This is a genomic window from Streptomyces sp. JK94, from assembly GCF_053613315.1.
Genome location: NZ_JBSICH010000015.1, coordinates 113,426 through 223,149, shown reverse-complemented (window position 1 = coordinate 223,149; position 109,724 = coordinate 113,426). Strand labels below are relative to the sequence as shown.

Annotated in this window: 117 protein-coding genes and 5 tRNA genes (2 of these 122 running past the window's edge); 35 read left to right on the top strand and 87 right to left on the bottom strand. The window is 70.3% G+C overall.

Going from position 1 to position 109,724, the window contains the following annotated elements:
- On the top strand, positions 1-867 hold the 3' portion of the coding sequence (locus tag ACVV2G_RS15590; protein ID WP_453843268.1) for a hypothetical protein. The gene continues 18 nt to the left of window position 1, outside the view; only the last 867 of its 885 coding nucleotides appear in the window; the start codon falls outside the window, past its left edge; its stop codon occupies positions 865-867.
- 13 nt (positions 868-880) lie between these two features.
- On the opposite strand, the gene ACVV2G_RS15585 is transcribed toward ACVV2G_RS15590, so the two are convergent.
- From ACVV2G_RS15585 to ACVV2G_RS15565, 5 genes are all read right to left on the bottom strand, one after another.
- Positions 881-1,972, bottom strand: coding sequence for a C40 family peptidase (locus ACVV2G_RS15585; RefSeq protein ID WP_453843267.1), 1,092 nt, complete (start codon positions 1,970-1,972; stop codon positions 881-883).
- A 20-nt stretch (positions 1,973-1,992) separates the two neighbouring features.
- A complete protein-coding gene (locus tag ACVV2G_RS15580) occupies positions 1,993-2,475 on the bottom strand; it encodes a poly-gamma-glutamate biosynthesis protein PgsC/CapC (RefSeq protein ID WP_184761006.1) in 483 nt (160 codons plus the stop codon).
- Positions 2,472-4,151 carry a poly-gamma-glutamate synthase PgsB gene (gene pgsB, locus ACVV2G_RS15575; protein WP_453843266.1) on the bottom strand — a complete coding sequence of 560 codons (1,680 nt, stop codon included), beginning with the start codon at positions 4,149-4,151 and terminating at the stop codon, positions 2,472-2,474. The genes ACVV2G_RS15580 and pgsB overlap by 4 nt, the downstream gene beginning before the upstream one ends.
- 6 nt (positions 4,152-4,157) lie before the next feature.
- Positions 4,158-6,401, bottom strand: a complete 2,244-nt coding sequence (locus ACVV2G_RS15570; RefSeq protein WP_453843265.1) for a HAMP domain-containing protein — start codon at positions 6,399-6,401, stop codon at positions 4,158-4,160.
- 206 nt (positions 6,402-6,607) lie between these two features.
- Positions 6,608-7,786, bottom strand: coding sequence for a CapA family protein (locus tag ACVV2G_RS15565; RefSeq protein ID WP_453843264.1), 1,179 nt, complete (start codon positions 7,784-7,786; stop codon positions 6,608-6,610).
- Between the two features lie 17 nt (positions 7,787-7,803).
- Between ACVV2G_RS15565 and ACVV2G_RS15560 the strand changes: the two genes are divergently transcribed.
- Entirely contained in the window at positions 7,804-8,787 is a 984-nt protein-coding gene (locus ACVV2G_RS15560; protein ID WP_453843263.1) for a hypothetical protein, read from the top strand.
- 17 nt (positions 8,788-8,804) lie between these two features.
- Here ACVV2G_RS15560 and truA read toward each other — a convergent pair whose 3' ends face one another.
- The 34 genes from truA to ACVV2G_RS15390 all read right to left on the bottom strand — a co-directional run bounded on the left by truA (position 8,805) and on the right by ACVV2G_RS15390 (position 29,858).
- On the bottom strand, positions 8,805-9,659 hold the full coding sequence (gene truA / locus ACVV2G_RS15555; protein ID WP_453843262.1) for a tRNA pseudouridine(38-40) synthase TruA: 855 nt from the start codon (positions 9,657-9,659) through the stop codon (positions 8,805-8,807).
- A 141-nt stretch (positions 9,660-9,800) separates the two neighbouring features.
- Positions 9,801-10,319, bottom strand: coding sequence for a 50S ribosomal protein L17 (gene rplQ / locus ACVV2G_RS15550; protein WP_453843261.1), 519 nt, complete (start codon positions 10,317-10,319; stop codon positions 9,801-9,803).
- A gap of 187 nt (positions 10,320-10,506) precedes the next feature.
- A complete protein-coding gene (locus ACVV2G_RS15545) occupies positions 10,507-11,529 on the bottom strand; it encodes a DNA-directed RNA polymerase subunit alpha (protein ID WP_003966937.1) in 1,023 nt (340 codons plus the stop codon).
- A 129-nt stretch (positions 11,530-11,658) separates the two neighbouring features.
- Entirely contained in the window at positions 11,659-12,063 is a 405-nt protein-coding gene (gene rpsK / locus ACVV2G_RS15540; protein WP_003948617.1) for a 30S ribosomal protein S11, read from the bottom strand.
- A gap of 64 nt (positions 12,064-12,127) precedes the next feature.
- A complete protein-coding gene (gene rpsM / locus ACVV2G_RS15535; RefSeq protein WP_003974244.1) occupies positions 12,128-12,508 on the bottom strand; it encodes a 30S ribosomal protein S13 in 381 nt (126 codons plus the stop codon).
- Between the two features lie 195 nt (positions 12,509-12,703).
- Positions 12,704-12,817, bottom strand: coding sequence for a 50S ribosomal protein L36 (rpmJ, locus tag ACVV2G_RS15530; protein ID WP_003974245.1), 114 nt, complete (start codon positions 12,815-12,817; stop codon positions 12,704-12,706).
- Positions 12,818-12,885: 68 nt separating this feature from the next.
- Positions 12,886-13,107 (bottom strand): translation initiation factor IF-1, encoded by a 222-nt coding sequence (gene infA / locus ACVV2G_RS15525; RefSeq protein WP_003948620.1) that lies wholly within the window; start codon positions 13,105-13,107, stop codon positions 12,886-12,888.
- 504 nt (positions 13,108-13,611) lie between these two features.
- Positions 13,612-14,448 carry a type I methionyl aminopeptidase gene (map, locus tag ACVV2G_RS15520; protein ID WP_453843260.1) on the bottom strand — a complete coding sequence of 279 codons (837 nt, stop codon included), beginning with the start codon at positions 14,446-14,448 and terminating at the stop codon, positions 13,612-13,614.
- Positions 14,449-14,577: 129 nt separating this feature from the next.
- Complete coding sequence (locus ACVV2G_RS15515; RefSeq protein WP_453843259.1) at positions 14,578-15,231, bottom strand: adenylate kinase; 654 nt, start codon at positions 15,229-15,231, stop codon at positions 14,578-14,580.
- Complete coding sequence (secY, locus tag ACVV2G_RS15510; protein ID WP_453843258.1) at positions 15,231-16,544, bottom strand: preprotein translocase subunit SecY; 1,314 nt, start codon at positions 16,542-16,544, stop codon at positions 15,231-15,233. The genes ACVV2G_RS15515 and secY overlap by 1 nt, the downstream gene beginning before the upstream one ends.
- Positions 16,545-16,786: 242 nt before the next feature.
- A complete protein-coding gene (gene rplO / locus ACVV2G_RS15505) occupies positions 16,787-17,242 on the bottom strand; it encodes a 50S ribosomal protein L15 (RefSeq protein WP_043381011.1) in 456 nt (151 codons plus the stop codon).
- A gap of 2 nt (positions 17,243-17,244) precedes the next feature.
- Positions 17,245-17,427, bottom strand: a complete 183-nt coding sequence (rpmD, locus tag ACVV2G_RS15500; RefSeq protein WP_003974250.1) for a 50S ribosomal protein L30 — start codon at positions 17,425-17,427, stop codon at positions 17,245-17,247.
- A gap of 2 nt (positions 17,428-17,429) precedes the next feature.
- On the bottom strand, positions 17,430-18,035 hold the full coding sequence (gene rpsE / locus ACVV2G_RS15495) for a 30S ribosomal protein S5 (protein WP_055418360.1): 606 nt from the start codon (positions 18,033-18,035) through the stop codon (positions 17,430-17,432).
- Positions 18,036-18,076: 41 nt separating this feature from the next.
- Positions 18,077-18,460 (bottom strand): 50S ribosomal protein L18, encoded by a 384-nt coding sequence (gene rplR / locus ACVV2G_RS15490; RefSeq protein WP_453843257.1) that lies wholly within the window; start codon positions 18,458-18,460, stop codon positions 18,077-18,079.
- 3 nt (positions 18,461-18,463) lie between these two features.
- A complete protein-coding gene (rplF, locus tag ACVV2G_RS15485) occupies positions 18,464-19,003 on the bottom strand; it encodes a 50S ribosomal protein L6 (RefSeq protein ID WP_053135632.1) in 540 nt (179 codons plus the stop codon).
- A 24-nt stretch (positions 19,004-19,027) separates the two neighbouring features.
- Positions 19,028-19,426, bottom strand: a complete 399-nt coding sequence (gene rpsH / locus ACVV2G_RS15480; protein ID WP_026248232.1) for a 30S ribosomal protein S8 — start codon at positions 19,424-19,426, stop codon at positions 19,028-19,030.
- A gap of 235 nt (positions 19,427-19,661) precedes the next feature.
- Positions 19,662-19,847: a type Z 30S ribosomal protein S14 gene (locus tag ACVV2G_RS15475; RefSeq protein WP_003948630.1), complete on the bottom strand. Its 186-nt coding sequence runs from the start codon at positions 19,845-19,847 to the stop codon at positions 19,662-19,664.
- A gap of 5 nt (positions 19,848-19,852) precedes the next feature.
- Positions 19,853-20,410: a 50S ribosomal protein L5 gene (rplE, locus tag ACVV2G_RS15470; protein ID WP_003974255.1), complete on the bottom strand. Its 558-nt coding sequence runs from the start codon at positions 20,408-20,410 to the stop codon at positions 19,853-19,855.
- Positions 20,410-20,733, bottom strand: coding sequence for a 50S ribosomal protein L24 (gene rplX, locus ACVV2G_RS15465; RefSeq protein WP_003974256.1), 324 nt, complete (start codon positions 20,731-20,733; stop codon positions 20,410-20,412). The genes rplE and rplX overlap by 1 nt, the downstream gene beginning before the upstream one ends.
- Positions 20,734-20,735: 2 nt before the next feature.
- Complete coding sequence (gene rplN, locus ACVV2G_RS15460) at positions 20,736-21,104, bottom strand: 50S ribosomal protein L14 (protein WP_030831680.1); 369 nt, start codon at positions 21,102-21,104, stop codon at positions 20,736-20,738.
- A gap of 101 nt (positions 21,105-21,205) precedes the next feature.
- Positions 21,206-21,493 carry a 30S ribosomal protein S17 gene (gene rpsQ, locus ACVV2G_RS15455; protein WP_391969951.1) on the bottom strand — a complete coding sequence of 96 codons (288 nt, stop codon included), beginning with the start codon at positions 21,491-21,493 and terminating at the stop codon, positions 21,206-21,208.
- Positions 21,493-21,717, bottom strand: a complete 225-nt coding sequence (rpmC, locus tag ACVV2G_RS15450; protein ID WP_003998824.1) for a 50S ribosomal protein L29 — start codon at positions 21,715-21,717, stop codon at positions 21,493-21,495. Before rpmC ends, rpsQ begins: the two co-directional genes overlap by 1 nt.
- Positions 21,717-22,136, bottom strand: coding sequence for a 50S ribosomal protein L16 (gene rplP, locus ACVV2G_RS15445; RefSeq protein ID WP_003974260.1), 420 nt, complete (start codon positions 22,134-22,136; stop codon positions 21,717-21,719). Before rplP ends, rpmC begins: the two co-directional genes overlap by 1 nt.
- Before the next feature lie 5 nt (positions 22,137-22,141).
- Entirely contained in the window at positions 22,142-22,981 is an 840-nt protein-coding gene (rpsC, locus tag ACVV2G_RS15440) for a 30S ribosomal protein S3 (RefSeq protein WP_055418365.1), read from the bottom strand.
- Positions 22,981-23,328 carry a 50S ribosomal protein L22 gene (gene rplV / locus ACVV2G_RS15435; protein WP_216719821.1) on the bottom strand — a complete coding sequence of 116 codons (348 nt, stop codon included), beginning with the start codon at positions 23,326-23,328 and terminating at the stop codon, positions 22,981-22,983. The genes rpsC and rplV overlap by 1 nt, the downstream gene beginning before the upstream one ends.
- Positions 23,329-23,372: 44 nt before the next feature.
- Positions 23,373-23,654 carry a 30S ribosomal protein S19 gene (gene rpsS / locus ACVV2G_RS15430; protein WP_055418366.1) on the bottom strand — a complete coding sequence of 94 codons (282 nt, stop codon included), beginning with the start codon at positions 23,652-23,654 and terminating at the stop codon, positions 23,373-23,375.
- Between the two features lie 12 nt (positions 23,655-23,666).
- The gene (gene rplB / locus ACVV2G_RS15425) at positions 23,667-24,503 is read right to left on the bottom strand and encodes a 50S ribosomal protein L2 (RefSeq protein ID WP_210957937.1); all 837 of its coding nucleotides are present in this window, start codon (positions 24,501-24,503) and stop codon (positions 23,667-23,669) included.
- A 40-nt stretch (positions 24,504-24,543) separates the two neighbouring features.
- The gene (rplW, locus tag ACVV2G_RS15420) at positions 24,544-24,963 is read right to left on the bottom strand and encodes a 50S ribosomal protein L23 (RefSeq protein WP_007443985.1); all 420 of its coding nucleotides are present in this window, start codon (positions 24,961-24,963) and stop codon (positions 24,544-24,546) included.
- On the bottom strand, positions 24,963-25,619 hold the full coding sequence (gene rplD, locus ACVV2G_RS15415; protein ID WP_453843256.1) for a 50S ribosomal protein L4: 657 nt from the start codon (positions 25,617-25,619) through the stop codon (positions 24,963-24,965). Before rplD ends, rplW begins: the two co-directional genes overlap by 1 nt.
- 8 nt (positions 25,620-25,627) lie before the next feature.
- The gene (gene rplC / locus ACVV2G_RS15410) at positions 25,628-26,272 is read right to left on the bottom strand and encodes a 50S ribosomal protein L3 (RefSeq protein ID WP_121748660.1); all 645 of its coding nucleotides are present in this window, start codon (positions 26,270-26,272) and stop codon (positions 25,628-25,630) included.
- A 16-nt stretch (positions 26,273-26,288) separates the two neighbouring features.
- Positions 26,289-26,597: a 30S ribosomal protein S10 gene (rpsJ, locus tag ACVV2G_RS15405; RefSeq protein ID WP_003948644.1), complete on the bottom strand. Its 309-nt coding sequence runs from the start codon at positions 26,595-26,597 to the stop codon at positions 26,289-26,291.
- A 663-nt stretch (positions 26,598-27,260) separates the two neighbouring features.
- Positions 27,261-28,619 (bottom strand): NADP-specific glutamate dehydrogenase, encoded by a 1,359-nt coding sequence (gene gdhA, locus ACVV2G_RS15400; protein ID WP_453843255.1) that lies wholly within the window; start codon positions 28,617-28,619, stop codon positions 27,261-27,263.
- 205 nt (positions 28,620-28,824) lie between these two features.
- Positions 28,825-29,034, bottom strand: a complete 210-nt coding sequence (locus tag ACVV2G_RS15395) for a 4-oxalocrotonate tautomerase family protein (protein ID WP_453843254.1) — start codon at positions 29,032-29,034, stop codon at positions 28,825-28,827.
- Between the two features lie 59 nt (positions 29,035-29,093).
- Positions 29,094-29,858, bottom strand: a complete 765-nt coding sequence (locus ACVV2G_RS15390; protein ID WP_453843253.1) for an SDR family oxidoreductase — start codon at positions 29,856-29,858, stop codon at positions 29,094-29,096.
- 78 nt (positions 29,859-29,936) lie between these two features.
- Here ACVV2G_RS15390 and ACVV2G_RS15385 point away from each other — a divergent pair, with 78 nt between their 5' ends.
- Entirely contained in the window at positions 29,937-30,839 is a 903-nt protein-coding gene (locus ACVV2G_RS15385) for a helix-turn-helix transcriptional regulator (RefSeq protein ID WP_453843252.1), read from the top strand.
- On the opposite strand, the gene ACVV2G_RS15380 is transcribed toward ACVV2G_RS15385, so the two are convergent.
- Both ACVV2G_RS15380 and ACVV2G_RS15375 read right to left on the bottom strand, forming a co-directional pair.
- Positions 30,790-31,002 carry a DUF397 domain-containing protein gene (locus ACVV2G_RS15380; protein ID WP_453843251.1) on the bottom strand — a complete coding sequence of 71 codons (213 nt, stop codon included), beginning with the start codon at positions 31,000-31,002 and terminating at the stop codon, positions 30,790-30,792. The genes ACVV2G_RS15385 and ACVV2G_RS15380 overlap by 50 nt on opposite strands.
- Positions 30,999-31,874 carry a helix-turn-helix domain-containing protein gene (locus tag ACVV2G_RS15375; RefSeq protein WP_453843250.1) on the bottom strand — a complete coding sequence of 292 codons (876 nt, stop codon included), beginning with the start codon at positions 31,872-31,874 and terminating at the stop codon, positions 30,999-31,001. Before ACVV2G_RS15375 ends, ACVV2G_RS15380 begins: the two co-directional genes overlap by 4 nt.
- A gap of 155 nt (positions 31,875-32,029) precedes the next feature.
- On the opposite strand from ACVV2G_RS15375, the gene ACVV2G_RS15370 reads away from it, so the two are divergent.
- From ACVV2G_RS15370 to ACVV2G_RS15355, 4 genes are all read left to right on the top strand, one after another.
- On the top strand, positions 32,030-32,461 hold the full coding sequence (locus ACVV2G_RS15370; RefSeq protein ID WP_453843249.1) for an ATP-binding protein: 432 nt from the start codon (positions 32,030-32,032) through the stop codon (positions 32,459-32,461).
- Positions 32,462-32,703: 242 nt separating this feature from the next.
- Entirely contained in the window at positions 32,704-33,615 is a 912-nt protein-coding gene (locus ACVV2G_RS15365) for a helix-turn-helix domain-containing protein (RefSeq protein ID WP_453843248.1), read from the top strand.
- Between the two features lie 130 nt (positions 33,616-33,745).
- Entirely contained in the window at positions 33,746-34,702 is a 957-nt protein-coding gene (locus tag ACVV2G_RS15360) for a LysR family transcriptional regulator (protein ID WP_453843247.1), read from the top strand.
- 194 nt (positions 34,703-34,896) lie between these two features.
- A complete protein-coding gene (locus tag ACVV2G_RS15355; RefSeq protein ID WP_453843246.1) occupies positions 34,897-36,261 on the top strand; it encodes a trypsin-like serine protease in 1,365 nt (454 codons plus the stop codon).
- A gap of 250 nt (positions 36,262-36,511) precedes the next feature.
- Here ACVV2G_RS15355 and ACVV2G_RS15350 read toward each other — a convergent pair whose 3' ends face one another.
- Both ACVV2G_RS15350 and ACVV2G_RS15345 read right to left on the bottom strand, forming a co-directional pair.
- Complete coding sequence (locus ACVV2G_RS15350; RefSeq protein ID WP_453843245.1) at positions 36,512-37,171, bottom strand: response regulator; 660 nt, start codon at positions 37,169-37,171, stop codon at positions 36,512-36,514.
- Positions 37,144-38,436, bottom strand: coding sequence for a sensor histidine kinase (locus ACVV2G_RS15345; RefSeq protein WP_453843244.1), 1,293 nt, complete (start codon positions 38,434-38,436; stop codon positions 37,144-37,146). The genes ACVV2G_RS15350 and ACVV2G_RS15345 overlap by 28 nt, the downstream gene beginning before the upstream one ends.
- A gap of 177 nt (positions 38,437-38,613) precedes the next feature.
- On the opposite strand from ACVV2G_RS15345, the gene ACVV2G_RS15340 reads away from it, so the two are divergent.
- Both ACVV2G_RS15340 and ACVV2G_RS15335 read left to right on the top strand, forming a co-directional pair.
- Complete coding sequence (locus tag ACVV2G_RS15340) at positions 38,614-39,447, top strand: ABC transporter ATP-binding protein (protein WP_453843243.1); 834 nt, start codon at positions 38,614-38,616, stop codon at positions 39,445-39,447.
- Entirely contained in the window at positions 39,441-41,948 is a 2,508-nt protein-coding gene (locus ACVV2G_RS15335; RefSeq protein WP_453843242.1) for an ABC transporter permease, read from the top strand. Before ACVV2G_RS15340 ends, ACVV2G_RS15335 begins: the two co-directional genes overlap by 7 nt.
- 193 nt (positions 41,949-42,141) lie before the next feature.
- Here the strand turns inward: ACVV2G_RS15335 and tuf are convergent, their stop codons facing one another.
- From tuf to ACVV2G_RS15310, 5 genes are all read right to left on the bottom strand, one after another.
- On the bottom strand, positions 42,142-43,335 hold the full coding sequence (tuf, locus tag ACVV2G_RS15330; RefSeq protein WP_398131079.1) for an elongation factor Tu: 1,194 nt from the start codon (positions 43,333-43,335) through the stop codon (positions 42,142-42,144).
- A gap of 170 nt (positions 43,336-43,505) precedes the next feature.
- Positions 43,506-45,632 (bottom strand): elongation factor G, encoded by a 2,127-nt coding sequence (gene fusA, locus ACVV2G_RS15325; RefSeq protein WP_453843241.1) that lies wholly within the window; start codon positions 45,630-45,632, stop codon positions 43,506-43,508.
- 39 nt (positions 45,633-45,671) lie between these two features.
- Positions 45,672-46,142, bottom strand: coding sequence for a 30S ribosomal protein S7 (gene rpsG, locus ACVV2G_RS15320; RefSeq protein ID WP_003974303.1), 471 nt, complete (start codon positions 46,140-46,142; stop codon positions 45,672-45,674).
- Positions 46,143-46,144: 2 nt separating this feature from the next.
- The gene (gene rpsL, locus ACVV2G_RS15315; RefSeq protein WP_003948652.1) at positions 46,145-46,516 is read right to left on the bottom strand and encodes a 30S ribosomal protein S12; all 372 of its coding nucleotides are present in this window, start codon (positions 46,514-46,516) and stop codon (positions 46,145-46,147) included.
- A gap of 290 nt (positions 46,517-46,806) precedes the next feature.
- A complete protein-coding gene (locus ACVV2G_RS15310; RefSeq protein WP_453843240.1) occupies positions 46,807-47,916 on the bottom strand; it encodes a glycosyltransferase family 2 protein in 1,110 nt (369 codons plus the stop codon).
- A gap of 101 nt (positions 47,917-48,017) precedes the next feature.
- Here ACVV2G_RS15310 and ACVV2G_RS15305 point away from each other — a divergent pair, with 101 nt between their 5' ends.
- A complete protein-coding gene (locus ACVV2G_RS15305) occupies positions 48,018-49,310 on the top strand; it encodes a mannosyltransferase family protein (protein ID WP_453843239.1) in 1,293 nt (430 codons plus the stop codon).
- A gap of 75 nt (positions 49,311-49,385) precedes the next feature.
- Here the strand turns inward: ACVV2G_RS15305 and ACVV2G_RS15300 are convergent, their stop codons facing one another.
- From ACVV2G_RS15300 to ACVV2G_RS15250, 11 genes are all read right to left on the bottom strand, one after another.
- Positions 49,386-53,285 (bottom strand): DNA-directed RNA polymerase subunit beta', encoded by a 3,900-nt coding sequence (locus tag ACVV2G_RS15300; RefSeq protein WP_453843238.1) that lies wholly within the window; start codon positions 53,283-53,285, stop codon positions 49,386-49,388.
- Positions 53,286-53,383: 98 nt separating this feature from the next.
- Positions 53,384-56,869 (bottom strand): DNA-directed RNA polymerase subunit beta, encoded by a 3,486-nt coding sequence (rpoB, locus tag ACVV2G_RS15295; protein ID WP_453843237.1) that lies wholly within the window; start codon positions 56,867-56,869, stop codon positions 53,384-53,386.
- A 586-nt stretch (positions 56,870-57,455) separates the two neighbouring features.
- Entirely contained in the window at positions 57,456-57,845 is a 390-nt protein-coding gene (gene rplL / locus ACVV2G_RS15290; RefSeq protein WP_453843236.1) for a 50S ribosomal protein L7/L12, read from the bottom strand.
- Between the two features lie 115 nt (positions 57,846-57,960).
- The gene (rplJ, locus tag ACVV2G_RS15285) at positions 57,961-58,491 is read right to left on the bottom strand and encodes a 50S ribosomal protein L10 (RefSeq protein WP_453843235.1); all 531 of its coding nucleotides are present in this window, start codon (positions 58,489-58,491) and stop codon (positions 57,961-57,963) included.
- Positions 58,492-58,857: 366 nt separating this feature from the next.
- Positions 58,858-59,706, bottom strand: coding sequence for an SCO4651 family lipoprotein (locus ACVV2G_RS15280; RefSeq protein ID WP_453843234.1), 849 nt, complete (start codon positions 59,704-59,706; stop codon positions 58,858-58,860).
- 97 nt (positions 59,707-59,803) lie between these two features.
- Positions 59,804-60,589 carry an SCO4651 family lipoprotein gene (locus ACVV2G_RS15275; protein WP_453843233.1) on the bottom strand — a complete coding sequence of 262 codons (786 nt, stop codon included), beginning with the start codon at positions 60,587-60,589 and terminating at the stop codon, positions 59,804-59,806.
- 136 nt (positions 60,590-60,725) lie between these two features.
- On the bottom strand, positions 60,726-61,451 hold the full coding sequence (gene rplA, locus ACVV2G_RS15270; RefSeq protein WP_453843232.1) for a 50S ribosomal protein L1: 726 nt from the start codon (positions 61,449-61,451) through the stop codon (positions 60,726-60,728).
- An 82-nt stretch (positions 61,452-61,533) separates the two neighbouring features.
- The gene (gene rplK / locus ACVV2G_RS15265; protein ID WP_003974315.1) at positions 61,534-61,968 is read right to left on the bottom strand and encodes a 50S ribosomal protein L11; all 435 of its coding nucleotides are present in this window, start codon (positions 61,966-61,968) and stop codon (positions 61,534-61,536) included.
- Between the two features lie 182 nt (positions 61,969-62,150).
- Positions 62,151-63,014 carry a transcription termination/antitermination protein NusG gene (nusG, locus tag ACVV2G_RS15260; protein WP_453843231.1) on the bottom strand — a complete coding sequence of 288 codons (864 nt, stop codon included), beginning with the start codon at positions 63,012-63,014 and terminating at the stop codon, positions 62,151-62,153.
- A gap of 80 nt (positions 63,015-63,094) precedes the next feature.
- Positions 63,095-63,382 (bottom strand): preprotein translocase subunit SecE, encoded by a 288-nt coding sequence (secE, locus tag ACVV2G_RS15255; protein ID WP_453843230.1) that lies wholly within the window; start codon positions 63,380-63,382, stop codon positions 63,095-63,097.
- Between the two features lie 108 nt (positions 63,383-63,490).
- Positions 63,491-63,563, bottom strand: a tRNA-Trp gene (locus ACVV2G_RS15250).
- 303 nt (positions 63,564-63,866) lie between these two features.
- Between ACVV2G_RS15250 and ACVV2G_RS15245 the strand changes: the two genes are divergently transcribed.
- Entirely contained in the window at positions 63,867-65,093 is a 1,227-nt protein-coding gene (locus ACVV2G_RS15245) for a pyridoxal phosphate-dependent aminotransferase (RefSeq protein WP_453843229.1), read from the top strand.
- A 145-nt stretch (positions 65,094-65,238) separates the two neighbouring features.
- Positions 65,239-66,270 (top strand): adenosine deaminase, encoded by a 1,032-nt coding sequence (locus ACVV2G_RS15240; protein WP_453843228.1) that lies wholly within the window; start codon positions 65,239-65,241, stop codon positions 66,268-66,270.
- Between the two features lie 283 nt (positions 66,271-66,553).
- Here ACVV2G_RS15240 and ACVV2G_RS15235 read toward each other — a convergent pair whose 3' ends face one another.
- Positions 66,554-67,150: a TetR/AcrR family transcriptional regulator gene (locus ACVV2G_RS15235; protein WP_453843227.1), complete on the bottom strand. Its 597-nt coding sequence runs from the start codon at positions 67,148-67,150 to the stop codon at positions 66,554-66,556.
- Positions 67,151-67,268: 118 nt separating this feature from the next.
- On the opposite strand from ACVV2G_RS15235, the gene ACVV2G_RS15230 reads away from it, so the two are divergent.
- Positions 67,269-67,901, top strand: coding sequence for an NAD(P)-dependent oxidoreductase (locus ACVV2G_RS15230; RefSeq protein WP_453843226.1), 633 nt, complete (start codon positions 67,269-67,271; stop codon positions 67,899-67,901).
- Between the two features lie 188 nt (positions 67,902-68,089).
- Here ACVV2G_RS15230 and ACVV2G_RS15225 read toward each other — a convergent pair whose 3' ends face one another.
- The 9 genes from ACVV2G_RS15225 to ACVV2G_RS15185 form a co-directional block, all read right to left on the bottom strand.
- Positions 68,090-69,145: a UDP-N-acetylmuramate dehydrogenase gene (locus ACVV2G_RS15225; RefSeq protein WP_453843225.1), complete on the bottom strand. Its 1,056-nt coding sequence runs from the start codon at positions 69,143-69,145 to the stop codon at positions 68,090-68,092.
- A 114-nt stretch (positions 69,146-69,259) separates the two neighbouring features.
- Positions 69,260-69,640 (bottom strand): DUF3291 domain-containing protein, encoded by a 381-nt coding sequence (locus tag ACVV2G_RS15220; protein ID WP_453843224.1) that lies wholly within the window; start codon positions 69,638-69,640, stop codon positions 69,260-69,262.
- A gap of 242 nt (positions 69,641-69,882) precedes the next feature.
- A complete protein-coding gene (locus ACVV2G_RS15215; RefSeq protein ID WP_453843223.1) occupies positions 69,883-71,367 on the bottom strand; it encodes an MFS transporter in 1,485 nt (494 codons plus the stop codon).
- A gap of 111 nt (positions 71,368-71,478) precedes the next feature.
- Entirely contained in the window at positions 71,479-72,051 is a 573-nt protein-coding gene (locus ACVV2G_RS15210) for a TetR/AcrR family transcriptional regulator (protein ID WP_453843311.1), read from the bottom strand.
- Positions 72,052-72,325: 274 nt separating this feature from the next.
- Positions 72,326-72,754 carry a MaoC family dehydratase gene (locus ACVV2G_RS15205; RefSeq protein WP_453843310.1) on the bottom strand — a complete coding sequence of 143 codons (429 nt, stop codon included), beginning with the start codon at positions 72,752-72,754 and terminating at the stop codon, positions 72,326-72,328.
- 122 nt (positions 72,755-72,876) lie between these two features.
- Entirely contained in the window at positions 72,877-73,329 is a 453-nt protein-coding gene (locus ACVV2G_RS15200) for an FAS1-like dehydratase domain-containing protein (RefSeq protein ID WP_453843222.1), read from the bottom strand.
- A gap of 91 nt (positions 73,330-73,420) precedes the next feature.
- Positions 73,421-73,585, bottom strand: coding sequence for a 50S ribosomal protein L33 (gene rpmG / locus ACVV2G_RS15195; protein ID WP_003948671.1), 165 nt, complete (start codon positions 73,583-73,585; stop codon positions 73,421-73,423).
- Positions 73,586-73,674: 89 nt separating this feature from the next.
- Positions 73,675-73,747, bottom strand: a tRNA-Met gene (locus ACVV2G_RS15190).
- A gap of 46 nt (positions 73,748-73,793) precedes the next feature.
- Positions 73,794-73,866: transfer RNA gene (locus ACVV2G_RS15185), tRNA-Thr, on the bottom strand.
- A 213-nt stretch (positions 73,867-74,079) separates the two neighbouring features.
- On the opposite strand from ACVV2G_RS15185, the gene ACVV2G_RS15180 reads away from it, so the two are divergent.
- Entirely contained in the window at positions 74,080-75,348 is a 1,269-nt protein-coding gene (locus ACVV2G_RS15180; RefSeq protein ID WP_453843221.1) for an amidohydrolase family protein, read from the top strand.
- Between the two features lie 321 nt (positions 75,349-75,669).
- On the top strand, positions 75,670-76,326 hold the full coding sequence (locus ACVV2G_RS15175; RefSeq protein ID WP_453843220.1) for an SDR family oxidoreductase: 657 nt from the start codon (positions 75,670-75,672) through the stop codon (positions 76,324-76,326).
- Between the two features lie 24 nt (positions 76,327-76,350).
- Here the strand turns inward: ACVV2G_RS15175 and ACVV2G_RS15170 are convergent, their stop codons facing one another.
- Positions 76,351-76,569, bottom strand: a complete 219-nt coding sequence (locus tag ACVV2G_RS15170) for a hypothetical protein (RefSeq protein ID WP_453843219.1) — start codon at positions 76,567-76,569, stop codon at positions 76,351-76,353.
- A gap of 121 nt (positions 76,570-76,690) precedes the next feature.
- Positions 76,691-76,769: transfer RNA gene (locus ACVV2G_RS15165), tRNA-Tyr, on the bottom strand.
- A 136-nt stretch (positions 76,770-76,905) separates the two neighbouring features.
- Between ACVV2G_RS15165 and ACVV2G_RS15160 the strand changes: the two genes are divergently transcribed.
- Positions 76,906-77,694 (top strand): GntR family transcriptional regulator, encoded by a 789-nt coding sequence (locus ACVV2G_RS15160; RefSeq protein WP_453843218.1) that lies wholly within the window; start codon positions 76,906-76,908, stop codon positions 77,692-77,694.
- Here the strand turns inward: ACVV2G_RS15160 and ACVV2G_RS15155 are convergent.
- The gene (locus ACVV2G_RS15155) at positions 77,678-78,808 is read right to left on the bottom strand and encodes a helix-turn-helix transcriptional regulator (RefSeq protein WP_487248110.1); all 1,131 of its coding nucleotides are present in this window, start codon (positions 78,806-78,808) and stop codon (positions 77,678-77,680) included. The two genes, ACVV2G_RS15160 and ACVV2G_RS15155, sit on opposite strands and share 17 nt — an antisense overlap.
- A gap of 621 nt (positions 78,809-79,429) precedes the next feature.
- On the opposite strand from ACVV2G_RS15155, the gene ACVV2G_RS15150 reads away from it, so the two are divergent.
- The 15 genes from ACVV2G_RS15150 (at position 79,430) to ACVV2G_RS15080 (ending at position 91,106) form a co-directional block, all read left to right on the top strand.
- Positions 79,430-79,699, top strand: a complete 270-nt coding sequence (locus ACVV2G_RS15150) for a DUF6284 family protein (RefSeq protein ID WP_453843216.1) — start codon at positions 79,430-79,432, stop codon at positions 79,697-79,699.
- Positions 79,696-80,142 (top strand): Pycsar system effector family protein, encoded by a 447-nt coding sequence (locus ACVV2G_RS15145; RefSeq protein WP_453843215.1) that lies wholly within the window; start codon positions 79,696-79,698, stop codon positions 80,140-80,142. Before ACVV2G_RS15150 ends, ACVV2G_RS15145 begins: the two co-directional genes overlap by 4 nt.
- The gene (locus ACVV2G_RS15140) at positions 80,139-81,236 is read left to right on the top strand and encodes a conjugal transfer protein (protein WP_453843214.1); all 1,098 of its coding nucleotides are present in this window, start codon (positions 80,139-80,141) and stop codon (positions 81,234-81,236) included. The genes ACVV2G_RS15145 and ACVV2G_RS15140 overlap by 4 nt, the downstream gene beginning before the upstream one ends.
- Positions 81,233-81,616, top strand: coding sequence for a DNA cytosine methyltransferase (locus tag ACVV2G_RS15135; protein WP_453843213.1), 384 nt, complete (start codon positions 81,233-81,235; stop codon positions 81,614-81,616). Before ACVV2G_RS15140 ends, ACVV2G_RS15135 begins: the two co-directional genes overlap by 4 nt.
- Before the next feature lie 179 nt (positions 81,617-81,795).
- The gene (locus tag ACVV2G_RS15130) at positions 81,796-82,152 is read left to right on the top strand and encodes a hypothetical protein (protein ID WP_453843212.1); all 357 of its coding nucleotides are present in this window, start codon (positions 81,796-81,798) and stop codon (positions 82,150-82,152) included.
- Positions 82,140-82,328, top strand: a complete 189-nt coding sequence (locus tag ACVV2G_RS15125; RefSeq protein ID WP_224227776.1) for a hypothetical protein — start codon at positions 82,140-82,142, stop codon at positions 82,326-82,328. The genes ACVV2G_RS15130 and ACVV2G_RS15125 overlap by 13 nt, the downstream gene beginning before the upstream one ends.
- A gap of 30 nt (positions 82,329-82,358) precedes the next feature.
- Positions 82,359-82,676, top strand: a complete 318-nt coding sequence (locus ACVV2G_RS15120) for a hypothetical protein (RefSeq protein WP_453843211.1) — start codon at positions 82,359-82,361, stop codon at positions 82,674-82,676.
- Positions 82,677-82,778: 102 nt separating this feature from the next.
- The gene (locus ACVV2G_RS15115; RefSeq protein WP_453843210.1) at positions 82,779-84,905 is read left to right on the top strand and encodes an ATP-binding protein; all 2,127 of its coding nucleotides are present in this window, start codon (positions 82,779-82,781) and stop codon (positions 84,903-84,905) included.
- A 204-nt stretch (positions 84,906-85,109) separates the two neighbouring features.
- Positions 85,110-85,574, top strand: coding sequence for a hypothetical protein (locus tag ACVV2G_RS15110; RefSeq protein ID WP_453843209.1), 465 nt, complete (start codon positions 85,110-85,112; stop codon positions 85,572-85,574).
- An 18-nt stretch (positions 85,575-85,592) separates the two neighbouring features.
- Complete coding sequence (locus ACVV2G_RS15105) at positions 85,593-85,775, top strand: hypothetical protein (protein WP_453843208.1); 183 nt, start codon at positions 85,593-85,595, stop codon at positions 85,773-85,775.
- Positions 85,776-85,924: 149 nt separating this feature from the next.
- Positions 85,925-86,728, top strand: coding sequence for a deazapurine DNA modification protein DpdA family protein (locus ACVV2G_RS15100; RefSeq protein WP_453843207.1), 804 nt, complete (start codon positions 85,925-85,927; stop codon positions 86,726-86,728).
- The gene (locus ACVV2G_RS15095; RefSeq protein ID WP_453843206.1) at positions 86,725-87,573 is read left to right on the top strand and encodes a bifunctional DNA primase/polymerase; all 849 of its coding nucleotides are present in this window, start codon (positions 86,725-86,727) and stop codon (positions 87,571-87,573) included. The genes ACVV2G_RS15100 and ACVV2G_RS15095 overlap by 4 nt, the downstream gene beginning before the upstream one ends.
- Positions 87,574-87,576: 3 nt before the next feature.
- A complete protein-coding gene (locus ACVV2G_RS15090) occupies positions 87,577-89,052 on the top strand; it encodes an ATP-binding protein (protein WP_453843205.1) in 1,476 nt (491 codons plus the stop codon).
- Positions 89,053-89,492: 440 nt separating this feature from the next.
- Entirely contained in the window at positions 89,493-89,678 is a 186-nt protein-coding gene (locus tag ACVV2G_RS15085) for a helix-turn-helix transcriptional regulator (protein ID WP_308884014.1), read from the top strand.
- A gap of 60 nt (positions 89,679-89,738) precedes the next feature.
- A complete protein-coding gene (locus tag ACVV2G_RS15080) occupies positions 89,739-91,106 on the top strand; it encodes a tyrosine-type recombinase/integrase (RefSeq protein WP_453843204.1) in 1,368 nt (455 codons plus the stop codon).
- A gap of 164 nt (positions 91,107-91,270) precedes the next feature.
- On the opposite strand, the gene ACVV2G_RS15075 is transcribed toward ACVV2G_RS15080, so the two are convergent.
- A tRNA-Tyr gene (locus tag ACVV2G_RS15075) sits at positions 91,271-91,352 on the bottom strand.
- Positions 91,353-91,586: 234 nt separating this feature from the next.
- Here ACVV2G_RS15075 and ACVV2G_RS15070 point away from each other — a divergent pair.
- Entirely contained in the window at positions 91,587-92,075 is a 489-nt protein-coding gene (locus ACVV2G_RS15070; protein WP_453843203.1) for a YajQ family cyclic di-GMP-binding protein, read from the top strand.
- 166 nt (positions 92,076-92,241) lie between these two features.
- Here ACVV2G_RS15070 and ACVV2G_RS15065 read toward each other — a convergent pair whose 3' ends face one another.
- On the bottom strand, positions 92,242-92,508 hold the full coding sequence (locus ACVV2G_RS15065) for a GlsB/YeaQ/YmgE family stress response membrane protein (protein WP_453843202.1): 267 nt from the start codon (positions 92,506-92,508) through the stop codon (positions 92,242-92,244).
- Positions 92,509-92,659: 151 nt separating this feature from the next.
- Between ACVV2G_RS15065 and ACVV2G_RS15060 the strand changes: the two genes are divergently transcribed.
- Complete coding sequence (locus ACVV2G_RS15060) at positions 92,660-93,913, top strand: APC family permease (protein ID WP_453843201.1); 1,254 nt, start codon at positions 92,660-92,662, stop codon at positions 93,911-93,913.
- 258 nt (positions 93,914-94,171) lie between these two features.
- Here the strand turns inward: ACVV2G_RS15060 and ACVV2G_RS15055 are convergent, their stop codons facing one another.
- The 13 genes from ACVV2G_RS15055 to ACVV2G_RS14995 all read right to left on the bottom strand — a co-directional run bounded on the left by ACVV2G_RS15055 (position 94,172) and on the right by ACVV2G_RS14995 (position 107,181).
- Positions 94,172-94,768, bottom strand: a complete 597-nt coding sequence (locus ACVV2G_RS15055) for an SMI1/KNR4 family protein (RefSeq protein ID WP_453843200.1) — start codon at positions 94,766-94,768, stop codon at positions 94,172-94,174.
- Between the two features lie 73 nt (positions 94,769-94,841).
- On the bottom strand, positions 94,842-95,258 hold the full coding sequence (locus ACVV2G_RS15050; RefSeq protein ID WP_453843199.1) for a YccF domain-containing protein: 417 nt from the start codon (positions 95,256-95,258) through the stop codon (positions 94,842-94,844).
- Positions 95,255-96,118 (bottom strand): zinc metalloprotease HtpX, encoded by an 864-nt coding sequence (gene htpX, locus ACVV2G_RS15045; protein ID WP_453843198.1) that lies wholly within the window; start codon positions 96,116-96,118, stop codon positions 95,255-95,257. Before htpX ends, ACVV2G_RS15050 begins: the two co-directional genes overlap by 4 nt.
- Before the next feature lie 259 nt (positions 96,119-96,377).
- Positions 96,378-97,925, bottom strand: coding sequence for an NADH-quinone oxidoreductase subunit N (locus ACVV2G_RS15040; RefSeq protein WP_453843197.1), 1,548 nt, complete (start codon positions 97,923-97,925; stop codon positions 96,378-96,380).
- Entirely contained in the window at positions 97,922-99,496 is a 1,575-nt protein-coding gene (locus tag ACVV2G_RS15035; RefSeq protein WP_453843196.1) for a complex I subunit 4 family protein, read from the bottom strand. The genes ACVV2G_RS15040 and ACVV2G_RS15035 overlap by 4 nt, the downstream gene beginning before the upstream one ends.
- A gap of 6 nt (positions 99,497-99,502) precedes the next feature.
- Positions 99,503-101,497, bottom strand: a complete 1,995-nt coding sequence (locus ACVV2G_RS15030) for an NADH-quinone oxidoreductase subunit 5 family protein (protein ID WP_453843195.1) — start codon at positions 101,495-101,497, stop codon at positions 99,503-99,505.
- Positions 101,494-101,886 carry an NADH-quinone oxidoreductase subunit NuoK gene (gene nuoK / locus ACVV2G_RS15025; RefSeq protein ID WP_453843194.1) on the bottom strand — a complete coding sequence of 131 codons (393 nt, stop codon included), beginning with the start codon at positions 101,884-101,886 and terminating at the stop codon, positions 101,494-101,496. The genes ACVV2G_RS15030 and nuoK overlap by 4 nt, the downstream gene beginning before the upstream one ends.
- Positions 101,886-102,671, bottom strand: coding sequence for an NADH-quinone oxidoreductase subunit J family protein (locus ACVV2G_RS15020; protein ID WP_453843193.1), 786 nt, complete (start codon positions 102,669-102,671; stop codon positions 101,886-101,888). Before ACVV2G_RS15020 ends, nuoK begins: the two co-directional genes overlap by 1 nt.
- Positions 102,668-103,468, bottom strand: a complete 801-nt coding sequence (locus ACVV2G_RS15015) for a NuoI/complex I 23 kDa subunit family protein (RefSeq protein WP_453843192.1) — start codon at positions 103,466-103,468, stop codon at positions 102,668-102,670. Before ACVV2G_RS15015 ends, ACVV2G_RS15020 begins: the two co-directional genes overlap by 4 nt.
- 2 nt (positions 103,469-103,470) lie before the next feature.
- The gene (locus ACVV2G_RS15010) at positions 103,471-104,439 is read right to left on the bottom strand and encodes a complex I subunit 1/NuoH family protein (RefSeq protein ID WP_453843191.1); all 969 of its coding nucleotides are present in this window, start codon (positions 104,437-104,439) and stop codon (positions 103,471-103,473) included.
- Complete coding sequence (locus ACVV2G_RS15005) at positions 104,436-106,052, bottom strand: NADH-quinone oxidoreductase subunit C (RefSeq protein WP_453843190.1); 1,617 nt, start codon at positions 106,050-106,052, stop codon at positions 104,436-104,438. The genes ACVV2G_RS15010 and ACVV2G_RS15005 overlap by 4 nt, the downstream gene beginning before the upstream one ends.
- Positions 106,049-106,750, bottom strand: coding sequence for an NADH-quinone oxidoreductase subunit B (locus tag ACVV2G_RS15000; protein ID WP_453843189.1), 702 nt, complete (start codon positions 106,748-106,750; stop codon positions 106,049-106,051). Before ACVV2G_RS15000 ends, ACVV2G_RS15005 begins: the two co-directional genes overlap by 4 nt.
- Entirely contained in the window at positions 106,741-107,181 is a 441-nt protein-coding gene (locus ACVV2G_RS14995) for an NADH-quinone oxidoreductase subunit A (protein WP_453843188.1), read from the bottom strand. Before ACVV2G_RS14995 ends, ACVV2G_RS15000 begins: the two co-directional genes overlap by 10 nt.
- A gap of 348 nt (positions 107,182-107,529) precedes the next feature.
- Here ACVV2G_RS14995 and ACVV2G_RS14990 point away from each other — a divergent pair, with 348 nt between their 5' ends.
- Together ACVV2G_RS14990 and ACVV2G_RS14985 are read left to right on the top strand one after the other, a co-directional pair.
- Complete coding sequence (locus ACVV2G_RS14990) at positions 107,530-108,759, top strand: sensor histidine kinase (RefSeq protein WP_453843187.1); 1,230 nt, start codon at positions 107,530-107,532, stop codon at positions 108,757-108,759.
- A 153-nt stretch (positions 108,760-108,912) separates the two neighbouring features.
- Positions 108,913-109,724, top strand: partial view of a sensor histidine kinase gene (locus ACVV2G_RS14985; RefSeq protein ID WP_453843186.1) — the 5' portion only. The gene runs 559 nt beyond the window's last position; the window shows 812 of its 1,371 coding nt (coding positions 1-812); it begins with the start codon at positions 108,913-108,915; the stop codon falls past the right edge of the window.

Below are 109,724 nucleotides of genomic sequence, written 5' to 3'. Positions count from 1 at the left end.
GGACCTCAGTCGCAGTGGGATCCCTGGAAACCTCAATCGCAGCAGCAGCCCTGGAGCAGTGGCGACGGTGACGGCTCCCCGGACTGGGCCGCCCTCGCCGAGGCCTCCGAGGCCCGGGCCAAGCGGCGCCGGCTGCTCTTCATCGGGGGTGGCGCGCTGGCCACCGTGGCGATAGCCAGTGCCGTCGCCGTGGCGGTGGTCTCGGCGAACGGCTCGGGCCAGGCCTCGGACGGTGCCTCCTCGCAGCTCCCCGCGACGGCGGACCTGCCGAGCGCGACGGCCGCGGCCCCGTCCTTCGCCCCGACCAGCGCCCCGCCGCCGCTGGACCCGAAGGACTTCGTCTCCAGCGTGCAGAAGGACAAGGCGCCGCTCAGCCCCGACCTGCTCTTCTCGGGCACCCAGCTGACCATGGGCGAGACGGTCTACAAGAAGGGCCCGACGGCCGACACCCGCACCTGCGGCTCCGCCGCGCAGAAGACGCTCCCGAAGGTGCTCACCGACAACGACTGCACCCGGCTGATACGCGTCACCTACACCGAGGGCGACGTCGCGGTGACGGTGGGCGTGGCCGTCTTCGACACCGAGGCGCAGGCCTCGAAGGCCAAGCAGCAGGCCGACGGGAAGAGCATCATCCGCTCCCTGTCCGGCGGCGGGGTGACGTCCTTCTGCACCGGCGCCGTCTGCCGCTCCACCACCAACTCCTACGGCCGCTACGCCTACTTCACCATCGCCGGGTTCACCGACGGCAGGAACGTGACGGAGAAGACGACGGAGGTCTTCCGGACGGGCGACGACCTGGCCGAGTTCGCCTTCCGCCAGATCCACCGCCGCGGCGAGGCCCAGGCCTCGGCGGCCGCGGAGGGCTGACCCCCCGCCGCCGTCAGAGCCGCTTGGCGCTGCGCAGGGTCTTGGCGTAGTAGCCGTTGCCGTCCAGGCGGGAGACGCCGCCCACGTCGCCGATGGTCGGTCCGTTGACCTCCTCCCGGCTGGAGACGAAGATCAGGTGACCCTCGGTGTCGTAGCCGAGCACCATGCCCACGTGGTCCAGCCGCTCCTTGGTGCGCGTGTCGAGCTTGAAGAAGACCAGGTCGCCGGGTTGAAGCTGGTCGATGGCGGAGGGCCGGTCGTCCGGCGACACCCCGGCCAGCGGGAGGACGTCGACGCCCTCCTCGGAGCGGGCCATGCCGTTGGCGGTGCGCGGCAGGCCGTCGCCGGCGGCGTCGGAGGACATCAGCGGGTAGCGGGCGCGGTAGCCGAGCACCATGCGGATGAAGCCGGAGCAGTCCAGGGCCTTGGCGCGCATGGCCTCCGGCGTACCGGTCGAGCCGTCGCGGAACGGGTACGGGACGCCGAGGTAGTCGTAGAAGTCGGACTGCTCCAGGCGCAGGTCGCCGCCCTCTGCGCCGGTGGTGTTCAGCGGGCCGAAGTCCGCGTCACCGGCGTAGACGACGCCCTGCTCGTCCTTCTTCTGCGGGGCGCCCGCCACGTACTGGAAGGCGAAGGCGAACAGGTCGTCCTCCTTGCTGTCCTCGTACTCGGCGTACCACTCCTTGAACCACTTCTCCTTCTCGGCCCCCTTCTTCCACACCTCGGGCATGAGCCGGACCCAGTCCGTGGTGGAGACCTTGGAGGAGGTCGAGACGGGCTCCTCGAAGGTGCGCGCCGGGCCGGTCAGCGTGGCGGTGCGCGCCCCGTCGGTGAGCACGGCCCTGATCCGGCCGTCCGCGTCGCGCAGTACGGAGCGCGCCGGGTTCTCCAGCCGCGACCAGCTCTCCGAGCCCGCGTCCTTCGCGGCGCCGCCGTCGCCGGAACCGCGGGCCCCGTCCAGGACACCGACGTTCCTGACCTCCGTGACTCCCGTGTCCTCCTGCTTGCGCAGCTCCAGGGTGAGGTAGCCGGAGGTGCCGACGAGCGCCAGCACCACGAGGCCCGAGACGACCGGACGCGACTTCTTCTTGGCTTTCGCTGCCATGGTTTGCTCCTCCTCGGTTCTCAGACGGTGGGCATGACGCCGAGCAGCAGACCGGCGGCGACGACGATGTAGGCCATGAGGGAGACCGTTCCGGTGGCCAGCAGGGTGGCCCCCTTGGGCTGGCGCACCATCTGGTAGGCGACGAGGCCGGGCACGATGAAGCCGAGGGTCTGGTTGCCGTACAGCAGCGGGAACTCGATCGAGAGCACGATCATCACCGTGGCCTGGAGCAGCACGCCCAGCAGCACCACCGCGGCGAACAGCCGCTTGCCGTAGAGGATCACCAGCCGCTGCATGATCTTGGTGCCCGCGTAGGTCAGCGCCGTGACGCCCACCATCATGGCCGCGCGCTGGAGGTCCTCGATGAGGGTCAGCGCGATCCAGCCCGGCGTGATCATGCCGCCGGGGGACAGGTTGGTGGTGAGGTAGCACAGCAGGGAGAAGAACAGGCCTATGGCGATGCCGAGGGCGGCCATCTCGGGGGTGAGTGCGGCGGTGGTCAACGGGGTCTCCGGGCAGGTGGGCGGGGGGTGTCGCCGTGGGGGTCGTCGTCGTGCGCTTCGTCGTGAGGCGGCCAGGTCGCCGGAGCGGGGGCGTACGGCCCGTACCGCTGCTGTTCGTAGTGCTGCGGCTGGTGCTCCTGCTGCCGGTACTCGTGCGGCTGGTACTCGTGCCGCCGGTCCTCCTGCTGCCGGTACTCCTGCGGCTGGTACTCCTGCCGCCGGTCCTCCTGCGGTGGGTAGTCCTGCCGCCGGTACTCCTGCTGCTCGTGCTCCTGCCGCCCGTACCGCTCGTCGTGCCCCTGCTCGTACCGGCCGTGCTGCCGCCCGTACGGTCCCGTCGGCTGGGCCGGGATGCGGACCACCGGGATCTCCTGGGTCTGCGAGGCCTGGTAGCGCTCCTCGTGGGCCGTCGGGTAGGAGGCGAACGGGTCCAGGCGCGGCGCCTGGGCGGGAGCCGCGGCGGCGGGGCCCGGAGCGGCGTCGTCGGCGTCGCTGTCGTCGGCCGGCAGCTCGGCGAGGAACTCCAGGAGTTCCTCGCCCTGACCGTGGATGTTGCCGATGGCGACCAGGGAGGAGCCGTCGGACATGCGGTCCAGCAGGGCCGGCATGAACTCGTCGGCCGACCGACGCTCGCCGCCCAGGTCGACCGCCTTCTCCCGCCACTGGGCGGGGATGGCGTCGATGGCGCTCTTGGACGGGTGCCCGATCACGAAGACGTTGTCCGGCTGCAGGTCGGGGATGATCTCGCCCATCTGCCCGTTGCGCTCGACGCGGTCCGGCCGGCAGTTGATCACCACGTTGAGCGGGCGGCGGATGGCGCCCAGGTCGAGCAGCTGGTTGATGTTCATCAGCGTCGACTCGGGGTCGTTGGCCGCGAAGACGTTGGCGAAGGCGAGCCGCTTGCCCTCGGGCGCCACGTAGCGCTCCACGGAGAGCACGCCCGGGTCCGGCGGGGCGTCGTACATGCCCTGGAGGGCGACCTGCCGCTCCACGCCGACCAGCTCGGCGACGACCAGCGCGATCGCCACGTTCTCCTTGAAGGTGAACCAGCTGAAGCCGCGCAGCTCCTCGTCGGTGACCATCTCCGGGTCCGCGTAGACCAACTGGCAGTTACGGGCGTCCGCCTCCTCCTGGAGGATGTGGAAGCGGTCCTTCTCGGCGGTGACGCAGATGCCGTTCTCGGGCATCGAGCGGCACAGCGAGCGGGCCACGTCGTCCAGGGTGGGGCCCATCTCCGCGAGGTGGTCCTCGCGGACGTTGCAGAGCACGCCGATCGTGGAGCGGATCAGCTTGCTCTGGTTGACCTCCTGGAGGGCCGGCATGACGGCCATGCACTCGATGACCAGCGCGTCGGGGCGGTAGGTGGCCGCCCGGCGGACGATGCCGATCTGCTCGACCACGTTGGCGATGCCGAACTTGCGGTAGACCGGCTCCTCGGTGGCGTCGGGGTGGATGAAGCGGGCGGCCGTGCCGGTGGTCTTGGCCACGGTGACCAGGTCACCACCGCGCAGCGCGCCCGCGCACAGCCGGGTGATGGAGGACTTGCCGCGAATGCCGTTGACGAGGACGCGGGAGGGGATGGAGTGCAGGGCCGCGTAGTGCCGGCGCTGCTCCAGGATGCCCGCGGCGAGCAGGAACAGGCTGCCGGCCAGCAGGACGAAGTACAGGTAGAGCACGTGGGATCACCTTCCTCCGGCGCCGGGCCGGGACTCGGCGGGCCGGCGTGCCTGGTTCTGGCGGCGGGCCTGCAGCTGCTGGCGGAGCAGTTCGAGGCTGCGGACGACGGCCCCGACCTCGTCCTGGTAGCGGGGGTAGTGCACGGTCTTGAGGTCTCCGTCGGCGAGTTTCTCGGCGCTGGTGGCCAGGGCCCGCAGCGGACGGGCGACGACCAGGTACACCCAGCCCAGGCAGACGACGATCGCGGCGAGGCCGAGCAGCCCGGCGAGCACACTGCGGTCCTCGCGCTCGTAGGCGGCGATCTCGAAGCGGTCGGCGTCCTGGCTGCTGACCACGGTCCAGCCGATGCCGGAGGCGATGCCGCCGCCGGAGAAGGGCGCCGCGGCGGCCACGGTGACGTCGCCGCCGTCCCGGAGGAGCAGGCCGTTCTCGACGGGGCCGGCGCCGACCCGTACGTTGCCCGCGCGGACCAGGTCGGTCAGGGCGTCGCCGGGCAGCTTCTCGAAGGCCAGGAAGCCGTCGCTGGCGGCGACGGTCCGCGCGTCGGCGTCCACCACCCGGACCTCGCCGAGGCCCGGCCGGTTCAGCAGCGAGTTGAGGAACTCCACCCGCACCTCGCCGACCAGGGTGGCGCCCTTGTGCTCGGGCACGAGGGCGCCCGCCTGGATCACCGGCTTCTTGTCCCCCTCGCCCGAGACCCGGACCAGCGGCAGGTCCGCGTCGTCGCTCCAGTCGTGCGGGTCTCCCCCGGCGCGGGCGGCGACCTGGCCGTCGGCGTCCACGACGTACAGGGCCTGGTAGCGGGTGTGCTCCGCCAGGGCGTCGGTCAGCAGGTCTCCGGTGGCCTTCGCATCGTCGACGTCGATCAGCCGGGAGGTGGACACGAGGTCGGCCTGGGCCTCGTTCAGCGCCCGGCGGACGCGGTCGGCGATCAGGTCGGTGCGGTCGCGCTGGTCGTTGACGATGGTGGCGGGCACGCTGACCGAGCCGTCGGTGCGGTTGAGCAGCAGGCCGACCGGCACGCACCACAGCAGCAGCACGACGGCGGTCACCGCGAGGGGCACGCGCACGCCGAACCGGACCCTGCCGCCGCCCGTGCCGGCCCCTTCGCCGACGCCGCCGAGCCGTGCCCGCACGCGCTCCAGCGCGGCGCCGATCCGGGCGGCCTCGCCCCAGCGGGGCACCGCGACGGGCCGGGTCAGATCGCCGCGGGCGAGGCGGCGGGACTCCAGGAACAGCCGCAGCAGCGGACGCTGCACGGCCGCCCACAGCACGGCCGCCGCCAGCAGCCCGAGCACGACCAGCGCCCCGGCCACGACCAGCCCGTACAGCTCCCGGCCCGTCTCGGCGGCATCCTGCTGCTGGACCACGGGCAGCATGGCCACCACGGTGAGCCCGAGGCCCGCGGCGACGCTGTCCTTCTCCTCCGGGTCGGAGGAGGCGAGGGAGGCGTACCCGGCGGTGGTGACCCTGCCCGCGTAGTCGTCGCCCAGCAGGGTCCCGCTGACGCCGGGGTAGCCCCGGGAACCGGGCTCCCTGGCGCTGACCGGGTGTTCCTCGGTGCGCTGGGCGGCCTGGTCGGCGAGGCGGGACATCTGCTTCTGGAGGAAGGCCAGTTCCTCGCGCTGCTTGTCCGAGTTGAGCGCCTCGGACTCCTCGAACCCGGCCGTGGCGAGGACTTCGCCGTCGCGGGCCACGACCGACATGGTGCGGAACGGGCCCATGTTGATGGCGGGCACGGACAGGCTGTTGGACGCGATCAGCAGTTGCTGCGGCCCGTCCTTCCAGTCGAGGAGCACCATCGTCATCAAGCGGACGTCGCCGGTCTCCAGCCGCACCATGCGCGGGGCGAGGGCGTGCTCACCGGTGAGGACGTCCTTGTCGAGCCAGGCGAGAGGAATCCTTTCACCTCGCGCGGCGAGCACGTCCCCGCTCTCCAGGTCCAGCACCGTGGTGCCGGTCCACTTCTGGTAGGTCTTCCCGAGGTCGGACAGGACGCGCTCCGGCTCGACCCGCGGCCCCGCGTTCAGCGCGGCGGCGGTGCGCTGGAGGTCGGTCACCCGTTCGTCGACCGAGGCGCGCAGCGCGATGGCGCCGTCCTCCGCGAAGTACTGCTGCGACGTGAGCACCGCCTTGGGCACCAGCGCGTCATCGCCGGGACCGAGGACCTTCGCGGTGAGTCCGGCCAGCGCGAGGATCAGCAGACACAACAGGGCGATCGGGGGACGGATGCCGCCCAGAAGCGGCATGTCCGCACGTCTGCGGCTGCGTCGCCGCCCCTTCCGCCCGGAGTGCGCGGCACGACTCGATGTCACCTGTCTTCTTCCTTGGTTGCTACGGGGTGTCCAGCGCGCGCTGGACGCGCCGCTGCTGCGGTCGTGCGACGCCATCACTTGAAAGACTGAGAAGTACTGACAAGGTTGTGCTCTCGGCACGGAACGAGCTGTGTGGCTCGTCACTCCTCCAGGGACAACGGCTTCAGGCCGTCGCCACCCGGAGCACCGCGGTTGTAGAGGAACCCGCTGGTGCGGTCGGCCGCGAGCCGGTAGCGGGCGAGCCGCTCCTCGGAGAGGTCGCCCGGCTCGTCCAGCACGGCCTGAACGTCCCTCACCCGGTGGTCCTCGACCACCCCGTCCGGCAGTTCCTCGCCGGGCTGCGCCTCGGGCGGGACCTCCACGAGCGTGGTGCGGTACCGGGCGGTCACGTCCCACCCCTCCGCCGTCTCCCGGAACTCGAACCAGCCGATGACCCCCTCCTCGGTGATCCCGCTGGGGGTGGAGTGCCGGGCCGCCTGGTTGCCGAGGCTGTAGGCGACCCAGGTCCCGTCGACCTTCTGAATCGGCTGCACCACGTGGGAGTGGTGCCCGATGACCAGGTCGATCCCCGTCTCCTCACTGATCCGCTGCGCCAGCCGGATCTGCGAGGTGCTCGGTTCGTTGTAGTACTCGGCCCCCCAGTGGACGGACAGGATGACCACCTCGGCGCCCTTGTCCCGGGCCCGGCTCTCGGCCTTCGTGATCCCGTCCCAGTCCGTGCTGTTGAGCGCCCAGTCCTCGCTCTTGGGCGTGGGGTGGACGAAGGACTCCCAGGAGTAGGCGAGGTGCGCGACCTTGACACCGTTGACGTCACGGATGTTGATCCGCTCCGCCTCCTCGGGCGTACGCGCCGACCCCGTGTGGCCCAGCCCCACCTCGTCCATGGCGTCGAGCGTGTTCCGTACGCCCGTCATCCCGTGGTCGAAGGTGTGGTTGGAGGCCGTGGAACAGGTGTCGTACCCCACATCCTTCAACGCCGTCAGGATCTGCGGCGGGACCAGGAATTCGGGGTACCCCTCGAAGGGGCCCTCGGGCTTGCCGACGGGAGTTTCCATATGACAGATCGCCAGGTCGGCCTCGCTGACGACCGGCTCCACCCCGGCGAGCAGCGGGCCGAAGTCCAGCCCGGCCTCGCCCTCACCGCTCTCCTCGGCGTCCTTGGCCGCCTGCTCCACCAGCTCGGGGTGGATGAGTACGTCACCCGCGGCGGCCACGGTGAACGAGCGCCCGCCCGGCTTCGCCTGCGGCTGCGCGGACTCGGAGCCGCACGCCGTGGTCACGAGGGCGGCTGCCGCCCAGGTCGCTACGACACGACCCATACGGAGAGACTTACGGAATGTCACCGAAACATGTTCACATGAGCCTCATAGCTGACCCTGCCTCTACCATTACAAGACAGTCACGCTTTGTGTGCGTTTTCGGACTGATCGGTGCCATCCTGGCGCTGACCGGCTGTCAGGCGTCGTCCGAACCCTCCGCCGAGCCCTCGCAGCCGAAGGCCCGTGAGCTGGTCGACCTGCGCGGCCGCATCCTGGCGTACACGGGGGACCTGGACCCCGACGGCCCCTACGCCCCGCCCGACGACGAGCAGCGCGCCCGGCTGGCCCGCGGCGTCGGAAGCCTGCTGGAGGGGAACGCGCGCGAGGCCGAGCGCCTGCTCGCCCCGGTCGGCCTCGGCGTCACCCGGCTCACCGACACCGATTCCGGCCGGCGCTACGACGAGATCGCGGCCACCGGCTCGGGCGAGAGTACCCGGTGGGGCCGGCTGTACCTGAACGCCGACTCCCGTGTCCGCTGGAGCGCGCAGGTGCCGCACCCCGTCTCCGACCGGGACACCGAGGAGCTGGGCGTGCGCCTGCTGGAGGACACCCCGGGCGGCGCGCTGGTCCTGGCCGGCGCCCACCGCCGGGCCGGACGCGGCGACGCCGCCGACGTGGCCCACCGCGAGGACAGCGCCTTCCACCACATCGTCCTGGAGCTGCAGGAACGCGGTGTGCCCGGCATCCAGCTGCACGGCTTCGCCGAGTCGACCACGGACCGCTACGACGCGGTGCTGTCCACCGGTGCCGCCGAGAGCGCCCCCGGCGAGGTCTCCGCCCTGGCGGACCGGATGGAGTCGGACGGGCTGCGGGTCTGCCGGGGCTGGTCGGCGCGCTGCCCGCTGGAGGGCACCACCAATGTCCAGGGCCGGGCGGCCCAGCGGCAGCACGCGACCTTCGTCCACCTGGAACTGGCCCCCGACGCCCGGGGCGACGGCCGGGACGCCGACGAGGCCGGGGACGCCGTCGCCGGACTGCTCAGCACCTGGGCGGAGGACTGACCGGCACCCGCCCGCGCTCAGCAGCAGCCGGCCCCCGGCAGGGACCGCCTGTTCCGCGCCTCCCTGTTCCGGGCGGCCAACAGCTCGTCGGCCGGGTAGCCGACCTCCTCCAGCGTCAGCCCGTGCGGCCGTACGACGTGCACGGCCGAGTCCCGTACGCCGGCGGCGAGCACCTTCGCCGGCCAGTCGGGCCCGCGGTGGCCGTCGCCGACGAACAGCAGCGCCCCGATGAGCGAGCGCACCATGTTGTGGCAGAAGGCGTCGGCCCGGACGGTGGCGGTGACGATCCCGTCGTCCCCGCGGAGCAGGCTCAGCTCCTGCAGCGTCCGGATGGTGGTGGCCCCCTCCCGCTTCTTGCAGTAGGCGGCGAAGTCGTGCTCGCCCAGCAGTCCGCGGGCGGCCTCGTTCATCGCGTCCACGTCGAGGGGCCAGTCGTGCCACAGGACGTGGCCGCGCAGCAGCGGGTCGACGCCGCCGGGGTGGTCGGTGACCCGGTAGGCGTAGCGCCGCCAGACCGCGGAGAACCGGGCGTTGAAGCCGCTCGGCGCCTCCCTGAGGGCCCACACGCGCACGTCCCTGGGCAGCCGCCCGGCGAGCCGCTTGAGCAGCTTCACGTGGTGCTCGGCCCAGACCTCGCGCGGCAGGTCCACGTGGGCGACCTGGCCCCGGGCGTGCACCCCGGCGTCGGTCCGCCCCGCCACGGTCAGCTCGTACGTCTCCCCGGACCGGGTGACCGTCCGCAGCGCGTCCTCGATCTCGCCCTGCACGGTCCGCCGCCCGCCGGCCTGCTTGGCCCAGCCGGAGAACGCGGTCCCGTCGTACGACAGGTCCAGCCGCAGCCGCACGTGCCCGGCCTCAACTTCGTCACTCACCCAGAGATCCTCTCAGCACACACGAAAGCGGGCCCGCCCCTCGAAGGGAACGGGCCCGCAACGCCCTGAAGGGGCGCGGGGAACCGCGCGAGCGACCACGACGAAGCCGCAGCCGCCGGCCCGCGGCCCCCGGCAGAACGCTTACGCGTCCTTCGACTCCTCGGCACCGGCCTCGTCGTCGGCCTTGGCCGTGTCGACCTTGGCCGTGTCGACCTTGGTCTCGGTGGCCTCGGTGGTCCCGGCGTCCTTGGCGGCACGCTTCGTCGCGGCCTCGGCCTCGCCGGTGGCCTCCTGCGCCACGGTCAGCGCCTCGACCAGCTCGATGACGGCCATGGGCGCGTTGTCGCCACGGCGGTTGCCGATCTTGGTGATCCGGGTGTAGCCACCGGGACGGTTCTCGTAGCGCGGGCCGATCTCGGTGAAGAGCGTGTGGACGATGCTCTTGTCCGTGATCACCTGGAGCACCTGGCGGCGGTTGTGAAGGTCGCCCTTCTTCGCCTTGGTGACCAGACGCTCGGCGTACGGACGCAGCTTGCGCGCCTTCGCCTCGGTGGTGGTGATGCGGCCGTGCTCGAACAGCGACTTCGCGAGGTTCGCGAGGAGCAGCTTCTCGTGCGCAGCGCTCCCGCCCAGACGGGCACCCTTGGTGGGCTTCGGCATGGTGTTTCTCCTAGGTGTCTGCCCCGGCCGTATCAGGTACCGGAGTCAGTGTCCGAGCGGGCGATCGCCCGTCGGAGATCCAGGCCCCCGAAGGGGCCTGGAAAGGGCGCGGAGCGGTGCCGGCGTGCGGCCTGGCCGCCGTCGGCGGCCCACCCGCGCCCGCGTACGAACCGCGAGTCCCGAGCGCTCAGTACTGCTCGGTCTCGACGAAGCCCGCGTCCGCGTCGTCGTCCGCACCGAAGGCGTCGGCCGCGGCGGTCGGGTCGAATCCGGGAGGCGAGTCCTTGAGCGCCAGACCCATGCCCGCGAGCTTGGCCTTGACCTCGTCGATCGACTTCGCACCGAAGTTGCGGATGTCGAGCAGGTCGGCCTCGGACCGCGCCACCAGCTCACCCACGGAGTGGATGCCCTCGCGCTTGAGGCAGTTGTACGACCGGACGGTGAGCTCCAGCTCCTCGATCGGCAGCGCCAGATCGGCGGCGAGCGCGGCGTCCGTCGGGGACGGACCCATGTCGATGCCCTCGGCGTCGATGTTCAGCTCGCGGGCGAGACCGAACAGCTCGACCAGGGTCTTGCCGGCCGACGCCATGGCGTCGCGCGGACGCATGGCCTGCTTGGTCTCGACGTCGACGATCAGCTTGTCGAAGTCGGTGCGCTGCTCGACACGCGTGGCCTCGACCTTGTACGTGACCTTGAGGACCGGCGAGTAGATCGAGTCGACCGGGATGCGCCCGATCTCCTGACCGACCTGCTTGTTCTGCACGGCGGAGACGTAGCCGCGACCGCGCTCGACGGTCAGCTCCATCTCCAGCTTGCCCTTGCCGTTGAGCGTGGCGAGGACGAGGTCGGGGTTGTGCACCTCGACACCGGCCGGGGGCGCGATGTCGGCGGCGGTGACCAGACCCGGGCCCTGCTTGCGCAGGTACATCACGACCGGCTCGTCGTGCTCCGAGGAGACGACCAGCTGCTTGATGTTGAGGATCAGGTCGGTGACGTCCTCCTTGACGCCCGGCACGGTGGTGAACTCGTGCAGGACACCGTCGATGCGGATGGACGTGACCGCCGCACCCGGGATCGAGGACAGGAGGGTCCGGCGCAGGGAGTTGCCGAGGGTGTAGCCGAAGCCCGGCTCCAGCGGCTCGATGACGAACCGGGAGCGGAACTCGTCGACGACCTCTTCGGTCAACGAGGGACGCTGAGCGATCAGCATGTGGTGATCCTTCAGTCAGGGGCGCCCGCTATTTGACGCCCGACTACTACTGCAAGGGTACGGGCGGTACGACCCGAAGGAGCCGTACCGCCCGGAAACCCTGGTGAAGCGATGGAGCGGTGAAGCGGGTCAGACGCGACGACGCTTCGGCGGACGGCAGCCGTTGTGCGGCGTCGGGGTGACGTCCTGGATCGAGCCGACCTCGAGGCCGGTCGCCTGGAGCGAACGGATGGCGGTCTCACGACCGGAACCCGGGCCCTTGACGAAGACGTCGACCTTGCGCATGCCGTGCTCCTGCGCGCGACGGGCAGCCGACTCGGCGGCCATCTGCGCGGCGAACGGCGTGGACTTCCGGGAGCCCTTGAAGCCGACGTGGCCGGCGGAGGCCCAGGAGATCACGTTGCCGGTCGGGTCCGTGATGGACACGATCGTGTTGTTGAACGTGCTCTTGATGTGCGCGTGGCCGTGAGCGACGTTCTTCTTTTCCTTGCGGCGCACCTTCTTGGCAGCGCCCTGACGACCCTTGGGGGGCATGTCGTTCTCCTACGGGAGGTGGTCGGTCCTACAGCGAAGACCGCTGATGAGCGTCCGCTGAGGACTACTTCTTGCCCGGCTTCTTCTTGCCGGCGATCGCGCGACGCGGACCCTTGCGGGTACGGGCGTTCGTGCTGGTGCGCTGACCGCGGACGGGCAGGCCACGACGGTGACGCAGACCCTGGTACGTGCCGATCTCGACCTTGCGGCGGATGTCGGCCTGGACCTCGCGACGGAGGTCACCCTCGGTCTTGATGTTGTTGTCCACGTACTCGCGGATCGCGACGAGCTGCTCCTCGGAGAGGTCGCGAACGCGGGTGTTCGGGTCGACGCCGGTCGCGGCCAGCGTCTGCTGCGAAAGCGTCCGGCCGATGCCGAACACGTAGGTGAGGGCGATCTCCACGCGCTTTTCGCGCGGGATGTCGACACCGGAAACGCGTGCCATTCAATGGCTCCTGGTGATCTTCGGAGGTCTTCCACAGGACCGGCTCCCCGTCCGCCGTACTAGGTACGGACAAGGTCCCCGGCCTCCGAACCGGGGGTGTCGGGCAGGTGCGCCCGGGTCCTGCGTATGAACAAATTCAGCTCGCGTCGCGCGAATCCCTGCGAAGAAGATGCAGAGGGTTCGGTCGGTCGAACGTCAGCCCTGGCGCTGCTTGTGGCGCGGGTTGTCGCAGATGACCATGACCCGACCGTGACGGCGGATCACCCTGCACTTGTCGCAGATCTTCTTGACGCTCGGCTTGACCTTCATGGGTGTGAGGTTCTCCGGGTCAGTTGCCGGCGGGCCCACGCGAGAGCCGCGCGGGACGTGGGCAAGATCTACTTGTACCGGTAGACGATCCGGCCACGCGTCAGGTCGTACGGAGACAGCTCCACCACGACCCGGTCGTCAGGGAGGATGCGGATGTAGTGCATACGCATCTTGCCGCTGATGTGTGCCAGGACCTGGTGGCCGTTCTGGAGCTCCACCTTGAACATGGCGTTCGGGAGAGACTCGACGACAGTGCCTTCGATCTCGATGGCACCTTGCTTCTTGGCCACGCTTCGCCCTTCGAATCGACTACCTTGATCGACTCGCGTACGCCGTACGAGCGCATGCAGGCATGCGGGTGCACGAGAGCCGACGAGTCAGTCTACGTCAGCACACCCGGAAAGGCGAAACGAGGAAGTCTGCCCCACCCGGGTGATCGTCATGCGGGAGGCGCCGCCCGGAGACGGGACCCTCCCGGCGGCGGGTCCGGCGTCGTCGCGACGCCCGGCGCCGCGAGCTTCGCCCCGCCCCTCGTCAGGCGCCGTCGGGGCCGGCGGCCCCTGCCCCGCCCGCGCCACGGAGGGCGTCCGGCGGGACGCCCTGGGAGGTCGCCCGGGGGCCGTCGGGTCGTGACGGCCGTGTGCCGTCCGGCCGGTCCTCCACGCCCCTGTCGCGGGCTCGGCGCCAGGGCGCCTCACCGACGTCGGGCGGCGCGCCGGCCCCCGAGGGGCGGACACCGCTCGGGACCGTCGTCACGCTGCCGGTGTCACGCTGCCGGTGTCACGCTGCCGTCGTCACGCCAGCGGGTCCGGCGCCGCCGTGACGCCCAGCTCCGCGAGCTTCGCCCTGCCGCCGTCCGGCGCCGTCAGGACCAGCGGCCCCTGCTCCGTCAGCGCCACGGAGTGCTCCCAGTGGGACGACCAGGTGCCGTCGGTCGTGATGACCGTCCAGTCGTCCTCCAGGACCTCCGTGCGCGGGGTGCCGAGGGAGACCATCGGTTCGATGGCCAGGCAGAAGCCGGGGACCAGCTTGGGGCCCTTGCCGCGCCGGCGGTCGACGTAGTTCAGCAGGTGCGGGTCCATGTGCATCTCGGTGCCGATGCCGTGGCCGCCGTAGTCCTCGATGATCCCGTACTTGCCGCCGCCGGGCTTGGGCTGGCGGCGGATGTACGTCTCGATGGCCCGGGAGACGTCCACGAGCCGGTTGCCCTGCTTCATCGCCGCGATACCCGCCCACATCGACTCCTCGGTCACCCGCGACAGCTCGACCAGCTCCGGGGAGTGGCCGGAGCCGACGAAGGCCGTGTAGGCGGCGTCGCCGTGCCAGCCGTCGATGATCGCTCCGCAGTCGATGGAGATGACGTCGCCGTCCTTGAGGACCACGTCGTCGGAGGGGATGCCGTGGACCACGACCTCGTTCACCGACGTGCAGATGGTCGCCGGGAAGCCGCCGTAGCCCAGGAAGTTCGGCTTGGCGTCGTGCTCCGCCAGCACCTTGCGGGCGACCTGGTCCAGGTCCTTGGTGGTGGCGCCTGGCACGGCGGCCTCGCGCGTGGCCGCGTGGATGGCGGCGACGACCAGCCCCGCCTCACGCATCTTGGCGATCTGCTCGGGGCTCTTGATCTGCACCATGGGGGCTGCGGCCTTTCTGGACCTGGGGGGCGGGGAACGCTTCCAACGATACGGGGCGGTGACCGCCCCTTCCCACAGCTCAGCCGCGGCCCCCGGACGAGGGACCGCGGCTGCAGCCGGGGCTGATGACTACTTGTCGCGCTTGAGCGCCTCCAGCGCCCGGCCCGTGACCTCGTTCACCGGTCCCATCGCCGAGATGGTGACGACCAGGCCCTGCGCCTTGTAGTAGTCGATGATCGGCTCGGTCTTCGTGTGGTAGACCTCGAGCCGCTTGCGGACCGTCTCCTCGGAGTCGTCGTCCCGCTGGTACAGCTCGCCGCCGCAGACGTCGCAGACGCCCTCCTGCTTCGACGGCGTGTACGTCACGTGGAAGACGTGCGCCGAGTCGTTGCGGCAGACCCGGCGGCCGGCGATCCGCTTGACGACCTCCTCCTCCGGGGCCTCCAGGTCCAGTACCGCGTCGAGCTTCATGTCCTCGGTCTCGAGCAGCTCGTCCAGCGCCTCCGCCTGGGAGACGTTGCGCGGGAAACCGTCCAGCAGGAAACCGCCCTCGGCGTCGGGCTGCTCCATCCGGTCCTTGGCCATGGCGATGGTGACCTCGTCCGGTACGAGGTTCCCGGCGTCCATGTAGGACTTGGCGAGCTTGCCCAGTTCGGTCTGCCGGCTGATGTTCGCGCGGAACAGGTCACCCGTGGAGATGTGCGGGATGTGCAGCGTCTCGGCAAGGCGGGTGGCCTGCGTACCCTTCCCAGCACCCGGCGGCCCGACGAGGACGATTCGCATCAGCGGAGGAACCCTTCGTAATTGCGCTGCTGGAGCTGGCTCTCGATCTGCTTCACCGTCTCAAGACCGACACCCACGATGATGAGGATGCTGGTACCACCGAACGGGAAGTTCTGGTTTGCCCCGAAACCAGCCAACGCCATTGTGGGGACGAGAGCGATCAGGCCCAGATACAGCGAACCCGGCCAGGTGATCCGGTTGAGTACGTAGCTCAGATACTCAGCGGTCGGTCGGCCAGCCCGGATGCCCGGGATGAAGCCACCATACTTCTTCATGTTGTCCGCGACTTCCTCGGGGTTGAACGAGATGGCCACGTAGAAGAAGGCGAAGAAAACGATCAGGAAGAAGTACAGAACGATGTGCGGCGTCGCGGCCGTGTCGGCGAGGTTCTTCTGGATCCAGGTGGCCCAGCCCGCGGTCGAGCCGGAGAACTGGACGATCAGCGCCGGGATGTAGAGGAGCGACGAGGCGAAGATGACGGGGATGACGCCCGCCTGGTTCACCTTGAGCGGGATGTACGTCGAGGTACCGCCGTAGGAGCGGCGACCGATCATGCGCTTGGCGTACTGCACCGGGATGCGGCGCTGGGCCTGCTCCACGAAGACCACCAGGCCGACCATGACCAGGCCGACGGCGATCACGGTGCCGAACTCGATCCAGCCGCCCGCCAGGTCGCCCTGCTCCTTGATGGCCCACAGGGCGGACGGGAAGGTGGCGGCGATCGAGATGAACATCAGAATCGACATGCCGTTGCCGACACCGCGGTCGGTGATCAGCTCACCGAGCCACATGACGACGGCCGTACCGGCGGTCATGGTGACCACCATGACGACGGTGGTGAAGATCGCCTGGTCGGGCACGATCTGACCGGCGACGGTGCAGCCGGAGAAGAGGGCGCCGCTGCGCGCGGTGGCGACGAGGCCGGTGCCCTGCAGGATGGCGAGCGCGATGGTCAGGTAGCGGGTGTACTGCGTGATCTTCGCCGTGCCCGCCTGCCCCTCCTTCTTCAGGGCTTCCAGACGCGGGATCACCACGGTCAGCAGCTGCAGAATGATGCTCGCCGTGATGTACGGCATGATGCCGAGCGCGAAGACCGTGATCTGCAGCAGGGCGCCGCCGCTGAACATGTTCACCAGACCGAAGAGGCCCTGGTTGCCGGACGCCTGGTCCACACACTCCTGGACGTTCTTGTAATCGACGCCTGGGATGGGGATGTGGGTACCGAGCCGGTAGACCACGATGATGCCGAGCGTGAAGAGCAGCTTCTTGCGCAGGTCGGGCGTCTTGAACGCCCGGGCGAACGCGGTGAGCACGGTGCCTCCTGCGACCCCCGCGCTACTGCGTCAAGGGTGACGGTCTTGAGGATTCGACTGACGACTTAATGAGTAACGGTCAACTGCCGCCCAGGGTGCCCCATGTGACGCACCCGTGAAAGAGGGCAGCGCAGGCCACCTTACCGGCGGGAGTACTTTCCTTGGAACGACCAACCGGGGATACCCCTTTTGTGGGGCATCCCCGGTCGGGATCGCTCAGGTCATCGAGACGCCTGAAGGACTCAGACGAGCTCGGTGACGGTACCGCCGGCGGCGGTGATCTTCTCCTTGGCGGAGCCGGAGACGGCGTCGACCGTCACCTGCAGCGCCACGGAGATCTCGCCCTGGCCGAGGACCTTGACGAGGCTGTTCTTGCGCACGGCGCCCTTGGCCACCAGGCCCTCGACGGTGACCTCGCCACCCTCGGGGTACAGCGCGGCCAGCTTGTCGAGGTTCACGACCTGGAACTCGGTCTTGAACGGGTTCTTGAAGCCCTTCAGCTTCGGAAGACGCATGTGGAGGGGCATCTGGCCACCCTCGAAGCGCTCCGGAACCTGGTAACGGGCCTTCGTACCCTTGGTACCACGACCAGCCGTCTTGCCCTTCGACGCCTCACCACGACCGACACGGGTCTTGGCGGTCTTGGCGCCCGGGGCGGGACGGAGGTTGTGGATCTTGAGCGGGTTCTGCTCACCCATGATCAGTCGACCTCCTCGACCGTCACGAGGTGGCGGACGGTGTGCACCATGCCGCGGAACTCGGGGCGGTCCTCCTTGACGACCTGCGTGTTGATCCCCTTGAGACCAAGGGAACGCAGGGTGTCACGGTGGTTCTGCTTGCTGCCGATGTAGGACTTGACCTGCGTAATCTTGAGCTGCGCCATGATTACGCACCCGCCCCGGCACGTGCACGGAGAAGAGCCGCGGGAGCGACGTCCTCGAGCGGCAGACCACGGCGGGCCGCGATCTCCTCGGGACGCTGCAGGCCCTTGAGGGCCTCCACGGTCGCGTGCACGATGTTGATCTGGTTGTCGGAGCCGAGCGACTTCGACAGCACGTCGTGGATACCGGCGCACTCGAGCACGGCGCGCACCGGACCACCGGCGATCACACCGGTACCCGGGGACGCGGGCTTGAGCAGCACGACGCCGGCAGCCTTCTCGCCCTGGATGGGGTGCGGGATGGTGCCCTGGATGCGGGGGACCTTGAAGAAGTGCTTCTTGGCCTCCTCAACACCCTTGGCGATGGCGGCCGGCACCTCCTTGGCCTTGCCGTATCCGACACCCACGGTGCCGTCACCGTCGCCCACCACGACCAGCGCGGTGAAGCTGAAGCGACGACCACCCTTCACAACCTTGGCGACGCGGTTGATCGCGACGACGCGCTCAACGTACGCGGTCTTCTCGGCGGCGGCGTTGCCACCGTCGCGACCCTTCCGGTCCCGCCGCTCGCCGCCACCGGCACCGCCACCGCGGCGCTGGGGTCCAGCCATTGGAATTACCTCTCTCTGTTTCCGCTAGCTACGGAACCGGCTCAGAACTTCAGGCCGGCTTCGCGGGCGGCGTCCGCCAGAGCGGCGATGCGCCCGGCGTACTGGTTGCCACCGCGGTCGAACACGACGGTCTCGACACCGGCGGCCTTGGCACGCTCGGCGACCAGGGCGCCGACCTGCTTGGCCTGCGCCGACTTGTCGGCCTCGCCGCCACGGATCGAGGTGTCCAGGGTGGACGCCGACGCAAGGGTGTGACCCTTGATGTCGTCGATCACCTGGGCCACGATGTGGCGGTTCGAGCGGGTAACGACCAGACGAGGACGCTCCGCCGTACCCGAGAGATTCTTGCGAATCCGGATGTGACGGCGCTTGATCGCGGCGCGCTTGTAGGCGTCGCCCTTGAGGATCTTCTGTCCGTATGCCATGGCTTACTTACCCGCCTTTCCGACCTTGCGGCGGATGACTTCGCCCTCGTACTTGACGCCCTTGGCCTTGTACGGGTCGGGCTTGCGCAGCTTGCGGATGTTGGCCGCAACCTCGCCGACCTTCTGCTTGTCGATGCCCTCGACCGAGAAACGGGTCGGGGACTCCACCTTGAAGGTGATGCCCTCGGGGGCCTCGACCAGGATCGGGTGGCTGTAGCCGAGGGAGAACTCCAGGTTCGAACCCTTGGCGAGCACGCGGTAACCGACACCGCTGATCTCGAGCTTCTTCACGTAACCCTGGGTCACGCCGGTGATCATGTTCGCCACCAGCGTGCGGGACAGGCCGTGCAGGGCCTTGCTCTGACGCTCGTCGTTGGGGCGGGTGACGCTCAGCACGCCGTCCTCACCCTTGGCGATGTCGATCGGCGCCACGACGGTGTGAGTCAGCGAGCCCTTCGGGCCCTTGACCGAGACCGTACGGCCGTCGATGGTGACGTCCACGCCGGCGGGAACCGCGATGGGGAGCTTGCCGATGCGCGACATAGCTGTTTCCTCCGTTCCCTTCCGCTACCAGACGTAGGCGAGGACTTCTCCGCCTACGCCCTTCTTGCCGGCCTGCTTGTCGGTGAGGAGCCCGTGCGACGTGGAGATGATCGCCACGCCGAGGCCACCCAGCACCTTGGGCAGGTTGGTGGACTTCGCGTACACCCGGAGACCGGGCTTGGAGATCCGCTTGATGCCCGCGATGGAGCGCTCACGGTTCGGGCCGAACTTCAGCTCGAGGACGAGGTTCTTGCCGACCTCGGCGTCCTCGGTCTTCCAGCCCGTGATGAAGCCCTCCTGCTGGAGGATCTCCGCGATGTGAGACTTGATCTTGGACGCCGGCATCGTCACGGAGTCGTGGTACGCCGAGTTCGCGTTCCGCAGACGCGTAAGCATGTCTGCGATCGGATCAGTCATGGTCATGAATTGGCCTTCGGCCTCTCTCGCCGGGGTTTCCTGGTGCGCCATCCCTCTCCCCGATCCGAGACGGGACGGGTGCGGCGCGGTGGACCTACGGCGTAGTAAGCAGTCATTTGCGGGCTCGGCCCGCGGGCGTACGGGCGGCAGACGCCCAACCACACAAGCCTAAGGCATGTGAGGACGGGCCCCTGCCGACCCAGATGCTTACCGAGAGTCTGAATAACCCGGAATTACCGGATTACCAGGAGCTCTTGGTCACGCCCGGCAGCTCGCCACGGTGAGCCATCTCACGAAGGCACACGCGGCACAGGCCGAACTTGCGGTAGACGGAGTGCGGACGGCCGCAGCGCTGGCAGCGCGTGTAGCCGCGTACACCGAACTTGGGCTTGCGAGCAGCCTTGGCAATCAGAGCCTTCTTCGCCATCTCGCTCACGCCTCCTTGAAGGGGAAGCCGAGGTGACGAAGGAGCGCGCGGCCCTCAGCGTCGTTGGTCGCCGTGGTCACCACGGTGATGTCCATACCCCGGGTGCGGTCGATCTTGTCCTGGTCGATCTCGTGGAACATGACCTGCTCGGTGAGACCGAAGGTGTAGTTGCCACGGCCGTCGAACTGCTTGGGGGACAGGCCGCGGAAGTCGCGGATGCGCGGCAGCGCGAGCGACAGGGTGCGGTCGAGGAACTCCCACATGCGGTCGCCACGGAGCGTGACGTGGGCACCGATCGGCTGGCCCTCGCGCAGCTTGAACTGCGCGATGGACTTGCGGGCCTTGGTGACGGCCGGCTTCTGTCCGGTGATCGTGGTGAGGTCGCGGATGGCGCCCTCGATCAGCTTGGAGTCGCGGGCGGCGTCGCCCACACCCATGTTGACCACGATCTTGACGAGGCCGGGGATCTGCATGACGTTCTCGTACGAGAACTCCTCACGCAGCTTGCCCGCGATCTCCTCGCGGTACTTCGTCTTGAGACGCGGAGTGGTGGTGGTAGCCATCAGATGTCCTCACCCGTCCGCTTGGCAACGCGAACCTTGTTGCCCTCGTCGTCGAAGCGGTAACCGACGCGCGTGACGACCTTGTTGCCGTCCTTCTCCACGACCAGCTGGACGTTGGAGACGTGGATCGGGGCCTCGGTGGTCACGATGCCGCCGGCCTGCGAACCGCGAGCGGTCGGCCCGGCCTTGGTGTGCTTCTTGACCCGGTTGACACCCTCGACCAGGACACGGTCCTCACGGGGGAAGGCCGCGATGACCTTGCCCTGCTTGCCCTTGTCCTTACCGGTGATGACCTGGACCAGGTCGCCCTTCTTGATCTTCATGCTCACAGCACCTCCGGCGCGAGGGAGATGATCTTCATGAACTTCTTCTCGCGCAGCTCACGGCCGACGGGGCCGAAGATACGGGTGCCGCGAGGGTCGCCGTCGTTCTTCAGAATGACGGCGGCGTTCTCGTCGAAGCGGATGTACGAGCCGTCCGGACGGCGGCGCTCCTTGACGGTGCGAACGATGACCGCCTTGACGACGTCACCCTTCTTCACGTTGCCACCGGGGATCGCGTCCTTGACGGTGGCGACGATGACGTCACCGATACCCGCGTAGCGGCGGCCGGAGCCACCGAGCACACGGATGCAGAGGACTTCCTTCGCACCCGTGTTGTCGGCGACACGCAGCCGCGACTCCTGCTGGATCACGTCTATCTCCTGATTGTCTGCCGGTTCCCGGCAGGGGCCTCGGTACGAGGGCCCCTGCCGAGCCTGGCGGAACTGACCTGCGTGGGTTTGCCCCGCAGGAGTTACTTGGCCTTCTCGAGGACCTCGACGACGCGCCAGCGCTTCGTCGCGGACAGCGGCCGGGTCTCCATGAGGAGGACGCGGTCGCCGACACCCGCGGCGTTCTGCTCGTCGTGGGCCTTGAGCTTGCTGGTACGGCGGATGACCTTGCCGTACAGCGCGTGCTTGACGCGGTCCTCGACGGCGACGACGACGGTCTTGTCCATCTTGTCGCTGACGACAAGACCCTCGCGGGTCTTGCGGAAGCCGCGTGCTTCGGTGTTGTTCTCAGTCACGTTGCTCTCGCTCATCAGGCGCTCTCCACCGTCTCGATGCCCAGCTCGCGCTCACGCATCAGGGTGTAGATCCGCGCGATGTCCTTGCGGACGGCCTTGAGCCGACCGTGGTTCTCGAGCTGACCCGTCGCCGCCTGGAAGCGGAGGTTGAACAGCTCTTCCTTGGCTTCGCGGAGCTTCGCCAGAAGCTCCTCGTCACCCAGTTCGCGCAGCTCGGACGCCTTGGTACCGGCCGACATCACGCTTCACCTGCCTCGCGCTTGACGATCCGGCACTTCATCGGCAGCTTGTGGGCCGCACGAGTCAGCGCCTCACGGGCGATCTTCTCGTTGGGGTAGGACAGCTCGAACATGACCCGACCCGGGTGCACGTTCGCGATCCACCACTCCGGGGAACCCTTACCGGAACCCATGCGGGTCTCGGCCGGCTTCTTCGTGAGCGGGCGGTCCGGGTAGATGTTGATCCAGACCTTGCCGCCACGCTTGATGTGGCGGGTCATCGCGATACGGGCCGCCTCGATCTGGCGGTTGGTCACGTACGCCGGCGTGAGGGCCTGGATGCCGTACTCGCCGAACGCAACCTGCGTACCGCCCTTGGCCATGCCACGGCGCTTCGGGTGGTGCTGCTTGCGGTGCTTGACCCTACGGGGGATCAGCATTTCGGTCAGGCCTCCGTTCCGGTGCTCTCAGCCGGAGCGGCAGCGGCGGCGGGAGCGTCGGCCTTGGGGGCCTCGGCAGCCGGCGCGGACTGCTGCTGCGGCTTGCGACCGCGACCGCCACGCTCGCCACCGCGGCCACCACGGGCCGGGCGGTCGTTGCCACCACGGGCCGGGCGGTTGCCGGCGCGGGCAGCGGCGTTCTCGGCGCGGACCTCGGCGATGTTCTTGACGTCGCCCTTGTAGATCCAGACCTTCACGCCGATGCGGCCGAAGGTCGTCTTGGCCTCGAAGAAGCCGTAGTCCACGTTCGCGCGGAGCGTGTGCAGGGGCACGCGGCCCTCGCGGTAGAACTCCGAGCGGGACATCTCGGCGCCGCCGAGGCGGCCACCGCACTGGATCTTGATGCCCTTGGCGCCGGCCTTCATCGTGCCCTGCATGCTCTTGCGCATGGCACGACGGAAGGAGACGCGCGAGGAGAGCTGCTCGGCGACGGCCTGGGCCACCAGCTGAGCGTCCGTCTCCGGGCTCTTGACCTCGAGGATGTTCAGCTGGACCTGCTTGCCGGTCAGCTTCTCCAGGTCACCGCGGATGCGGTCGGCCTCGGCGCCGCGGCGGCCGATGACGATGCCGGGACGAGCGGTGTGGATGTCCACCCGCACGCGGTCACGGGTGCGCTCGATCTCCACCTTCGAGATGCCGGCGCGCTCCATGCCGGACGTCATCATCCGACGGATGGCGACGTCTTCCTTGACGTAGTCCTTGTACAGCTTGTCGGCGTACCAACGCGACTTGAAGTCGGTCGTGACACCGAGCCGGAACCCGTGCGGGTTTACCTTCTGGCCCATTACCGGGTTCCTTCCTTGCTGCTGACGACCACGGTGATGTGGCTGGTCCGCTTGCGGATCCGGTAGGCGCGGCCCTGGGCGCGCGGCCGGAACCGCTTCAGGGTCGGGCCCTCGTCGACGAAGGCCTCGGAAATGAAGAGGCTGTCGGCGTCGGTGTGGTCGTAGTTGTGCGCGGCGTTGGCGATGGCGCTGTCCAGCACCTTGCCGACCGGCACGCTCGCGGCCTGCGGGGCGAAACGCAGGACCGCCTGAGCCTCCGTGGCATCCATGCCACGGATGAGGTCCACCACGCGGCGGGCCTTCATGGGCGTGACGCGGATGTACCGCGCCTGGGCCCTGGCTTCCATGGTTGTCCCTTCAGTGTTTGTCATGATCTTTCACACCCCGCTGACTAGCGGCGCTTCGACTTCCGGTCGTCCTTGACGTGACCCCGGAAGGTGCGCGTCGGCGAGAACTCGCCGAGCTTGTGGCCGACCATGGACTCGGTGACAAACACCGGGATGTGGGTCTTGCCGTTGTGCACCGCGATCGTGTGGCCGAGCATCGCCGGGACGATCATCGAGCGACGGGACCAGGTCTTGATGACGTTCTTGGAACCGGCTTCGTTCTGCGTGTCCACCTTCTTGATCAGGTGGTCGTCGACGAAGGGTCCCTTCTTCAAGCTACGAGGCATCTCAACCCGTCCTTAGCGCTTCTTGTTCGTCTTGCGGCGGCGGACGATGTACTTGTTCGACGCCTTCTTGGGCGAACGAGTACGGCCTTCCTTCTTGCCCCACGGGGACACGGGGTGGCGGCCACCGGAGGTCCGGCCCTCACCACCACCGTGCGGGTGGTCCACCGGGTTCATGACCACACCACGGACGGTCGGGCGAACGCCCAGCCACCGCTTGCGGCCCGCCTTGCCCCAGTTGATGTTCGACTGCTCGGCGTTGCCGACCTCGCCGACGGTGGCGCGGCAGCGCACGTCGACCAGGCGGATCTCTCCGGACGGCATGCGCAGGTGGGCCATCTGGCCCTCCTTCGCGAGCAGCTGCACGGAGGCGCCGGCGGAGCGGGCGAACTTGGCGCCGCCACCGGGACGGAGCTCGATCGCGTGGATCGTGGTACCGACCGGGATGTTGCGGAGCGCCAGGTTGTTGCCCGGCTTGATGTCGGCCCCGGGACCGTTCTCGACGCGGTCGCCCTGCGACAGGTTGCGGGGGGCGAGGATGTAGCGCTTCTCGCCGTCCGCGTAGTGCAGCAGCGCGATGCGCGCGGTGCGGTTGGGGTCGTACTCGATGTGCGCGACCTTCGCCGGCACGCCGTCCTTGTCGTGGCGACGGAAGTCGATGACACGGTAGGCGCGCTTGTGTCCGCCACCCTGGTGGCGAACGGTCACACGACCGGCGTTGTTACGGCCGCCCTTGCTGTGCAGGGGGCGGACCAGCGACTTCTCCGGCGTGGACCGCGTGACCTCGACGAAGTCGGCGACGCTCGAGCCACGACGGCCCGGCGTAGTCGGCTTGTACTTGCGGATTCCCATTTCTCAGTCCTCGTCCGATTCCGGACGATCCGGACCTCCGTCAGGAGGTCGGACCGCCGAAGATGTCGATACGGTCGCCCTCGGCAAGGGTCACGATCGCGCGCTTGCTGTCGGCACGCTTGCCGAAGCCCGTGCGGGTCCGCTTGCGCTTGCCCTGGCGGTTGATCGTGTTGACCCCGGTGACCTTGACCGAGAAGACCGCCTGGACGGCTTCCTTGATCTGGGTCTTGTTGGAGCCCGGCGCGACGATGAACGTGTACTTGTTCTCGTCGAGGAGCGCGTAGCTCTTCTCGGACACGACCGGCTTCAGCAGCACGTCACGGGGGTCCGTGAACGCCTTGCTCGCCGGGGTGACGACGGTGTTCTTGCCCTCGGCCTCGTGGCGGCGCGCCTTGGCGACGCGCGCGGCCTTGGCGGCCTTGGCCGCCTTCGAGGCGATGCTCGGGTGACGCGTGGCCATCAGGCTTCGCTCCCTTCGGTGTCAACGGCCTTGGGGCCAGACACGAAGGACTCGAACGCGGCCTGGGTGAAGACCACGTCGTCCGAGACGAGAACGTCGTACGTGTTCAGCTGGCCCGGCTCCAGAATGTGGATCTGGGGCAGGTTGCGGGCGGACAGCCACGCGGCCTCGTCGGCGCGGTCGACGACCAGGAGCAGGTTCTTGCGCTCCGAGATCTTGCCGAACAGCGTCCGGGCGGCCTTCGTCGACGGGCTGTCGCCCTCGATGACGCCGGAGACGACGTGGATGCGGTTGTGGCGGGCCCGGTCGGTGAGGGCGTGGCGCAGGGCCGCGGCCTTCATCTTCTTCGGGGTCCGCTGCGAGTAGTCACGCGGCTGCGGGCCGTGGACGACGCCACCGCCGGCGAACTGCGGCGCACGGGTCGAACCCTGGCGGGCGCGGCCGGTGCCCTTCTGGCGGTACGGCTTCTTGCCGCCACCACGGACCTCGCCGCGACGCTTGGTCTTGTGCGTGCCCTGGCGGGCAGCGGCGTTCTGCGCGACGACGACCTGGTGGATCAGCGGGATGCTGATCTTCTCCACGCCGAAGATCTCCGCGGGGAGCTCGACGCTTCCGGTCTTCTCGCCGGCAGGCGAAAGGATGTCAACAGTGCTCATCGGTTACCTCAGGCCCCCTTGGCCGCAGTGCGGACCAGGACGAGGCCGCCGTTCGGACCGGGAACCGCGCCCTTGATGAGCAGCAGACCCTTCTCCGCGTCAACGGCGTGGACGGTCAGGTTCTGGGTGGTGACCCGCTCGTTGCCCATGCGGCCGGCCATGCGGAGGCCCTTGAACACGCGGCCCGGGGTGGCGCAGCCACCGATGGAACCGGGGGAGCGGTGCTTGCGCTGGGTGCCGTGTCCGGCGCCGAGGCCCTTGAAGTTGTGACGCTTCATGACACCGGCGAAGCCCTTGCCCTTGCTCTTGCCGGTGACGTCGACCTTCACGCCGGACTCGAAGACCTCGGCGGTGACTTCCTGGCCGAGCGTGTACTCGGCGGCGTCGGCCGTGCGGATCTCGACGAGGTGGCGGCGGGGGGTGACGTCGGCCTTGGCGAAGTGGCCCTTGAGGGGCTTGTTCACCTTGCGCGGGTCGATCTCGCCGAACGCGATCTGGACGGACTCGTAGCCGTCGACGTCGTTCGTGCGGACCTGGGTGACGACGTTGGGGCCGGCCTTGACGACGGTGACCGGAACAACACGGTTGTTCTCGTCCCACACCTGCGTCATGCCGAGCTTCTCGCCCAGGATGCCCTTGATCTGCTTGGTCATCTTCAGATCACCGCCCTCAGAGCTTGATCTCGATGTCGACACCGGCCGGGAGGTCGAGTCGCATCAGAGAGTCAACGGTCTTGGGGGTCGGGTCGAGGATGTCGATCAGGCGCTTGTGCGTGCGCATCTCGAAGTGCTCGCGCGAGTCCTTGTACTTGTGCGGCGACTTGATGACGCAGTACACGTTCTTCTCAGTGGGCAGCGGCACCGGGCCCGCGACCGACGCACCAGTGCGCGTCACCGTCTCGACGATCTTCTTCGCCGAAGAGTCGATGACCTCGTGGTCGTAGGCCTTGAGCCGGATGCGGATCTTCTGTCCCGCCATGGCTACTCAGTAGTCCTGTCTCTCGTAACGCTCTGGACCCGGTGGTCCCTTGTCGTTCCACTCCCCCTCCGACCCACGCGGTCGGGCGTGTCGCACTCTCGCTGACACAGATGTCCCTTGTTCGAACATCCCTGCTCTGGGAGGTGCGGGCCCTTCCGGAACCGCGGACCGGGGGCGAGAGGCCCACCGGGTGCCTGGCCGGTACCCCGCTGACACTTCCCGGAAGATTCCCGTACGTCCGCTCCTGATCAGGGGCGACGAGTACTGTGGGACTCGCTTCCGGTCCCCCCGGCGGGAGGCGCGCAGCATCGGCACTCGACCGAGCAACTCGGCTAGTCTGCCATACCGGACGGGGGCCTGGCCAATCGAAGCGGATGACTGTACCCCACGTCACGGAGCCCTACACACGGGGACGCCCGCACGGTGGTGTGCGGGCCCGCACCGCCGACGGCTCCGGCAGCCCGCACGACCAGCGCGGACGCCTTCCCGGAGCGGCGGCACCGCGCCCGCCGGGGCCGGCCGGCGGGGAGGGACCGGCGTGCGCTCACCCGCGGACGGTGGAGCGGGAGCGCACGGTGCGGCCCGTCCCTCCCGTGCTCCGCGTCCGGGCCAAGCGGTGCCGCCGACGCCCCGGGCGGTGTCGGCGGCGGGTCCGGCCGGGGGTCAGATGATGCCCTGGGCCAGCATCGCGTCGGCGACGCGCTCGAAGCCGGCGATGTTGGCGCCGGTCACGTAGTCGCCGGGGGCTCCGTAGCGCTCGGCGGTTTCGTGGCAGGTGGTGTGGATGTCGTTCATGATCGCCGTGAGTTCCTCCTCGACCCGCGCCGCCGTCCACGACGTACGGGCGTGGTTCTGCGCCATCTCCAGGGCGCTGACCGCGACGCCGCCCGCGTTGGCCGCCTTGCCGGGACCGAAGGCGACGCCGGAGCGCTGGAGGAGGTGGACCGCCTCGGGGGTCGCCGGCATGTTGGCGCCCTCGGAGACCGCCTTCACGCCGTTGCGGACGAGCGCGGCGGCGTCGTTCTCGTCCAGTTCGTTCTGCGTGGCCGACGGGAGCGCGAGGTCGGCCGGGACCTCCCAGACCCGGCCGCCCGGCACGAAGCGGGCGGAGGAGCCCCGGCGCTCGGCGTACGTGTCGACGCGACCGCGCTCGACCTCCTTGACCTGCTTGAGCAGAGCCACGTCGATGCCCTTCTCGTCGACCACGTAGCCGGAGGAGTCCGAGCAGGTCACGGCGTTCGCGCCGAGGGCGGCCAGCTTCTCGATCGTGTAGATCGCGACGTTGCCGGAGCCCGACACCACCGCGGTCTGGCCCTCCAGGTCCTCGCCGCGCTCGCGCAGCATCGCCGCCGCGAAGAGGACGTTGCCGTAGCCGGTGGCCTCCGGGCGGATCAGGGAGCCGCCCCAGCCCGCGCCCTTGCCGGTGAGGACGCCGGCCTCCCAGCGGTTGGTGATCCGGCGGTACTGGCCGAACAGGTAGCCGATCTCCCGGCCCCCGACGCCGATGTCGCCCGCCGGGACGTCCGTGTGCTCGCCGATGTGCCGGTACAGCTCCGTCATGAACGACTGGCAGAACCGCATGACCTCCGCGTCGCTGCGCCCGTGCGGGTCGAAGTCGCTGCCGCCCTTGCCGCCGCCGATGCCGAGCCCGGTCAGCGCGTTCTTGAAGACCTGCTCGAACCCCAGGAACTTGATGACGCCCAGGTTGACGGAGGGGTGGAACCGCAGACCGCCCTTGTAGGGGCCGAGCGCGCTGTTGAACTCGACGCGGAAGCCCCGGTTGACGTGGACGCGGCCCCTGTCGTCCTGCCACGGCACCCGGAACAGCACCTGCCGCTCCGGCTCGACCAGCCGCTCGACGAGGCCCGGCTCCGCGTACTCGGGGCGGGCCTCCAGCACCGGCGCGAGCGTTTCCAGCACCTCGTGGGCGGCCTGGTGGAACTCGGGCTGGGCCGGGTTGCGGTGTTCGATCTCGGTGAGCAGGTGGTCGAGCGCGGTCCTGGTCTCGCTTCGCGTCGTCACAGGGGCCCTTTCTGGCACGGCTGACACCGGTCGGGACCGGTGGGGGGCGCTCGGCGCCGTTGCCGCGCGCAGGGACACTCAAGTGTTACGCGCATGTAAACATCCTGGCCAGCACCTCACACCGAATACGACCACTATGTGAGACGCACGGTTCACATTCAGGGTCGTATGCAGTGTAAGGGGGCGGCGGTGTCCGGAGCTTCCGTCAGGCCTCCCCGTTGAGCATCGCGGCGGTGAGGACGTTTCCGGCGACGCCCCAGCCGCCGTCGGCGACCTCGTCGACGAGTACGACGGTGGTGGGGCGGGCCCGCTCCCCGTAGATCTCCGCGTACAGGTCGGTGGTGCGCTCGATGATCTTCTTCTTGTCCTCGGGGGTGAGGGTGCCCGCCGGGACGCTGAAGTGGGCGAGGGGCACGGGTGTCTCCTTGAGCGGGTGAGGTGGGTACGGAGGGGCGGGTGGGGCGGGTGCCGTCGTCAGACCATGCCGCCGTTGGCCCGCAGGATCTGGCCGTTCACCCAGTGGCCTGCGGGGCTGCCGAGGAAGGCGACCACCTCGGCGATGTCGTCCGGGGTGCCGAGCCGCTCCAGGGGCGGGGCCTGGGCGAGCCGGTCGATCTGCTCCGGCGTCTTGCCGTCGAGGAAGAGTTCCGTGGCCGTGGGGCCGGGGGCGACGGTGTTCACGGTGACGTCCCGTCCGCGCAGCTCGCGCGCCAGGATCAGCGTCATCGCCTCCACCGCCCCCTTGCTCGCCGCGTACGCCCCGTAGGAGGGGAACTGCGTGCCGACCACGGACGTCGAGAAGGCCACGAAGGAGCCGCCCGCCCGCAGGCGCCGGGCCGCCTGCTGGGCGACGACGAAGGTGCCGCGGATGTTGGTGCGGTGCACGGCGTCGAGCGCCGCCAGGTCGAGGTCGGCGATGGGGGACAGCGTCGTCGTCCGCCCGGCCGCGTTCACGACCACGTCGACGCCGCCGAACTCCTCCTCCGCCCGGTCGAACAGGGCGGCGACCTCCTTCTCCTCCGCCACGTCCGCCAGGACGGCGATCGCCCGCCCGCCGGCCCCGGTGATCGCCGCCACCGTCTCGTCCGCGGATGCCGCGTCACGGGCGTAGTTCACGACGACGGCCAGGCCGTCCTGGGCGAGTTTCCGCGAGACCGCCCGGCCGATGCCGCGTGATCCACCGGTGACGACGGCGACCCGGGAGTCCGACGGTCGGGGGGTGTGCTGGTGCGTAGTCATGTCCTCCACCATGCGCGGCGTCGGCGGGCGTAGCCAGGGGATGTCATCCCCTGGGTCGGCGGCCCGGCCCGGCGCAGAATGGACGGCATGAGTGTGGTGAAGTACGCCGAGCTGGGAGCGTTCCTGCGTTCGCGCCGCGCACGCATCCGCCCCGCCGACGTCGGGCTCCCCTCGGGAACGCGGCGCCGGGTGCCGGGGCTGCGGCGCGAGGAGGTCGCCCAGCTGGCCGGGGCGTCGGTGGACTACTACAACGAGCTGGAGCGCGGCGCGGGCTCGCAGCCGTCCGAACAGATGATCGCCGCGCTGGCGAGGGCGCTGCGGCTGACCGCCGACGAACGCGACTACCTCTACCGGCTCGCCGACCGGCCGGTGCCCGTGCAGGGCGGGGCCGCCTCGCACGTGCACCCCGGCATGCTCGACCTGCTCGGGCGCATGACCTCGACCCCGGCGCAGGTGATCACCGACCTGCACGTGACCCTCGTACAGAACCCGCTGGCCGTGGCGCTGGTCGGGGACCAGTCCGGTTTCCGGGGACCCCGGGCCAGCTTCGTCCACCGGTGGTTCACCGAGCCCGGCACCCGGCGCCTGCATCCCGAGGCCGACCACGAGAGCCAGTCCCGCGCCTTCGTCGCCGACCTGCGGGCCGCGGCGGCGCGGAGGGACGCGAAGGACCCGGAGGCCGGTTCGGTCATCCGTACGCTGCTCGGCGTCTCACCCGAGTTCGCCGCGTTGTGGGCCGACCACGACGTGGCCTTCCGGCGGGACGACCGCAAGCGCATCGTCCATCCCACGCTCGGCGTCATCGAGGTCAACTGCCTCAACCTGTTCAGCGAGGACGGGCGTCAGCGGCTGCTCTGGTTCACGCCGGCCGTGGGGACGGACAGTGCGGGGCTGTTGGATCTGCTGGCGGTGGTCGGGACGCAGGAGGTCGTCAGCTCTCCGAGGCGTACGGGAGGAAACTCGTCCACGCGGTCGGGGTGAGGGCCAGGCGGGGGCCGTCCTCTACGTGCTTGGAGTCACGGACGTGGACGGTGCCGGGGGTGAGGGCCAGTTCGACGCAGGACTCACCATCGGTGCCACCGCTGTAGCTGCTCTTGAACCACGCCAGTTCGGATACGTGTCGATCGGAGACCTTGGCGATCATGTTTCTCCCAGCAGATTCTCGATGAAGGCCAGCGACTCCCGTGGGGAGAGAGCTTGCGCCCGGATCGTGCCATACCGCAGCTCGATAATGCGCAGTTGTTTCGGGTCGGTGATCGGCCGTCCGTTGAACGCCCCGTCGGAGCGCCCCACCACCGTACCGTCGTCGAACTTCAGCAATTCGATCCTGCCGTCCAGCCCTGGGTGGGCATCGGTGTTCGTCGGCATGACTTGAAGTGTGACGTTGTGCAACTGCCCCGCCTGCAACAGGCGTTCGATCTGCCGCCGCCACACCATTGTGCCTCCAACCCGCCGCCGCAGTGGAGCCTCTTCCAGTACGAAGTGCATGGAGGGCGCCGGGTCGCGCTCGAAGACGGACTGCCGGGCCAACCGCGCGGCCACCATGCGTTCCAGGTCGTCCGGGGAGTACGGCGGCTGCCGGGCCTCCATCAGGACACGGACGTGCTCCGGCGTCTGCAGCAGCCCGGCGACGATGTTGCACTCGTACACACCGATCTCGACCGCCTTCGCCTCCAGCTTCCCCAGCTCCCGCACCTTCTTCGGGTACCGGACCTTCTTCACGTCCTCCCACGTCGCCGCGATGAGTCCGCCCGCGTCCAGCACCTCGTCGGCCCTGTCCAGGTACTCCTGCCGGGGAATCCGCTTGCCGCCCTCGACCTTGTAGACGAGGTCCTCCCCGTACCCGACCGCCAGCCCGAACTCGGCGGCCCGCATGCCCACCGCCTCGCGCCGGAGCTTCAACTGCCGCCCCACCGTGGCGATGACCGCGACGCCCCACTCGTCGTCCGGATCGACCTCCCACCCCGGCTCGTCCACCTCGTCCCCGAGCCGGCCCGCCTCCGCCTCGATCGTCATCCCGCGCCCCTTCGTCGTACTCGCAGCGTTGCCCCAGCGCCCTACCCGTACGTCCCTCCCGACAGCACCGACACCGGCGGACAACACCGGACAGTCACCGTACGTACCCGCTGAGTCACTTCTCACAGTAGGCGCAGGCCGCCACGCTGAGTGACGTGAACCAGAAATCCGCCGAACCGACGGCTGCCGTCCGCACCTTCAGCGTGCAGCTCTCCCCCACGCCACGTGGCGCCCGTCTCGCCCGCCTGCTCGCGACCGAGCAGCTCCGCTCCTGGGGTCTCCCGCTGGACCCGGCTCGCCTCGTCGTCGCCGAACTGGCCAACAACGCGAGTGCCCACGGACGCGTCCCCGGCCGCGATCTCCGGCTCACGCTGCACGTCGTCGGCGCCGTCCTCCGCATCGAGGCCACCGACACCCGGGGCGAGCGGCTCCCCCACCCGCAGACACCCGCCCCCGACGCGGAGTCCGGCCGTGGCCTGCTGCTCGTCGAGGCGCTGGCGGACCGTTGGGGAGTGACCGAGGGCCGCTTCCCGCGCAAGACCGTGTGGGCCGAACTGAGCTGCACACCACCGGAACCCACCTTCTGAGGTTCCGGTGCCGTCGGTGCCCCACCAAGGAAAGAACCCGGGGAGAAAGGACCCGACCGAGCCCCACCTTTCCGCCCGAGGCACGTCATCACTCGGGTGGGTGAACATCACCGGCTCAGCTGGATTTCCGAGCCCCCGGCTCCCTTACGCTCAGCGCACGCAACCGAAGAAAGACATCGGCCCCCGCCGGGACTGCAATCCCGATGCGAGGGCCTACCACCAAGGAAGAAGAAGGCTTCCCGATGGATACCCGAAACCCTAGCGCGCCCTCGCGCGCCCGGTCAGCCCCTGCCGGCACTCCGACCCGTACGCGTCGCCACGGCACCGGCGGCGGCATCATCCACGAGAACACCCGCCACACCACCCGCTTCGTGGTGATCGGCAACCACCTGGTCCAGCACGAGGAGCTGTCGCTGCTGGCGATCGGCCTCGGCTGCCACATCCAGTCGCTGCCGAGCGGGGCCGGCGCCGACATCAAGTCCCTCACCGCCCGCTTCCCCGAGGGACCGACCCGCATCGCCGCCGCCCTGCGCGAGCTGGAGGCCCACGGCTACCTGCGCCGGGAGCGCGTACGCACGTCCACCGGCCGCATCGTCACCCGCACGGTCTCCTGCAACCAGCCGGGCAGCCGGCCGGAAGCACCCCGCCGCGAACCGGCCGACACCGGATGCCCCGACCGGCCCGCACGACCGGCGGCGACGGACCGACCCGCCCGGCCCCGCGACCCGCGCCCCCGCAAGGCGCTCCCCGCCGTGCCGCAGCCCGCCACCACGCTCCCCCAGCTCGTCCAGGCGGCCACCGACCTCCTCACCGACCTGCGCCGACACGACCCCCGCCTGCTGCTCTCCACCGCCGAGACCGCGCACCTGGCCCCCGGTGTCGCCGCCTGGCTGGAACGGGACGTCCACCCCACCGCCGTACGCCGCACCCTGACCACCGGACTCCCGGAGGAACCCCTGCACCGCCCGGCCGCCCTTCTGGCCCACCGCCTCACCGACCGGCTGCCGCCCCCGGCCCCGTTCCGCGCCCCGGCCGCTGCCCCGCCCCTCCGGCATCCGCTCCGGAACTGCGAAGGCTGCGACCGCGGCTTCCGCGCCCCCGCGACCGAAGCCCGCTGCCGGGACTGCCGCGCAGCAGCCGCCGCCCGTCCCTGAACCCCGTCCAACGCACCGCTCGAGCCCTCGGAGACCGCCCGGCTCGATATCCCCGTCGGCAAGGGGCCCCACCGTCACAGGTCAGGACCAACCTCTTGCCCCCGCCCCTCCCTCGCCGCAAGCTCCCCTCATGGAGCTGGAGTTGCGGCATCTCAAGACGGTACGGGCCATCGCCGACGCCGGGAGCCTCACCAGGGCGGCGACGGCTCTCGGGCTCGCGCAGCCCGCGCTGAGCGCACAGCTCAAGCGCATCGAACGGGCCCTGGGCGGCGCCCTGTTCGAGCGCAGCCGGCACGGCGTGCGGGCGACCGCGCTGGGCGAACTGGTGCTGGAGCGCAGCCGGATCGTGCTGCCCGCGGTGACGGAGTTGCAGGAGGAGGCGGCCCGGTTCGCACGGGCGCCGCGCACCACCGAGCGGCTACGGCTGGGCGGCACCCACGGGCCCCTGCTCGGCGCGCTGGTCGACCGACTGGCCGGCGTGGCCCCCGAAGCGCGGATGACGACCTGTACCTCCTGGTCCGAGCGGGAGCTGGCCGAGCAGCTCGCCGAGGGGCGGCTGGACTTCGCCCTCGCCGGGACCTGCGGGTCCGCCGCGCCGCCCGGCGCCGAGGGACTGGTCTGGCGGGAGGTCGCCGTCGACCCGGTGTTCGTGATGGTGCCCGACGGCCACCCGCTCGCCCGCCACGCGGAGGTGAACCTGACCGAGCTGGCGGAGGAGGAGTGGGCCTGCGTGCCCGGCGACGGCTGCTTCGGCGACTGCTTCTCCGTGGCGTGCGCCCGCGCCGGGTTCACCCCGCGCCGCATGTACGAGACGGACACCGCGTCCCTGGTGCATCTGGTGCAGGTGGGGCGGGCGGTGGGGCTGTGCCGGGCGACGTTCCCGACCACACCCGGCATCCGCACCCGGCCGCTCACCGGCACGCCGCTGGCCTGGCGGCACCTGCTCGGCTGGCACGCGGCGACGCAGCGGCAGGACACCGCCGCGACCGTGCTCGCGCAGGCCCGCATGGCGCACGCGGGCGTGGCGGCGAGCAGCGACAGCTACGCCGAGTGGATGGCCGTACACCGGGTGCCTGACCCGCCCTGATGCCCCCACCCGCGCCCGCACCCGCGCACCCCCACCCCCACCCGCACCCGCCCCCGCTATCCGCCACCCGCACCCCCGCCTCCCCCACGCGCCTTCCATAACGCCGGGGAGAGGGCCGGACGACGGCTTATGCACGCCCCTCACCCGTCCCTACGTTTTCGGCACTTCCCCACCGAGACCGAGGAGATCCCCCCATGCCCCACCGTCACCGACCCACCAGAGCCGTAGGTGCCGCCGCCGCCGCGACGGCCGCCCTGCTCGTGGCCGGGCTCAGCGGCTCCGCGAGCGCCGGGACGGCACCCGCCGGCACGGCACCCACCGCGGCCGGGGCCCTGCGTACCGACGCCGCGCCCCCCGCTCTGCTCCGGGCCGTGGAGCGCGACCTCGGCCTCGACCGGCAGCAGGCGGAACGCCGTCTCGACAACGAGGCCGAGGCGGGCGCCGCGGCGGGCCGGCTCCGTGCCGCGCTCGGCGGCGACTTCGCGGGCGCGTGGGTGCGGGGAGCCGAGTCCGGCACGCTGACCGTGGCGACGACGGACGCGGACCACGTCGCGGCGATCGAGGCCGAGGGCGCCGTCGCCACCGTCGTACGGCACTCGCTCGCCGATCTTGACGCGGCCAAGGCCCGCATCGACCGGGCCGCCGCCGTACGGGACGCCACCGACGCACCCGTCCGGTACGTCGACGTACGGACGAACACGGTCACCGTGCAGGCGCCCCGCCCGTCCGCGGCCCGCGCCCTCCTCGCCGCGGCCGGCGTCGGTGCCGGACTCGCCCGCGTCGAGAAGTCGGCCGAGAAGCCCCGCCCGCTGTACGACCTGCGGGGTGGCGAGGCGTACTACATCAACAGCAGCGGCCGCTGCTCGATCGGCTTCCCGGTCACCAAGGGCGCCCAGCAGGGCTTCGTCACCGCCGGCCACTGCGGACGGGTCGGGGCGAGCACGACCGGCGCCAACCGGGTGGCCCAGGGCACCTTCCAGGGCTCGACCTTCCCGGGCCGCGACATGGGCTGGGTGGTCACCAACTCCGACTGGACGGCCACCCCCTACGTCAAGGGCGCCGGCGGTCGCGACGTCCCGGTCGCCGGCTCCACCCCGGCCCCCGTCGGCGCGTCCGTGTGCCGCTCCGGCTCCACCACCGGCTGGCACTGCGGCACCATCCAGCAGCACAACACCAGCGTCACCTACCCCGAGGGCACCATCACCGGCCTCACCCGCACCACGGTGTGCGCCGAGCCCGGCGACTCGGGCGGCCCGTTCATCTCCGGGAACCAGGCGCAGGGCGTCACCTCGGGCGGCTCGGGCAACTGCCGCAGCGGCGGTACGACGTACTTCCAGCCGATCAACCCACTGCTCCAGGCCTACGGCCTCACCCTGAAGACGACCGGCGGCGGCCCGGAGGACCCGCTGCCCGGAGGCGGCACCTGGGCGGCCGGCACCGTCTACCGGCCGGGCGACACGGTGACGTACGCCGGCACCACCTACCGCTGCCTACAGGGCCACCAGGCCCAGCCGGGCTGGGCCCCGTCGAACGCCCCGGCGCTGTGGCAGCGGGCGTGAGCGACTGACCGAGCCCCGTCGGGCAGCGGCCCACGGGGGACGACGGGAACGGGCCCGGGTGCGCCCAGGAAGAGCACCCGGGCCCGGGTCCGCGCGTCGTGCCGGACACGCCGGTCGGGTGCGGGTGACCGCCCGCAGCCCTCCGGGCCGGGCTCCGTGAAGGACGGGCGGCGGTCACCGGGCCCGTGTCCGGCACCGCGTGTTCCGCACATCGCCCGGGCGGCCCGGCAGGCGGCCGGAACGCGTCGGGTCAGGCCCGCAGATACGCCAGCACCGCCAGCACCCTGCGGTGCGTCCCGTCCGCCGGGGGCAGGTCGAGCTTGGCGAGGATGCTGCCGACGTGCTTGCCCACGGCCGCCTCGGAGACGACCAGTTCGCGGGCGATGGCCCCGTTGGACCTGCCTTCCGCGATCAGGGCCAGCACCTCCCGCTCGCGCGGGCTGAGCCGCTCCAGCGGGTCCCGGCGGCGGCGCAGCAACTGGCGTACCACCTCGGGGTCGACGACCGTGCCGCCGGCCGCGACCTCAGCCAGCGCGTCGACGAACTCCTCGACCTGGCCGACCCGGTCCTTCAGCAGGTAGCCGACGCCCGTGCCGTCGCCGGAGTCCAGCAGCTCGGCGGCGTAGGCCCGCTGCACGTACTGGCTGAGGACGAGGACGGGCAGGGCGGGACGCCTTGCCCGCAGCCGCACCGCCGCGTGCAGCCCCTCGTCCTGGAAGCCGGGCGGCATGCGCACGTCGGTGACGACGATGTCCGGGCCGTGTTCCCCCACGGACGCGACGAGCGCCTCCGCGTCGCCGACGGCCGCCACGACCTCGTGACCGCAGCGGCCGAGCAGCCCGGTCAGCCCGTCCCGCAGCAGCACGCTGTCCTCGGCCAGTACTACGCGAAGCGTTCGGTCCACTCGCAAGGAATCTCCACGCGCAACAGGGTCGGTCCGCCCTGCGGACTGGACAGGGAGAGTCTGCCATCCAGTACGGACACCCGGTCGGCGAGCCCGGTCAGGCCGCTGCCCGCCCCGGCCTCCGCACCGCCCCGGCCGTCGTCGCGGACCTCCAGGCGCAGCCGTCCGTCGCGGTGCCCGCCGGTCACCTCCGCGCGGTCGGCGCCGCTGTGCCTGGCGACGTTGGCGAGGGCCTCGCGGACCACGAAGTAGGCGGCGGCCTCCACCGCCAGGGGCAGCCGCCCGGGCAACTCCAGACGGACGTCCACGGGGACGGCGGACCGGTCGGCGGCGTCCTCCACGGCCGCCGCCAGCCCGTAGTCGGCGAGCACCTTGGGGTGGATGCCCCGGATCAGTTCGCGCAGTTCCTCCAGCGCCCTCCCCGCCTCCCCGTGTGCCTTGGCCAGCTGCTCGGCGAGCGGGCCGGGCGGCGCGTCGAGGCGGGCCAGGCCCAGGGCCATCGTCAGGGCGACCAGGCGTTGCTGGGCACCGTCGTGCAGGTCGCGTTCGATACGGCGCCGCTCGGCTTCGAAGGCGTCCACCAACCGCACGCGCGAGCGGGTGAGTTCGACGACCCGGTCGCTCAGGTCACCGCCGCGCGGGGCCGCTACGAGCACGCGGGTGAGTTCGGCCCGCGCACCCGCCGCCAGACACAGCGCGTAGGCCCCCGGGGCGAGGAGCAGCAGCCCGAGCACCGCCACGGCGAAGGCGGTCGGCCAGGTGGTGACCGTCCACAGCTTGAGCACCTTCGCCTCCTCGCCGTCGCCGACGGTGGCCATCAGCAGCGGGGTGGCGGCTGTGGCGAGCGGCAGGGCCAGTGCGGCGAGGACGACGACGGCGTCCAACGGCCAGAGCAGGAAGGCGAACAGCAGGGCGTGACCGAGTTCCCGCCAGGTCGCCCGCTCCCGCAACCGCGTGGTCAGCCAGGACCACAGGCCCGCGGCGGCGGGCTGCCGGTGCCGGCCGGGAGCGGGATCGCGGTCGACCAGGCGGAGCCGGAACCGTTCCAGCTGGGCGACGGGCAGACCCGCGAGTGCGGTGAGGACCAGCAACGGCAGTCCCACCACGACCACGGCGAGGAGGCCGCCGGCGGCCACCGCGGCCACCACCCCCACCAGGGTCACGGCACCGGCCACCGCCCCGGTCACCAGGTAGGCGACCGCACGCCACGGCCACGCCGACAGCAGGAAGCCGCGGCCGGACATGGCCTGCCACACGGTGCGAGGGTGCATGCGGGTCACCGTAGGGCTCCCGCGCGGGGCCGGACCATCCGCCCAGGGGGTCTGCCGGGGGTATGGCCCGCCCCACCCCGGTTCTAGCTCCTGCCGCACTGCGCCGGGGTGATCACAGCCCGTTTCATGGGGGTCGTCGACGCACCAGTCTGTGAACGGAGACGGATGAACGGCCACATGAATTCCAGGGCGCCCGGCCGGGCGAAGCGTCGGGCGACCGGACCGGCGGGCGACCACGCGGTCCGGCTGGACTCCGTCGGCAGGCGGTACGGGACGGGCGACCACGCGGTCCGGCTGGACTCCGTCGGCAGGCAGTACGGGACGGGCGACCGCGCCGTCACGGCCCTCGCCGAGGTCTCCCTCGCCTTCCCCAAGGGCACCTTCACCGCCGTGATGGGCCCCTCCGGCTCCGGCAAGTCGACCCTCCTCCAGTGCGCCGCCGGCCTGGACCGGCCCACGTCGGGGTCGGTGGTCGTCGGCGGCACCGAGCTGACCGGACTGAGCGAGCGACGGCTGACGCTGCTGCGCCGCGAGCGCATCGGGTTCGTGTTCCAGTCGTTCAACCTGCTGCCGTCGCTGACCGCCGAGCAGAACGTGGCGCTCCCCCTGCGCCTGGCCGGCCGCCGCCCCTCCCGGGCGCGGGTGCGCGAGGCGCTCGCCCAGGTCGGCCTCGGCGACCGGGCCCGGCACCGGCCCACGGAGCTGTCCGGCGGCCAGCAGCAGCGCGTCGCCCTGGCCCGCGCGCTGATCACCCGCCCCGAGGTGCTGTTCGGCGACGAGCCGACCGGCGCGCTGGACTCGCAGACCGGCCGCGAGGTGCTGACGCTCCTGCGGGGCATGGTCGACCGCGAGGGCCAGACGGTCGTCATGGTCACCCACGACCCGGTGGCCGCTTCCTACGCCGACCACGTGGCCTTCCTCGTCGACGGCCGGGTCGACGGCGCACTGTCCGGCGCCGGCGCCGACCGGATCGCCGCGCACCTGACCCGGCTGGAGACCACCCCGTGCTGAACACCGCCCTGCACACCCTGCGCAGCCGCTGGGTCACCTTCGCCGGCAGCTTCGTCGCTCTGTCGCTGGGCGTCGCCCTGCTCACCGTCATGGGACTGGCCCTGGCCTCCTCGCCGGACGCCCCGCAGCGGGCGCCGGAACGGTTCGCCGCCGCGCCGGCCGTGGTCCGGGGGCAGGACACCCTGCGCGTACCGACTCCGGTCGGCGACCGTACGCGGAAGCTCGCGCGACCGCGTGCCGTGCCCGGCCCGACCGTCACGAAGCTGGCACGTCTCGGCACGGTCGTCGAGGACCGGTCCTTCCCCGTACGGGTCCTGGGCGGCACGGTGGACGCGGAGGAGTCCGGTGCCTCCGGTGTTTCCGGTGTTTCCGGTGTGCCCTCCGACCTGGTGGGCCACCCGTGGTCGACCGCCGCCTTCGCCCCGTACGCCCTCGACGCGGGCCGCGCACCGCGCACGGCCGACGAGGTCGTCGTCACCGGCGGCTGGGCCGCGCCGGGCGAACGGGTGCGGACGGACCGCGGCACCGTGCGGGTCGTGGGCACCGTGCCCGACCGCGGGTTCGAGGACGCCGTCTTCTACACCGACGCCCGCGCCGCCCGGCTCTCCCCGCCCAGTGTGCAGCTGGTGGTGGTCGCCGCGGACGTGGACGCCGTACGGGAGGCGGTGCGCGGCAGCGCGGGTGTCCGGGTGCTCACCGGGGACGAACGGCGGTACGCCGACGCCGCCTCCGACCGGGACAGCGAGGCGTTGACCGCGATGAACGCCCTGTTCGGCACGGCCGGTGGGGTCACCGGGTTCGTCTCGGTGTTCGTCGTGGCGTCCACCTTCGCCTTCACGGTCGCGCAGCGGCGGCGGGAGTTCGGGCTGCTGCGCACGGCCGGGGCCACGCCGGGACAGCTCCGCCGCATGGTGCTCGCCGAAGCCCTCCTGGTCGGCGTGGCGGCCTCGGCCGCGGGCTGCGTACTCGGCTCGTACGGTGCGCCATGGCTGGCGGCGTGGGTGGCCGACAGCGGGCCGGCACCGGACCGGTTCACCATCGGCGACCACACCTGGCCGTACCACCTGGCCTTCTGGGCCGGGCTCCTCGTCGCCCTGTGCGGCGTGGTCGCGGCGTCCTGGCGGGCCGGCCGGACCGGCCCGGCCCAGGCGCTGCGCGAGGCGTCCGTGGAGACCGGGGTGATGACTCCGGGGCGGTGGCTGGCCGGTCTCGGGCTGCTGCTGACCGCCGTGGTGACCCTCGGTACCGCCCTGGCCGGTGACCCCGGTGACCTGCTGCACCGCAAGACGTACATCAGCCGGCCCATGCTGCTGATCACCGCGGCCGCGCTGCTCGCACCCGTCATGGTGCGTCCGCTGACCCGGCCGGCGTCCTGGCTGCCGGGCGCCACGGGCATGCTGGTGCGCGGGAACGCGGCCTCCGGTGTACGCCGTACCGCCGCCGTCGCGGCACCCGTCCTGGTCACGGTCGCTCTCGCGGGCTCGCTGCTCGGCGCCACCGCCGTGCTCCACGAGGCCGAGGCCACCGAGACGCGCGAACGGACCACCGCGGCCTTCGTGGTCACCGCACCGGACGGCGGCGCGGGCTTCGACGCGCGGACCGTGGAGCGGCTGCGCGCCGTGCCGGGAACGGTGGTCTCGCCGAGCGCGTCGAGCGCGGTGTACGTCCTGGAGGAGGGGGTGGCCCTCATCGGCTCCGAGGCGCGGGCCGTCGGCAGCCCCCGGGGTCTCGCCGCCACCTCCCGGCTGCCACTCGCCGCGGGGAGGGCGACCGACCTCGACGACCACTCGATCATCGTCAACGAGGAGTGGGAACGGCACTCCGTCGGCCAGGACGTGCGGGTGTGGCTCGGGGACGGCACGGAGAGGACGCTGCGCATCGCCGCGGTGATGCGCACCGGCACCGGCGGCAACGGCGTCTACGTCACCGCGGCCAACGCGGCCGGCGCCCCGGTCGACCGGGCGGACGTCACGCTCGCGGACGGCGCCGACGGCGAGGCCGTGGCCGCCGGACTGCGCGAGGCGGTGCGGGCGGCGGGCGGGCAGGTGCTCACCCGGGACGAATGGGTCGCCGCCACGTATCCGGAAACCGACCGTCCAACCCGGCTGGGCGTCCTCCTGGTCCTCGGGATCGCCCTGCTCTACACCGGCATCTCCCTGGTCAACACGATGGTGATGGCCACCGCCGACCGGGTGCGCGACCTGGCCGTACTGCGTCTGTCCGGGGCCACCAACGGCCAGGTACTGCGACTGGTGGGCGCCGAGTCGCTCATGGTGGTGGTGGTCGGCGCGCTGCTGGGGCTGGTCGTCGCCGCGCTCAACCTCGCCGGGATGTGGTCGGCGCTGGGCCTGCTCTCGGTCCGCCCGTCGCTCGGACTGCCCTGGGCGGCGATCGGCACGGCCGCGGGCGCCTGCGCGGTGCTCGCCGTGGCCGCCTCGGTCGCCCCCGCCGCCCTGGCCCTGCGACGCCGGGCGGTGGAGACCGCGGGCGTACGGGAGTGACACCGGCCACGGACGCACGGGAACGGCACCGGGCCGCGGACGTACCAGGGCGGCACCCGGGCCGCCCCGCCCGGAACCCCCGCCCGGCACGCCGTGCCCGTGCAACGCGAAGGGGCCCGTACGACCGAAGTCGTACGGGCCCCTCCTCAGGCATCAGCCCGTGTCAGGTCATCGGACCGACAAGCAAGCGGACTTACTTGTTGATCTTGGTGACCTGGCCGGCGCCCACGGTCCGGCCACCCTCGCGGATGGCGAACTTCAGGCCCTCTTCCATGGCGACGGGCTGGATGAGCTCCACCTTCATCTCGGTGTTGTCACCCGGCATGACCATCTCGGTGCCCTCGGGGAGGGTCACGACGCCGGTCACGTCCGTCGTACGGAAGTAGAACTGCGGACGGTAGTTGTTGAAGAAGGGGGTGTGACGGCCACCCTCGTCCTTCGACAGGATGTAGGCCTGGGCCTCGAACTCGGTGTGCGGCGTGACCGAACCGGGCTTGATGATGACCTGGCCGCGCTCCACGTCCTCGCGCTTGATGCCACGGAGGAGCAGACCGACGTTCTCACCGGCCTGGCCCTCGTCGAGGAGCTTGCGGAACATCTCGATGCCGGTGACCGTGGTGGTGGTCTTCTCGGTCTTGATGCCGATGATGTCGACGGTCTCGTTGACCTTGAGGACACCACGCTCGATGCGGCCGGTGACGACCGTACCGCGACCGGTGATGGTGAAGACGTCCTCGATCGGCATCAGGAACGGCTTGTCGACGTCGCGCTCGGGCTCCGGGATGGCCTCGTCCACGGCCTTCATGAGCTCCAGGACCGAGTTGCCCCACTCCTTGTCGCCCTCAAGGGCCTTCAGAGCGGAGACCTTGACGACGGGAAGGTCGTCGCCCGGGAACTCGTACTCGGAGAGCAGCTCGCGCACCTCGAGCTCGACGAGCTCCAGGATCTCCTCGTCGTCCACCATGTCGGCCTTGTTCAGCGCGACGACGATGTACGGAACGCCGACCTGGCGGGCCAGGAGCACGTGCTCCTTGGTCTGCGGCATCGGGCCGTCGGTGGCGGCGACCACGAGGATGGCGCCGTCCATCTGCGCCGCACCCGTGATCATGTTCTTGATGTAGTCCGCGTGACCGGGGCAGTCGACGTGGGCGTAGTGACGGGTCTCCGTCTGGTACTCGACGTGCGCGATGGAGATGGTGATACCGCGCTGGCGCTCCTCAGGAGCCTTGTCGATCTGGTCGAAGGCCGAGGCCTCGTTCAGGTCCGGGTACGCGTCATGCAGCACCTTGGTAATGGCGGCCGTGAGGGTCGTCTTACCGTGGTCGATGTGACCGATGGTGCCGATGTTGACGTGCGGCTTAGTCCGCTCGAACTTCGCCTTCGCCACTGGGGTCCTCCTGTGGAGTGGTTCTGTACGCCTTACTCATCGGCGCCAGGTGATCTTTGCTGGAAAGCCCGGGTGCCGGGGGCATTCCACCGGGGTGACGGCGGAATGCCCCATGCAGGCTCCGGGGTCAAGCCTAAAGCGTGAGAAGGGGGTCCGTTAAACGGAGTCCGTTACTCGCCCTTGGCCTTCGCGATGATCTCCTCGGCGACGTTCCGGGGAACCTCGGCGTAGGAGTCGAACTGCATCGAGTAGCTTGCGCGACCCGACGTCTTGCTGCGGAGGTCTCCGACGTAGCCGAACATCTCCGACAGCGGCACAAGGCCCTTCACGACGCGGGCACCCATCCGCTCCTCCATGGCCTGGATCTGGCCACGACGGGAGTTGATGTCGCCGATGACCTCGCCCATGTAGTCCTCGGGGGTGGTGACCTCCACGGACATCATCGGCTCCATCAGCACCGGCGAAGCCTTCCGCGCGGCCTCCTTGAAGGCCTGCGAACCGGCGATCTTGAACGCCAGCTCGGAGGAGTCGACCTCGTGGTAGGCACCGTCGAGCAGCGTCACGCGGACACCGGTCATCTCGTACCCGGCGAGGATGCCGAACTGCATGGCCTCCTGCGCACCGGCGTCGACCGAAGGGATGTACTCCTTCGGGATACGACCACCGGTCACCTTGTTGACGAACTCGTACGAGCTGTCGCCGCCCTCGATCGGCTCGATCGCGATCTGCACCTTGGCGAACTGACCGGTACCACCGGTCTGCTTCTTGTGGGTGTAGTCCACGCGCTCGACGGCCTTGCGAATCGTCTCACGGTACGCGACCTGCGGCTTGCCGACGTTGGCCTCGACGCGGAACTCACGGCGCATGCGGTCGACCAGCACCTCGAGGTGCAGCTCGCCCATACCGCCGATGATCGTCTGGCCGGTCTCCTCGTCGGAGTGGACCTGGAAGGACGGGTCCTCCTCGGCGAGCCGCTGGATCGCGACGCCGAGCTTCTCCTGGTCGCCCTTCGACTTGGGCTCGATGGCGACCTCGATGACCGGCGCCGGGAAGTCCATGGACTCCAGGATCACCGGGTTCTTGTCGTCGGACAGCGTCTCACCGGTGGTGGTCTGCTTCAGGCCCATGACGGCGACGATGTCGCCGGCGCCCACCGAATCGATCTCCTCACGCTTGTTGGCGTGCATGCGGTAGATCTTGCCGATGCGCTCCTTCTTGCCCTTGACGGAGTTCAGCACCGCGGTGCCGGACTCCAGGCGGCCCGAGTAGACCCGGACGAAGGTGAGCTTGCCGAGGTGCGGGTCGCTCATGATCTTGAACGCGAGCGCGGCCAGCGGCTCGTCCTCGGACGGCTTGCGCTTGACGACCAGCTCGGGGTCCTTCACGTCGTGGCCCTCGATGGCCTCGACGTCGAGCGGGGTCGGCAGGTAGCGCACGACCGCGTCGAGCAGGGGCTGGACGCCCTTGTTCTTGAACGCGGTACCGCAGAACACCGGGGTGACCGTGGTGTCGCTGGACTTGCCGGACGCGATGGTGATGCGACGGATCGCGGCGTACAGCTGCTCCTCGGTGGGCTCCTGGCCCTCCAGGAACAGCTCCATGATCTCTTCGTCGTTCTCCGCGACGGCCTCGACCAGCTTGCCGCGCCACTCCTCGGCGGCCTCGGTGTGCGTGGCCGGGATGTCGACGGTGTCGTACATCTCGCCCTTGGCGGCCTCGGCGGACCACACGAGCGCCTTCATGCGGACCAGGTCCACGACGCCCTTGAAGTCGGCCTCGGCACCGATCGGGAGCTGCATGACGAGCGGCTGGGCGCCCAGGCGGTCCGAGATCATCTCCACGCAGCGGTGGAACTCGGCGCCGGTGCGGTCCAGCTTGTTCACGAAGCAGATGCGCGGCACGCCGTAACGGTCGGCCTGACGCCACACCGTCTCGGACTGCGGCTCGACACCGGCGACACCGTCGAACACGGTCACGGCACCGTCGAGCACACGCAGGGAACGCTCCACCTCGACGGTGAAGTCGACGTGCCCCGGGGTGTCGATGATGTTGATCGTGTAGTCGTTGTCCTCGAGCGGCCAGTGACAGGTGGTCGCAGCAGACGTGATCGTGATGCCACGCTCCTGCTCCTGCTCCATCCAGTCCATCGTGGCGGCGCCGTCGTGGACCTCACCGATCTTGTACGACACACCGGTGTAGAACAGGATCCGCTCGGTGGTGGTCGTCTTGCCCGCGTCGATGTGGGCCATGATCCCGATGTTGCGGACCTTGGCCAGGTCAAGTGAAGTGGTAGCCATAAGGCTTCAGTCTTCTCTCGGTCTCGATGTGGGTAGCGACTACCAGCGGTAGTGCGCGAAGGCCTTGTTGGACTCGGCCATCTTGTGCGTGTCCTCGCGCTTCTTCACAGCGGCACCGAGGCCGTTGGAGGCGTCGAGGAGCTCGTTGAGCAGACGCTCGGTCATGGTCTTCTCGCGACGGGCGCGGGAGTAACCGACGAGCCAGCGCAGCGCGAGGGTGTTGGCGCGACCGGGCTTGACCTCGATCGGCACCTGGTACGTCGCACCACCGACACGGCGGGACTTGACCTCGAGGGTCGGCTTAATGTTCTCGAGAGCGCGCTTCAGCGTGATGACCGGGTCGTTGCCGGTCTTCTCGCGCAGGCCCTCCATGGCGCCGTAGACGATGCGCTCGGCGGTGGAGCGCTTGCCGTTCAGCAGCACCTTGTTGATCAGGGAGGTCACCAGAGGAGAACCGTAGACCGGGTCGATGATGACCGGGCGCTTCGGGGCGGGGCCCTTACGAGGCATTCTTACTTCTCCTTCTTGGCGCCGTAGCGGCTGCGGGCCTGCTTGCGGTTCTTGACACCCTGGGTGTCAAGCGAACCGCGGATGATCTTGTAACGAACACCGGGCAGGTCCTTCACACGGCCGCCGCGCACGAGCACGATGGAGTGCTCCTGCAGGTTGTGCCCCTCACCCGGAATGTAAGCAGTGACCTCGATCCCGCTGGTCAGACGCACACGCGCGACCTTACGCAGGGCCGAGTTCGGCTTCTTCGGGGTGGTCGTGAACACACGCGTGCAGACGCCGCGACGCTGGGGCGAACCCTCGAGTGCGGGCGTCTTGTTCTTCTCGACCTTGTCCTGCCGGCCCTTCCGGACCAGCTGCTGGATCGTAGGCACTACTTCTCCGGTTTCTGTGTGCCGAATGGTGAAGCTAACCTGGGACTTTGCCGACCCACGCGGTCGGGTGTGTCGAACCCGCGGACCCTTGCCGCCAGGCGGAAAGAAGCGCGGATCACGGTGGCCGGTCACGACCCCCACTGCGGTTGAAGGCACGCACGAGGGCCAGGGCACACCCCAGGCACAAGGTCTGAGCGTACCTATCGCATTCGCTGCGGTCAAAACAAATGCGCTGGACCGACGGCGGCGACCGGTTCGTCCCGGTTCGGCGTGTTCGGTGCCGGGCGCGTTCACCTTCTGGGGGCGGGCACCCGCACCTCGTTCTCCTCGACCGCGCCCCGACGCCGTACCTCGTCCCGCGGCCCGGCATCGGGCGCCGCCGGGGCCGCCGGGTCCGCCGGGGCCGCCGCGGTCGACGGGACCGTCGTGCCCGGTGCCGCCGGTGCCGCCGTGTCGTGCCGGACGAAGTACGTCGGCCGGTTCTGCACCGCCGTGTAGATGCGCCCCACGTACTCGCCGAGCAGGCCGACGCAGATCAGCTGCACGGCGCCGATGAAGACGATGCCGGTGAAGAGCGAGGTCCAGCCCGGCACCGTGCGGCCCAGGGCGAAGGCGGTCAGCGTGTAGACCAGCAGCCCCAGGCAGACCACGAAGGCGCCGGCGCCCAGCCAGGTGGCCAGCCGCAACGGGGCCGCGGAGAAGCCCGTGACGCTGTCGACCCCGAGCCGGATCATCCGGCCCAGCGGGTACTTGGTGCGCCCCGCGGCACGCGGAGCACGCTCGTACGTCACCCGCCCGCTCGGGAAGCCCAGCCAGGGCACCAGCAGCCGGTAGACCCGCTGCTGGTCCGGCAGGGCCTTCAGGGCGTCCACGGCGGCCCGGCTGAGCAGCCGGAAGTCCCCCGCCTGGGCCGGGACCGAGGGGCCCGCCAGGCGCCGCATGAGCCGGTAGTAGCAGCCCGCCGTCCACCGCTTGAACCCGGAGTCGCTGCTGCGGTCCTCGCGGACGCCGTAGACGATGTCGAGGCCCTCGGCACGGGCCAGCGCCAGCATGTCGGGGATCTTCTCCGGCGGGTCCTGGAGGTCGGCGTCGAGGCTCACGACGTAGGCACCCACCGCCCGGTCCAGGCCGGCGGTCAGGGCCGCCTGGTGCCCCGAGTTGCGCCGCAGCGCGACCACCCGCAGCTCCGGCCAGCCCAGCCGGAAGGCGGCGAGCAGCTCCGCCGTACGGTCGCCGCTGCCGTCGTCGACCGCCACGACCTCGTGGGCGACACCCAGCTCCGCCAGGACCGGCCGCACTCTGCTGACCAGCGCGGGCAGGACCTCTTCCTCGTTGTACATCGGTATGACGACCGACAGCACGACCGGCTCGTGCTGTTCCGCGTCCCGTTCCTCGGGCACCGCGCCTCCCCTCCCCCTGATCTTGAGCACAGATGTGCGACTCTTGTGCGATCTTATGGCAGCGATTGCCGCCCGAGGACGGACCAGAGGGGATGACGGCCATGGACACGGCTGCCGACGACACGGTGACCGACGGGTCGGCCGGCACACCGGACAGCCCGTCCGACGACCGCCCGGAACGCTCCCGGAGGACCCGGCGTCCCACCCTCCCGGACGGCGCCCGCCCCTACCTGCCCGCGCTCGTCCTGTACGGCGTCACCAAGCTCGTCGGCCTCGCGGTCTTCGCCTCCCTGCTGGAGTACGCCGGGGACTACGAGGGGAAGAACCCGCGCTTCGGCGGCGGCGCCCACTGGTGGGACGTCCTGGCCACCTGGGACGGCTGGTGGTACCTCCAGGTCGCCGAGCACGGCTACAGCCCCTCCCTGGTACGGCTCGGCGGCGACGGCCTGTTCACCGTCCAGCAGAACTCGGTCGCCTTCTTCCCGCTCTACCCGGCGCTGATCCGCACGGTCTCGGAGGTCACCGGCCTCGGCCTGTACGGCTCCGGCATGCTCGTCTCCGTCGTCTGCTCGTTCCTCGCGGCGGCGGGCGTCTTCGCCGTGGTCCGCCTCGTCGCCGGCGCCCGCGCGGGAACCGTGGCGGCCGGGCTGTGGGCCGTCGCGCCCGGCGCGGGCGTCGAGTGGGCGGTGTACTCCGAGTCCCTGTTCGTCGCCCTCGCCGCCTGGGCCTGCTACGCCGTGATGACCGGGCGCTGGGTGACGGCCGGCCTGCTGGCCTTCACCGCGGGCCTGAACCGCCCCACGTCCGCCGTCCTCATAGGTGCCGTGGGCCTCGCCGCCCTGGTGACCCTGGCCCGCCCGGCCGGCCGGCGGGAGCACGGCGTACGGGGCCCGGTCTACGCCATGGCCGTGGCGCCCCTGGGCCTGCTCGGCTACATCGCCTGGGTCGGACACAGCACGGGCGAGGCCACGGCGTACTTCACGCTCCAGCGCGAGGGCTGGGCGCACTTCTTCGACTACGGCGCCTACACCCTGGACGTGCTGCGCAACCTCGCGGTGGGCAAGGGCGACTACGTCTTCGCCTTCTCCACGCCGGACCTGCTCTCCCTCCAGCTGGTCCTGGCGCTGCCCTTCCTGATCGCGCTGATGCTGCGCAAGAGGCCCCCGCTGGTCCTCGTCGCCTACACCCTGGCCACGATCGTCACGGTCCTCGGCACCCAGCAGATGTTCGGCAACACCATGCGCTACCTGCTGCCGGCCTTCCCCCTGCTCCTCGCCCCGGCCGCGGCCCTCGCCCGTCTGAAGCGGCCGGCCCTGGCGGTCTTCTTCACCACCGCCGCGCTCGCCTCCGGCTGGTACGCGCACTACGTCATCTTCCAGCTCGGCGTGCCGTAGCCGCCGCCCGCGAGAACGCCGAAGGGCGGCCACCCACTCGGGGTGACCGCCCTTCGGTCGTATCAAACCACCCGCTTACTGGTTGTACGGACCGTAGTCGTAGTCCTCCAGCGGAACGGCCTGGCCGGAGCCGGTGCCGAACGGCGAGTAGTCGATGTCGTCGTAGCCGACGGCCGAGTACATCGCGGCCTTGGCCTCCTCGGTCGGCTCGACCCGGATGTTGCGGTAGCGGGACAGACCCGTACCGGCCGGGATGAGCTTACCGATGATGACGTTCTCCTTGAGGCCGATGAGGCTGTCGGACTTGGCGTTGATCGCCGCGTCCGTCAGGACTCGGGTCGTCTCCTGGAAGGAGGCGGCCGACAGCCAGGATTCCGTCGCCAGCGAGGCCTTGGTGATACCCATCAGCTGCGGACGACCGGAGGCCGGGTGACCGCCCTCCTGGACCACACGACGGTTCTCGGTCTCGAACTTCGACCGCTCGACCAGCTCGCCGGGCAGCAGCTCGGCGTCGCCGGACTCGATGATCGTCACACGGCGCAGCATCTGCCGGATGATGATCTCGATGTGCTTGTCGTGGATCGACACGCCCTGCGAGTTGTAGACCTTCTGGACCTCACCGACCAGGTGGACCTGGACGGCACGCTGACCCAGGATGCGCAGCACGTCGTGCGGGTTGGTGGCACCCACGGTGAGCTTCTGGCCCACCTCGACGTGGTCGCCCTCGCCCACCAGCAGACGGGCACGCTTCGAGATCGGGAACGCCGTCTCGTCGCTGCCGTCGTCCGGGGTGACGACGAGCTTCTTGGTCTTCTCGGTCTCCTCGATCCGGACGCGGCCGGAGGCCTCGGAGATCGGGGCGACACCCTTCGGGGTACGGGCCTCGAACAGCTCGACGACACGCGGCAGACCCTGGGTGATGTCGTCACCGGCCACACCACCGGTGTGGAAGGTGCGCATCGTCAGCTGGGTACCGGGCTCACCGATGGACTGGGCGGCGATGATGCCGACCGCCTCACCGATGTCGACCAGCTTGCCGGTGGCCAGCGAGCGGCCGTAGCACATGGCGCAGGTGCCGACCTGGGACTCACAGGTCAGGATCGATCGGGTCTTGACCTCCTCGACGCCGTTGGCGACCAGGGCGTCGATCAGGACGTCACCGAGGTCGACGTTGGCCGGCGCGATCACCTTGCCGTCGATGACGACGTCCTCGGCGAGCATGCGGGCGTACACGCTGGTCTCGACGTCCTCGGCCTTGCGCAGCGTGCCGTCGGCGTCGCGCGTGGCGATCGGCAGCTTGAGACCGCGCTCGGTGCCGCAGTCCTCCTCGCGGATGATGACGTCCTGGGAGACGTCGACCAGACGACGCGTGAGGTAGCCGGAGTCGGCGGTACGCAGGGCGGTGTCCGCCAGACCCTTACGGGCACCGTGCGTGGAGATGAAGTACTCCAGCACGGACAGGCCCTCACGGAACGACGCCTTGATCGGACGCGGGATCGTCTCGTTCTTCGCGTTCGACACCAGACCACGCATACCGGCGATCTGACGCATCTGCATCATGTTGCCTCGTGCGCCCGAGTTCACCATCATGAAGATCGGGTTGGTCTTCGGGAAGTTGTCGTTCATCGCCTCGGCGACCTCGTTGGTCGCCTTGGTCCAGATCGCGATGAGCTCCTGCGTGCGCTCGTCCTTGGTGATCAGACCCCGCTCGTACTGCTTCTGGACCTTCTCGTCCTGCGCCTCGTAGCCCTTGACGATCTCCTTCTTCGCCTCGGGAACGACGACGTCGGAGATGGCCACGGTGACGCCGGAGCGGGTGGCCCAGAAGAAGCCGGACGCCTTCAGGTTGTCGAGCGTCGCCGCCACGATGACCTTCGGGTAGCGCTCGGCGAGGTCGTTGACGATCTCGGAGAGCTGCTTCTTGCCGACCTCGTAGTCGACGAACGGGTAGTCCTCGGGCAGCAGCTCGTTGAAGAGCGCGCGGCCCAGCGTGGTCCGCAGGGTGAAGGTGTCACCCTGCTGCCACTCCGGCTCACCCTCCTCGCGCGCCGGGGGCTCCCAGCCGCGGGGCGGGATGGTGCCCACCGGGAAGCGGATGTCGACCTTCGACTGGAGCGACAGGTCGCCCGCGTCGAACGCCATGATCGCCTCGGCGGCGGAGCCGAAGGCACGGCCCTCGCCCTTGAGGTCGCGGCCCTCTCCGTCGGTGGTGAGGAAGAACAGACCGAGGACCATGTCCTGGGTCGGCATCGTCACCGGACGGCCGTCGGCCGGCTTGAGGATGTTGTTCGAGGACAGCATCAGGATGCGGGCCTCGGCCTGCGCCTCCGCGGAGAGCGGCAGGTGGACGGCCATCTGGTCACCGTCGAAGTCCGCGTTGAACGCGGTGCACACGAGCGGGTGGATCTGGATGGCCTTGCCCTCGACCAGCTGCGGCTCGAAGGCCTGGATGCCGAGGCGGTGCAGCGTGGGCGCGCGGTTCAGCAGAACCGGGTGCTCCGCGATGACCTCTTCCAGCACGTCGTACACGACCGTGCGGCCGCGCTCGACCATGCGCTTGGCGCTCTTGATGTTCTGCGCGTGGTTCAGGTCGACCAGGCGCTTCATCACGAACGGCTTGAAGAGCTCCAGCGCCATGGCCTTGGGCAGACCGCACTGGTGCAGCTTCAGCTGCGGGCCGACGACGATGACGGAACGCGCCGAGTAGTCGACCCGCTTGCCGAGCAGGTTCTGGCGGAAGCGGCCCTGCTTGCCCTTGAGCATGTCGGACAGCGACTTCAGCGGACGGTTGCCGGGGCCCGTCACCGGGCGGCCACGACGGCCGTTGTCGAAGAGCGCGTCGACGGCCTCCTGGAGCATGCGCTTCTCGTTGTTCACGATGATCTCGGGCGCGCCGAGGTCGAGAAGCCGCTTCAGGCGGTTGTTGCGGTTGATCACGCGACGGTACAGGTCGTTCAGGTCGGAGGTCGCGAAGCGGCCACCGTCCAGCTGCACCATCGGACGCAGGTCCGGCGGGATGACCGGCACGCAGTCGAGCACCATGCCCTTGGGGCTGTTGCTGGTCTGCAGGAACGCGGAGACGACCTTGAGGCGCTTGAGCGCGCGGGTCTTCTTCTGGCCCTTGCCGGTGCGGATGATCTCGCGGAGGCGCTCGGCCTCCTCGTCGAGGTCGAAGGACTCCAGGCGCTTCTGCAGGGCAGCGGCGCCCATGGAGCCGTCGAAGTAGGTGCCGAAGCGGTCGCGCAGCTCGCGGTAGAGCAGCTCGTCGCCCTCCAGGTCCTGGACCTTGAGGTTCTTGAACCGGCTCCACACCTCGTCGAGGCGGTCGATCTCGCGCTGCGCACGGTCGCGCAGCTGCTTCATCTCGCGCTCGGCGCCCTCGCGCACCTTGCGGCGCACGTCGGCCTTGGCGCCCTCGGCCTCCAGCTCGGCGAGGTCCGTCTCGAGCTTCTTGGCGCGGGCCTCCAGGTCGGCGTCGCGGCGCTGCTCGACCTGCTGGCGCTCGACGGAGACGTGGGCCTCCAGCGAGGGCAGGTCGCGGGTGCGGCGCTCCTCGTCGACGTACGTGATCATGTACGCCGCGAAGTAGATGACCTTCTCGAGGTCCTTCGGGGCGAGGTCGAGCAGGTAGCCCAGCCGCGACGGAACGCCCTTGAAGTACCAGATGTGGGTGACGGGGGCGGCCAGTTCGATGTGGCCCATCCGCTCACGGCGCACCTTGGCGCGCGTGACCTCGACGCCGCAGCGCTCGCAGATGATGCCCTTGAAGCGGACGCGCTTGTACTTGCCGCAGTAGCACTCCCAGTCCCGGGTCGGACCGAAGATCTTCTCGCAGAAGAGTCCGTCCTTCTCGGGCTTGAGCGTGCGGTAGTTGATCGTCTCGGGCTTCTTGACCTCGCCGTGGCTCCACTGACGGATGTCGTCAGCGGTTGCCAGACCGATCCGGAGCTCGTCGAAGAAGTTGACGTCGAGCACTATGCGTCAATCCCTCTCAGGGTTGTAAGTCTTGGGGTCTGAAACGGGGGTCCTGGGGCCGGCGGACCTTGATCGCTCAAGGTCCGCCGAAACTCCCGTCAGACCTCTTCGACGCTGCTCGGCTCGCGCCGTGACAGGTCGATGCCGAGCTCCTCCGCTGCGCGGAAGACGTCCTCGTCGGTGTCACGCATCTCGATGGACATGCCGTCCGAGGACAGCACCTCCACGTTGAGGCACAGGGACTGCATCTCCTTGATGAGCACCTTGAAGGACTCGGGGATGCCGGGCTCAGGGATGTTCTCGCCCTTGACGATGGCCTCGTAGACCTTCACGCGGCCGGTGACGTCGTCGGACTTGATGGTCAGCAGCTCCTGGAGGGCGTACGCGGCGCCGTAAGCCTCCAGCGCCCACACCTCCATCTCACCGAAGCGCTGGCCACCGAACTGGGCCTTACCACCCAGCGGCTGCTGGGTGATCATCGAGTACGGACCGGTCGACCGGGCGTGCAGCTTGTCGTCGACCAGGTGGTGGAGCTTGAGGATGTACATGAAGCCGACCGAGATCGGCTCCGGGAACGGCTCACCGGAGCGGCCGTCGAACAGCCGCGCCTTGCCGGACGGGAGCACCATGCGCTCGCCGTCGCGGTTCGGGATGGTGTGCTGGAGCAGACCGGCCAGCTCGTCCTCACGCGCACCGTCGAAGACCGGGGTGGCGACGTTGGTGCCGGGCTCGACCTTGTCGGCGCCGATGGCCTGCAGGCGCTCGGCCCACTCCTCCGCGAGGCCGGAGACGTCCCAGCCGCGGCTGGCGAGCCAGCCGAGGTGGATCTCCAGGACCTGTCCCGGGTTCATGCGGGACGGGACACCCAGCGGGTTCAGGATGATGTCGACCGGGGTGCCGTCCTCGAGGAACGGCATGTCCTCGATCGGGTTGATCTTGGAGATGACGCCCTTGTTGCCGTGCCGGCCGGCGAGCTTGTCACCGTCGGTGATCTTGCGCTTCTGCGCGACGTACACGCGCACCAGCTGGTTGACACCGGGGGGCAGCTCGTCGCCCTCTTCGCGGTCGAAGACGCGGACGCCGATGACCTTGCCGATCTCGCCGTGCGGGACCTTCAGCGAGGTGTCACGGACCTCACGGGCCTTCTCACCGAAGATCGCACGGAGCAGGCGCTCCTCCGGAGTCAGCTCGGTCTCGCCCTTGGGCGTGACCTTGCCGACGAGGATGTCGCCGGCGACGACCTCGGCACCGATGCGGATGATGCCGCGCTCGTCGAGGTCGGCGAGGACCTCCTCGGAGACGTTCGGGATGTCCCGGGTGATCTCCTCGGGGCCGAGCTTGGTGTCACGGGCGTCGACCTCGTGCTCCTCGATGTGGATCGAGGAGAGGACGTCGTCCTGGACGAGGCGCTGCGACAGGATGATCGCGTCCTCGTAGTTGTGACCCTCCCACGGCATGAACGCGACCAGCAGGTTCTTGCCGAGCGCCATCTCGCCGTTCTCGGTGGCCGGGCCGTCGGCCAGGACCTGGCCCTCGATGACCCGGTCGCCCTCGGCGACGATGACCTTCTGGTTGACCGAGGTTCCCTGGTTGGACCGGGAGAACTTGGCCAGGCGGTACGTGATGTACGTGCCGTCGTCGTTGGTCGTGGTGATGTAGTCCGCGGAGACCTCCTGGACCACACCCGCCTTCTCGGCCTTGACCACGTCGCCGGCGTCGGCTGCGGAGCGGTACTCCATGCCGGTGCCGACCAGCGGGGACTCACTCTTGATGAGCGGCACCGCCTGACGCATCATGTTCGCGCCCATGAGGGCGCGGTTGGCGTCGTCGTGCTCGAGGAACGGGATCATGGCGGTCGCGACCGACACCATCTGGCGCGGCGAGACGTCCATGTAGTCGACGTCGTCACCGGGGACGTAGTCGACCTCGCCGCCACGGCGGCGGACCAGGACGCGGGCCTCGGAGAAGCGCATGTCGTCGTTGAGCGTGGCGTTGGCCTGCGCGATGACGAAGCGGTCCTCCTCGTCGGCGGTCAGGTAGTCCACGTCGTCCGTGACCTGGCCTTCGACGACCTTGCGGTACGGCGTTTCGATGAAACCGAACGGGTTGATCCGGCCGTACGAGGCGAGCGAGCCGATCAGGCCGATGTTCGGGCCTTCCGGCGTCTCGATCGGGCACATGCGGCCGTAGTGCGACGGGTGGACGTCACGGACCTCGAAACCGGCCCGCTCACGGGAGAGACCGCCCGGGCCGAGGGCGTTCAGACGACGCTTGTGCGTCAGCCCCGACAGCGGGTTGTTCTGGTCCATGAACTGGGACAGCTGGCTGGTGCCGAAGAACTCCTTGATGGAGGCGACGACCGGCCGGATGTTGATCAGGGTCTGCGGCGTGATCGCCTCGACGTCCTGGGTGGTCATGCGCTCGCGCACGACGCGCTCCATACGGGCGAGACCCGTACGGACCTGGTTCTGGATCAGCTCGCCGACGTTGCGGATGCGGCGGTTGCCGAAGTGGTCGATGTCGTCGGTCTCGACGACGATCTCCCGGCCCGACTCGCCGACCGTCTCGGTCTCCCCGGCGTGCAGCTTCACCAGGTACTTGATGGTGGCGATGACGTCGTCGGTGGTGAGCACGCCGGCGTCCAGCGGCTCGTCCGCGCCGAGCTTCTTGTTGACCTTGTAACGGCCGACCTTGGCGAGGTCGTAGCGCTTCGGGTTGAAGTAGAGGTTCTCCAGAAGCGTCTGCGCGGCCTCACGCGTGGGGGGCTCGCCCGGACGCAGCTTGCGGTAGATGTCGAGCAGTGCGTCGTCCTGGCCCTGGGTGTGGTCCTTCTCCAGGGTGGCGCGCATGGACTCGTACTCGCCGAACTCCTCGAGGATCTGCTCGGTCGTCCAGCCGAGAGCCTTGAGCAGGACGGTCACGGACTGCTTGCGCTTGCGGTCGATGCGCACACCGACCATGTCGCGCTTGTCGATCTCCATCTCCAGCCAGGCACCCCGGGACGGGATGATCTTGGCGGAGAAGATGTCCTTGTCGGACGTCTTGTCGATGGAGGAGTCGAAGTAGACACCCGGCGAACGGACCAGCTGCGACACGACGACACGCTCGGTGCCGTTGATGACGAAGGTGCCCTTGTTGGTCATGAGCGGGAAGTCGCCCATGAAGACCGTCTGGGACTTGATCTCGCCGGTCTCGTTGTTGGTGAACTCGGCGGTGACGAAGAGCGGGGCCGCGTACGTGAAGTCGCGGTCCTTGCACTCGTCGATGCTGTTCTTGGGGGGCTCGAAGCGGTGGTCGCGGAACGTCAGCGACATCGACCCGGAGAAGTCCTCGATCGGCGAGATCTCCTCGAAGATCTCTTCCAGACCGGACTTGGTGGGGACGTCCTGACCGGACTCCAGAGCCGACTCGACGCGAGCCTTCCAGGCGTCGTTGCCGAGCAGCCAGTCGAAGCTCTCGGTTTGCAGCGCGAGAAGGTTCGGAACCTCGAGGGGCTCCTTGATCTTTGCAAAGGAGATGCGCAGCGGGGCGGTGCTGGCAGCGTTGTTCGTATTCGCGGTCGAGGCATTGCGCGAGGCGGCCAAGAGGGGGTCCTTCCGAGGGCTCGGACTCACTACGCGCGTACCGGCCCCTCATCCGTGCACGGAGACAGGGGGTGCCTGATGTGGCTGGAGAGCCAGGTCAGACATGCTCTGGTCGTCAGTGCTCGGGCGAGGGTAGACCCCTGGTGACGGGCAGGGGGCAGCTAACAGGCAGCGCAAAGGGACAGTGTAGCCACTTGGCACACTGATGTCCAGTGCGGTTCTCGGGGACCGTGTTCACTCCTCGTTGTTCTCACCACCTGCGGCAAGGCCTCGCCCTCAACGCACGGTGATACTGCCCTCTTCGTCGTCGATCCATGCCTCGGATTCGGATCCTTTGACGACGCCCTGAGAATTGCGCGCTGCGTGCGGTTCGTCAAGGCCCCCCTAGGCCCGAACCGGTTGTCTCCAGCGGCTCTCAGGGCCCCGGAGACGGCACGACGAAGATCACCCTACTCTCCGTCGTCCCGCGTGCAAGGCAGCCGCCACCGGACCCCCGGAACGCCGAAGAGCGACCACCCGGATGGATGATCGCTCTTCGGTGCTACGGCGTTACAGACCCTGCCGGATCCGTGGAGCCTTCGCGGTCTTACTTGACCTCGACCGAGGCGCCGGCGCCCTTGAGGGACTCGGCGGCCTTCTCGGCGGCGTCCTTGGCGACCTTCTCGAGGACGGGCTTCGGGGCGCCGTCCACGAGGTCCTTGGCCTCCTTCAGACCCAGGGAGGTCAGCTCGCGCACGACCTTGATGACCTGGATCTTCTTGTCACCGGCGCCGGTGAGGATGACGTCGAACTCGTCCTTCTCCTCCGGAGCGTCGGCAGCGGCGCCGGCACCGGCACCACCCGCGACGACGACCGGGGCGGCCGCGGCGGCGGTGACGTCGAACTTCTCCTCGAAGGCCTTCACGAACTCGGAGAGCTCGATGAGGGTCATCTCCTCGAACTGGGCGAGCAGGTCGTCCTGGCTGAGCTTCGCCATGATGGCGGTCCTTCCACTAATTCGGCAGGTGCCGGATGTACGGGGTGAGGCGGGCGTACGTCGGGCCCGCTGCGACCCGTGCCGCTAGGCGGCCTGGGTCAGAAAGCGAGCCGAATTACTCGGCACCGCCCTGCTCGTCCTGCTTGGCACGGAGCGCGTCCACGGTGCGGACGAGCTTCGACGGCAGCGCCTGGAAGACAGAGGCAGCCTGCGACTGCTTGCCCTTCATGGCACCGGCCAGCTTGGAGAGCAGAACCTCGCGGGACTCGAGGTCCGCAAGCTTCTTGATCTCGTCGGCGGACATCGCCTTGCCGTCAAGGACACCGCCCTTGATGACGAGGTTCGGGTTGTCCTTGGAGAAGTCGCGCAGACCCTTCGCCGACTCCACCGGGTCACCGGTGACGAAGGCGACGGCCGTCGGACCAGCGAAGAGCTGGTCGTCGAGCGTGATCCCGGCCTCGTTGGCCGCAATCTTGGTCAGCGTGTTCTTCACCACGGCGTACTGGGCGTTCTCACCGAGCGACCGGCGCAGCGTCTTGAGCTGCGCCACGGTGAGACCGCGGTACTCGGTCAGCACGGCGGCGTTCGAGCTGCGGAACTTGTCCGTCAGCTCGGCAACCGCGGCAGCCTTTTCGGGCGTCGCCATAGAGCCTCGGCCTCCTTCCGGGTGATTCGGACCGCGCGGACCCGAAGGAGGACTGGGGAAAACGAAACGCCCCGGCGCAGGCGCACGGGGCGTGGCTCGACCGTTTGCCACACGCACGAGGCGTGAGGTCCGGGAGCTCATCCACAGTCACCTGCGCGGGTCGTCCGCAGTTCAGCGGATCCTTCGGCCACCGTGCCCTCTCACGAGCACACGGCAACGACCAGCGGTCTTTGGCTTCTGTGGAAGCGTACGTGAACGGGGCGGTGTCAAGCAAATCCGCCCGGACAGCGGCCGGGAGGCGGGGGTCGCTCGCCCGCGCCGGCCGTCGCCGACGCCGGCGGATCGGCGGCCCGGCGGCCCGGCGGCTCAGCCTTGCTCGGCCCCCTGCATCATCTCGGCCAGGTCCACGGTCTCCTCGGCGGGCGGGGCGGTGACCTTCACGGGCTCGTTGAAGCCGAGGAAGGTGATGGTCATGTCCAGCGGTCCCTTGTCGGCTTCGCCGCGCATGCGGAACTGCTTGGTGTGGTCCTCCGCGTCGACCCACATGTCCATGGTGAGCTTGTCGACGCCCATCTTCTCGTACTGCTCGACGCTCTTCTGACGCCTGTCCCGGGTGGCCTCGTCCTCGTCGCCGAGGGACTTCTCCAGGTCGGCGAGGCTGACCGTGCCCTTGTAGTGGGTGGTCTCCACGCCGTCGACGGTCTCGGTGCCGACCTTCTCCACGTCCTTGGCGCCGGTGAGGAAGGTGGACTCGGTCGCCGGGTTCTTGTCGGCCTGGGAGGCACCGCCCAGCTGGTTCAGCTCCTCGCCCGCGCCCATCGCGGCCAGGTCGAACTTCATCCAGCTCTTGCCGTCCATCTCCTTGGCGGCCTCGGCGCCGCCGCCGAGGTACATGACCTTGTCGAGGAGCCGGATCTCCACCTTGGCGTCGGGGCCCTGGTCGAGTGCCGTCATCGTCATGCTCATCGCGAGTGTGGGCTTGATCTGCATCTCGGCCTCGGCCTCGAAGCGGCCCTCCTCGGGGGCCCGGCCGGTCATGCGGTAGCGGAGGGAGTCGATCTCCTCCGCGTTCTTCGCCGCCTTGGCCACGGCCGCCGCCGGCGTCATCTTCGGGGACTGCTCGGCCCCGTCCTCCTTGGAGCAGCCCACCGCGCCGCCGGCGAGCAGCAGAGCGGCCAGTCCGGCGCCCACGGGCACGCGTACGGAAGTCTTCATGGAGTCCCCCACGGAACACAGAAAGAAAAAAACAGCTTTTACACAGCAGGACGCGAGCGTACCCAAGTCGGTTCGGACGGTCCCGTGATTTCCGTGATCAACCGTTGTCCCGCGCCTGCAGCAGATCCGCGAAGTCCGCCGTGTCGTCGGCGGGAGGCCGCTTCGCGGACACGGCGACGCCGTAGTCGCTGTAGTACGCGGTCCGGGTCAGCCTCCCGGTCTCCGTCCGCCCCCGCTCGACCTCCTTGACCGGCAGGTCACGGTCGTCGACCCAGAGGTCGACGGTCTGCTCCGTGGTGCCGCCCACCGTGCCGCTCCAGTGCGTCGTGCGCCGGCCGCGGGTGGTCTCCTCGCCGACCTCGCGCACGTCGTCGGCGGCCAGCAGCCGCTGCACCGCCCGGTGGGGTGTGGTGTCGCGCATCCGGTCCGCGGACCCGGCGCCCGCGCCACCGCCGGGCTCCTCCAGGTCGGCGTAGACGTACCTGATCCAGTGTCTGCCGCCCACCCGGTCGGCGAAGCGGTCGCCCAGCCTGGCGTAGTACGCGTCGGACAGGTACCGCGCCTCCATGGCGGTGGTGCCGAGCCGGCGCATCGTCTCGGCGGTCGTGCCACCGGTGTACGTGATCGTCAGGGTGCCGGTGAGGCCGTCGCGCCAGCCGAGGGCCCCGACGGCGTCCAGGGACAGCTCGCGGCCCATGACGGTCGTGGCCTCGACCCGCGCCGAACCCGCCCGTCCGACGGCCCGCTCCACGGCGCGCAGGGACCGCGTCGACGGGTCGGCGGAGCCGGTGGAGCCGTCTGTGGAGGTGCAGGCGGCGACGCACGCCAGCGCGGCCGCCACCGCGGTCCGGACGACCGTACGGCGTGCCGTCGTGCGCGTCATCCGCCCCACCCCCGTGCGCCGTCCGCGACTCCTGCCCGCACGCTAGCCCAGACCACCGGCCCCCGTACCGGAAACGGAACGGGCCCCGCACCTCGGAAGGTGCGGGGCCCGTGAACCGGTGGGGCGAGCCGTGGGCTCAGACCGCGGCCGGGTCCTCCTCGACGAGGAGGTTGCGGGTGCGGTTCGAGTCGATCGGGATGCCGGGGCCCATCGTGGTGCTGATGGCGGCCTTCTTGATGTAACGGCCCTTGGCGGCGGACGGCTTCAGACGGAGGATCTCCTCCAGCGCCGCGCCGTAGTTCTCCACCAGCTTGGTGTCGTCGAACGACGTCTTGCCGATGATGAAGTGCAGGTTCGAGTGCTTGTCGACGCGGAACTCGATCTTGCCGCCCTTGATCTCGGTCACGGCCTTGGTCACGTCCGGGGTCACGGTGCCGGTCTTCGGGTTCGGCATCAGACCACGCGGGCCGAGGACGCGGCCGAGGCGGCCGACCTTGCCCATGAGGTCCGGGGTGGCGACGACGGCGTCGAAGTCCAGACGGCCCTTCGACACCTCGTCGATCAGCTCGTCGGCGCCGACGATGTCGGCGCCCGCGGCACGCGCGGCCTCGGCACGGTCACCGGTCGCGAAGACCAGGACCCGGGCGGTCTTACCGGTGCCGTGCGGGAGGTTCACGGTGCCACGGACCATCTGGTCGGCCTTGCGCGGGTCGACACCCAGGCGGAAGGCGACCTCGACGGTGCCGTCGAACTTGGTCGTGGAGGTCTCCTTGGCGAGACGGACGGCCTCGAGCGGGGCGTAGAGCTTGTCCCGGTCGATCTTCTCGTCCGCAGCGCGGAGAGACTTGCTGCGCTTGCTCACTACTGCTCCTGTTGGCTTTTCGAGGAGTTGTGGTCCGGGCCGAGCAGGCCCTGCCACTACTGCCGGCTTACGGGGGTGGAGGTCAGCCCTCGACCGTGACGCCCATGGACCGCGCGGTACCGGCGATGATCTTCTCCGCCTGGTCCAGGTCGTTGGCGTTGAGGTCGGGCATCTTCGTGGTGGCGATCTCGCGGACCTGGTCACGCGTGATCTTCGCGACCTTGGTCTTGTGCGGCTCGCCGGAGCCCTTCTCCACGCCCGCGGCCTTGAGGATCATCTTCGCGGCCGGCGGGGTCTTGGTGATGAAGGTGAAGGAGCGGTCCTCGTAGACCGTGATCTCCACCGGGATGACCCAGCCACGCTGCGACTCGGTCGCGGCGTTGTAGGCCTTGCAGAACTCCATGATGTTCACGCCGTGCTGACCCAGCGCGGGGCCGACCGGCGGGGCCGGGTTCGCGGCACCGGCCTGGATCTGGAGCTTGATGAGCCCCGTGACCTTCTTCTTCTTGGGAGGCATAGCTCTCCGGGTCCTTTCGATTCGGGTCCTGCCCGCATCCGGGGGCGACCCGGACACAGGCATACCGCACAACGATAGCGGGTATGGATGTGCGGCCAAAAACCGAGCAGGTCAGGCGACGCGCGAGCGCCTGCCTGACCTGCTCGGAAGCAGTACGTCCAGAGGAGTACCGGCGAGGAGTACTAGTTCTTCTGGATCTGGTCGAAGCTCAGCTCGACCGGGGTCTCGCGGCCGAAGATCTCGACGAGGCCCTTGACCTTCTTCGAGTCGGCGTTGATCTCGTTGATCGTGGCCTGCAGCGTCGCGAACGGGCCGTCGGTGACGGTGACCGAGTCGCCGACCTCGAAGTCCAGGACCTGGACCTCGACCTTGCGCTGCGGAGCGGGCTTGCCCTCGGCCTCGGCGGCCTCACGGGCGGCCTTCTCCTCGGCCTCGGGGGCGAGCATCTTGACGATCTCGTCCAGCGTCAGCGGGTACGGGTCGTAGGCGTTGCCGACGAAGCCGGTGACGCCGGGGGTGTTGCGGACGACACCCCAGGACTCGTTGGTCAGGTCCATGCGCACCAGGACGTAACCCGGCAGCTTGTTCTGACGGATCGTCTTGCGGTCGCCGTTCTTGATCTGGACGACCTCTTCCTGCGGCACCTCGGCCTGGAAGATGTAGTCCTCGACGTTGAGCGAGACGGCGCGCTGCTCGAGGTTGGTCTTCACGCGGTTCTCGTAACCGGCGTAGGTGTGGATCACGTACCACTCACCGGGGAGGACGCGCAGCTCCTGGCGGAGCGCCTCGATCGGGTCGAGCTCGGGCTCGGGCTCCGCGGCCTCGTCGGCGGGCTCGGCGGCCTCGTCCTCGGCGGCGGCGTCCTCGACGGTCTCGTCCTGAGCCTCGGCGGTCTCGTCCGCGTCCGCGACGACGGCGTCGTCGTCGGCAGCCTCGGCCTCGGCGGAGGCCTCGGTGTCCTCGTTGTCGGCGCCCTCGACGGTGCCGAGCTCGTCCTCGACGGACTCGACCGGCTCGATGGCGTCGTTCACGTTCGGGTCAGACACGGTGGCTGCTTCTTCCTGGATACATAGGGGTGGAACACGCGAAAGGGGCGCCGGGTACCTCGGCGCCCTTCGCTCTCGACTCAGCCGAAGACGTACTTGGCGGCGTGAGAGAAGCCATAGTCAATCAAAGTCACCAGGCCGATCATGATGACCACGAAGATGATCACCACGGTGGTGTACGTCGTCAGCTGGTTGCGACTCGGCCAGACGACCTTGCGGAGTTCCGCGACGATCTGGCGGTAGAAGAGAGCAAGGCGCTTCAGCGGGCCCTTCTTGGCGCGCTTGCCGCCCTTGCGGGACTTCTTCTTGGAGTCCGGAGCCTCGTCCTCGGCATCAGGCATGTCGATGGAGCCCACGGCGTCCGTCACTCGTCCTCACCTGATTCCGGGTCGTGGCCGTGCCGCGCCCGGTCTGAGCCGCACGGCGGTGCATTGCTGTACGTACATGCGCACACATCCTGGCGAAGGTGTGTGTAGCAGGGCCGGAGGGACTTGAACCCCCAACCGCTGGTTTTGGAGACCAGTGCTCTACCAATTGAGCTACGACCCTTTGTGTGTCCCCCAACGTACCGCATCCGCCCCGATGCTTGGTGTGCACCGAGTGGCAGCGGGCCGCTGAAGGCCAACGAGGTGAGAGTGTACGTGCTCAGGCGCCGGGCGTCGAACAGAAAGGGCGTGTACGGGGCCCGGACGGGCCGTTCTGGCCGAAGACCGCCCTGGCCGCGGGGCTGTCCGAGGAGGTCGCGCGGGCGGATACGGACTGCTGTCCGGGCACGCGCCCCGGCCGGTTCACCGCCGTTCGGTCCGTGAAACCCGCGTGCCCGGGGAGTTTCGGGTCTGGAACGATGGGGCCATGAGCGCTGCAACCCCTCCCACCGAGCGCCGGGTCTCCACCCGAGTCGGCGCGATCTCCGAGTCCGCCACCCTCGCCGTGGACGCCAAGGCGAAGGCCCTCAAGGCCGCCGGGCGTCCGGTGATCGGCTTCGGCGCCGGTGAACCCGACTTCCCGACGCCGGACTACATCGTCGAGGCCGCGATCGAGGCCTGCAAGGACCCCAAGTACCACCGGTACACGCCGGCCGGCGGCCTGCCCGAGCTGAAGGCCGCGATCGCCGCGAAGACGCTGCGCGACTCCGGCTACGAGGTCGACCCCTCGCAGATCCTGGTCACCAACGGCGGCAAGCAGGCCATCTACGAGGCGTTCGCCGCGATCCTCGACCCGGGCGACGAGGTCATCGTCCCGGCGCCGTACTGGACGACGTACCCGGAGTCGATCCGGCTGGCCGGCGGTGTCCCCGTCGAGGTCGTCGCCGACGAGACCACCGGTTACCGGGTGAGCGTGGAGCAGCTGGAGGCCGCGCGCACGAAGAAGACGAAGGTCGTCCTCTTCGTCTCCCCGTCGAACCCGACGGGCTCCGTGTACTCCGAGGCCGAGACCGAGGCCATCGGCCAGTGGGCCGTCGAGCACGGCCTGTGGGTGCTGACCGACGAGATCTACGAGCACCTCGTCTACGGCGACGCCTTCTCCGTCTCCCTGCCGGCGCTGCTGCCCGAGCTGCGCGACAAGTGCATCGTGGTCAACGGCGTCGCGAAGACGTACGCGATGACCGGCTGGCGGGTCGGCTGGGTCATCGGCCCGAAGGACGTCGTCAAGGCCGCGACGAACCTCCAGTCGCACGCCACGTCCAACGTGTCCAACGTGGCCCAGGCGGCGGCGCTGGCCGCGGTCTCCGGTGACCTGGACGCGGTGGCGAAGATGCGGGAGGCCTTCGACCGGCGCCGCCAGACCATCGTGCGGATGCTCAACGACATCGACGGCGTGCTGTGCCCGGAGCCGAAGGGCGCGTTCTACGCCTACCCGTCGGTGAAGGCGCTCCTCGGCAAGGAGATCCGCGGCAAGCGGCCGCAGGACACGGTCGAGCTGGCCGCGCTGATCCTGGAGGAGGCCGAGGTCGCGGTGGTGCCGGGCGAGGCGTTCGGCACGCCCGGGTACCTGCGGCTCTCGTACGCGCTCGGGGACGAGGACCTCGTCGAGGGTGTGAGCCGGATCCAGAAGCTGCTCGCGGAGGCCAGGGACTGAGCGTCCCCCGGCACTCGTCCGGCAGTTTGTCCGGCAGGGGTCACACCGGAACGTTCCGGTGTGACCCCTGCTTTGTTTGTGCGAGCAAGACCACGTACGGGGAAAGTGCTGTCGGGCCGGGCGTGTCGTACGGCAGGATCACGGAATGGAGCGTGTACGTGATGTCTCTGAACTGCCGAAGGCCCATCTCCACCTGCACTTCACCGGGTCGATGCGGCCCGCGACCCTGCTGGAACTGGCCGACAAGCACGGCGTGCGTCTGCCCGAGACGCTGACCGAGGCGCTGGGCCGCGGGGAGTCGCCCAGGCTGCGGGCGACGGACGAACGGGGCTGGTTCCGCTTCCAGCGGCTGTACGACGCGGCGCGGTCGTGTCTGCAGGAGCCGGAGGACATCCAGCGGCTGGTGCGCGAGGCCGCGGAGGAGGACCTGCGGGACGGGTCGGGGTGGCTGGAGATCCAGGTGGACCCGACGTCGTACGCCCCGCGGCTGGGTGGGCTGATCCCGGCGCTGGAGGTCATCCTCGACGCGGTGGAGACGACCGTGCGGGACACCGGGATCGGCATGCGGGTGCTGGTCGCCGCGAACCGGATGAAGCATCCGCTGGACGCGCGGACGCTGGCCCGGCTGGCGGTGCGGTACGCGGACCGGGGAGTGATCGGGTTCGGGTTGTCCAACGACGAGCGCCGGGGCATGGCCCGGGACTTCGACCGGGCGTTCGCGATCGCGCGGGAGGGCGGGCTGCTGTCGGCGCCGCACGGGGGCGAGCTGAGCGGTCCGTCGTCCGTGCGGGACTGCCTGGACGACCTCGGGGCCGACCGGCTCGGGCACGGGGTGCGGGCGGCGGAGGATCCGCGGCTGCTGAGACGACTCGCCGACCGGCAGGTGACGTGCGAGGTGTGTCCGGCGTCGAACGTCGCCCTGGGCGTGTACGAGAAGCCGGAGGACGTGCCGCTGCGGACGCTGTTCGAGGCGGGGGTGCCGATGGCGCTGGGCGCGGACGACCCGCTGCTGTTCGGCGCGCGGCTGGCCGCCCAGTACGAGATCGCGCGCCGGCACCACGGGTTCACGGACGCCGAGCTGGCGGAGCTGGCCCGTCAGTCGGTGCGGGGATCGGCCGCGCCGGAGGAGGTGAAGCGGAAGCTGCTGGAAGGGGTGGACGACTGGCTGACCGCTTAGGGGTTGCGCCCGCGTGGTCCCCTCAGGGTTCCTCCTCGGGCGGAGCCGAGGCGGCGGAGGCGTCCCGCGGAGTCGGCGGCCCGTGGTGGGGGCGGCCCGTGGAGACGTCCCGCCGATTCGGCATCCTGCGGAGGGGGCGTCGCGTGGTGGGGGCATCGCGTGGTGGGAGCGCCCTGCGGTGGGGGCGCCCCGTGGTGGGGGCGTCGCGCGCGTCGGCGGGCTCGCGTTTCCGGCCGCATCGGGTGTCCCGCGGGCGCCGGGCGGCCCCGTCGCGCGCGAGCGGTCAGCGCAGTCCCGCGAGCAGGGTCCGCGCCAGTCGCCGGGCGAATTCGGTTGCCGCCGGGCGGTCGCCCGTCGGCGTCGCGTCGTACGCGAACGCCCGCTGCGCGCAGGCTCCCATCAGGAGGGACGCCGCGGCGAAGGTGTCCGCGTCGGCGCGGAGCCGCCCCGCGGCCTGCTCCGCCCGCAGGTAGGCGTCGAGGCCCTCGATCGGCAGGTGCGGCCCGGTGCCCAGTTCGCGCATCGCGTCGTCGTGCCGTCGCTTGAGTTCCGTCCGGGCGTACAGCGACGCTCCGATCGGGAAGCTCTGCTCGTAGAAGAGGGCGGCCTGGCGGGCGATCTCCGTGAGGTTCTCCTCGAGCGGGGCACGCCCCGGCTCGGTGGCGAGGCCGCGCAGCAGGGGGGTCAGCCGGGGCAGCCGCTCGGTCAGTACGCGGATGAACAGCTCCTCCTTGCTCGCGAAGTGCTTGTACAGCGCGGCCTCGGAGCAACCGGCGCCCTTCGCGATCTCCTTGGTGGTGGCGCGGGTGAGCCCGACGGTCAGCATCAGCTCGTGGGCGGCGTCGAGGATGCGTTCCCTGGCCGGCTTGGTGGAGGGCATGGCGCTCCAGTGAGGGCTTGACGAGTGGGTGAGTACTTACTCACCCTAGGGGAAGGCACCGGTGAGTGAGTGCTCACCCACCCGCCCTGGGATGCCGCCGCGCGGAATGGAGTACGCCATGAAGCTCACCGTCTTCGGTGCCACCGGGGGCATCGGCCAGGAGGTCGTCCGGCAGGCCCTCGACGCCGGCCACCACGTCACAGCCGTCGTACGGGATCCCGCGCGGCTGTCCGTGACCGGGGAGCACCTGGAGGTGTTCCGCGCGGATCTGAGCGACGCCGCGTCGGTGCGGCCGGCCGTGGCCGGGCGGGACGCCGTGCTGTCCGGGCTCGGAGCCCGCCGCCGCGCCGACGCGGGTGTGGCGACACGGCTGACGCGCACGGTGCTCGACGCGATGCGGGCGGAGGGCGTGCGCAGGGTGCTGGTCGTCAGCGCGGCTCCGGTCGGCCCCGAGCCGCAGGGCGCGGGGCCGTTGGACCGGGGCGTGCGGAGCCTGCTCCTCACGGTCCTGAAGGACGTGTACGGCGATCTGCGCGCCATGGAGGGAGAACTGGCGCGCAGTGACGCGGAGTGGACGGTGGTCCGGCCGCCACGGCTGCAGGACAAGCCGCTGTCCGGCCGGTACCGGTCGGTGGTCGGCGGTTTCCCGTCCAAGGGCCGCTTCGTGGGGCGTGCCGACGTCGCCCACGCGATGCTCGCGATGACCGGGGACGCGGGGACCGTGCGGCAGGGCGTGGGGGTCGCCTACTGACGTCTGGGGGGGGGCTGGTGCCGGTTTGGGCCGGGTGCGGGTGCGGGTCCGTGGTTCGGGTCCAGGTGCGGGTCTGGGGCGGTCGGTCCCGGGTCCGGGTCTGGGTGCCGGTGCGGGCTTGAGTGCCGGTGCGGGTGCGGGTGCGGGCTTGGTGCGGGTGCGGGCTTGAGTGCCGGTGCCGGTGCCGGTCAGAGGCTGACGCCGACCGTCATCGGCTCGTTGACCAGCGTGACGCCGAAGGCCTCGTGGACACCGGCGACGACCTCGCGGGCCAGGGCCAGCAGATCCTCCGTGGTGGCCTCGCCCCGGTTGGTGAGGGCGAGGGTGTGCTTGGTGGAGATGCGGGCGGGTCCGCTGCCGTACCCCTTGGTGAAGCCGGCCTGGTCGATCAGCCAGGCGGCGGACGTCTTGATGCGACCCTCCCCGGCGGGGAAGGCGGGCGGCTCGACGGCGGCGCCGAGGCGCTCGTCCACGCGCGCGCGGAAGGCCGCGAACTCCTCGTCCGTGAGGATCGGGTTGGTGAAGAAGGACCCGGCCGACCAGGTGTCGTGGTCCTCGGGGTCCAGCACCATGCCCTTGCCCGCGCGGAGCTTCAGCACGGTGTCACGGGCGGTGGCCAGCGGCACCCGGTCGCCGGGCTCGACACCCAGGGCGCGGGCCGTCTCCGCGTAGCGAAGGGGGGCGGAGAGGCCGTCGGCGTCCTCCAGCGCGAAGCGGACGCGCAGGACGACGTATCGCTCCGGCTCGGCCTTGAAGCGGCTGTGGCGGTAGGAGAAGGCGCAGTCGGCGTTGGCGAGGGTGACCGCCTCGCGGGACCGGCGGTCGTACGCGGTCACCTCGGTGATCGTGGAGGAGACCTCCTGGCCGTACGCCCCGACGTTCTGGATGGGGGTGGCACCCGCCGAGCCGGGGATGCCGGCCAGGCACTCGACGCCGGCGAGTCCGGCCTCGACGGAACGGGCGACGGCGTCGGTCCAGGTCTCGCCGGCCGCCAGCTCCAGTGTCGCGCCGTCGAGGACGAGGCCGCGCGTGGCGATGTGCAGGGCGGTGCCGTCGAAGCCCTTGTCGCCGATGACCAGGTTGGACCCGCCGCCGATGAGCAGCAGCGGCGTGCCGGAGTCGTCGGCCTCGCGGACGGCGGCGATCACCTCGGCGTCGGTCGTGGCGGTGACCAGCCGGGTCGCCGGGCCTCCCAGCCGGAAGGTGGTCAGGGGGGCGAGGGGGGCGTCATGGAGTTCCTGCACGTGCTCAAGACTACGAGACGGCACCGACAGCCCCGGGCAGCCCTGGACAGTCCCGGACAGCGGGGAAACGCCCCGGCCGGTCGGCCGGGGCGTTCCCGTCCCCGTGTGCGGTGTTCACGTCAGGCGTCGTCGCACCTCCGCCCAGCTCACCGGCAGCGCGTCGCTCGGCACCGGCCAGGCGGCGTACTTCGCGTCCCGCATCTGGGCGGACAGGCCGCGGGCGGCCGGCCCGTGGGTGCCCGAGTGGGCGAAGGCCTTGAGCGCCTCGGGCGACTCCCAGGCGGACAGCGTCCAGAAGGTCCGCCGGAAGGGCTCCGCCTTCAGGGAGGCTCCGTACGCTCCGGGCGCGCCCCTGACCTGCCGCCACACGCTCGGCGTGCGGGCCAGGAACTTCAGCGCTCCCCACAGGGTGCGGGTCTCGAAACGGGAGGCGAAGACGTGGACCTCCACGTCCCGCGGCGGCCGGTTGGGCACGGTCCAGGGCAGAGTGGGCATGTCGGGCTCCTGTCGTTCCTCGCGTCCGCTCCGCACGCCCGCCTGCGTGCGGGCGGCCGTGCGCTGCGGACGTGCGTGCGTTGCGGGCGTGCGCTTCGGGCGTCGGGTTCTCGCGCTTTTCGTGCGTGCGTGCGTTCGCTTGCTGCTTCGTGCGTTCGCGTCGCGGTACGTCGCTCGCGTCGCGGGTGCCGTGCCGTGCCGCGTCCGCGTCCTGCGCGTGCCGCTTCGAGGTCGTCCGCGTGTCAGCGGGGCGCCGCCGTCGGTCCGGTGGCGGCGAGTTCCGGTTCGGCCGCGGGCGCGGGCCCCGCCCCGGTCCCGTCCGTGACCGTGTCGCCGCCGCGCCGGCGGCCCGGGATCAGCAGCGCCGCGATGCCTCCCAGGGCCACGATCCCGGCGCCCGCCGCGACCGCCGGCCGCAGCCCGTCGACGAAGGACTGCGGGGTCTCGTAGCCACCCTGCGCCGAGAAGACCGAGGCCATGACCGCGATACCGAGCGCCCCGCCCACCTCGCGCAGGGCGTTGTTGGCGCCGGAGGCGATGCCCTGCTCCTTCACCGTGACGCTGGACATCACGATCGCGGAGGCGGGGGCGAAGTACAGGGCCATGCCGATCCCGCTCATGATCAGACCGGGCAGCTGGCTGCCGTAGGAGGCGTCGGTGGTGACCACGTAGGCGAGGTGGCCGAGGCCGGCCGCCTGGAAGAAGAGCCCGGCCGCGACGACCGGGCGTCCCCCGACGCGGTCCGAGAGGATGCCGGCGACGGGGGCGACCAGCATCGGCATGCCGGTCCAGGGGAGCATGCGCAGGCCCGCCTCGGTGGGCGAATAGCCGAGCACGTTCTGCATGTACTGGCTGAGCAGGAAGATCGAGCCGAACATCCCGAGGAACATCAGCAGGCTCGCCCCGTTGATGCCGGAGAAGGCGCGGGAGCGGAAGAGACGCATCGGGAGCATGGGGTTCGCACTGCGGATCCCGTGGTGGACGAAGCCGACGAGCAGCGCGGCCCCGGCGAACAGGGCGGTCAGCACCACGGGGCCGCTCCAGCCGTCGACGGGACCGCGGACGAGTCCGTAGACGATGCCGAAGAGTCCGCCACTGGCGAGCAGTGTGCCGGGGATGTCGAGCGGGGCACCGGTGCCGTGCGACTCGGCGAGGCGGAGGCGGGCCAGCGGCAGCAGGGCGAGGCCCAGCGGTACGTTCAGCCAGAAGATCCACTGCCAGGAGACGTGCTCGGTGAGGCTGCCTCCCACCAGCGGACCGGACGCCACGGCGAGCCCGTTGACGGCACCCCAGATGCCGTACGCCATACCGCGCCGTTCGGCGGGGACTGCGGCCGTCAGCAGGGTCAGCGTCAGCGGCATCATGATCGCCGCGCCGACGCCCTGGACCGCGCGGGCGACGATCAGGTGGTCGAGCCCGGGCGCCATGGCCGCGGCGGCGGAGGCACCGGTGAAGACGGTGAGGCCGACGAGGAAGAGGCGGCGGCGGCCGAAGCGGTCGCCCAGGGCCGCGCCGAACATCAGGAGGACGGCGAAGGTGAGCGTGTAGGCGCTCACGGTCCATTCCAGGTCGTGTATCGCCCCGCCCAGGTCCTCACGGATGGAGGGCAGGGCGGTGGTGACGACGAGGTTGTCCAGGGCCGCCATGAAACCGGCGACGCTGGTGATGACGAGGGCCCAGCCCGCTCCCCCGACGCGTGAGCTGTGTGGTGCGCCTTGCTGTGACATCTCTCCCCCAGAGGGTGTGCACTGCTTGCGTGATGTGGTTAGTTATTGATGACTAACTTTTTGGGGCGTGCGAAAGCCCCGCTTCCGACTCCCGAGCCCCCGTACGCGCCCCTACGCGTCTCCCTGACCCCCCTTGACGCGCGCCGAGACGTAGAGCCCCTCCCAGATCCGGTGCTCCGGCGGGAAGCCCATCCCGGCCAGCGTGTTGACGAGCATGCCGTACGCCATGAAGGTCGTCGTCTCGTCGACGTCGCCACCGAGGGGCAGGTGCACGGCGTCCCAGAGCTCCAGCCAGCCCCTGCGCACCATCTCGCCGAATTCGTGGTCACCGGCCGCCTCGGCCGCCGCGACCGCGACGTACACCTGCAACTGCATCTGAAGCTTTTCCGGCTGGTCGGCGATCAGCCGCGTGTACGCCTCGGCCATGGCGTGCAGGGCCTCCTCGCCGTGCAGGCCGTCGGACGCCTCCTCGAAGACCTTGCGCGTGTCCCGCAGACAGCGCTCCGCCGCCGCGAGGAAGATCGCCTTCTTTCCCGGGAAGAGCCGGAAGAGGTACGGCTGGGAGACCCCCACCCGCTTGGCGATGGCCTCCGTGGACGTGCCGTAGAAGCCGCCCCGGGCGAACTCGGCCGTCGCCGCCCGAACAACGCTCTCGCGCCGCTCCTCCGCGCTCATCCTGACCATGAGGAGCAAGTTAGTACTCAATCACTAACTCCGTCAAGGACTCATCGCTCCCGCTGCGTCACGCGCCACACGCGCCACACGCGCCACACGCGCCACACGCGCCACACGCGCCACACGCGCCACACGCGCCACGGCAGCGGTGCACACCAGCAGGCGCGCAGAGGGGTGTCTCACGTACGAGTAAGGGGCGCCCTCAGAGGAGAACGCCCCTTACCGGGCCCGGCCGCACACAAGGTGCCGAACCGCGTGCGCGGACGGAACCGCACGCGGACGGTCAGGCCAGTCGTACGACGGCCCGGGACATACCGAGGACCTTCTGTCCGGCGCTGGTGGCGGTGAGGTCGACGCGGACGGTGTTGTCGCCGAGCTTGGCCGCGACCTTGCCGCTGACCTCGATCACGGCACCCCGGTCGTCGTCGGGCACGACGACGGGCCGGGTGAAGCGGACGCCGTACTCCACGACCGCGCCCGGGTCGCCGGCCCAGTCGGTGACCACGCGGACCGCCTGGGCCATGGTGAACATGCCGTGCGCGATCACATCCGGCAGCCCCACCTCCCTGGCGAACCTCTCGTTCCAGTGGATCGGGTTGAAGTCGCCGGAGGCACCCGCGTATCGCACGAGCGCGGCACGGTCCACGGGAAAACTCCGCGCGGGCAGCTCGGTACCCACCTCGACATCGCCGTACGCGACCTTCGCCGCCACCGGCTGCGGCTGCGTCTCGGGCTCGGCCACGGACTGCGACCCCGGATCGGCCACGGAACGCGTCCCGGGCTGAGCGCCGGGCTGAGCCCCGGGCTGCGTCATGGGCTGCGTCATGGGATTGCTCACGCCTCCTCGGCCGCGCGGGCCACGAGCTTGGTCCAGGCGGTCACGACGTGCTCGCCGGCCTCGTCGTGAACCTCGCCCCGGATGTCCAGGATGTCGTTGCCCGCCATCGACTTGACCGCCTCGATGGTCGAGGTGACCGTGAGCCGGTCACCGGCCCGCACCGGACGGACGTAGGCGAACCTCTGGTCCCCGTGCACCACCCGGCTGTAGTCCAGACCCAGCTGCGGGTCCTCGACGACCTGCCCCGCCGCCTTGAACGTGATCGAGAACACGAACGTCGGCGGAGCGATGACGTCCGGGTGACCGAGCGCCCTCGCGGCCTCCCTGTCCGTGTACGCCGGATTCACGTCCCCCACCGCCTGCGCGAACTCGAGGATCTTCTCCCGGCCCACCTCATAGGGCGCGGTCGGCGGATACGTCCGCCCCACGAACGACTGGTCGAGCGCCATGGGCCCGTAACCTCCTGCTGCTCTTCTCTCGGCCAAGAACGACACGAGGCCGCCCCCAAGCTTCGGGGACGGCCTCGTGTACGAGCCTTTTTTATCGCGTTTCGCGGTGCGCGGTGTGCGCGTTGCAACGCGGGCAGTGCTTCTTCATCTCCAGTCGGTCCGGGTTGTTACGCCGGTTCTTCTTGGTGATGTAGTTCCGCTCCTTGCACTCCACGCAGGCCAGCGTGATCTTCGGGCGGACGTCGGTGGCAGCCACGTGAGTGCTCCTTGACGGACGGATTGATGATACTAACGCAGGAAAGAGTAGCCGATTGAAGGACCGACCCCGCAATCGGCTACTGTCTGTAGCGGTGACCGGACTTGAACCGGTGACACAGCGATTATGAGCCGCTTGCTCTACCGACTGAGCTACACCGCTGTGATGCGATCGGGCCCCGCCGTGCGGCGGGAACCTCTCACACCAGAGCCCCAAAACGGAATCGAACCGTTGACCTTCTCCTTACCATGGAGACGCTCTGCCGACTGAGCTATTGGGGCGAGCGATGAAGACATTACACGGTCGCCCGCCGTTCGCCCAAATCCGTTTCGCCGCCCGTGCCCCGGCCCGTCCCCACCGCCGCGCGCGGGGCGAGCCGCGCCGGTACGACTATTGCGCCCCTCCCCGTCAGGGGCTGATCACCGTCCTAGGCTCGACTCACTCTGCGTGATCTTGCGTCCCCCACTGCGCAGCACCGAGCCCAGAGGAGCGCGATGCCCGACAGCCAGCCGCAGCCGCCCCACTCGTCCTCCCCCTCGGGCCCCGCCCACCGCGGTCCGCTCCTGCTGTCCGGAGCACGGCTCACCGACGGCCGGACCGTGGACGTACGGCTGCACGGCGGACGCATCGAGGCGGTCGGCACGGCCGGCAGCCTGGCGGCGGCCCGCACCCCGGGCTCCGGCACCCACGTGGACCTCGGCGGCTACCTTCTCCTTCCCGCCCCCGCCGAAGTCCACCTCCACGGTGACACGGCACTGACGGCCGACGCCCCCGGCCCCCTCTCCCACGACCCCCGGGACGTCCAGCGCCGGGCCACGGAGGCAGCCCTGCTCCAACTGGGGCACGGGGCGACGGCGTTGCGGGCCCACGTGCGGGTGGGCGACGTCACGGGGCTGGGCGCGCTGACCGGCGTACTGCGGGCACGGCGCTCGCTGCGCGGGCTGGCCGAGCTGACCGCGGTGGCGATGCCGAGGGTGCTGACCGGGGCGGCCGGGGCCGACGGGCTGGCGCTGCTGCGGGACGCGGTCAAGATGGGCGCGGACGTCGTCGGCGGGTGTCCGGACCTGGATCCCGATCCGGCGGGGTACGTGGAGGCGGTCCTGGAGGTCGCCGCCGAGCACGGCTGCCCGGTCGACCTGCACACGGACGCCGCCGACCCGGCGCGGCTGGCCCGGCTGGCCGCGATGGCGGGCGGGCTGCGCCCCGGGGTCGCCGTCGGCCCCTGCGACGGCTTGGGCCGGCTCCCCTCCGACGTGGCCTCCCGGACCGCGGACCAGCTGGCGGCGGCCGGGGTGACGGTGGTGTGCCTGCCGCAGGGCGCCTGCGGCGCCGTGGGCCCCCGCGAGGGGACGGCTCCGGTACGGCTGCTGCGGGCGGCCGGAGTGCGGTGCGCCGCCGGGAGCGGTGCCCTGCGGGACGCGTCCAACCCGGTGGGGCGCGGGGACCCCCTGGAGGCGGCGTACCTGCTGGCCTCGTGTCAGGGGCTGCGCCCGGAGGACGCGTACGACGCGGTGAGCACGGCGGCACGGGCGGCGCTGGGCCTGCCGGAGGTACGAGTGGAGGCTGGGTTCCCGGCCGAACTCCTCGCGGTACGCGGGGACCGGCTGACGGCCGCGCTCTCCCTGGCGTACAGCCGCATCGTGGTGCACCGGGGGCGCGTGGTGGCCCGGACGAGCGCGGTACGGGAGTACGGCGACTCGACGCCCCCGCCGGATCTCGGCCTGCCCCGGCAAGGCCGCGGCGGGCACGGTGAACCTTCCTGACGAGGCGTGCCGGGGCGTATCGGGCTGTGCCAAGGCGTATCTGGCCGTGCCGGGGCGCATCGGGCTGTGCCGGGGCGTGCGACGCGTACGGGAGCGGTGGTCGTGGCGGGGTGGGGCGCGGTTCCCGGGGGCAGGCGCGGTCGCCGGGGGTGGGCGCGGTTCCCCGGAGGCGGGTGAGGCCCTTGGGGGGTGGTGAGGTGGGACGGGCGCGGATCCGGGGGGGCGGGTGCGACGAGTGGGCGGTGGGGACGGTCGGTGCCGGTCCGGATGCGGCGGGAGGCCGTGCGGCGCGGGCGGCCGTCGGGGCGTACGGTCGAAGACATGCGCATTGTCATCGCTGGTGGTCATGGTCAGATCGCGCTGCGGCTGGAGCGGTTGCTCGCCGCGCGTGGTGACGAGGTGTCGGGCATCATCCGTAAGTCCGAGCAGGCGGACGACCTGCGCGAGACCGGCGCCGAACCGGTCGTGCTCGACCTGGAGTCGGCCTCGGTCGAGGAGGTCGCGAAACGGCTGCGGGGCGCCGACGCGGCGGTCTTCGCGGCGGGTGCCGGCCCCGGAAGCGGACTGGCCCGCAAGGACACGGTCGACAAGGGGGCAGCGGTCCTCTTCGCGGACGCCGCGGTCCTGGCCGGTGTACGACGCCTCGTCGTCGTGTCCTCCATGGGAGCCGACCCGCGGCACCAGGGAGACGAGATCTTCGACGTCTACCTGCGCGCCAAGGGCGAGGCCGACGCGTACGTCCGGTCGCTGGACGGGCTCGACTGGACGATCCTGCGCCCCGGACAGCTGGTGGACGACGCCGGCACCGGCCTGGTCCGTCTGGAGGCGCACACCGGCCGCGGTCCCGTCGCACGCGACGACGTGGCCGCCGTCCTGGCGGAACTGATCGACACCCCGGCCACGGCCGGCCTGACCCTGGAGCTGATCGGCGGCTCGGCACCGGTTTCGGTGGCGGTGAAGTCGGTCGCCGGGAACTGAGGACGCGGGGCGCGGCGCGAACGGTCAGAACAGGGGCAGCTGTCCGGGGAAGTCGGGGACGACGTACCCGTCCAGGGACGGTTGCACCGCGCCGAGTTGCGCCGGCCGACGCGAGCCCGCGCAGGAGACGAACTCACTGCTTCCCCGCGCACCGGGCGGATCATGGCGCGCGTACCGCCCCGCGACGACGGCGATCTCACGCCGGCACTCGGGACAGGCTCTGCGACGGGAGGACGAGGCCATGCCACCAGTCTGCCCGGAGACACCGGTCCGCCCGGGACGCACACGTCCTTTCGGCCCCGAACATGACGAAGGACCCCGTGACCTGCTGTTCGGACAGGTCACAGGGCCCTACGTTCCCGTGTGGCGGCGCCAGGATTCGAACCTGGGAAGGCTGAGCCGGCAGATTTACAGTCCGCGCGATCACTTAGCACTGAGCTGCCCATTTCCGCCGTGTGGGAGTTTCCGCCCCACACGTGCCCCACGATGCGCCTGGAAGCGTCGAAACGCGACGGAGGAACTGTGTCCCATGGCCGTTACGCTGGTACGCACCACCTCAGAACGGAGAGTGCTCCGCGAATGGGACCGAAGACGACCAAGGTTTACGAGACGCTTCGGGAGCGGCTCGCGTCCGGCAAGTACACCCCCGGTGACAAGCTCCCGTCGGAGCGCGCGCTGGTCGAAGAACTCGGCATCGGCCGGACGGCGCTGCGGCAGGTACTCGCCCGTCTCGTCAACGAGGGGGCATTGGAGGTACGGGGACGGAGTTCCTACCGCGTGCCGGGTGCGGTGAGTGTCGAACGGCCCGAAGGTGTGGAGCCGTGGCGCATCCATGGTGAGCGCGACCTCTACGACAACCGATGGGTGAAGCTTCAACTCTGGGACGTGGAACCGCCCGGTATGAAGTCGTTCGAACATCACGTGGTGAAGCTGCAACACGTGGCAGTCACCGCCGTCCTGGACGATCAGGACCGCGTGCTCATGATGTGGCGGTACCGCTTCGTGCCCCAACAGTTCGGTTGGGAACTCCCGGGCGGCATCGTCGACGCCGGCGAGGAACCGTCGGACACGGCGCTGCGGGAAGTGATCGAAGAGACCGGTTGGCGCCCGAAGGCGCTGGAACACGTCGTGAGCTATCAACCCATGGTCGGCATGGTCGACTCGCCCCACGAAATCTTCGTCGGCCACGGGGCGGAAAGAGTCGGTGAACCGACCGACCTGGAGGAAGCGGGCCACATCGAATGGGTTCCCCTCGCGGACATTCCGGGGCTCATGGCCCGCGGTGAACTCATGGGGTCCGGCACCCTCGTTGCCTTGCTGCACATCTTGGCCAACCGACGCGCTCAGGGAGTCACAGCCGCGCGCTGAGCATGTCGACGCGACGGCGCTGCCGCACCGAACCGGTGCGGCTCGCCAGTAGCCGCGCCTGCCGCAGATGGGTGTGCGCGTCGTCGTACTCGGCGCGCGTCAGATGGGCGTGCGCCAAGTCTGTGTGCAGTCCGGCGCGCGCCCGGACAAACGACGGGTCCATGTCTTCCAGCGCTCCATAGAGGCTCGTGACCGCGTCGCCGTCGCCGAGCAGGGCGAGCACGTTGCCGTGCCACCGGGCGAGATGGGTGCCGTTCAGGAAGATGCTCAGCATGTCGGGGTCACGGTCGTCCGGCCCCGGCGGGATGCTGGCCAGGGCCGCGTCAAGCGCGCGCCGAGAGTCGTCAGGCATGCCGGCGTAGGCGCACATCTCTGCCTCTGCGGCGTACAGCCACGCCCGCAACCGGGCGGAACCGGACTGGCCGACGGTGCGCCGCGCGTCGCGGACCAGGTCGACACCCAGCGCGGGCCGCCCCGCCTCACAGAGCACGTACGCCTGTTCCGCCATGGCGTGGGCGAGATACATCGGGGCTTCAGCGTCGCGCGCTGCTCGCTTGGCGAGTTCGTAGTGCCTCCACGCCCGTTCGACCGCTCCTGAGTCGATTGCCTGCCACGCTGCGAGGGTCGACGCTCCCGCGAGGGCGAGCGCCACGGGCCGGCGTGCGGCAGGCAGCACCGCGAAGTTAAGCGCGTCTTCCAGCGCGGCAAGGTGGCCCGACATCTGGTCGACCAGCCCGGCCGCGCCTCTCTGCCTGTCCATGGTGCGGAGCAACTCGGTTTGGTCGTTGAACGCCTGGACCATGGACTCACCGACGCTGTCGGCCGCGTCGATCCGGCTGAGTAGTTCGTCGTAGCCGTCGGCGGACGCAGTCACCAACGTCGGTGCTGCGCCTCTTAACTCGCCGTCCGTGACGCCGAGGAGCTGCCGCAGGATGCCCGCGTAGCGGTCCGAGAGCGTGCGCTTCCCGTTCTCCCACTCGGACACGTAGACCCGCAGGCTGGCGGTTGAGGCAACGTCCGTGACGTTCCGCCGGGAGTACTGCTCGATCTCGCGAACCAATCGCTCCTGGGACCAACCGCGCGCCGTCCGCGCGCTTCGAAGTCCTGCGCTCACAGGTCACCGTCCGGCGGTAGATGCCCTCACTGACCCGCCCAGCATGCCGCACATTGCCGCAGGTCAACAGGGGTTAACAGGACGGGCGTTAAGCGCTGTTGGCTACCGACGCCCCTGCCCAAAGCGGTTCCCTGAAGGGGCACCGCAGGGACGGAACGCCACTAAAAATGGCGAACCACCTTGACTCTGGTGCGCACCAGATGCAACCTGTTGGTGCGCACCAGATTCCAGGATCGCTTCCGATTCGCGGTGTGCACGCAACGGGCGACGCGCTTGCGAGTGCGACGCCAAGGGGCCCGGGACAGAGCGGGCCGAGGGCGCACCCGACCCTTGTCATTCGGGAGGGCTTAGACCGAAAGGTCACGTCTCCATACGCCTACAACGGGGTCACGCCGCGCTACCTGACACGGGCGCGGCACCCCAAAGGAGACATGCATGCCGCCCCGGCAACTCAGCCGTGAAGGGCGCGAGATCGAATCTCGCCCGGGGCACTCCGGCCGCTCCACCAGGCCGTGCCGCGCGTCTGGCGCGGTAGATCCCCCCCCAACGGCGCGCGCCCCCGGAGCTGCAACTCCGGGGGCGCTGTACGGGCCGTTTCACCTGCTAGGGAGACCACGACCCATGGACCACATCGTCACTGTTCAGGACGCTGTTACCGCGTTCGCCGACTTCATGGAGCCGACGAACGCGGAGCTGGACACGATCGAGCAGGAGATGCCCGTCATCCTGGCGGACGTCGACCTGCTGGACGCGCACATCGTCACCCTCGACCGCACCCCGACCGAGCTGGACGAGCGCCGCATCCGCCGGGCCCGCCGCCGCGCGCTGGCCGCCCGCGTCGCGCTGCTCAACCGCGCGGCCGGCACGAGCCTTGCCGGGGGTGCCGCGTGAGCGCCACCGAACGGAACCTGACCGCCGCGCACGCCGAGGTCAAGGCGGAGATCGCCCGGACGGACACCAAGACGGCCCTGCTGCTGGCGTTCGTCGGCGCGGTCCTCGCCGGAACCTGGACCGTCGCCCGCGACCTGCCCCTGACCCTGCCCGCCACCATCACGGGCGCCCTCGGTCTGGTGCTGCTGGTCGGCGCGGCCGGTTTGCTGCTGCGGTCGGTGCGCCCGAACCTGAGCGGCCGGCACGGCTTCCCGCTGTGGGCGACGCTCACTGCTGAAAAGATCAGCGCCGCCGTGGCCACTGATCTGGCCGCCGACGTCGCCGGACTGTCCCGGCTGGCGGTCGCCAAGTTCACCTGCCTGCGCCGCGCGGTCGACCTCACCATGACCGGCGGCGCCCTGCTCATCGTCGCCGCCCTGCTCACCGCCGGAAGCGCCCGATGACCGGCGCGAAGCTGACCCGGGTACAGATCGGGGTGCTGGCCGCAGCGTTCGTGCCGATGCTGGCTACGGGCGTGTTCGGCGGGATCGGCACCTACAGCAACATCGGCCACGCCTACGGCAAGGGCACCGCCCTCGGGGCCCTTGCCGCCGGTGAGGGCGCGACCGCCGTGCTCGCCCTGGTTCTGCTCGGGCTGACCATGCTGGGCCAGTCCTCCCCGCGCATCGTCCGGCTCGGGCTGTGGGCGCTGCCGGCCGCCGCCGCCGTGATGGGGGCAATGGCCGCTCCTGATCCGGGCCGCACCGTGATCTACGCCCTGACCCCGATGGGCATGTCCGTCTCGGCCGAGGGCATGGCGTTCCTGGCCCGCAGGATCGTGGTGCACACCGACGGCCGCGACGCCGAGAACGAACGCCGCACCGCCGACTTGGTCCAAGCCCTGGCCTACCACCGGGCCCGAGCCACCCAGCACCCCAGCGACCGGATCAAGAAGTGGTCTGAGCGAAAGTCGTGGCGCCTGGCCCGCAAGGTCGGGGCGGGGGACACCGCGTTGGGATCGAGGCTGCTGGACGTGCAGCGCGACCGCGTCACCGCCGGCGCGGACGCCGCCCTCGCCTCGATGTTCGGCGGCACCGTACTCGATCCCGCACCGGTCACGAATGCACAGGAATCCACCAAGACCGATATGAAACGGTCTATGGCTGACCTGCCGGAATCGACGCCGGACCCGGTGGTGACGCTGACCCGGCTGGCCGTGCCCGATCCGGTCGCGGTCGACCTGGGCAAGTCGACCCCTCCGCTCAAGCCGCTCCCGCCGGTCGACCCCGCTCCTGTCGCCCCGATCGAGAGGCGCGCGGTGGCCGCTGAGTCGACCCGCCCGCGCCGCGCTACCGGCCGTGTCCCGGCGGTGGCGAAGTCGACCCGACCGAAACGGACGCCGGATCAGTTGCTCGCTGAGGCGCGCACGGTGACGGCCGATTGGCCGGACGCGAAGGTGACCGCGGAGGGCATCCGGCGGGCCGTGCGTACGTCTCCGGTGAACGCGCGGGCGCTGCGGGACACCTTGCGGGCGGAGCGCGCCGGAGAAGCGGCGTGAGCGGGCTGCGGATCGGTTCGCTCTGCTCGGGTTACGGCGGTCTGGACATGGCCGTCCAGGCCGTGTTCGGGGGCTCGCTGGCGTGGGTCGCGGACAACGACGCCGGAGCCTGCCGCATCCTCGCCCACCACCACCCGCACGTGCCGAACCTCGGCGACATCACCGCCGCCTGCTGGGACGAGGTGGAGCCGGTCGACGTCGTGACGGGCGGCTACCCGTGCCAGCCGTTCAGCTCCGCCGGCAAGAGGAAGGGAGTCGCTGATGAGCGGCACATCTGGCCCGACATCGCCCGTGCCCTTGGGGTTCTACGACCCCGTCTCGCGGTGTTTGAGAACGTCGCAGGGCACCGATGCGCGGTGGTGCACTCTTCGCGCATCTGACGTGGGAGCGGCTCACCAGCGCAAACGCCTCTTCGTCCTCGCCTGGCCTGCCGACTCCGGCAGCACGGGACTGGAGGGGCGGCGGGCAGCGCGGGCAGCTTCCGACCGCCGTCGGCTCGCTCCTGCCGACCCCGTCGACCTCGGAGAACACCGGCGCCGGACACGCGGCACAGGGCGGGATGAACCTGCGCCACGTCGTCTCGCTGCTGCCCACCCCGCGCGCGTCGGAGAACGAGAACCGGCAGACCCGGCGCAGTCCCTCGCAGGAAGCGGGCACGCACGGCAAGAGCCTGGCCGCCGAGATGGGCTCGCTGCTGCCGACCCCGCGGGCCACGGACGGCTCGAACGGCGCCGTCTCGCGCACGGAAGCAACGGACCGGCGCGTGCAGTCCGGAACGGCAAACCTGCCGGAGGTGGCAGTGAGCGCGTTCCCGACGGACCCGTCGGGTGGGGCGAGTACGGCGAAGCGGTCGCGCGGTGGGAGGCGGTCCTCCAGCGCTCCGCCCCCGGGCCAGTTGACGCTGTGGGACGGCTGAGCCCCGCCTTCGTCGAATGGCTCATGGGCCTGCCCGCCGGGCACGTCACCGACGTCCCCGGCCTGTCCCGCTCCGCACAGCTCAAGGCGCTGGGCAACGGCGTGGTCCCGCAGCAGGCCACGGCCGCGCTGCGCTTCCTCGCCCCCGCCGCCCTCCCCGCCCGCACGGCCGCATGAACCTTCCAGACCCCGAGGAGTAGCCAACCGATGCGTAACGCCGACATCCGCCGCCTGGACCGCGAGATCCTGGCGACGCAGAAGAAGCTGGACGCGGTCCGCCGGGGCGAGTGGTGGCCGCTGAACGGCAGTGAGCGCCGGGCCATGGCCCGCTCGCTGGCCGTCGGCGGCTACAAGGTCGCCCGAGGCCGCAACGCGGGCCGCGAGGAACAGCGCATGGACGCCACCGGCAACAGCGCCGAGATGCGGCTGAACGCGGAGCTGACCGCCCTGCACGGCGAGCGTCAGCGCCTGGTCACCGAGGCTGCCCGCGACAAGGCCAAGAGGAAGTCGTCCGGCTGGTTCTGACCAGCCCACTTCAGTACCGGGGTGGCCGCTCTTTCCACGGACCCGGCCACCCCGGCTCACCCTCCATCCCGCCCCACTGGGGCAGACGGGAGCACTTCCAGCATGTCTGAGAACGTCGTCCACCTCCACAAGGCCACCGATCCCCTTGCCCCCGACACCGCCCCCACGGTGCTGACCGTGGTCCCGGACGCGCCGCCCGCGCGGCCGGTGCCGCTGTGGGTCCGCTCGGGCCGTGCCATCAAGACCGGCGTCACCCACGAGCGGACGAAGACCGTCGTCCGCGCGACGGCCCGGCACGGCCTCTACACCCTGAACGGGGGCCGGATCGTGGCCCGCCGGGCGTGGGACGGTCGCACCGGCTCCCGGTATGAGCGGATGATCCGGGCTGCGGAAGCCGCGGGGAACCTCGAAGCGGCTGAGGAGTGGGAGGAGCGGTTGCAGCGCTTCCGCGCCGCCCGCCACCACCGCCGCATGGACCTGCTCCACTCCCCGGTGGAAGCGGCCAAGGGCGTGGCCGTCGGCGCCGGCATGGGCATCGGTGTCCTGGTCGCCCTCGGAGTCGTCATGGCCATCAACACGGGCCACGTCGGGGACGTGATCACGCCGCTGTCGGCAACAGTCGACTTCATCGCCCTGCTGATCCGCATCGTCCAGGTGGTGTGGGGTCCTGCCCTGTCGATCGGCCCCTTCCTCGCGCTGCTCGCCCTGTGGTCGGTCGGTCGCAAGCAGCACGCCGCCCCCGCCTGGGCCCTGCCCGCGAACGTCCGCAACGCCGAGGGGGAGCCGATCACCCCGTCCATCGTGGTCAAGGCCCTGCGCGACCTCGGCGTGCCCGCCCTGCGCAACGCCATCAAGGAGATGGGCGACGCCGGCGCCTCCATGCTCGGGCCGATCCGGATCGCCGGATGCGGAGTCGAGGTGGACGTGACCCTGCCCTCCGGGGTGTCGACGGTGGAGGTGCAGCACAAGCGGCGCAAGCTCGCCGAGAACCTGACCCGGCACGAGCACGAAGTGTTCATCACCATCCCGACCGCCGCGCGGACGGTGCGGCTGTGGATCGCCGATTCCGGGGCGCTGGACGAGCCGATCGGCCCGTCCCCGCTGGTCACCGACGAGACGCTGACCGCCGACTACGCCAAGGGCAAGGCGCCGTGGGGCCAGGACCTGCGCGGCGATGCGGCCGGCATGAGCGTCTACCAGCGCCACCTGTTGGTCACCGGTCTGTCGAACCAGGGCAAGACGGCCGCGCTGCGGGCACTGGCCCTGTGGCTGTCGCTGGACCGGTCGGTGCAGTTCTGGCTTGCCGACCTCAAGGGCGCCGGCGACTGGCGGCCGTTCGACGGCATCGCGTCCGTCCTCATCCAGGGACCGACCGATGACCACGTCATCCAGGCCACCGAGATGGCAGAGGACGCGGTCACCGAGATGAACCGCCGCCTGGAGATCCGGCAGAAGGACCCGAACGCGAAGTTCCCGCCGCTCATCGTCCTGGTGGACGAAGCGCAGGTGGCGTTCATGTGCCCGGCCAAGGACGATGAGGGCCGCCCCTACGGCGGCAGCAAGGCCACCTCCCGGTACTTCATGGCGGTCCGCAAGATTCACAACCAGGGCCGTGCGGTCGACGTGCTGATGTGGCAGGGCACGCAGGACCCCACCGACCAGAACCTTCCCAAGCTGGTCCGTGAGGGTGCCCACACCCGCGCGTCCCTCGCGCTGGGCACCGAGCAGCAGTCCCGGATGGCGCTGGGGGACAAGGCCGTCAACGGCGGCGCCGCCCCGCACCTGCTCCGACAGGGTCTCGACAAGGGCACCCTGGTCGTTGCCTCCGACGGCATCGCCATTCCCGCCGGGCAGGCGTCCATCACCGTGCGGACGCACTTCATCGACGACGACGCGGCGCAGGCCATCGCCGACCGGGCCAAGGCCCTGCGCGACGGCGTCACAGCCCTGCACGCCATCGAGCACGAAGAGGAGCACGACTCGCTGGCCGACATCGCCGCTGTCATCGGCGACGCGACTCGCGTGCGGACCAAGGACGTGCTCGCCCGGCTCGCCGCGCTCAACACGGCCGCTTACGGCGGCTGGTCGTTCCTCGACCTCAAGCGCGTCCTGGACGACGCCGGCGCCAGCCCGTACAAGTCCGACGGCGTCATGTGCGTCGCCCGCGACCGCGTCGCCCGCGCCCTCGCCGACCGCGACACCGAAGGTTCCGCTTCCGCCGACGGATGACAGGGAGCGCACCACCGACGGGGCAGGGAGGCAGGGAGAACTCCCTGACCGCCTCCCTGCCCCGCCTCGCTGGCCTTGACCTGCACAAATGATCGTCCAGGGAGTCAGGGAGGCACGCAGGTCAGACCCCCGAAACACCCCTCCACAACGCCCCCGACAGGGTGTGCCTCCGCCTCCCTGACCCACGTCCGGAAGGGATTCCGCATGTATCCCGAGAACACCCCGCACGTGCCCGCCCAGCGGGCCGTAGAAGTCCACCACCCCGCCCCATACCCGCCCGCCACCGTCACGCCGGCCCCCGTCGTTCCGGTCCAGCCGGGCACCGTCCCGGCGGTGGCGAGCATCGTCCTGCCCGACGGACGCGTCGTTACCGGCTACGCCATCAACCCCGCACAGCCCGACCCGGCCGCGACCAAGCCGGCCGTGTCGCGCACGGCCGTGAACGTCGCCCTCGGGGGCGTCGGGTTCCTCGCGGTGTGCGGCGGGCTGATCCTGCTCACCTCGTTCATCGCCGCACTCACCGCCTTCATCACCCAACTGATCATCCTGGCGGCCGTGATCTTCGGCGGATGGATCGCCGTGCAGATCTTCAGCGCAAGCGGCCACCAGGGCGGCACGACCGTGAACATCCGCAAGGCCACGTTCAAGCGCAACCACTTCCACGGCTGACACCACAGAAGGAGAACAGTGTTCGACATCCGCATCATCTGCGACCCGGCCGACGAACCCGAGATCACGCAGGCACTGACGGCCGCGTTCGACTGCGACCCCATCGAACGCCGCCCGGCCCGCGACGGGTACCGCGTCCGCCTCTACACCAAGGCGTTCCACCCCGACCCGCCGACGCCGGACAACGGCCCCGACGCCTAGCTACGCCAAGGGCGGCCCCCCCATCTCGCCAAAGATCCGGGGCCGCCCTTGCCAACCAGAACCAACCAAGGAACTGGAGATACCCCAGCATGACGCAACCCATCACCCTCCCGCGAGCCTTAGCGGCGGGAGCTCCCGCCACAGGCGGGATGCGGTTCTACCTGACCACCCACAAACGGCACTGGCTGCGCTGGACCGACGTGCCGCTGTTCCTCAAGGCCGAGCACTTCGACCGCGCGGTCAAATGGGACGTAGCCCAGGGCCCGTACGCGGTCGACTCCGGCGGGTTCATGGAGCTGAAGGGAAAGGGCACCTGGACGCGCCCCCCGCGCCAGTACGTCGACTCGCTGCGCCGCATCTGGGAGCACGTCGGCCCCTACGACTGGGCCGCGCAGCAGGACTGGATGTGCGAGGAAGCCATCATCCACGGCGGTTGGTTCGGCGGGCAGTACTTCGTCGGCACCCACCTCAGCGTCGCCGAACACCAGCGTCGCACGGTCGCCAACTTCCTCGAACTGCGCTCCCTCGCCCCCGACCTGCGGATCGCCCCGGTTCTTCAGGGACGCAGCATCCCGGAGTACGAGCGGTGCGTGGAACTGTTCGAGAACGCCGGAGTCGACCTGCGCCGCGAGCCGGTGGTCGGTTTGGGATCGGTGTGCCGGTTGCAGTCCACCCGCGAGGGCGCCGCGATCGTCACCGCCATGGCCGCGCACGGCTTCCGCCTGCACGGCTTCGGATTCAAGATCCTCGGCCTGGAACGCGTCGGGCACCTACTCGCCTCTGCGGACTCCGCCGCGTGGAGCTCCCACGCGCGGCGCCGCCCGCCCCTGCCCGGGCACACGCACAAGAACTGCGCGAACTGCATCGACTACGCCCTCAACTGGCGCCGCCGCGTGCTGGCCGCCATCCCCACCCACCGCCAGACGATGCTGACCGACGGGAGCGCGGCATGAACGCAACGGCCTACCCCCTGCACACCGCGCTGAGCCTCGCCGCATCCGGCGTGCCCGTGCTGCCCCTGCGCCGCGGCAAGGTGCCGTTCGGCAACTGCACGGCGTGCGCGGACAACGCGTGCGGCGGCCGACCGAACATGAAGGTGCCGGGCCCGTGCCGGTGTGCGGCGCCGTGCCACGGGTGGGCCGCTGCCACCACCGATCCGGCCGTCACCGTCTCGCCCGCATGGTCGGCGGCATGGCGCCGCGCGGTGTGCGTCGCCTACCACCCCGGCGGCGCCGGCCTGACCGTGGTCGACCTGGATGACGCGGACGCCATCGCGTGGGCCCGTGCTGCTCTGCCGGCCACCCGGATGGTGCCGACGACGCGCGGTGAGCACTGGATCTACCGCGGCGCCATGGCGTCGCGGAACGCCGTGCGTCCCGGGGTCGACATCAAGTCGACCATGGCCTACGCCCGATGGCTCGGACCCGGCACCGGCACCATGGCCGCTCTCCCTGACGCTGTGCGCGCCCTGGCAGTAAAGGAGCCGTCCTCCGTCCCCAGGGCGCCACAGGCGCTCCCAGGACTGCTGAGGGGCGGACAGGGGGAGTGCCCGCACCGCACGCCCGCGTTCCTGGAACGGGGCGTCGCCATGGCGGAGCAGCGCATCACGGAGGCGTCCAGCGCGGTGCACGCGACCGTGTACCGGACGTTCCTCGCGGTGCTGTCGAGGCACGGCCGGTGCGGCTGCCTCACCGACACCCACGTTGCCCGGCTGTTCACCGCCGCGCAGGCCAAGGGCGAGACGGCCCGGCACTGCACGGACGCGTGGGCCAACGCCCTGACCGCTTTGGGGATGTGAACCGTGTCCGAGGAGGAGAAGACGCCGGGCCGTGAGGTCATCACCGACTACGCGCAGGCCCATTTCCGCTACTTCCGCACCGTCGACGGCACCGTCTACGCCCAGCGCAACGGCCACCCCGTAGCCCGGCCCATCCGCTCTCAGGGCACCACTGGAAGCCACCGCCAGGAACTCATGGTCGGCCTCTTCCGGGACGGGATCGGCGTATTCAACGGCACCGCCTTGAAGGAGGCACTGGACTTGATCGAAGCACTCGCCCTCTCCCAGGACGTGCAGGCCACCCACATCCGCGTGGCACCCGGCGCGGACGGGGCCACCTGGCTCGACCTCGGCCGCGACGACGGCCAGTCCGTGCGCATCCACCCCACCGGCTGGACCATCGCCATCCCCGATCCCGCAGAGGTCTGCTGGCGGCGCACCCAGCTCACCGGCGAACTGCCCCTCCCGATCGCAGACACGGGCGGGCAGGGCATCGACGCCCTGCTGAGGCTGACCAACTTCGCCACCCCGGACACCGAATGCCTGGCGCTGGCCTGGCTCGTCGGCTGCCTGGAACCGGGCGTCCCCGTCCCCGCGCCGTTCCTCACCGGCCCCCAGGGCGCCGGCAAGTCCACCGCCGGCCGCATGCTCGTGCGCATCATCGAGGGCATGAGCGGCGACCTGCGCCGCGCGCCCAAGGACGAGGAGAGCCTGATCACCGCCGTGGCGGCAGGCTGGATCACCGCCCTGGACAACCTCTCTCACCTGGCCCCCGACCTGTCCGACCTGATGTGCTGCATCGTCACCGGAGCCGAGTCCATCAAGCGCGCCCTGTTCAGCGACGGCGACGTGTACCGCTCCCGCTACCGCCGCCCCCTCCTCCTGACCGGCATCGACGTCGGCGTCATCCGCCCCGACCTCGCCGAACGCCTCCTGCCCCTGCGCCTGGAACGCCCGAAGGTGCGGCGCACCGAAGCGGAACTGTGGGCCGACTTCACCAGCGCCCTGCCCGTCATCCTCGGCTCACTCCTCGACCTCACCGTCAAGGTCCGCGCCGCCACCGCCCCCACACCCACCGACCTGCGCATGGCCGACTTCGCCCACCTGTGCGCGCAGTTCGACACGGCCACCGGCCTTGCCTCACTGCCCGCCTACCGGGCCAGCCTCGATGAACTCAATGACGACGTGATCGAGGGCGACCTGTTGGCACAGACCGTCCTGCACCACGCCGCCGGACTCGAACCGGGCGCAGAGCAGCGCATGACCTCCTCCGAGTGGCTGGACTGCCTCAGCCGCCTCCACAGCGGAGAGGACTGCCGTCCCCTGCCCAAGGGCTGGCCCACCACCGGCAAAGTCCTCTCCGACCGGCTCAAGCGCCTCCAGCCCACCTTCGCCTCCCGGGGCGTCGTCATCGACTGGGGACGCACCCGCGTCGCCCGCTATATCTCCATGACCCGCCCCGTGCCCGAGCCCTTGCACGAACAGGGCTCCCTGCACTGACAGCGCGTGCTCGGCTGCACGACAAGCAAGAGGAGCACCCGCCGCCCTGGTGCTCCTCTTGCTGTTCGGCGACAGCCGCCCCACGAACGCGCCGCGAAGCGGCTCCTTCTTTCAACACCGCAGCCGCACCACAAACAGAAACCACCCCCTCTCTTGTCCTAAGAGAGAGCCCCTGCGTCACCACGTCACCCGTCACCACCATGACGGCCCCTGACCTGCTTAAACGAGCGTGACACAGACACCCGAAACCCGCGTCACACCACGTCACCCGCGTCACAGCCCCGTGACACACGCACCCGGCCGTGACAGACACCCGACACCGCCGAGTCACACAAACCCACAGGTCACAGACCCGCATGACGCGTTTGACGCAGTGACGCAGAAATCCGCACCTCGGACACACCACCACCCCGAGATCACCAGACCGAGGAGTAGCAACGATGGCCCGCCCCAAGATGCTCAAGCTTCCCGAAGTCCTCGAAGAGATCGAGATGAGCCGCGCCGCCTTCTACCGCATGCGCGCACGTGGCAAGGCCCCCAAGCTCATCAAACTTCCGAACGGGCACATCCGGTGCCGCCGCAGCGACCTTGACGCGTGGTGGGCCACGCACGAAATCGCAGCCTGATCCCCTGACCGCAACGACGGGGCCCCGCCATGGCGGGGCCCCTTTCGCAGGAAGGCCCCGATGGGCAAGACGTACGACGTTCGAATCTGGTCCATCCGGCAACGGAAGGACCGTGGACAGACCTCTGCGGAATTGCGCTGGAAGACGGGCGACACTCCGCACTCTCAGACTTTCCGCACCAAGACACTGGCAGAGGGCCGCCGCGCCGAACTGCTGCGGGCGGCTCACGCCGGCGAGCCCTTCGACGAGACCACCGGGGTGCCGCTCTCCGAGTTGCGACAGCGCAACGACGTCAGTTGGTACCAGCACGCCCGCGAGTACATCGAGATGAAGTGGCAGCACTCCCCCGGCTCCACACGCCGGACGCTCGCGGAAGCCATGGCAACCGTTACGCCCGCTCTCGTCAGGGACACCAAGGGCATGGCTGATGCCCAAACGGTACGGACGGCCCTTTATAGCTGGGCATTCAACGTGAGCCGCCGTGGCCAGGAACCGCCGGACGACGTGACCGCCGTGCTGGCATGGTTCGAGCGGAAGTCCCTGCTCACGTCCGCGCTGGCCGACCGTATGCAGGTACGCGCCGCCCTGGATGCGCTGACCAAGAAGCTGGACGGCACCACGGCGGCGGCGGCGACCATCCGCCGGAAGCGGGCAATCTTCCACAACGCACTCGGCTACGCCGTTGACGCCGGACGACTGACGGACAACCCCCTGCCACAGGTGCAGTGGAAGTCTCCGGAGCAGGTAGCGGAGGAACTGGACCCCGCCTCAGTGCCCGACCCCCGGCAGGCTCTCGCGCTGCTCGATGCCGTGCGCACGCAGAGCCCCCGTGGGCGGCGCCTGGTCGCGTTCTTCGGGTGCATGTACTACGCGGCGGCGCGGCCGGCGGAGGTTATCGGGCTCCGTCTTCAGGACTGCGACCTGCCCCGGCGAGGGTGGGGCACACTGCGACTTCGAGAAACCCGCCCGCGCTCGGGGTCGGCCTGGACGGACAGCGGTAAGGCGCACGACCGGCGAGGGCTCAAACACCGGCCCCGAAAGGCAGTCCGCACCGTGCCGATCCCGCCCGACCTCGTGAGCCTGCTGCGGTGGCACGTCACGGCGTACGGCGTTGCCCCCGACGGACGGCTGTTCCGGACGCAGCGCGGCGGGCTCATCCAGGACACCGGATACGGCGAGGTGTGGGCAGAGGCCCGCGCGCGAGCCCTCACACCCACTCAGCGCGCGTCGCTGCTGGCGAAGCGTCCCTATGATCTTCGCCACGCCGCCGTGTCCACGTGGCTCAGTTCCGGGGTGGAACCGCAGGAGGTAGCCGCGCGCGCCGGCCACAGCGTGGCCGTGCTGTTCCGGGTGTACGCGAAGTGCCTGGATGGCGGCGCCGCCACGGCGAACGCCCGGATCGAGCGGGCACTGAAGAACGGCAGCTAGGAGGGCCGGAAGCTGCCCCACGCCTGCCCCACACGGACTGGTCAGCACCCGAATCAGGGTGAGACACACTGGGAAAAAGCACCCACAACGATCAGGCTGAGCCCGTGAACGGCGAAAGGGTCTGCGATCAGCATTGCTGCTGGTCACAGACCCTTTCGGTCGTGTGGCGGCGCCAGGATTCGAACCTGGGAAGGCTGAGCCGGCAGATTTACAGTCTGCTCCCTTTGGCCGCTCGGGCACACCGCCGGGGTTCGCTGCCCTTCGAACCGCCTTTCGGTGGCCTCCGTGGCAACGACGTAAACAATACCCGATGTGGAGGGGTGCTTCGCCACCTGATTGATCGCCGCCCGGGAGACGGCGGGTGGCTAGTCTTGTCCGGATGCGGCCGAGGACCCCTGCCGGGCCCGGCGGCCGCCGACGTATGACGGTACGGACCCGATACGCGGCCCGACACGCACCAGATACAAGGAGCCACAGGACATGGCCGACTCCAGTTTCGACATCGTCTCGAAGGTCGAGCGGCAGGAGGTCGACAACGCCCTCAACCAGGCCGCCAAGGAGCTCTCGCAGCGCTACGACTTCAAGGGCGTGGGCGCCTCGATCTCCTGGTCCGGGGACAAGATCCTCATGGAGGCCAACTCCGAGGACCGGGTGACCGCCGTCCTCGACGTCTTCCAGTCCAAGCTGATCAAGCGCGGCATCTCGCTGAAGGCTCTGGACGCCGGTGAGCCCCAGCTCTCCGGCAAGGACTACAAGATCTTCGCGTCGATCGAGGAGGGCATTTCCCAGGAGAACGCGAAGAAGGTCGCCAAGCTCATCCGCGACGAGGGCCCCAAGGGTGTGAAGGCCCAGGTGCAGGGTGAGGAGCTGCGAGTCACCTCCAAGAGCCGGGACGACCTGCAGACCGTGATCGCCCTGCTGAAGAACCAGGACTTCGACTTCGCGCTGCAGTTCGTGAACTACCGGTGACCTGCTGATCCGACGCACGGCGACGTGCAGACCCCGTGCACGGGGAAGGGTGGGTGCCGCCCTCGGGCGCCCGCCCTTGCGTCTGCCTTTCGTCTGCCGGCTCCACGATCACATCGTCGGCCCGACGCTGCGGACGGGCCGTCGGCCGATCGCGGTACCGCCGCGGTCAGTCGCGCGAGTTGCCGAACAGGAGCCGGTAGGCGATCAGGAGCACCAGGGAACCGCCGATCGCCGCCGCCCACGTGGCACCGTCGTAGAAGTCCTTACTGACCGGATGGTCCAGCCAGCGGGCCGATATCCAGCCGCCGATGAACGCGCCCGCGATGCCGATGAGCGTCGTGCCGACGAGTCCTCCCGGGTCACGGCCCGGCAACAGGAACTTGGCGACGGCTCCGGCCAACAGTCCCAAAATGATCCAGCTGATGATCGTCATGCCGTGATCCTGCCCTTCCTCGCTGTGCCCGCGCGGTCCCGTCCGTGGGCTCGTTCCTCCGCGTGCGTTCACGTCTTCCGTTCACGTCTTCCTGGTGAGGAGGACGTTCCGCATGCTCCCCATGGTTGCGCTGGTCAGTAGGGTGCGACGCATGGCACCTGCGGGTTCGGAGCTGCGACGCACCCTCGGCGTGGGCGACGCCGTGATCGTGGGACTCGGTTCGATGCTCGGCGCCGGCATCTTCATGGCCCTCGCACCCGCGGCCCGCGCAGCCGGATCGGGACTCCTCCTCGGCCTCGCGTTGGCTGCCCTTGTCGCCTTCTGCAACGCCACGTCGTCGGCGCGGCTCGCCGCCCGTTGTCCGGCATCGGGCGGCACGTACGTCTACGGGCGCGAGCGGCTCGGGGAGTTCTGGGGGTACCTCGCGGGCTGGTCGTTCATCGTCGGCAAGACGGCCTCCTGTGCTGCCATGGCGCTCACCGTGGGAACGTACGTCTGGCCGGAGCAGGCACGCATGGTGGCCATCGCGTCCGTGGTGGCGCTGACCGCGGTGAACTATGCCGGAATTCAGAAGTCCGCCTGGCTGACGCGGGCGATCGTGGCGGTGGTCCTGGTGGTCCTCGCTTCCGTGGTGGCGGTATGTCTCGGGTCGGGCCGCTCCGACGCCGGACGTCTGGACATCGGGGTGTCGGGCGGCACGGGCGGTATTCTGCAGGCGGCCGGCCTGCTGTTCTTCGCCTTCGCGGGATACGCGCGCATCGCGACTCTCGCCGAGGAGGTGCGGGATCCCGAGCGCACCATCCCCCGCGCGATACCGCTGGCCCTGGGCATCACGCTGGCGGCGTACGGATGTGTGGCGGTGGCTGTCCTTTCCGTGCTGGGCCCGGGCGGCCTCGGGCGGGCGACGGCGCCGCTGGCCGACGCAGTACGGGCGGCCGGCCTGCCGGGTCTGGCGCCCGTCGTGCGGGGCGGCGCCGCCGTGGCCGCGCTGGGCTCCCTCCTGGCACTGATCCTCGGTGTCTCACGGACGACACTGGCCATGGCCCGCGACCGTCACCTTCCCGGAGCGCTGGCCGCGGTGCATCCGCGCTTCCAGGTACCGCACCGGGCGGAGCTGGCCGTGGGCGCGGTGGTCGCGGTCCTGGCGGCCACGGTGGATGTGCGCGGCGCGATCGGCTTCTCCTCCTTCGGTGTGCTGACGTACTACGCCGTGGCCAACGCCTCGGCCTGGACCCTCGACCCGGCCAGGGTGTCGCGGGTCGTACCGGCGCTGGGCCTGACCGGGTGCCTTGTGCTCGCGTTCTCCCTTCCGGTGGGTTCGGTGATCGTGGGCGTGGGTGTGGTGGCCATGGGCGCGGTCGCGTATGTGGGCGTGCGGGGGCGGGAGGGAGGACTCTCGCGGTAGGCGTCGGGGGGAGGGGGAACTCTCGCGGTAGGTGCCGGCAGGGGCCTCGGCCGGCGCCGGCGGGGCTGCGGTTGGCCCTCCGGCGGGGCTTCGGCTCGCCCGGCGGGTCGGGCTTCGGTTTGTCGGGGGAGCTTCGGCTCGCCCGGCGGGGGGAGGTTCTCGGTGGCGTGGGAAGCCGGGTGGTCGAGGCCGCCAGGGGGCCGGGCGGGAAGGAAGGCGCGGCCGCCAGCTAGGTCGTTCGGGGTTGCCGTAACCCGCTCAGGACGCCCGTGCGGGTGCAGCGTCCGCCGCCTCTGGACCGCTGCTCGCCGTACGTATGGGGAAATCGGTCCACGGGGCCAGCTCCACTCCCTCATTGGCCTCCTCGTACCAACCCGTGCCGTCGACCCAGGCTCGCAGCCAGTCCGTCAGGCTCGGGGCGTCGACGAACCAGGCGTGGTCCGCGTCACCGGCATTGGGTTCGAAGAGCAGGACGGTGGCCTGCGGGGAGCGGCAGTCCACGCACGCGTACATCGCGCATCCCCAGTGGGATATCGGAAGCACGCCCTCGGGCCAGGGCCACTCGGGGTCTTTCAGGCCGTCTTCGCGGTTGGCGAGGTACTGGGCGACGGCGGCCGGCTCGCCGGAGGGCGGACTGTCGAGCAGGGGCAGCAACCCGTACTCCGGGCCGAAACCACCGTCCCCCATCCGCAGGTAGAGGTCGGACAGCAGCGAGGGCAGTGGGAAGCCCAGGACGGCTTCCGCACGGGCCGGCGTCGTCCCGTCGACGGGGGCTGACGGGGAAGTCCAGCCCCAGGGACGGGCGCTGCCTGCCTTGGCGGCGACTTGTGCCAGCAACTGCTCGATCTCGGTCATGCGTTCATGATGCAGGCCGCCACTGACATCCGAGCGGGCCTGTGGACAACCCCGCGACTGTGGAGAACGGCTGCTACCAGTCGGTCCTCTGCGTGGTGCCGGTGGCCGTGAACGGCTGGTCCGTTCGCACGATTTCGCGTCCCAGGGGGAGGAGCGAGACGGGGATCAGCTTGAAGTTGGCGATACCGAGGGGGATCCCGATGATCGTGACGCACAAGGCGATACCGGTGACGATGTGCCCGATGGCGAGCCACCAGCCGGCGAGGAGAAGCCAGAGCACGTTGCCGATGCACGAGGGCGCCCCCGCGTCGCTGCGTTCGACCGCCGTGTAGCCGAAGGGCCACAGGGCATAGACGCCGATACGGAAGGCCGCGATGCCGAACGGGATTCCGACGACCGTTATGCAGAGCAGGACGCCCGCGAGCAGGTAGGCGAGGAACAGCCAGAAGCCGCTGAGGACGAGCCAAATGACGTTGAGGATGGTCTTCATCGCTGTCGACCTGCCATCTTTTCGAGTCGGGCGATCCGCTCCGCCATCGGCGGATGGGTGGAGAACATCTTCGAGAGTCCCTGCCCCGGGCGGAACGGGTTGGCGATCATCATGTGGCTGGCGGTCTCGATCCGGGGCTCGGGGGGCAGCGGCAGCTGCTTCGTGCCCGTCTCGAGCTTGCGCAAGGCGCCGGCGAGGGCGATCGGGTCGCCGGTGAGCTGGGCGCCGGAGGCGTCGGCCTCGTACTCCCTGGAGCGGCTGATCGCCAGTTGGATGACGGTGGCGGCGAGCGGACCGAGGATCATGATGAGGAGCATGCCCAGCAGACCCGGTCCGTCATCGTCGTTGGACCGGCCGATGGGGATCAGCCAGGCGAAGTTGACCAGGAACATGATCACGGAGGCCAGGGCGCCGGCGACGGACGAGATCAGGATGTCGCGGTTGTAGACGTGACTGAGCTCGTGGCCGATGACGCCGCGCAGCTCGCGCTCGTCGAGCAGGCGCATGATGCCCTCGGTGCAGCACACGGCCGCGTTGCGCGGGTTGCGGCCGGTCGCGAAGGCGTTCGGCGCCTCCGTCGGCGAGATGTACAGGCGGGGCATGGGCTGGCGGGCCTGGGTGGAGAGCTCGCGGACCATCCGGTAGAGCCCCGGAGCCTCGAACTCGCTGACGGGGCGGGCACGCATCGCGCGCAGCGCGAGCTTGTCGCTGTTCCAGTACGCGTACGCGTTCGTGCCCAGGGCGACGAGGACCGCGACGACGAGCCCTGCTCGGCCGAAGAAACTGCCGATGACAATGATGAGCGCGGACAGTCCCCCGAGGAGGACTGCCGTCCTGAGCCCGTTGTGCCGGCGGTGCACGGTACGCCCTCCAAGTGGTGCAGCAGGGGAACCCTTTGCTTGCAGCTGTCGCTCGCTGTGGTTGCTTCCCGTCTCCGATGCCACCGGTGTCGTGGCATCACGTCCAGTGGACCCTTCTGTACTGGTCAACGCCAGGCGAGGGCCGCCAGTTCCCTGGCGCTCGCTGCGGCGCGCGTGGTCCGTACGGGTGACGGCCGCGGCGGGCGGTATGCGCGCGTGGAGGGCGGGTACCGCACGTGCGCGTCCTCGAAGCCGCCGCTCAGAAGAGGCCGGTGTCGGCGAAGCGCAGGATCAGCTGCGGTGCTCCCGAGAGGGCGACGGCGAGGACCGCGGCCACGGTGATCGCCGCCGTGACGGGGGCGGGGGCGTGATGCCTGACCGCCGCGTCCTCGGGCGCCCGGAACAGCAGGGCCGTCCATTGGAGGTAGTAGAACAGCGCGATGACGACGTTGACCGCCATGACGACGGCCAGCCAGCCGAGCCCCGCGTCGACCGCCGCCGAGAAGACCGTGACCTTGGCGAAGAGACCGATGACGCCGGGCGGCAGTCCGGCGAGGCAGAGCAGGAAAAACCCCAGGAGCAGGGCCGCCGGCGGGTTGGACGCGTACAGACCGCGGTAGTCGGCGACGCGGTTCCGCGGCCTCGTACGCCCGACGAGCGCGGCCACCGCGAAGGCGCCGAGATTCACCGCGGCGTACATGAGGGCGTAGGCGACGGTGGAGCCGATCGACCGCTCGGGGGCGTCGGAGTACGCGGCGGCGGCGATCGGAACCAGGAGGTAGCCGGCCTGGCCGACGGACGACCAGGCGAGCAGGCGTACCGCGCTGTACGCGCGCGTGGCCTGCTGGCGGAGGGCTCCGACGTTGCCGACCGTCATGGTGAGCGCGGCCAGTGCCGCGAGAGCCGGCCCCCACACGTCGGCGTAGGACGGGAGGGCGATGACCGTGACGAGGATCAGGCCGGAGAAGCCGACCGCCTTGCCGACCACGGACAGGTACGCCGCGATCGGCAGGGGCGCACCCACGTAGGTGTCGGGCACCCAGAAGTGGAAGGGCACGGCGGCCGTCTTGAAGGCGAAGCCGACGAGGGTGAGGACGACACCGGTCTGGGCGAGTGTGGTGAGCTGCCCGTCGACGTGCTGGATGCGTTCCGCCACCTGGGTGAGGTGGAGGGTGCCGGTGGAGGCGTAGACGAAGCTGATGCCCATGAGGCTGACCGCGGTCGCGGTGACCGAGGACAGGAAGAACTTCAGGGCCGCTTCGGAGGACCGGCGGTCGCCCTGCCGCAGGCCCACGAGGGCGAAGGCGGGCAGGGAGGCGACCTCCAGGGCGACGATGAGGGTCGCGAGGTCGCGGGAGGCGGGCAGGAGGGCGGCGCCGGCCGCGGACGAGAGGAGAAGGAACCAGAATTCGCCCTCGGGGAGTCCGCGGCCGGGGTCCTTGACTGCGGTGACCGACAGCAGGGCGGTCAGGAGGGCGCCGCCGAGGACCAGGAACTGGATGGCGAGCGTGAAGGTGTCCGCCGTGTAGCTGCAGACGTCGGCGTCGCCGGTCAGGCAGAACGTCGAGCGGTCGCCGTTCACCAGGGGCAGCAGCATGAGCGCGGCGGCGGCGAGTCCGGCGACCGACATCCAGCCGAGCAGTGACTTGCGGGCGTCCTTGACGAACAGGTCGGTGACGAGGACGGCGAGGCCGACGACCGCCGTGATGGTGGGCGGGGCGATGGCGAGCCAGTCGACGGACTGGACGAGGTTCTGGGCCAGTGACTGCGACACCGTCTCGGTGAGGGGCTGGGCCGGGGAGCTCATCGGGGGCCTCCTGGGAGGAGCTGCTGCACGGCCGGGTCGGTCAGCCCCAGGAGGGTGCCGGGCCACAGTCCGGCGACGACGGTGAGGGCGACGAGCGGCGTCCAGGCGGCGAACTCGTACGTGCGGACGTCGGTGAGCTTCGAAGCTCCCTGTGGCACGGCGCCCATGCAGACGCGGCGGACCACGATCAGCATGTACGCGGCGGTCAGCAGCGTGCCGAACGCGGCGACGGCCATGAAGGTGAGGAAGGCGGGGCGGCTGAGGTCGTCGTGGGGATCGAAGGCGCCGAACAGGGCCAGCATCTCGCCCCAGAAACCGGCCAGGCCCGGCAGGCCGAGCGAGGCGACCGCCGCGAAGGCGAGCAGGCCGCCGAGGCGCGGTGCCCTGCCGTACAGAGCGGCTCCGGTCTCCTCGGCGAGGGTGTCGAGGTCGGTGGTGCCGGTGCGGTCCTTGAGTGCGCCGACCACGAAGAAGAGCAGGCCGGTGATGAGGCCGTGGGCGATGTTGGCGAACAGGGCGCCGTTCACGCCGGTCGGGGTCATGGTCGCGATGCCGAGCAGGACGAAGCCCATGTGGCCGACGGAGGAGTAGGCGATGAGGCGCTTGAGGTCGCCCTTCGCACCCTGCTTGGCGAGGGCCAGACAGGCCAGGGAGCCGTAGATGACGCCGACGACGGCGAACGCGGCGAGGTAGGGCGCGAAGGTCTCGAAGCCGTCCGGCGCGACCGGGAGAAGAATGCGGACGAACCCGTACGTACCCATCTTCAGCAGGACACCGGCCAGCAGGACGGAACCAACGGTCGGGGCGGCGGTGTGGGCGTCGGGCAGCCAGCTGTGCAGGGGCCACATCGGGGTCTTGACCGCGAGCCCGATCCCGATTGCCAGAACCGCGATGACCTGCGCGGATGTGGTCAGGGACCGGCCGTTGTCAGTGGCGAGTGCCACCATGTCGAACGTGCCTGCGCTGAGTCCGACCAGGAGCAGGCCGAGCAGCATGACGACGGAGCCGAGGAGTGTGTAGAGGATGAACTTCCAGGCCGCCCCGGCCCGCCCCTCGCCGCCCCAGCGGGCGATGAGGAAGTACATCGGGATGAGGACCATCTCGAAGGCGAGGAAGAACAGCACCAGGTCGAGAACGGCGAAGGTCGCGAGGGTGCCGGACTCCAGGACGAGCAGCAGCGCGACGAAGGCCTTCGGGCCCGGGCCCGAAGGCATCTTGAAGTACGAGTAGAGCGCGCAGAGGAAGGTCAGCAGCGCGGTCAGGACCAGCAGGGGGAGGGAGATGCCGTCGATGCCGAGGTGGATGCGCACGTCGAGTGCGGGGATCCAGCTGATGTCCGTGCTGGCCTGCATCTTCGACGGATGGTCGTGGTCGAAGCCGAGTACGAGGACGATCGCGGCGATGAGGACGGCGCCTGTGACGATGACGCCGTGTCGCAGTACGGCCTGCTCGGGCGACTTTCCCTTCAGCCCGGGCGGGGCCGGGAGCAGGGCCGTGGCGGCACCGAGAAGCGGGCCGACGACGATCAACGCGAGAAGGAACTGCATCACGGACTCGTTGATATCGATCATGCCTGCTCACGCTCCCGTGGCGGCGAGGACGGCGGCGACCACGAGGACGACGGTGCCGGCGAACAGCGCGCTCACATAGGTCTGCACATTGCCGGTCTGGGCACGGCGGGCGGCGGTTCCGAGCCAGCGGGGCAGGGCGCCCGCCCCGCGTACGTAGGTGTCGACGACCTCGCGGTCGAGGAAGCGGACGAGTCTCGCCCCGGCCTGGACCGGCCGGACGAAGAGGGTCGTGTACACCGCGTCCAGGTGGAAGCCGACGGCCGCGTGCCGGTGCAGGGGGCCCAGCAGGAGCCGTCCCGGATCCGACGGATCGGGGGCGTACGCGATGTCTCCGTAGGCCGGCTGGTGGCTGGCGATGGCCTCGGCCTCCACCAGGGCGGCGTCGCCCTCCGGATGGGCCGCGACCGCGCCCAGCGGGCTCCGGGCCGCCGGCGCCGTGGTGTGGCGCCAGGCGGCGTAGGTGACGATGCCGCCGACCACGGCCACACCCGTGCCGAGCACGGAGGTGGTGAGCGTGGGGGTGAGGTCGCGGCCGTCGAACCAGTCGGGCAGCAGGCGGAAGGCGAGCCCGCCGAGGGCGAGTGAGGGGATGGCGAGGACCCAGAGCACGGCGTTCATGACCAGGGGCTGTGTGCCGTGGTCGGGTGCCTCGGTTCCCTGGCCACGGAACGCCAGCAGCCACAGGCGCGTCGCGTAGGCGGCGGTGAGCAGGGCCGTGACCAGGCCGGCGAGGAGGACGGTCCAGCCGGCGGCGCCGGGCGCGTGCTCGGTGTGGCCGGTGGCGACGTGCTCCGCGGCGACGAGGACGGACTCCTTGGAGAAGAAACCGCTGAAGGGCGGGATGGCGGCGAGTGCGAGCAGCGCCACGGTCATCGTCCAGTAGGCGTCCGGGACGCGGTCGCGCAGGCCCTGCATACGGGACATGGTGGCCAGCGAGTTGGTGCCGGCGGCGTGGATGATCACACCGGCGGCGAGGAACAGCAGCGCCTTGAAGGCACCGTGGGTGAGGAGGTGGAAGACCGCGGCGTCGCGGTCGCCCGCGGCGAGGGCGCCGGTCATGTAGCCGAGCTGCCCGATGGTCGAGTAGGCGAGAACGCGCTTGATGTCGTCCTGGGCGAGCGCGGCGAGCGCCGAGCCGATCATCGTGACCGCGGCCATGACGGCGAGGACGACCATCGCCGCGTGCGAGGCCTGGAAGAGCGGAAGGAGCCGGGCGATGAAGTAGACGCCGGCGGTGACCATCGTCGCGGCGTGGATCAGCGCGGAGACGGGCGTCGGGCCCGCCATGGCGTCGGGGAGCCAGGTGTGCAGCGGGAACTGCGCCGACTTGCCCGCGACACCGGCCAGGAGCAGCAAGGCGATCGGCGTCGGGTGGTCGAGGGAGCCGTTCGCGACCACGCCGAGGATCTTGGTGATACGGAAGGAGCCGGCCTCGGTGGCCAGCGCCAGCAGGCCGATCAGAAAGGGGACGTCACCTAGCTTGGTCACCAGGAAGGCCTTGAGGGAGGCGGCGCGGGCCTCCGGCGTCTCCCAGTAGTGACCGACCAGGAAGTACGAGCAGATGCCCATGATCTCCCAGCCGACCAGCAGCACCATCAGGTCGCCGGAGTAGACGACGAGGAACATCGCGGAGGTGAACAAGGAGACGAGAGCGGCGTACGAGGAGTAGCGCGGGTCGTCGCGCAGGTAGCCCGTGGAGTAGATCTGCACGCAGGTGGCGACGCAGCCGACCAGCACGGCGACGAGGGCGGCGAAGCCGTCGATGTGCAGGGCGAGTTCGATGGGCACCGAACCGGTGGGCGTCAGCTCGGTGGCAGCGTCAACGGGCCCGCCACCGCCTTGGCGGGCAGCGACCACCACGGCGAGTACGAGGGCCGCCGGCGTCGGCAGGACGGCGAGCGGCCGGACGAACCCGGGTGCCGCGCGGCCCAGCAGGAGGCCGGCGGCTGCCCCCAGAAAGGGGAGCAGGGGGACGAGTACGGCGAGGGTGGTCGTGGTCACGCGGTGGCCTCAGCCTTCTCGGCGGCCGTCCCGGTCGCGGGGGCATCGGTGTCGGGGGCGTCCGGCTCGTGGCCCTCCGCGGTGTCGCGGAGCCTGTCGATGTCCGAGGTGCCGCGGTTGCGGTGGACGGCGAGCACGATGGCCAGACCGAGGCCGATCTCGGCGGCTGCGATGGCGATCGTGAACAGGGTCAGGGCCTGGCCGGAGTGCAGGGTCTCCTCGGCGGCCTTGCTGAGCCAGACGTCGAAGGCGACCAGATTGAGATTGACGGCGTTGAGCATCAGCTCGACCGACATCAGGACCAGGATCGCGTTGCGACGGGCGAGGACGCCGTACAGGCCCGTGCAGAACAGGAGGGCGGAGAGAACGGCGGGATAGGCGAGGTGCATCAGCGGTCACCAGCCTTGTCGGCACCGGGCGGACTGGTCGGGCCGTTCGGGCCGGTTGACCGGTCGGCTTCGGGGGTGGGGCCCGCTTCAGCCGTACGGGCCGTTCCGGGTGTGCGGCCCGTTGTGGGTGTGCTGCCTGTTTCGGGGGTGCTGCTGGGGGCGGGTGAGCGGCTAGGGGCTGGTGTACGGCCTGCGGCGGCGCGGTCCGTCTTCGCCTTGCGGGACAGGACGATGGCGCCGACCAGGGCTGCGAGGAGGAGGACGGAGAGGGCCTCGAAGGGAAGGACCCAGTTCTGGAAGAGACTCGCTCCGGTCACGGCGGTGGTACCGGCGGCCGGGCCGTCCAGGTCGATCCAGGTGGTGCGGAAGGCGTCGACGACCACCCACACCAGGGCCGCGGCCGAGGCCGAGGCCACGGTGAGGGCGGCCCAGCGATTGCCGGAGTCGGCGTCCGGGGACCGGCCGATGGGCGCCCTGGTGAGCATCAGACCGAACAGGATGAGGACGACGACGGCACCGACGTAGATGAGGACCTGTACCCAGGCGATGAACTCGGCGGTGAGCAGGAGGTACTCGACGGCGAGTCCGCCGAGGGCCACCACCAGCCACAGGGCGGCGTGGACGAGTTGCCGGGTGGTGACGGTGACGACGGCGGCGCCGAGGGTGACCAGGCCGACGAGGAGGAAGGCGATCTCGACGCCGGTCGGGGAGAGGAAGCCGTGGGATTCGGCGGCCGTGGTCGTGGAGTGCGCGGCGAGGTGGCCGACGGTCGCTGCGAGGGTCATTCCCGGCCCTCCTGGTCGGGCTGGTCGGGCTGGTCGGGCTGGTCCGGCTGGTCCGGTTTCGGCGCCTGCCGGCCGGGCTTAGACGGGTGCGGCGTCGGCTGGTCCGGCGTCGGCTGGTCCGTCTGCTGCTTGGAGTCGCCCATGGGGCGGGTGGGCTGTTCGGCGGCGCGGGCCTGCTCGTCGGCGTGCGGTTCGGTGGCCCGGGCGGTCCCGGGCGGTGCCACCGTCTGCTGGGCAACCGTCTGCTGGGGGGCTCCCTGCTGGGACGCTTCCTGCTGGGCGGCCAGTTTGTCGGCGGTTTTGCGGGCGGCGGCGAGTTCCTTCGGCTCCTCCGCGCCGGGGTCGAGGGCGGGCGGGGCCGGGACCGTCCACATCCACTCGCGGAGCTTGTCGCGTTCGTGGGTGAGGTCCCGGATGTCGGTCTCGGAGTACTCGAACTCCGGCGACCAGAACAGGGCGTCGAACGGACAGACCTCGATGCAGATACCGCAGTACATGCACAGGGAGAAGTCGATGGCGAAGCGGTCGAGGACGTTGCGGCTGCGGTCGCGCCCGCCGGGTGCCGCCGCCGGGACCGTCTCCTTGTGGGAGTCGATGTAGATGCACCAGTCGGGGCATTCGCGGGCGCACAGCATGCAGACCGTGCAGTTCTCCTCGAACAGACCGATCACGCCGCGGGTACGGGGCGGCAGCTCGGGCTGGGCGTCCGGGTACTGCTCGGTGACGGTCTTCTTGGTCATCGTGCGCAGGGTGACGGCCAGGCCCTTGGCCAGGCCGCTGCCGGGGATGGGGGCCATGGTTACGCGATCACCACCTTGACGATGCCGGTGAGGGCGATCTGGGCGAGGGAGAGGGGAACGAGGAGGGTCCAGGAGAGTTTCTGGAGCTGGTCCTCGCGGAGGCGCGGATAGGTGACGCGCAGCCAGATCACCACGAAGGCGAGTACGGCTGCCTTCAGCAGGGTCCACACCCAGCCGAGACCGTCGGCACCCCAGGGGCCGTGCCAGCCGCCCAGGAACAGGACGGTGGTGAGGCCGCACAGGACGACGATCCCGGCGTACTCGGCAAGGAGGAACAAGGCGAAACGCAGGCCGGTGTACTCGGTGTAGGCGCCGAAGATGATCTCCGAGTCGGCGACCGGCATGTCGAACGGGGGGCGTTGCAGTTCGGCCAGCCCGGCGACGAAGAAGACGATCGCACCCACGATCTGCCAGGGCAGCCACCACCACTCGAAGGCGTCGAGGATACCGACCAGTGAGACCGTGCCGGCCGCCATCGCGACGGAGGCGGCGGTCAGCAGCATCGGCAGTTCGTAGGCGAGGAGCTGGGCGGCCGTGCGCAGGCCGCCGAGGAGGGAGAACTTGTTGGCGGAGGCCCAGCCGGCCATGAGCGAGCCGAGGACGCCCACTCCCATGACGGCGAGGACGAAGAAGACACCGGCGTCGACGACCTGGCCCACCGCGCCCTCACCGGGGCCGACGGGAATCGCCAGGAGAACCAGGAGGTACGGCAACAGCGCCACGGCGGGGGCGAGCCGGAAGATGCGTCGGTCCGCGTCGGCGGGGACCACATCCTCCTTCTGCGCGAACTTCACACCGTCCGCGACGAGCTGGGCCCAGCCGTGGAAGCCGCCGGCGTACATCGGGCCGAGGCGGCCCTGCATGTGGGCCATCACCTTGTGCTCGGTCTGGCCCACGATCAGGGGGAAGGTGAGGAAGACGACGAAGACGATCAGGAGGCGCAGGGTGACGTCGAGTGCGTCGTTCACTGCGGGCCTCCTGGGGAGTTCGGGCGGTTCGGAGAGTCCTGGGATTCGGGGGGGTCCTGGGAACCGGGGTGGTCCGGGGAACCGGGGTGGTCCGGGGAGGTGTCGGTGGCGTCGGACCCGTCCGAGGCATCGGCTCCCGCACGGATGTCGGGCTCTGCCGAGGGGCCGGTCAACCGGGGAGTGCCGGGCTCGTTCACGGCTTCTGCCTCTTCGGGTGCCTCTGGGCCTGCCGTCGACCTGGAGCCGGAGCCCGCTTCGCCGCCCTGCCCGGGCTCCGGCTCCGGCTCCGGGTTCTGTCCCTGTTGCCGCGCTCGCGTCTGCCCCTGTCCCGGCTGCGGTTCTTGACGTCGGTCCGGCTCGTCGCCTTGCTCGTCCTCACCGAAAGCAGGGCGGGCGTGGTGCCAGGGGGCGTCCGGGCTGCGCGGTGCGGAAGGGGCCGCCTGCCGGGCCGGTTCCCCGGTACGCGAGGACGTCGTCGTGTCGTCGCCGGGAGGGGAGGCGGGATCGGCTGCCGTCTCGTGCGGCGTTCCTGCGTCGGCGGCGGAGCGCTGACTCGCTGAACCTTCCGACGCACTCCGGGCTCGCCGAGGGGTTGCGTTGCCTCCCGGACCGGGCCGCTGGGACGCCGAGCCCTCGCTCGCGCTGCGCGCACGTCGGGTCCGCGGGGCAGCCGCCCCACCGACGTCCTGCCCGGCCGGGTCCTTCTCTGTCGGGTCGTTCTCGGCCGTCGACGCCTCGGCGGGCTCCTCCGACGGGACGCCCGTTCGCTGGGACGCGGAACCCTGACCGGCACTGCGCGTGCGACGGACCGCCGGGGTGGCCGAGGGCTCCGTGGCGGGTGCGGTCGTCTGGCTGGCGGAGCCCTCGGCCGCCGTACGCGAACGGCGAGGAGTCACCGATACCTCTCCCCCGGCTGCCGTCTGGCTGGCGGAGCCCTCGGTGGCCGTACGGGTCCGGCGGGCAGGGCGTTCTCCTGCCGCGCGAGCCGGGCGCTCCCCCGCCGCACGTCCCGCCCCGCGGGCCGGGCGGGCCGGAGCGGGAGGCAGCTGGCCCTTCAGCGGGCCCCACTCGTTGGGGTCGGGAACACCGGGCGGCAGCATCTGGCGGCGCCGGGGGCCACCGTGTTCGGACTCTCCGGGCTCCTTGGCCCCGGGCCAGGCCTTGGCGACGCGGGCGGCCAGGACGAAGTCCTTCCGCAGGGGGTGGCCCTCGAAGCCCTCCGGCAGGAGCAGGTGGTCCAGGGCGGGGTGGTCCTCGAAGGCGACGCCGAACATCTCATGGGTCTCGCGCTCGTGCCAGGCCGCGCCCGCGTACACCGAGACGGCGGTGGGCAGGACCGGGGCCTCGTGCGGAACCGTCGTACGCAGCAGCAGCCGGCGTACCGGTCCGAGCGCCACGACATGCGCTGCGACGCGGAACCCGGTGCCCGGTTCGTCGACCGCGCTCAGCCAGTCGAAGTAGCTGCAGCCCAGTCGGTCGCGCGCGGTCTCCAGGGCGGGGATCCAGGACACCGGCGGCACGTCCACGGTGAGGACGTCGTACGACTCCTCGGCCGTGGCCTCCGTGCCGAAGAGTTCCCCGGTGTCGGCAGGCAGCCAGCCGACCGCGCTCATCGGGCCTCCCCCGAGTCCGAAGCCGAGCCCGAAGCCGAGCCCGAACCCGAAGCCGAGCCCGAGGTCTGGCCCACGGCGGCGTCCGGGGAGGTGGCGGTGTCCGGGGACGTGGCGGCGTCCGTGGCCGGTGGCCGCACCAGACCGCTCTGCAGGGCGGCGGCCGACGGCCGGGGCGAGACACCGTACCGCTCGCCCAGCGACTCCCGCGCGATCTTCTCCTGGAGTTTCAGGATGCCCTGGAGCAGCGCCTCGGGGCGCGGCGGGCAGCCGGGGACGTAGACGTCGACGGGGATGATCTGGTCGACGCCCTTCGTCACGGAGTAGGAGTCCCAGTAAGGGCCACCGCAGTTGGAGCAGGCGCCGAAGGAGATGACGTACTTCGGCTCGGGCATCTGCTCGTACAGGCGCTTGACGGCGGGCGCCATCTTGTCGGTCACCGTGCCGGACACCACCATCAGGTCGGCCTGGCGGGGCCCCGGCGCGAACGGGATGACACCGAGCCGGATGAAGTCGTGGCGGGCCATCGACGCGGCGATGAACTCGATGGCGCAGCAGGCGAGGCCGAAGTTGAAGACCCACAGGGAGTACCGGCGGCCCCAGTTCAGGACGACCTTCATCGGCTCGGGGGCGAGGCGCGAGAGCGCGCCCAGCTTCTGGGGCTCGGGGAGAAGCACGGGCTCGGAGGGGTTCACGTCCACGACAGGACGCCCTTCTTGTATGCGTACAACAGGCCCACGGCCAGGAAGCCGAGGAAGATGAACATCTCCACGAGGGTCGTCGCGCCGTAGCCGGGACCGGCGAAGACCGTCGCCCAGGGGAAGAGGAAGATGGAGTCGACGGCGAAGATCACGTAGAGGAACGCGTAGACGTAGTAGCGGACCTGGGTGTGGGCCCAGCCCTCGCCCACGGGGTCGACACCGCACTCGTACGTCAGCAGCTTCTCGGGCGTCGGGACCACGGGCCGCAGCAGGCGTCCGGCTCCGAAGGCGACGGCGACGAAGAGCACCCCGACGACGGCGAGCAGGCCGACGACCGAGTAGGACTGGAAGTAGTCCGCGGCGAGGCCGACGGTCGCGTCGGCGGCGGGTACATCGCCGACGGTGACGTCACCGACGGTCGGTTCCGGCATGTCCGTCCCTCACTCCCTGTCACGGACGCCACTGTCCTGCACGTCTCTGCCCTGCACGTCTCTGTCCTGCACGTCTCTGTCCTGCACGTCTCTGCCCTGCACGTCTCTGTCCTGCACGTCTCTGCCCTGCACGTCTGTGTCAACGCCGACGCGCTGAACGGCGCTGTCCTGAACGCCGCTGTCCTGAACGCTGCCGTTCGACGATCTGTACGCACGGGAGTCTAGGGCCTGATAAAGGGACGGTAAGCAGCCCGTCGCACCTTGGGGTGCGGGGGTGGGGTTTTCCTCAGTGCATCCCGGCGGTCCACCTCATGGCGCGGTGCTGCGCCGCACGGCACGCTGACTCGTATGACCGAACGCCTCTCGACACCGCCCCCCGGCGGGTACGCCGACACAGGGCCCGGCGACCGCCTGCCGCCGGCCCGCTTCGCCTACGACCGGTACACCTGGAAGGAGATCGCCCACCTGCTGGCGAATTTCCCGGCGTCGCTGCTCGCTTTCGTCTACGTCGTGACGATGCTGTCCGTCGGTGTCGGGTTGACGGTCACGGTGATCGGCTTCCCGCTGCTGGCGGGCGGACTGATGGGTGCGCGCCAGTTGGGCAAGCTGGAGCGGGGCCGGGCCCGGGCGCTGCTGGGGGTGCGGGTGGACGAGCCGAGCCCGCTGCCGTTGCGGGGCAAGGACGGGTTCTTCCCGCAGTTGTGGATGGCGCTGAAGGACCCGGTGGGCTGGCGCACGGTCCTGTACGACTTCATACGGCTCCCGTGGGGTGTCTTCACCTTCGTCATCACGTTGACGTCGCTGTTCGTGCTGTGGCCGGTCCTGCCGTTCATCGCGCGGGGCCTGACCAACGTCGACCGGGCGATGGTCCGAGGCCTGCTGTCCCCGTCCGACGAGCTGGAGCGGCGCATCGCCGAGCTGGAGTCCGACCGGGGGATCGTGGTGGACACGGCCGCGGCCGACCTGCGGCGCATCGAGCGCGACCTGCACGACGGCGCGCAGGCCCGTCTGGTCAACCTGGCCATGGGACTGGGGCTGGCCAAGGAGAAGCTCCTGGAGGACCCGGACACCGCCGCCGCCATGGTCGACGAGGCGCACGGCGAGGTGAAACTGGCGCTGCAGGAGCTGCGGGACCTGGCACGCGGCATCCATCCCGCCGTCCTGACCGACCGCGGCCTGGACGCGGCGCTCTCCTCGGTCGCCTCCCGCTGCACCGTGCCCGTCAAGGTGACCGTCGACCTGGCGGAGCGCCCCGCGGCGGCCATCGAGGGCATCGCCTACTTCACCGTCTCGGAGCTGCTCCAGAACGTCAGCAAGCACAGCGGGGCGAAGTCCGTCGCCGTGGAGGTCTGGCGGTCGTCCGACCGGCTGCTCATACAGGTGGAGGACGACGGTCGCGGCGGCGCGCGCCTCGACGGCGGCACGGGGATGAAGGGCCTCGCCGACCGGTTGGCGGCCGTCGACGGTCTCTTCGTCGTCGACTCGCCGGAGGGCGGCCCCACCGCGGTCACGGCCGAGCTGCCGTGGCGCGACCGCACGGCCGCCGAGGACCCTTCGCGTGCCTCCGGGACGAGGTGACCGGCCACGGGCCGACGGATCGGCGATCGCACCGCGGGGGTGGGGAAAACCCCCCTTCCCGAACGCCGACGGGCTCCATGGCCCGCGGGTGCGCGGTCCAGGAGGGTGGAGTTACGACAGCACAGCCGTAGGACGAGGAGAAGGACGGCATCGATGGCCACGGATTACGGACAGGATTACGGATTCGCAAGCGGGTCCGGCTTCCCCGGGGACGCCGGTGCGCCGCGAAACCACCGGTTGCCGGCGGGGGTGCGGGCGCCCTTCGAGGCGCGCAGCTGGAGGGAGTTCGGTTATGTGCTGCTGGGCCTGCCGATCGGGGTCCTGCTCTTCACCTACGCCGTCACGATGGTGTCGCTGGGAGCCGGCCTGCTGGTGACGTTTCTGGGGGTCCCGGTGCTGGCGGCGACACTCGCGGGGTGCCGGGGCTTCGGTGCCATGGAACGGGTACGTGCGCGTGCGCTGCTGGGTCTCCAGGTGGCAGACCCGGAGCCGGTGCGGCGGAAGAAGCAGGGCGCGATGGGCTGGATGGGCGCCACGCTCAAGAGCGGCACCTCCTGGCGGAGCCTGCTGTACGCGGTTCTGCAGTTCCCGTGGTCGGTGTTCTCGTTCGTCGTCGCCGTGAACTTCTGGGCGGTCGGCTGGGCGATGCTGACGTATCCGCTGTGGTTCTGGGTGTTCCCCATGTACGCCGGGCAGGACGGGCTCCAGCTGTACGGCGACGAGACGCATCGCGTCTATCTGGACAATCCCTTCGAGATCACTCTGACCGCGCTGGTCGGACTCCTGTTCACGCTGGCCACGCCGTGGATCATCCGGGCGCTGACGACGGTGGACCGGTTGATGGTGCACGGGCTGCTGGGACCGTCCCGGCTGGCGACGCGGGTCGTGGAGCTGGAGTCGGACCGTGGTGTCGTCGTCGACACGGCCGCGGCCGACCTGCGGCGCATCGAGCGCGACCTGCACGA

What these genes read in the sequence shown, in the direction of transcription:
- ACVV2G_RS15215 (WP_453843223.1), bottom strand. Translation starts at nt 71,367, where the DNA reads ATGTCACAGCAAGGCGCACCACACAGCTCACGCGTCGGGGGAGCGGGC.
- ACVV2G_RS15355 (WP_453843246.1), top strand. Translation starts at nt 34,897, where the DNA reads ATGCCCCACCGTCACCGACCCACCAGAGCCGTAGGTGCCGCCGCCGCC.
- ACVV2G_RS15110 (WP_453843209.1), top strand. Translation starts at nt 85,110, where the DNA reads ATGTATCCCGAGAACACCCCGCACGTGCCCGCCCAGCGGGCCGTAGAA.
- rplL (WP_453843236.1), bottom strand. Translation starts at nt 57,845, where the DNA reads ATGGCGAAGCTCAGCCAGGACGACCTGCTCGCCCAGTTCGAGGAGATG.
- ACVV2G_RS15035 (WP_453843196.1), bottom strand. Translation starts at nt 99,496, where the DNA reads ATGATCGATATCAACGAGTCCGTGATGCAGTTCCTTCTCGCGTTGATC.
- ACVV2G_RS14990 (WP_453843187.1), top strand. Translation starts at nt 107,530, where the DNA reads ATGACCGAACGCCTCTCGACACCGCCCCCCGGCGGGTACGCCGACACA.
- rplD (WP_453843256.1), bottom strand. Translation starts at nt 25,619, where the DNA reads ATGAGCACTGTTGACATCCTTTCGCCTGCCGGCGAGAAGACCGGAAGC.
- rpsS (WP_055418366.1), bottom strand. Translation starts at nt 23,654, where the DNA reads ATGCCTCGTAGCTTGAAGAAGGGACCCTTCGTCGACGACCACCTGATC.
- rpsK (WP_003948617.1), bottom strand. Translation starts at nt 12,063, where the DNA reads ATGCCCCCCAAGGGTCGTCAGGGCGCTGCCAAGAAGGTGCGCCGCAAG.
- rplP (WP_003974260.1), bottom strand. Translation starts at nt 22,136, where the DNA reads ATGCTGATCCCCCGTAGGGTCAAGCACCGCAAGCAGCACCACCCGAAG.
- rplQ (WP_453843261.1), bottom strand. Translation starts at nt 10,319, where the DNA reads ATGCCGAAGCCCACCAAGGGTGCCCGTCTGGGCGGGAGCGCTGCGCAC.
- rpsH (WP_026248232.1), bottom strand. Translation starts at nt 19,426, where the DNA reads ATGACCATGACTGATCCGATCGCAGACATGCTTACGCGTCTGCGGAAC.
- ACVV2G_RS15380 (WP_453843251.1), bottom strand. Translation starts at nt 31,002, where the DNA reads ATGATCGCCAAGGTCTCCGATCGACACGTATCCGAACTGGCGTGGTTC.
- ACVV2G_RS15245 (WP_453843229.1), top strand. Translation starts at nt 63,867, where the DNA reads ATGAGCGCTGCAACCCCTCCCACCGAGCGCCGGGTCTCCACCCGAGTC.
- ACVV2G_RS15150 (WP_453843216.1), top strand. Translation starts at nt 79,430, where the DNA reads ATGGACCACATCGTCACTGTTCAGGACGCTGTTACCGCGTTCGCCGAC.
- ACVV2G_RS15210 (WP_453843311.1), bottom strand. Translation starts at nt 72,051, where the DNA reads ATGGTCAGGATGAGCGCGGAGGAGCGGCGCGAGAGCGTTGTTCGGGCG.
- ACVV2G_RS15160 (WP_453843218.1), top strand. Translation starts at nt 76,906, where the DNA reads ATGGGACCGAAGACGACCAAGGTTTACGAGACGCTTCGGGAGCGGCTC.
- rplJ (WP_453843235.1), bottom strand. Translation starts at nt 58,491, where the DNA reads ATGGCGACGCCCGAAAAGGCTGCCGCGGTTGCCGAGCTGACGGACAAG.
- ACVV2G_RS15230 (WP_453843226.1), top strand. Translation starts at nt 67,269, where the DNA reads ATGAAGCTCACCGTCTTCGGTGCCACCGGGGGCATCGGCCAGGAGGTC.
- rplV (WP_216719821.1), bottom strand. Translation starts at nt 23,328, where the DNA reads ATGGAAGCCAGGGCCCAGGCGCGGTACATCCGCGTCACGCCCATGAAG.
- ACVV2G_RS15220 (WP_453843224.1), bottom strand. Translation starts at nt 69,640, where the DNA reads ATGCCCACTCTGCCCTGGACCGTGCCCAACCGGCCGCCGCGGGACGTG.
- ACVV2G_RS15095 (WP_453843206.1), top strand. Translation starts at nt 86,725, where the DNA reads ATGAACGCAACGGCCTACCCCCTGCACACCGCGCTGAGCCTCGCCGCA.
- rplW (WP_007443985.1), bottom strand. Translation starts at nt 24,963, where the DNA reads ATGGCCACGCGTCACCCGAGCATCGCCTCGAAGGCGGCCAAGGCCGCC.
- ACVV2G_RS15080 (WP_453843204.1), top strand. Translation starts at nt 89,739, where the DNA reads ATGGGCAAGACGTACGACGTTCGAATCTGGTCCATCCGGCAACGGAAG.
- ACVV2G_RS15365 (WP_453843248.1), top strand. Translation starts at nt 32,704, where the DNA reads ATGGATACCCGAAACCCTAGCGCGCCCTCGCGCGCCCGGTCAGCCCCT.
- ACVV2G_RS15280 (WP_453843234.1), bottom strand. Translation starts at nt 59,706, where the DNA reads ATGAAGACTTCCGTACGCGTGCCCGTGGGCGCCGGACTGGCCGCTCTG.
- ACVV2G_RS15585 (WP_453843267.1), bottom strand. Translation starts at nt 1,972, where the DNA reads ATGGCAGCGAAAGCCAAGAAGAAGTCGCGTCCGGTCGTCTCGGGCCTC.
- rplC (WP_121748660.1), bottom strand. Translation starts at nt 26,272, where the DNA reads ATGACCAAGCAGATCAAGGGCATCCTGGGCGAGAAGCTCGGCATGACG.
- ACVV2G_RS15305 (WP_453843239.1), top strand. Translation starts at nt 48,018, where the DNA reads ATGGACACGGCTGCCGACGACACGGTGACCGACGGGTCGGCCGGCACA.
- ACVV2G_RS15565 (WP_453843264.1), bottom strand. Translation starts at nt 7,786, where the DNA reads ATGGGTCGTGTCGTAGCGACCTGGGCGGCAGCCGCCCTCGTGACCACG.
- rpsQ (WP_391969951.1), bottom strand. Translation starts at nt 21,493, where the DNA reads ATGAGCGAGAGCAACGTGACTGAGAACAACACCGAAGCACGCGGCTTC.
- ACVV2G_RS15055 (WP_453843200.1), bottom strand. Translation starts at nt 94,768, where the DNA reads ATGACCGAGATCGAGCAGTTGCTGGCACAAGTCGCCGCCAAGGCAGGC.
- ACVV2G_RS15475 (WP_003948630.1), bottom strand. Translation starts at nt 19,847, where the DNA reads ATGGCGAAGAAGGCTCTGATTGCCAAGGCTGCTCGCAAGCCCAAGTTC.
- map (WP_453843260.1), bottom strand. Translation starts at nt 14,448, where the DNA reads ATGGTGCAGATCAAGAGCCCCGAGCAGATCGCCAAGATGCGTGAGGCG.
- ACVV2G_RS15385 (WP_453843252.1), top strand. Translation starts at nt 29,937, where the DNA reads ATGGACGGCATGAGTGTGGTGAAGTACGCCGAGCTGGGAGCGTTCCTG.
- rplB (WP_210957937.1), bottom strand. Translation starts at nt 24,503, where the DNA reads ATGGGAATCCGCAAGTACAAGCCGACTACGCCGGGCCGTCGTGGCTCG.
- rpmD (WP_003974250.1), bottom strand. Translation starts at nt 17,427, where the DNA reads ATGGCGCAGCTCAAGATTACGCAGGTCAAGTCCTACATCGGCAGCAAG.
- ACVV2G_RS15560 (WP_453843263.1), top strand. Translation starts at nt 7,804, where the DNA reads ATGTCACCGAAACATGTTCACATGAGCCTCATAGCTGACCCTGCCTCT.
- ACVV2G_RS15200 (WP_453843222.1), bottom strand. Translation starts at nt 73,329, where the DNA reads ATGGCGCTCGACCAGTCGTTCGTGGGGCGGACGTATCCGCCGACCGCG.
- ACVV2G_RS15070 (WP_453843203.1), top strand. Translation starts at nt 91,587, where the DNA reads ATGGCCGACTCCAGTTTCGACATCGTCTCGAAGGTCGAGCGGCAGGAG.
- fusA (WP_453843241.1), bottom strand. Translation starts at nt 45,632, where the DNA reads ATGGCTACCACTTCACTTGACCTGGCCAAGGTCCGCAACATCGGGATC.
- rplR (WP_453843257.1), bottom strand. Translation starts at nt 18,460, where the DNA reads ATGGCATACGGACAGAAGATCCTCAAGGGCGACGCCTACAAGCGCGCC.
- rpsG (WP_003974303.1), bottom strand. Translation starts at nt 46,142, where the DNA reads ATGCCTCGTAAGGGCCCCGCCCCGAAGCGCCCGGTCATCATCGACCCG.
- ACVV2G_RS15375 (WP_453843250.1), bottom strand. Translation starts at nt 31,874, where the DNA reads ATGACGATCGAGGCGGAGGCGGGCCGGCTCGGGGACGAGGTGGACGAG.
- ACVV2G_RS15345 (WP_453843244.1), bottom strand. Translation starts at nt 38,436, where the DNA reads ATGCACCCTCGCACCGTGTGGCAGGCCATGTCCGGCCGCGGCTTCCTG.
- ACVV2G_RS15275 (WP_453843233.1), bottom strand. Translation starts at nt 60,589, where the DNA reads ATGACGCGCACGACGGCACGCCGTACGGTCGTCCGGACCGCGGTGGCG.
- rplX (WP_003974256.1), bottom strand. Translation starts at nt 20,733, where the DNA reads ATGAAGATCAAGAAGGGCGACCTGGTCCAGGTCATCACCGGTAAGGAC.
- ACVV2G_RS15170 (WP_453843219.1), bottom strand. Translation starts at nt 76,569, where the DNA reads ATGGCCTCGTCCTCCCGTCGCAGAGCCTGTCCCGAGTGCCGGCGTGAG.
- rpsJ (WP_003948644.1), bottom strand. Translation starts at nt 26,597, where the DNA reads ATGGCGGGACAGAAGATCCGCATCCGGCTCAAGGCCTACGACCACGAG.
- ACVV2G_RS15390 (WP_453843253.1), bottom strand. Translation starts at nt 29,858, where the DNA reads ATGACTACGCACCAGCACACCCCCCGACCGTCGGACTCCCGGGTCGCC.
- ACVV2G_RS15240 (WP_453843228.1), top strand. Translation starts at nt 65,239, where the DNA reads ATGGAGCGTGTACGTGATGTCTCTGAACTGCCGAAGGCCCATCTCCAC.
- nuoK (WP_453843194.1), bottom strand. Translation starts at nt 101,886, where the DNA reads ATGCACCTCGCCTATCCCGCCGTTCTCTCCGCCCTCCTGTTCTGCACG.
- ACVV2G_RS15235 (WP_453843227.1), bottom strand. Translation starts at nt 67,150, where the DNA reads ATGCCCTCCACCAAGCCGGCCAGGGAACGCATCCTCGACGCCGCCCAC.
- ACVV2G_RS15120 (WP_453843211.1), top strand. Translation starts at nt 82,359, where the DNA reads ATGCGTAACGCCGACATCCGCCGCCTGGACCGCGAGATCCTGGCGACG.
- rpmJ (WP_003974245.1), bottom strand. Translation starts at nt 12,817, where the DNA reads ATGAAGGTCAAGCCGAGCGTCAAGAAGATCTGCGACAAGTGCAGGGTG.
- rplO (WP_043381011.1), bottom strand. Translation starts at nt 17,242, where the DNA reads ATGGGTGAGCAGAACCCGCTCAAGATCCACAACCTCCGTCCCGCCCCG.
- rpmC (WP_003998824.1), bottom strand. Translation starts at nt 21,717, where the DNA reads ATGTCGGCCGGTACCAAGGCGTCCGAGCTGCGCGAACTGGGTGACGAG.
- rplK (WP_003974315.1), bottom strand. Translation starts at nt 61,968, where the DNA reads ATGCCTCCCAAGAAGAAGAAGGTCACGGGGCTCATCAAGCTCCAGATC.
- ACVV2G_RS15065 (WP_453843202.1), bottom strand. Translation starts at nt 92,508, where the DNA reads ATGACGATCATCAGCTGGATCATTTTGGGACTGTTGGCCGGAGCCGTC.
- ACVV2G_RS15015 (WP_453843192.1), bottom strand. Translation starts at nt 103,468, where the DNA reads ATGGCCCCCATCCCCGGCAGCGGCCTGGCCAAGGGCCTGGCCGTCACC.
- ACVV2G_RS15360 (WP_453843247.1), top strand. Translation starts at nt 33,746, where the DNA reads ATGGAGCTGGAGTTGCGGCATCTCAAGACGGTACGGGCCATCGCCGAC.
- rplE (WP_003974255.1), bottom strand. Translation starts at nt 20,410, where the DNA reads ATGGCTACCACCACCACTCCGCGTCTCAAGACGAAGTACCGCGAGGAG.
- ACVV2G_RS14995 (WP_453843188.1), bottom strand. Translation starts at nt 107,181, where the DNA reads ATGCCGGAACCGACCGTCGGTGACGTCACCGTCGGCGATGTACCCGCC.
- rplF (WP_053135632.1), bottom strand. Translation starts at nt 19,003, where the DNA reads ATGTCGCGCATCGGCAAGCTCCCCATCGCGGTTCCCGCCGGCGTGGAC.
- rpsE (WP_055418360.1), bottom strand. Translation starts at nt 18,035, where the DNA reads ATGGCTGGACCCCAGCGCCGCGGTGGCGGTGCCGGTGGCGGCGAGCGG.
- ACVV2G_RS15085 (WP_308884014.1), top strand. Translation starts at nt 89,493, where the DNA reads ATGGCCCGCCCCAAGATGCTCAAGCTTCCCGAAGTCCTCGAAGAGATC.
- ACVV2G_RS15100 (WP_453843207.1), top strand. Translation starts at nt 85,925, where the DNA reads ATGCGGTTCTACCTGACCACCCACAAACGGCACTGGCTGCGCTGGACC.
- ACVV2G_RS15180 (WP_453843221.1), top strand. Translation starts at nt 74,080, where the DNA reads ATGCCCGACAGCCAGCCGCAGCCGCCCCACTCGTCCTCCCCCTCGGGC.
- ACVV2G_RS15570 (WP_453843265.1), bottom strand. Translation starts at nt 6,401, where the DNA reads ATGCCGCTTCTGGGCGGCATCCGTCCCCCGATCGCCCTGTTGTGTCTG.
- ACVV2G_RS15020 (WP_453843193.1), bottom strand. Translation starts at nt 102,671, where the DNA reads ATGACCCTCGCAGCGACCGTCGGCCACCTCGCCGCGCACTCCACGACC.
- rpsM (WP_003974244.1), bottom strand. Translation starts at nt 12,508, where the DNA reads ATGGCACGCGTTTCCGGTGTCGACATCCCGCGCGAAAAGCGCGTGGAG.
- ACVV2G_RS15040 (WP_453843197.1), bottom strand. Translation starts at nt 97,925, where the DNA reads ATGAGCTCCCCGGCCCAGCCCCTCACCGAGACGGTGTCGCAGTCACTG.
- ACVV2G_RS15515 (WP_453843259.1), bottom strand. Translation starts at nt 15,231, where the DNA reads ATGCGAATCGTCCTCGTCGGGCCGCCGGGTGCTGGGAAGGGTACGCAG.
- ACVV2G_RS15115 (WP_453843210.1), top strand. Translation starts at nt 82,779, where the DNA reads ATGTCTGAGAACGTCGTCCACCTCCACAAGGCCACCGATCCCCTTGCC.
- rpsC (WP_055418365.1), bottom strand. Translation starts at nt 22,981, where the DNA reads ATGGGCCAGAAGGTAAACCCGCACGGGTTCCGGCTCGGTGTCACGACC.
- ACVV2G_RS15140 (WP_453843214.1), top strand. Translation starts at nt 80,139, where the DNA reads ATGACCGGCGCGAAGCTGACCCGGGTACAGATCGGGGTGCTGGCCGCA.
- ACVV2G_RS15060 (WP_453843201.1), top strand. Translation starts at nt 92,660, where the DNA reads ATGGCACCTGCGGGTTCGGAGCTGCGACGCACCCTCGGCGTGGGCGAC.
- ACVV2G_RS15050 (WP_453843199.1), bottom strand. Translation starts at nt 95,258, where the DNA reads ATGAAGACCATCCTCAACGTCATTTGGCTCGTCCTCAGCGGCTTCTGG.
- ACVV2G_RS15340 (WP_453843243.1), top strand. Translation starts at nt 38,614, where the DNA reads ATGAATTCCAGGGCGCCCGGCCGGGCGAAGCGTCGGGCGACCGGACCG.
- ACVV2G_RS15005 (WP_453843190.1), bottom strand. Translation starts at nt 106,052, where the DNA reads ATGAGCGCGGTCGGCTGGCTGCCTGCCGACACCGGGGAACTCTTCGGC.
- ACVV2G_RS15130 (WP_453843212.1), top strand. Translation starts at nt 81,796, where the DNA reads ATGAACCTGCGCCACGTCGTCTCGCTGCTGCCCACCCCGCGCGCGTCG.
- ACVV2G_RS15545 (WP_003966937.1), bottom strand. Translation starts at nt 11,529, where the DNA reads ATGCTGATCGCTCAGCGTCCCTCGTTGACCGAAGAGGTCGTCGACGAG.
- ACVV2G_RS15175 (WP_453843220.1), top strand. Translation starts at nt 75,670, where the DNA reads ATGCGCATTGTCATCGCTGGTGGTCATGGTCAGATCGCGCTGCGGCTG.